Origin of the sequence: Sporosarcina sp. P37 (assembly GCF_002109365.1) — a bacterium.
Lineage (GTDB): Bacteria > Bacillota > Bacilli > Bacillales_A > Planococcaceae > Sporosarcina.
In genome coordinates this window covers 288,358-401,897 of sequence record NZ_CP015349.1, presented here as the reverse complement: position 1 = coordinate 401,897, position 113,540 = coordinate 288,358, and the positions used below count along the sequence as shown (strand labels likewise).

At 44.1% G+C, this 113,540-nt stretch carries 139 protein-coding genes, 1 other RNA gene, 3 pseudogenes and 2 other annotated features; of the genes and pseudogenes, 123 read left to right on the top strand and 20 right to left on the bottom strand.

The features are described 5' to 3' along the window. Window positions 1-301: 301 nt before the first annotated feature. Window positions 302-895, top strand: a complete 594-nt coding sequence (locus SporoP37_RS02230) for a dienelactone hydrolase family protein (protein ID WP_085430139.1) — start codon at window positions 302-304, stop codon at window positions 893-895. Between the two features lie 58 nt (window positions 896-953). Here the strand turns inward: SporoP37_RS02230 and SporoP37_RS02225 are convergent, their stop codons facing one another. The 3 genes from SporoP37_RS02225 to SporoP37_RS02215 all read right to left on the bottom strand — a co-directional run bounded on the left by SporoP37_RS02225 (window position 954) and on the right by SporoP37_RS02215 (window position 3,413). Then, window positions 954-1,538: a helix-turn-helix domain-containing protein gene (locus tag SporoP37_RS02225; RefSeq protein WP_085430138.1), complete on the bottom strand. Its 585-nt coding sequence runs from the start codon at window positions 1,536-1,538 to the stop codon at window positions 954-956. Between the two features lie 229 nt (window positions 1,539-1,767). Then, window positions 1,768-2,550 (bottom strand): ATP-grasp domain-containing protein, encoded by a 783-nt coding sequence (locus tag SporoP37_RS02220; protein ID WP_085430137.1) that lies wholly within the window; start codon window positions 2,548-2,550, stop codon window positions 1,768-1,770. Beyond that, on the bottom strand, window positions 2,547-3,413 hold the full coding sequence (locus tag SporoP37_RS02215) for an ATP-grasp domain-containing protein (protein ID WP_085430136.1): 867 nt from the start codon (window positions 3,411-3,413) through the stop codon (window positions 2,547-2,549). Before SporoP37_RS02215 ends, SporoP37_RS02220 begins: the two co-directional genes overlap by 4 nt. Before the next feature lie 61 nt (window positions 3,414-3,474). Between SporoP37_RS02215 and SporoP37_RS02210 the strand changes: the two genes are divergently transcribed. The 16 genes and pseudogenes from SporoP37_RS02210 to SporoP37_RS02135 all read left to right on the top strand — a co-directional run. Beyond that, window positions 3,475-4,686, top strand: coding sequence for a bifunctional folylpolyglutamate synthase/dihydrofolate synthase (locus tag SporoP37_RS02210; RefSeq protein WP_085430135.1), 1,212 nt, complete (start codon window positions 3,475-3,477; stop codon window positions 4,684-4,686). 103 nt (window positions 4,687-4,789) lie between these two features. Then, a complete protein-coding gene (locus tag SporoP37_RS02205; protein ID WP_158233603.1) occupies window positions 4,790-5,227 on the top strand; it encodes a PulJ/GspJ family protein in 438 nt (145 codons plus the stop codon). A 10-nt stretch (window positions 5,228-5,237) separates the two neighbouring features. Further along, window positions 5,238-5,753, top strand: a complete 516-nt coding sequence (locus tag SporoP37_RS02200; RefSeq protein WP_085430133.1) for a type II secretion system protein — start codon at window positions 5,238-5,240, stop codon at window positions 5,751-5,753. A 19-nt stretch (window positions 5,754-5,772) separates the two neighbouring features. Further along, complete coding sequence (locus SporoP37_RS02195) at window positions 5,773-7,098, top strand: hypothetical protein (RefSeq protein WP_085430132.1); 1,326 nt, start codon at window positions 5,773-5,775, stop codon at window positions 7,096-7,098. A 33-nt stretch (window positions 7,099-7,131) separates the two neighbouring features. Then, window positions 7,132-8,607, top strand: coding sequence for a VanW family protein (locus SporoP37_RS02190; protein ID WP_085430131.1), 1,476 nt, complete (start codon window positions 7,132-7,134; stop codon window positions 8,605-8,607). Between the two features lie 15 nt (window positions 8,608-8,622). Then, window positions 8,623-10,281 (top strand): GspE/PulE family protein, encoded by a 1,659-nt coding sequence (locus tag SporoP37_RS02185; protein ID WP_085430130.1) that lies wholly within the window; start codon window positions 8,623-8,625, stop codon window positions 10,279-10,281. 13 nt (window positions 10,282-10,294) lie between these two features. After that, window positions 10,295-11,332 (top strand): type IV pilus twitching motility protein PilT, encoded by a 1,038-nt coding sequence (locus SporoP37_RS02180; RefSeq protein ID WP_085430129.1) that lies wholly within the window; start codon window positions 10,295-10,297, stop codon window positions 11,330-11,332. Window positions 11,333-11,334: 2 nt separating this feature from the next. Next, a complete protein-coding gene (locus tag SporoP37_RS02175) occupies window positions 11,335-12,546 on the top strand; it encodes a type II secretion system F family protein (protein WP_085430128.1) in 1,212 nt (403 codons plus the stop codon). Window positions 12,547-12,662: 116 nt separating this feature from the next. After that, a complete protein-coding gene (locus SporoP37_RS02170; protein ID WP_085430127.1) occupies window positions 12,663-13,100 on the top strand; it encodes a prepilin-type N-terminal cleavage/methylation domain-containing protein in 438 nt (145 codons plus the stop codon). A 557-nt stretch (window positions 13,101-13,657) separates the two neighbouring features. Beyond that, window positions 13,658-14,665 (top strand): type IV pilus biogenesis protein PilM, encoded by a 1,008-nt coding sequence (gene pilM / locus SporoP37_RS02165; protein ID WP_085430126.1) that lies wholly within the window; start codon window positions 13,658-13,660, stop codon window positions 14,663-14,665. A gap of 7 nt (window positions 14,666-14,672) precedes the next feature. Beyond that, window positions 14,673-15,350 (top strand): hypothetical protein, encoded by a 678-nt coding sequence (locus tag SporoP37_RS02160; RefSeq protein ID WP_085430125.1) that lies wholly within the window; start codon window positions 14,673-14,675, stop codon window positions 15,348-15,350. Continuing rightward, the gene (locus tag SporoP37_RS02155) at window positions 15,343-16,029 is read left to right on the top strand and encodes a hypothetical protein (RefSeq protein WP_085430124.1); all 687 of its coding nucleotides are present in this window, start codon (window positions 15,343-15,345) and stop codon (window positions 16,027-16,029) included. Before SporoP37_RS02160 ends, SporoP37_RS02155 begins: the two co-directional genes overlap by 8 nt. 11 nt (window positions 16,030-16,040) lie before the next feature. Then, on the top strand, window positions 16,041-16,796 hold the full coding sequence (locus SporoP37_RS02150) for a prepilin peptidase (protein WP_081242097.1): 756 nt from the start codon (window positions 16,041-16,043) through the stop codon (window positions 16,794-16,796). 89 nt (window positions 16,797-16,885) lie between these two features. Continuing rightward, the gene (locus SporoP37_RS02145) at window positions 16,886-17,512 is read left to right on the top strand and encodes a hypothetical protein (RefSeq protein WP_085430123.1); all 627 of its coding nucleotides are present in this window, start codon (window positions 16,886-16,888) and stop codon (window positions 17,510-17,512) included. Window positions 17,513-17,596: 84 nt separating this feature from the next. After that, window positions 17,597-18,196, top strand: a complete 600-nt coding sequence (locus SporoP37_RS02140; protein ID WP_085430122.1) for a Maf family protein — start codon at window positions 17,597-17,599, stop codon at window positions 18,194-18,196. Then, window positions 18,196-18,609 (top strand): annotated as a pseudogene (locus SporoP37_RS02135) (UPF0758 domain-containing protein); the annotation flags it as partial. The gene SporoP37_RS02140 and the pseudogene SporoP37_RS02135, both read left to right, overlap by 1 nt. 22 nt (window positions 18,610-18,631) lie before the next feature. Here SporoP37_RS02135 and SporoP37_RS02130 read toward each other — a convergent pair. Further along, on the bottom strand, window positions 18,632-20,062 hold the full coding sequence (locus tag SporoP37_RS02130; protein ID WP_085430121.1) for a recombinase family protein: 1,431 nt from the start codon (window positions 20,060-20,062) through the stop codon (window positions 18,632-18,634). A 75-nt stretch (window positions 20,063-20,137) separates the two neighbouring features. Then, complete coding sequence (locus SporoP37_RS02125) at window positions 20,138-20,761, bottom strand: LexA family protein (protein WP_085430120.1); 624 nt, start codon at window positions 20,759-20,761, stop codon at window positions 20,138-20,140. 156 nt (window positions 20,762-20,917) lie between these two features. On the opposite strand from SporoP37_RS02125, the gene SporoP37_RS02120 reads away from it, so the two are divergent. Together SporoP37_RS02120 and SporoP37_RS02115 are read left to right on the top strand one after the other, a co-directional pair. Next, on the top strand, window positions 20,918-21,145 hold the full coding sequence (locus tag SporoP37_RS02120; RefSeq protein WP_085430119.1) for a helix-turn-helix transcriptional regulator: 228 nt from the start codon (window positions 20,918-20,920) through the stop codon (window positions 21,143-21,145). A 78-nt stretch (window positions 21,146-21,223) separates the two neighbouring features. Then, a complete protein-coding gene (locus SporoP37_RS02115; protein WP_085430118.1) occupies window positions 21,224-21,457 on the top strand; it encodes a hypothetical protein in 234 nt (77 codons plus the stop codon). Here SporoP37_RS02115 and SporoP37_RS02110 read toward each other — a convergent pair whose 3' ends face one another. Beyond that, a complete protein-coding gene (locus SporoP37_RS02110) occupies window positions 21,458-21,679 on the bottom strand; it encodes a YozE family protein (protein ID WP_232329833.1) in 222 nt (73 codons plus the stop codon). 51 nt (window positions 21,680-21,730) lie between these two features. Between SporoP37_RS02110 and SporoP37_RS02105 the strand changes: the two genes are divergently transcribed. The 25 genes from SporoP37_RS02105 (at window position 21,731) to SporoP37_RS01995 (ending at window position 34,822) form a co-directional block, all read left to right on the top strand. Continuing rightward, entirely contained in the window at window positions 21,731-22,465 is a 735-nt protein-coding gene (locus SporoP37_RS02105; protein ID WP_085430116.1) for a phage regulatory protein/antirepressor Ant, read from the top strand. 121 nt (window positions 22,466-22,586) lie between these two features. After that, window positions 22,587-22,715, top strand: coding sequence for a hypothetical protein (locus tag SporoP37_RS17530; protein ID WP_255414216.1), 129 nt, complete (start codon window positions 22,587-22,589; stop codon window positions 22,713-22,715). Beyond that, window positions 22,705-23,484 (top strand): hypothetical protein, encoded by a 780-nt coding sequence (locus SporoP37_RS02100; RefSeq protein ID WP_085430115.1) that lies wholly within the window; start codon window positions 22,705-22,707, stop codon window positions 23,482-23,484. The genes SporoP37_RS17530 and SporoP37_RS02100 overlap by 11 nt, the downstream gene beginning before the upstream one ends. Before the next feature lie 11 nt (window positions 23,485-23,495). Then, window positions 23,496-23,720 carry a hypothetical protein gene (locus SporoP37_RS02095; protein WP_085430114.1) on the top strand — a complete coding sequence of 75 codons (225 nt, stop codon included), beginning with the start codon at window positions 23,496-23,498 and terminating at the stop codon, window positions 23,718-23,720. Then, window positions 23,717-23,923 carry a hypothetical protein gene (locus SporoP37_RS02090; protein WP_085430113.1) on the top strand — a complete coding sequence of 69 codons (207 nt, stop codon included), beginning with the start codon at window positions 23,717-23,719 and terminating at the stop codon, window positions 23,921-23,923. Before SporoP37_RS02095 ends, SporoP37_RS02090 begins: the two co-directional genes overlap by 4 nt. Beyond that, window positions 23,923-24,735, top strand: coding sequence for a DNA-methyltransferase (locus SporoP37_RS02085; protein ID WP_085430112.1), 813 nt, complete (start codon window positions 23,923-23,925; stop codon window positions 24,733-24,735). The genes SporoP37_RS02090 and SporoP37_RS02085 overlap by 1 nt, the downstream gene beginning before the upstream one ends. Then, on the top strand, window positions 24,736-24,945 hold the full coding sequence (locus SporoP37_RS02080) for a hypothetical protein (protein ID WP_085430111.1): 210 nt from the start codon (window positions 24,736-24,738) through the stop codon (window positions 24,943-24,945). Further along, window positions 24,942-25,286, top strand: a complete 345-nt coding sequence (locus SporoP37_RS02075) for a helix-turn-helix domain-containing protein (RefSeq protein ID WP_232329794.1) — start codon at window positions 24,942-24,944, stop codon at window positions 25,284-25,286. The genes SporoP37_RS02080 and SporoP37_RS02075 overlap by 4 nt, the downstream gene beginning before the upstream one ends. A gap of 15 nt (window positions 25,287-25,301) precedes the next feature. Beyond that, on the top strand, window positions 25,302-25,451 hold the full coding sequence (locus SporoP37_RS16820) for a hypothetical protein (RefSeq protein ID WP_157118606.1): 150 nt from the start codon (window positions 25,302-25,304) through the stop codon (window positions 25,449-25,451). 75 nt (window positions 25,452-25,526) lie between these two features. After that, window positions 25,527-25,784 (top strand): hypothetical protein, encoded by a 258-nt coding sequence (locus SporoP37_RS02070; RefSeq protein WP_085430110.1) that lies wholly within the window; start codon window positions 25,527-25,529, stop codon window positions 25,782-25,784. Next, window positions 25,768-26,247, top strand: coding sequence for a siphovirus Gp157 family protein (locus SporoP37_RS02065; RefSeq protein ID WP_085430109.1), 480 nt, complete (start codon window positions 25,768-25,770; stop codon window positions 26,245-26,247). Before SporoP37_RS02070 ends, SporoP37_RS02065 begins: the two co-directional genes overlap by 17 nt. A gap of 15 nt (window positions 26,248-26,262) precedes the next feature. Next, window positions 26,263-26,595, top strand: coding sequence for a hypothetical protein (locus SporoP37_RS02060; RefSeq protein WP_085430108.1), 333 nt, complete (start codon window positions 26,263-26,265; stop codon window positions 26,593-26,595). Window positions 26,596-26,616: 21 nt separating this feature from the next. After that, window positions 26,617-27,333: an AAA family ATPase gene (locus SporoP37_RS02055; RefSeq protein WP_085431633.1), complete on the top strand. Its 717-nt coding sequence runs from the start codon at window positions 26,617-26,619 to the stop codon at window positions 27,331-27,333. Window positions 27,334-27,350: 17 nt separating this feature from the next. Continuing rightward, window positions 27,351-27,794, top strand: a complete 444-nt coding sequence (locus tag SporoP37_RS02050; RefSeq protein WP_335697598.1) for a DUF669 domain-containing protein — start codon at window positions 27,351-27,353, stop codon at window positions 27,792-27,794. A gap of 159 nt (window positions 27,795-27,953) precedes the next feature. Continuing rightward, window positions 27,954-28,478, top strand: a complete 525-nt coding sequence (locus SporoP37_RS02045; protein ID WP_085430106.1) for a hypothetical protein — start codon at window positions 27,954-27,956, stop codon at window positions 28,476-28,478. Next, window positions 28,475-28,756 (top strand): hypothetical protein, encoded by a 282-nt coding sequence (locus tag SporoP37_RS02040; RefSeq protein WP_085430105.1) that lies wholly within the window; start codon window positions 28,475-28,477, stop codon window positions 28,754-28,756. Before SporoP37_RS02045 ends, SporoP37_RS02040 begins: the two co-directional genes overlap by 4 nt. Window positions 28,757-28,909: 153 nt before the next feature. Further along, complete coding sequence (locus SporoP37_RS02035) at window positions 28,910-29,692, top strand: FAD-dependent thymidylate synthase (RefSeq protein ID WP_085430104.1); 783 nt, start codon at window positions 28,910-28,912, stop codon at window positions 29,690-29,692. A 5-nt stretch (window positions 29,693-29,697) separates the two neighbouring features. Continuing rightward, entirely contained in the window at window positions 29,698-29,958 is a 261-nt protein-coding gene (locus SporoP37_RS02030; RefSeq protein WP_158233604.1) for a DUF3310 domain-containing protein, read from the top strand. Next, window positions 29,955-30,143, top strand: coding sequence for a hypothetical protein (locus SporoP37_RS02025; RefSeq protein ID WP_085430102.1), 189 nt, complete (start codon window positions 29,955-29,957; stop codon window positions 30,141-30,143). Before SporoP37_RS02030 ends, SporoP37_RS02025 begins: the two co-directional genes overlap by 4 nt. A gap of 92 nt (window positions 30,144-30,235) precedes the next feature. After that, on the top strand, window positions 30,236-30,463 hold the full coding sequence (locus SporoP37_RS02020; protein ID WP_232329793.1) for a pyrophosphohydrolase domain-containing protein: 228 nt from the start codon (window positions 30,236-30,238) through the stop codon (window positions 30,461-30,463). Between the two features lie 22 nt (window positions 30,464-30,485). Further along, entirely contained in the window at window positions 30,486-32,807 is a 2,322-nt protein-coding gene (locus SporoP37_RS02015; protein WP_085430101.1) for a phage/plasmid primase, P4 family, read from the top strand. Window positions 32,808-33,117: 310 nt separating this feature from the next. After that, window positions 33,118-33,393 (top strand): primase-like DNA-binding domain-containing protein, encoded by a 276-nt coding sequence (locus SporoP37_RS17725; protein WP_085430100.1) that lies wholly within the window; start codon window positions 33,118-33,120, stop codon window positions 33,391-33,393. A 127-nt stretch (window positions 33,394-33,520) separates the two neighbouring features. Then, window positions 33,521-33,760, top strand: a complete 240-nt coding sequence (locus SporoP37_RS17375; protein WP_232329792.1) for a hypothetical protein — start codon at window positions 33,521-33,523, stop codon at window positions 33,758-33,760. Window positions 33,761-33,870: 110 nt separating this feature from the next. Continuing rightward, entirely contained in the window at window positions 33,871-34,410 is a 540-nt protein-coding gene (locus tag SporoP37_RS02000; RefSeq protein WP_085431631.1) for an ERCC4 domain-containing protein, read from the top strand. A 16-nt stretch (window positions 34,411-34,426) separates the two neighbouring features. Beyond that, window positions 34,427-34,822: a sigma factor-like helix-turn-helix DNA-binding protein gene (locus tag SporoP37_RS01995; protein WP_085430098.1), complete on the top strand. Its 396-nt coding sequence runs from the start codon at window positions 34,427-34,429 to the stop codon at window positions 34,820-34,822. A gap of 190 nt (window positions 34,823-35,012) precedes the next feature. Here SporoP37_RS01995 and SporoP37_RS01990 read toward each other — a convergent pair whose 3' ends face one another. Then, the gene (locus tag SporoP37_RS01990) at window positions 35,013-35,681 is read right to left on the bottom strand and encodes a hypothetical protein (RefSeq protein WP_085430097.1); all 669 of its coding nucleotides are present in this window, start codon (window positions 35,679-35,681) and stop codon (window positions 35,013-35,015) included. 105 nt (window positions 35,682-35,786) lie between these two features. On the opposite strand from SporoP37_RS01990, the gene SporoP37_RS01985 reads away from it, so the two are divergent. The 28 genes from SporoP37_RS01985 to SporoP37_RS01860 all read left to right on the top strand — a co-directional run bounded on the left by SporoP37_RS01985 (window position 35,787) and on the right by SporoP37_RS01860 (window position 57,847). Beyond that, the gene (locus SporoP37_RS01985; protein ID WP_085430096.1) at window positions 35,787-36,605 is read left to right on the top strand and encodes a hypothetical protein; all 819 of its coding nucleotides are present in this window, start codon (window positions 35,787-35,789) and stop codon (window positions 36,603-36,605) included. A 207-nt stretch (window positions 36,606-36,812) separates the two neighbouring features. Further along, the gene (locus SporoP37_RS01980) at window positions 36,813-37,073 is read left to right on the top strand and encodes a hypothetical protein (protein WP_085430095.1); all 261 of its coding nucleotides are present in this window, start codon (window positions 36,813-36,815) and stop codon (window positions 37,071-37,073) included. Further along, complete coding sequence (locus SporoP37_RS16815) at window positions 37,070-37,237, top strand: hypothetical protein (protein WP_157118605.1); 168 nt, start codon at window positions 37,070-37,072, stop codon at window positions 37,235-37,237. The genes SporoP37_RS01980 and SporoP37_RS16815 overlap by 4 nt, the downstream gene beginning before the upstream one ends. Before the next feature lie 96 nt (window positions 37,238-37,333). Next, window positions 37,334-37,636, top strand: coding sequence for an HNH endonuclease (locus SporoP37_RS01975; protein WP_232329832.1), 303 nt, complete (start codon window positions 37,334-37,336; stop codon window positions 37,634-37,636). Window positions 37,637-37,787: 151 nt separating this feature from the next. Further along, window positions 37,788-37,958, top strand: a complete 171-nt coding sequence (locus tag SporoP37_RS16810) for a hypothetical protein (RefSeq protein WP_158233605.1) — start codon at window positions 37,788-37,790, stop codon at window positions 37,956-37,958. A 133-nt stretch (window positions 37,959-38,091) separates the two neighbouring features. Then, a complete protein-coding gene (locus SporoP37_RS01970; RefSeq protein WP_085430094.1) occupies window positions 38,092-38,406 on the top strand; it encodes a P27 family phage terminase small subunit in 315 nt (104 codons plus the stop codon). Further along, the gene (locus tag SporoP37_RS01965; protein WP_085430093.1) at window positions 38,393-40,033 is read left to right on the top strand and encodes a terminase TerL endonuclease subunit; all 1,641 of its coding nucleotides are present in this window, start codon (window positions 38,393-38,395) and stop codon (window positions 40,031-40,033) included. Before SporoP37_RS01970 ends, SporoP37_RS01965 begins: the two co-directional genes overlap by 14 nt. Window positions 40,034-40,044: 11 nt before the next feature. Continuing rightward, window positions 40,045-41,220, top strand: coding sequence for a phage portal protein (locus SporoP37_RS01960; protein WP_198160044.1), 1,176 nt, complete (start codon window positions 40,045-40,047; stop codon window positions 41,218-41,220). Beyond that, window positions 41,217-41,930 (top strand): head maturation protease, ClpP-related, encoded by a 714-nt coding sequence (locus SporoP37_RS01955; RefSeq protein ID WP_085430092.1) that lies wholly within the window; start codon window positions 41,217-41,219, stop codon window positions 41,928-41,930. The genes SporoP37_RS01960 and SporoP37_RS01955 overlap by 4 nt, the downstream gene beginning before the upstream one ends. Window positions 41,931-41,971: 41 nt before the next feature. Beyond that, window positions 41,972-43,150 carry a phage major capsid protein gene (locus SporoP37_RS01950; protein ID WP_085430091.1) on the top strand — a complete coding sequence of 393 codons (1,179 nt, stop codon included), beginning with the start codon at window positions 41,972-41,974 and terminating at the stop codon, window positions 43,148-43,150. A gap of 15 nt (window positions 43,151-43,165) precedes the next feature. Further along, the gene (locus SporoP37_RS01945; protein ID WP_085430090.1) at window positions 43,166-43,354 is read left to right on the top strand and encodes a hypothetical protein; all 189 of its coding nucleotides are present in this window, start codon (window positions 43,166-43,168) and stop codon (window positions 43,352-43,354) included. After that, window positions 43,351-43,659, top strand: a complete 309-nt coding sequence (locus SporoP37_RS01940) for a hypothetical protein (RefSeq protein ID WP_085430089.1) — start codon at window positions 43,351-43,353, stop codon at window positions 43,657-43,659. Before SporoP37_RS01945 ends, SporoP37_RS01940 begins: the two co-directional genes overlap by 4 nt. Continuing rightward, the gene (locus SporoP37_RS01935; RefSeq protein ID WP_085430088.1) at window positions 43,631-43,966 is read left to right on the top strand and encodes a hypothetical protein; all 336 of its coding nucleotides are present in this window, start codon (window positions 43,631-43,633) and stop codon (window positions 43,964-43,966) included. The genes SporoP37_RS01940 and SporoP37_RS01935 overlap by 29 nt, the downstream gene beginning before the upstream one ends. Then, window positions 43,963-44,355, top strand: a complete 393-nt coding sequence (locus SporoP37_RS01930; protein WP_085430087.1) for a hypothetical protein — start codon at window positions 43,963-43,965, stop codon at window positions 44,353-44,355. Before SporoP37_RS01935 ends, SporoP37_RS01930 begins: the two co-directional genes overlap by 4 nt. After that, on the top strand, window positions 44,342-44,761 hold the full coding sequence (locus tag SporoP37_RS01925; RefSeq protein WP_232329791.1) for a hypothetical protein: 420 nt from the start codon (window positions 44,342-44,344) through the stop codon (window positions 44,759-44,761). The genes SporoP37_RS01930 and SporoP37_RS01925 overlap by 14 nt, the downstream gene beginning before the upstream one ends. Continuing rightward, a complete protein-coding gene (locus tag SporoP37_RS01920; RefSeq protein ID WP_085430086.1) occupies window positions 44,762-45,346 on the top strand; it encodes a phage tail protein in 585 nt (194 codons plus the stop codon). Between the two features lie 72 nt (window positions 45,347-45,418). Continuing rightward, window positions 45,419-45,895, top strand: coding sequence for a hypothetical protein (locus SporoP37_RS01915; protein WP_085430085.1), 477 nt, complete (start codon window positions 45,419-45,421; stop codon window positions 45,893-45,895). A 185-nt stretch (window positions 45,896-46,080) separates the two neighbouring features. After that, window positions 46,081-51,042, top strand: a complete 4,962-nt coding sequence (locus SporoP37_RS01910) for a phage tail tape measure protein (RefSeq protein WP_085430084.1) — start codon at window positions 46,081-46,083, stop codon at window positions 51,040-51,042. Further along, a complete protein-coding gene (locus SporoP37_RS01905) occupies window positions 51,042-51,431 on the top strand; it encodes a distal tail protein Dit (RefSeq protein ID WP_085430083.1) in 390 nt (129 codons plus the stop codon). Before SporoP37_RS01910 ends, SporoP37_RS01905 begins: the two co-directional genes overlap by 1 nt. Then, window positions 51,432-51,803, top strand: a complete 372-nt coding sequence (locus tag SporoP37_RS01900; RefSeq protein ID WP_085430082.1) for a phage tail fiber protein — start codon at window positions 51,432-51,434, stop codon at window positions 51,801-51,803. Window positions 51,804-51,817: 14 nt separating this feature from the next. Further along, window positions 51,818-53,371: a phage tail protein gene (locus tag SporoP37_RS01895; protein ID WP_085430081.1), complete on the top strand. Its 1,554-nt coding sequence runs from the start codon at window positions 51,818-51,820 to the stop codon at window positions 53,369-53,371. Then, entirely contained in the window at window positions 53,372-54,550 is a 1,179-nt protein-coding gene (locus SporoP37_RS01890; protein ID WP_085430080.1) for a GLUG motif-containing protein, read from the top strand. After that, window positions 54,551-54,796, top strand: coding sequence for a hypothetical protein (locus SporoP37_RS01885; RefSeq protein WP_085430079.1), 246 nt, complete (start codon window positions 54,551-54,553; stop codon window positions 54,794-54,796). Window positions 54,797-54,801: 5 nt separating this feature from the next. Beyond that, window positions 54,802-55,203 carry a hypothetical protein gene (locus SporoP37_RS01880; protein ID WP_085430078.1) on the top strand — a complete coding sequence of 134 codons (402 nt, stop codon included), beginning with the start codon at window positions 54,802-54,804 and terminating at the stop codon, window positions 55,201-55,203. 5 nt (window positions 55,204-55,208) lie between these two features. Then, entirely contained in the window at window positions 55,209-56,333 is a 1,125-nt protein-coding gene (locus SporoP37_RS01875) for a hypothetical protein (RefSeq protein ID WP_085430077.1), read from the top strand. A gap of 101 nt (window positions 56,334-56,434) precedes the next feature. After that, window positions 56,435-56,653: a hypothetical protein gene (locus SporoP37_RS01870; protein WP_085430076.1), complete on the top strand. Its 219-nt coding sequence runs from the start codon at window positions 56,435-56,437 to the stop codon at window positions 56,651-56,653. Window positions 56,654-56,709: 56 nt separating this feature from the next. Next, a complete protein-coding gene (locus SporoP37_RS01865) occupies window positions 56,710-57,165 on the top strand; it encodes a phage holin family protein (RefSeq protein ID WP_085430075.1) in 456 nt (151 codons plus the stop codon). Between the two features lies 1 nt (window position 57,166). Then, window positions 57,167-57,847 (top strand): peptidoglycan recognition protein family protein, encoded by a 681-nt coding sequence (locus SporoP37_RS01860; protein WP_085430074.1) that lies wholly within the window; start codon window positions 57,167-57,169, stop codon window positions 57,845-57,847. Window positions 57,848-57,946: 99 nt separating this feature from the next. Here SporoP37_RS01860 and SporoP37_RS17210 read toward each other — a convergent pair whose 3' ends face one another. Beyond that, window positions 57,947-58,426: a hypothetical protein gene (locus SporoP37_RS17210; protein WP_198160043.1), complete on the bottom strand. Its 480-nt coding sequence runs from the start codon at window positions 58,424-58,426 to the stop codon at window positions 57,947-57,949. Between the two features lie 39 nt (window positions 58,427-58,465). Beyond that, window positions 58,466-58,852, bottom strand: a complete 387-nt coding sequence (locus SporoP37_RS17205; RefSeq protein WP_085430073.1) for a hypothetical protein — start codon at window positions 58,850-58,852, stop codon at window positions 58,466-58,468. Window positions 58,853-59,012: 160 nt separating this feature from the next. On the opposite strand from SporoP37_RS17205, the pseudogene radC reads away from it, so the two are divergent. The 19 genes and pseudogenes from radC to SporoP37_RS01760 all read left to right on the top strand — a co-directional run. Next, window positions 59,013-59,312: pseudogene (radC, locus tag SporoP37_RS01845) on the top strand (RadC family protein); the annotation flags it as partial. 168 nt (window positions 59,313-59,480) lie between these two features. Beyond that, a complete protein-coding gene (locus SporoP37_RS01840) occupies window positions 59,481-60,494 on the top strand; it encodes a rod shape-determining protein (RefSeq protein ID WP_081242093.1) in 1,014 nt (337 codons plus the stop codon). Between the two features lie 21 nt (window positions 60,495-60,515). Continuing rightward, entirely contained in the window at window positions 60,516-61,409 is an 894-nt protein-coding gene (gene mreC / locus SporoP37_RS01835) for a rod shape-determining protein MreC (protein ID WP_081242092.1), read from the top strand. Then, a complete protein-coding gene (gene mreD / locus SporoP37_RS01830; RefSeq protein ID WP_085430071.1) occupies window positions 61,406-61,927 on the top strand; it encodes a rod shape-determining protein MreD in 522 nt (173 codons plus the stop codon). The genes mreC and mreD overlap by 4 nt, the downstream gene beginning before the upstream one ends. Before the next feature lie 19 nt (window positions 61,928-61,946). After that, a complete protein-coding gene (gene minC / locus SporoP37_RS01825) occupies window positions 61,947-62,618 on the top strand; it encodes a septum site-determining protein MinC (RefSeq protein WP_081242090.1) in 672 nt (223 codons plus the stop codon). A 1-nt stretch (window position 62,619) separates the two neighbouring features. Further along, window positions 62,620-63,420, top strand: a complete 801-nt coding sequence (minD, locus tag SporoP37_RS01820) for a septum site-determining protein MinD (RefSeq protein WP_081242089.1) — start codon at window positions 62,620-62,622, stop codon at window positions 63,418-63,420. Window positions 63,421-63,520: 100 nt separating this feature from the next. Further along, entirely contained in the window at window positions 63,521-64,063 is a 543-nt protein-coding gene (locus tag SporoP37_RS01815; RefSeq protein WP_081242088.1) for a peptidoglycan DD-metalloendopeptidase family protein, read from the top strand. Next, window positions 64,060-64,677, top strand: coding sequence for a metalloprotease (locus SporoP37_RS01810; protein WP_085430070.1), 618 nt, complete (start codon window positions 64,060-64,062; stop codon window positions 64,675-64,677). Before SporoP37_RS01815 ends, SporoP37_RS01810 begins: the two co-directional genes overlap by 4 nt. Window positions 64,678-64,747: 70 nt before the next feature. Next, window positions 64,748-64,822: a sequence feature (ribosomal protein L21 leader region), on the top strand. 13 nt (window positions 64,823-64,835) lie between these two features. After that, window positions 64,836-65,144 (top strand): 50S ribosomal protein L21, encoded by a 309-nt coding sequence (gene rplU / locus SporoP37_RS01805; protein ID WP_081242086.1) that lies wholly within the window; start codon window positions 64,836-64,838, stop codon window positions 65,142-65,144. 6 nt (window positions 65,145-65,150) lie between these two features. Beyond that, window positions 65,151-65,477: a ribosomal-processing cysteine protease Prp gene (locus tag SporoP37_RS01800; RefSeq protein ID WP_085430069.1), complete on the top strand. Its 327-nt coding sequence runs from the start codon at window positions 65,151-65,153 to the stop codon at window positions 65,475-65,477. A 12-nt stretch (window positions 65,478-65,489) separates the two neighbouring features. Next, on the top strand, window positions 65,490-65,780 hold the full coding sequence (gene rpmA / locus SporoP37_RS01795; protein ID WP_085430068.1) for a 50S ribosomal protein L27: 291 nt from the start codon (window positions 65,490-65,492) through the stop codon (window positions 65,778-65,780). Between the two features lie 54 nt (window positions 65,781-65,834). After that, window positions 65,835-65,972: a hypothetical protein gene (locus SporoP37_RS16800; protein ID WP_198160042.1), complete on the top strand. Its 138-nt coding sequence runs from the start codon at window positions 65,835-65,837 to the stop codon at window positions 65,970-65,972. Window positions 65,973-66,092: 120 nt separating this feature from the next. Continuing rightward, on the top strand, window positions 66,093-66,626 hold the full coding sequence (locus SporoP37_RS01790; RefSeq protein WP_085430067.1) for a Spo0B domain-containing protein: 534 nt from the start codon (window positions 66,093-66,095) through the stop codon (window positions 66,624-66,626). Between the two features lie 3 nt (window positions 66,627-66,629). After that, window positions 66,630-67,919, top strand: a complete 1,290-nt coding sequence (gene obgE / locus SporoP37_RS01785; protein ID WP_085430066.1) for a GTPase ObgE — start codon at window positions 66,630-66,632, stop codon at window positions 67,917-67,919. Between the two features lie 32 nt (window positions 67,920-67,951). Next, complete coding sequence (locus SporoP37_RS01780) at window positions 67,952-68,407, top strand: ACT domain-containing protein (protein ID WP_081242081.1); 456 nt, start codon at window positions 67,952-67,954, stop codon at window positions 68,405-68,407. A 35-nt stretch (window positions 68,408-68,442) separates the two neighbouring features. Beyond that, window positions 68,443-69,327 (top strand): prephenate dehydratase, encoded by an 885-nt coding sequence (gene pheA / locus SporoP37_RS01775; RefSeq protein WP_085430065.1) that lies wholly within the window; start codon window positions 68,443-68,445, stop codon window positions 69,325-69,327. 327 nt (window positions 69,328-69,654) lie between these two features. Further along, a complete protein-coding gene (locus SporoP37_RS17200) occupies window positions 69,655-70,785 on the top strand; it encodes a LysM peptidoglycan-binding domain-containing protein (protein ID WP_085430064.1) in 1,131 nt (376 codons plus the stop codon). Between the two features lie 6 nt (window positions 70,786-70,791). Further along, the gene (locus tag SporoP37_RS01765; RefSeq protein WP_081242078.1) at window positions 70,792-71,661 is read left to right on the top strand and encodes a phosphotransferase; all 870 of its coding nucleotides are present in this window, start codon (window positions 70,792-70,794) and stop codon (window positions 71,659-71,661) included. A 12-nt stretch (window positions 71,662-71,673) separates the two neighbouring features. Next, window positions 71,674-72,396, top strand: a complete 723-nt coding sequence (locus tag SporoP37_RS01760; RefSeq protein WP_085430063.1) for a YebC/PmpR family DNA-binding transcriptional regulator — start codon at window positions 71,674-71,676, stop codon at window positions 72,394-72,396. A gap of 44 nt (window positions 72,397-72,440) precedes the next feature. Here SporoP37_RS01760 and SporoP37_RS01755 read toward each other — a convergent pair whose 3' ends face one another. Continuing rightward, window positions 72,441-73,067: a hypothetical protein gene (locus SporoP37_RS01755; protein ID WP_143565459.1), complete on the bottom strand. Its 627-nt coding sequence runs from the start codon at window positions 73,065-73,067 to the stop codon at window positions 72,441-72,443. Between the two features lie 152 nt (window positions 73,068-73,219). Here SporoP37_RS01755 and SporoP37_RS01750 point away from each other — a divergent pair, with 152 nt between their 5' ends. From SporoP37_RS01750 to SporoP37_RS01720, 7 genes are all read left to right on the top strand, one after another. After that, window positions 73,220-73,786 (top strand): NADPH-dependent FMN reductase, encoded by a 567-nt coding sequence (locus SporoP37_RS01750; RefSeq protein WP_081242075.1) that lies wholly within the window; start codon window positions 73,220-73,222, stop codon window positions 73,784-73,786. Window positions 73,787-73,906: 120 nt separating this feature from the next. Further along, complete coding sequence (gene ruvA / locus SporoP37_RS01745) at window positions 73,907-74,512, top strand: Holliday junction branch migration protein RuvA (RefSeq protein WP_081242074.1); 606 nt, start codon at window positions 73,907-73,909, stop codon at window positions 74,510-74,512. Between the two features lie 19 nt (window positions 74,513-74,531). Continuing rightward, the gene (gene ruvB, locus SporoP37_RS01740) at window positions 74,532-75,530 is read left to right on the top strand and encodes a Holliday junction branch migration DNA helicase RuvB (protein WP_081242073.1); all 999 of its coding nucleotides are present in this window, start codon (window positions 74,532-74,534) and stop codon (window positions 75,528-75,530) included. Between the two features lie 18 nt (window positions 75,531-75,548). Then, window positions 75,549-76,601 (top strand): tRNA preQ1(34) S-adenosylmethionine ribosyltransferase-isomerase QueA, encoded by a 1,053-nt coding sequence (gene queA, locus SporoP37_RS01735; RefSeq protein WP_085430061.1) that lies wholly within the window; start codon window positions 75,549-75,551, stop codon window positions 76,599-76,601. Beyond that, window positions 76,602-77,741, top strand: a complete 1,140-nt coding sequence (gene tgt / locus SporoP37_RS01730) for a tRNA guanosine(34) transglycosylase Tgt (RefSeq protein WP_085430060.1) — start codon at window positions 76,602-76,604, stop codon at window positions 77,739-77,741. Between the two features lie 50 nt (window positions 77,742-77,791). Beyond that, window positions 77,792-78,052 (top strand): preprotein translocase subunit YajC, encoded by a 261-nt coding sequence (gene yajC, locus SporoP37_RS01725; protein WP_081244712.1) that lies wholly within the window; start codon window positions 77,792-77,794, stop codon window positions 78,050-78,052. Window positions 78,053-78,161: 109 nt separating this feature from the next. Continuing rightward, window positions 78,162-78,806 carry a DUF421 domain-containing protein gene (locus SporoP37_RS01720; RefSeq protein WP_085430059.1) on the top strand — a complete coding sequence of 215 codons (645 nt, stop codon included), beginning with the start codon at window positions 78,162-78,164 and terminating at the stop codon, window positions 78,804-78,806. Here the strand turns inward: SporoP37_RS01720 and SporoP37_RS01715 are convergent. Further along, window positions 78,793-80,310 (bottom strand): putative polysaccharide biosynthesis protein, encoded by a 1,518-nt coding sequence (locus tag SporoP37_RS01715; RefSeq protein WP_081242069.1) that lies wholly within the window; start codon window positions 80,308-80,310, stop codon window positions 78,793-78,795. The genes SporoP37_RS01720 and SporoP37_RS01715 overlap by 14 nt on opposite strands. Window positions 80,311-80,439: 129 nt before the next feature. On the opposite strand from SporoP37_RS01715, the gene SporoP37_RS01710 reads away from it, so the two are divergent. The 3 genes from SporoP37_RS01710 to SporoP37_RS01700 all read left to right on the top strand — a co-directional run bounded on the left by SporoP37_RS01710 (window position 80,440) and on the right by SporoP37_RS01700 (window position 83,581). Further along, window positions 80,440-80,751: a post-transcriptional regulator gene (locus SporoP37_RS01710; protein ID WP_081242068.1), complete on the top strand. Its 312-nt coding sequence runs from the start codon at window positions 80,440-80,442 to the stop codon at window positions 80,749-80,751. 130 nt (window positions 80,752-80,881) lie between these two features. Beyond that, complete coding sequence (gene secDF, locus SporoP37_RS01705; protein WP_085430058.1) at window positions 80,882-83,149, top strand: protein translocase subunit SecDF; 2,268 nt, start codon at window positions 80,882-80,884, stop codon at window positions 83,147-83,149. Between the two features lie 72 nt (window positions 83,150-83,221). Further along, window positions 83,222-83,581, top strand: a complete 360-nt coding sequence (locus tag SporoP37_RS01700; protein WP_085430057.1) for a LapA family protein — start codon at window positions 83,222-83,224, stop codon at window positions 83,579-83,581. A gap of 347 nt (window positions 83,582-83,928) precedes the next feature. Here SporoP37_RS01700 and SporoP37_RS01695 read toward each other — a convergent pair whose 3' ends face one another. Further along, a complete protein-coding gene (locus SporoP37_RS01695; protein ID WP_085430056.1) occupies window positions 83,929-84,150 on the bottom strand; it encodes a hypothetical protein in 222 nt (73 codons plus the stop codon). A 95-nt stretch (window positions 84,151-84,245) separates the two neighbouring features. Next, window positions 84,246-84,551, bottom strand: coding sequence for a hypothetical protein (locus SporoP37_RS01690; RefSeq protein WP_085430055.1), 306 nt, complete (start codon window positions 84,549-84,551; stop codon window positions 84,246-84,248). A 424-nt stretch (window positions 84,552-84,975) separates the two neighbouring features. On the opposite strand from SporoP37_RS01690, the gene recJ reads away from it, so the two are divergent. The 9 genes from recJ (at window position 84,976) to SporoP37_RS01645 (ending at window position 96,799) form a co-directional block, all read left to right on the top strand. Next, on the top strand, window positions 84,976-87,321 hold the full coding sequence (gene recJ / locus SporoP37_RS01685; protein ID WP_085430054.1) for a single-stranded-DNA-specific exonuclease RecJ: 2,346 nt from the start codon (window positions 84,976-84,978) through the stop codon (window positions 87,319-87,321). Further along, entirely contained in the window at window positions 87,312-87,824 is a 513-nt protein-coding gene (locus SporoP37_RS01680) for an adenine phosphoribosyltransferase (RefSeq protein WP_081242060.1), read from the top strand. Before recJ ends, SporoP37_RS01680 begins: the two co-directional genes overlap by 10 nt. A 147-nt stretch (window positions 87,825-87,971) precedes the next feature. Further along, a complete protein-coding gene (locus tag SporoP37_RS01675) occupies window positions 87,972-90,170 on the top strand; it encodes a RelA/SpoT family protein (protein WP_081242059.1) in 2,199 nt (732 codons plus the stop codon). A gap of 18 nt (window positions 90,171-90,188) precedes the next feature. Further along, complete coding sequence (gene dtd / locus SporoP37_RS01670) at window positions 90,189-90,635, top strand: D-aminoacyl-tRNA deacylase (RefSeq protein ID WP_085430053.1); 447 nt, start codon at window positions 90,189-90,191, stop codon at window positions 90,633-90,635. Between the two features lie 125 nt (window positions 90,636-90,760). Continuing rightward, window positions 90,761-90,978, top strand: a binding site (T-box leader). A gap of 72 nt (window positions 90,979-91,050) precedes the next feature. Continuing rightward, window positions 91,051-92,313 (top strand): histidine--tRNA ligase, encoded by a 1,263-nt coding sequence (gene hisS / locus SporoP37_RS01665; protein ID WP_085430052.1) that lies wholly within the window; start codon window positions 91,051-91,053, stop codon window positions 92,311-92,313. 121 nt (window positions 92,314-92,434) lie between these two features. After that, the gene (gene aspS / locus SporoP37_RS01660) at window positions 92,435-94,204 is read left to right on the top strand and encodes an aspartate--tRNA ligase (protein WP_085430051.1); all 1,770 of its coding nucleotides are present in this window, start codon (window positions 92,435-92,437) and stop codon (window positions 94,202-94,204) included. Window positions 94,205-94,280: 76 nt separating this feature from the next. Then, window positions 94,281-94,461: non-coding RNA, 6S RNA (gene ssrS / locus SporoP37_RS01655), on the top strand. A 137-nt stretch (window positions 94,462-94,598) separates the two neighbouring features. Continuing rightward, window positions 94,599-95,366: a tRNA threonylcarbamoyladenosine dehydratase gene (locus SporoP37_RS01650; protein ID WP_085430050.1), complete on the top strand. Its 768-nt coding sequence runs from the start codon at window positions 94,599-94,601 to the stop codon at window positions 95,364-95,366. Between the two features lie 14 nt (window positions 95,367-95,380). Then, window positions 95,381-96,799, top strand: a complete 1,419-nt coding sequence (locus SporoP37_RS01645) for an NAD-dependent succinate-semialdehyde dehydrogenase (protein WP_085430049.1) — start codon at window positions 95,381-95,383, stop codon at window positions 96,797-96,799. Window positions 96,800-96,853: 54 nt separating this feature from the next. Here the strand turns inward: SporoP37_RS01645 and SporoP37_RS01640 are convergent, their stop codons facing one another. Continuing rightward, entirely contained in the window at window positions 96,854-97,396 is a 543-nt protein-coding gene (locus SporoP37_RS01640; protein ID WP_081242054.1) for a GDYXXLXY domain-containing protein, read from the bottom strand. 273 nt (window positions 97,397-97,669) lie between these two features. Then, window positions 97,670-98,938 (bottom strand): threonine ammonia-lyase IlvA, encoded by a 1,269-nt coding sequence (ilvA, locus tag SporoP37_RS01635; protein ID WP_085430048.1) that lies wholly within the window; start codon window positions 98,936-98,938, stop codon window positions 97,670-97,672. Window positions 98,939-99,642: 704 nt separating this feature from the next. Here ilvA and yhfH point away from each other — a divergent pair. The 3 genes from yhfH to SporoP37_RS01620 all read left to right on the top strand — a co-directional run bounded on the left by yhfH (window position 99,643) and on the right by SporoP37_RS01620 (window position 100,871). Beyond that, window positions 99,643-99,771, top strand: a complete 129-nt coding sequence (gene yhfH / locus SporoP37_RS17525; protein WP_085430047.1) for a protein YhfH — start codon at window positions 99,643-99,645, stop codon at window positions 99,769-99,771. 163 nt (window positions 99,772-99,934) lie between these two features. Then, window positions 99,935-100,357 carry a DUF948 domain-containing protein gene (locus SporoP37_RS01625; RefSeq protein WP_081242052.1) on the top strand — a complete coding sequence of 141 codons (423 nt, stop codon included), beginning with the start codon at window positions 99,935-99,937 and terminating at the stop codon, window positions 100,355-100,357. 19 nt (window positions 100,358-100,376) lie between these two features. Beyond that, window positions 100,377-100,871: a DUF948 domain-containing protein gene (locus SporoP37_RS01620; protein WP_232329790.1), complete on the top strand. Its 495-nt coding sequence runs from the start codon at window positions 100,377-100,379 to the stop codon at window positions 100,869-100,871. A gap of 1,042 nt (window positions 100,872-101,913) precedes the next feature. On the opposite strand, the gene SporoP37_RS01615 is transcribed toward SporoP37_RS01620, so the two are convergent. Both SporoP37_RS01615 and SporoP37_RS01610 read right to left on the bottom strand, forming a co-directional pair. Then, window positions 101,914-102,351 carry a DUF948 domain-containing protein gene (locus SporoP37_RS01615; RefSeq protein ID WP_143565473.1) on the bottom strand — a complete coding sequence of 146 codons (438 nt, stop codon included), beginning with the start codon at window positions 102,349-102,351 and terminating at the stop codon, window positions 101,914-101,916. Between the two features lie 5 nt (window positions 102,352-102,356). Further along, the gene (locus SporoP37_RS01610) at window positions 102,357-102,770 is read right to left on the bottom strand and encodes a DUF948 domain-containing protein (RefSeq protein ID WP_231293324.1); all 414 of its coding nucleotides are present in this window, start codon (window positions 102,768-102,770) and stop codon (window positions 102,357-102,359) included. A gap of 273 nt (window positions 102,771-103,043) precedes the next feature. On the opposite strand from SporoP37_RS01610, the gene SporoP37_RS01605 reads away from it, so the two are divergent. Both SporoP37_RS01605 and SporoP37_RS01600 read left to right on the top strand, forming a co-directional pair. Continuing rightward, window positions 103,044-103,991 (top strand): EAL domain-containing protein, encoded by a 948-nt coding sequence (locus SporoP37_RS01605; protein WP_335697561.1) that lies wholly within the window; start codon window positions 103,044-103,046, stop codon window positions 103,989-103,991. 81 nt (window positions 103,992-104,072) lie between these two features. Continuing rightward, window positions 104,073-104,819: pseudogene (locus SporoP37_RS01600) on the top strand (SDR family NAD(P)-dependent oxidoreductase). A 90-nt stretch (window positions 104,820-104,909) separates the two neighbouring features. Here the strand turns inward: SporoP37_RS01600 and SporoP37_RS01595 are convergent. Next, window positions 104,910-105,335, bottom strand: a complete 426-nt coding sequence (locus tag SporoP37_RS01595) for a MarR family winged helix-turn-helix transcriptional regulator (RefSeq protein ID WP_232329789.1) — start codon at window positions 105,333-105,335, stop codon at window positions 104,910-104,912. 229 nt (window positions 105,336-105,564) lie between these two features. On the opposite strand from SporoP37_RS01595, the gene SporoP37_RS01590 reads away from it, so the two are divergent. Both SporoP37_RS01590 and SporoP37_RS01585 read left to right on the top strand, forming a co-directional pair. Then, window positions 105,565-107,277 (top strand): methyl-accepting chemotaxis protein, encoded by a 1,713-nt coding sequence (locus tag SporoP37_RS01590; RefSeq protein ID WP_085431622.1) that lies wholly within the window; start codon window positions 105,565-105,567, stop codon window positions 107,275-107,277. Window positions 107,278-107,384: 107 nt separating this feature from the next. Then, window positions 107,385-107,735: a YolD-like family protein gene (locus SporoP37_RS01585; RefSeq protein WP_081242046.1), complete on the top strand. Its 351-nt coding sequence runs from the start codon at window positions 107,385-107,387 to the stop codon at window positions 107,733-107,735. Between the two features lie 32 nt (window positions 107,736-107,767). Here the strand turns inward: SporoP37_RS01585 and SporoP37_RS01580 are convergent, their stop codons facing one another. Next, complete coding sequence (locus SporoP37_RS01580; RefSeq protein WP_085430044.1) at window positions 107,768-108,145, bottom strand: nucleotide excision repair endonuclease; 378 nt, start codon at window positions 108,143-108,145, stop codon at window positions 107,768-107,770. Window positions 108,146-108,264: 119 nt separating this feature from the next. Between SporoP37_RS01580 and SporoP37_RS01575 the strand changes: the two genes are divergently transcribed. The 5 genes from SporoP37_RS01575 (at window position 108,265) to SporoP37_RS01560 (ending at window position 111,984) form a co-directional block, all read left to right on the top strand. Next, on the top strand, window positions 108,265-108,882 hold the full coding sequence (locus SporoP37_RS01575; RefSeq protein WP_085430043.1) for a DUF3298 and DUF4163 domain-containing protein: 618 nt from the start codon (window positions 108,265-108,267) through the stop codon (window positions 108,880-108,882). 89 nt (window positions 108,883-108,971) lie between these two features. Next, the gene (locus tag SporoP37_RS01570) at window positions 108,972-109,982 is read left to right on the top strand and encodes a proline dehydrogenase family protein (RefSeq protein WP_085430042.1); all 1,011 of its coding nucleotides are present in this window, start codon (window positions 108,972-108,974) and stop codon (window positions 109,980-109,982) included. A 469-nt stretch (window positions 109,983-110,451) separates the two neighbouring features. Then, window positions 110,452-110,922: a GNAT family N-acetyltransferase gene (locus tag SporoP37_RS01565; protein ID WP_081242042.1), complete on the top strand. Its 471-nt coding sequence runs from the start codon at window positions 110,452-110,454 to the stop codon at window positions 110,920-110,922. A gap of 231 nt (window positions 110,923-111,153) precedes the next feature. Continuing rightward, window positions 111,154-111,315: a hypothetical protein gene (locus tag SporoP37_RS17195; protein WP_196796827.1), complete on the top strand. Its 162-nt coding sequence runs from the start codon at window positions 111,154-111,156 to the stop codon at window positions 111,313-111,315. Between the two features lie 231 nt (window positions 111,316-111,546). Next, entirely contained in the window at window positions 111,547-111,984 is a 438-nt protein-coding gene (locus SporoP37_RS01560; protein ID WP_085430041.1) for a hypothetical protein, read from the top strand. Window positions 111,985-112,015: 31 nt separating this feature from the next. Here SporoP37_RS01560 and SporoP37_RS01555 read toward each other — a convergent pair whose 3' ends face one another. Then, window positions 112,016-113,032 (bottom strand): DUF1646 family protein, encoded by a 1,017-nt coding sequence (locus SporoP37_RS01555; protein WP_081242040.1) that lies wholly within the window; start codon window positions 113,030-113,032, stop codon window positions 112,016-112,018. Window positions 113,033-113,133: 101 nt separating this feature from the next. Between SporoP37_RS01555 and SporoP37_RS01550 the strand changes: the two genes are divergently transcribed. Further along, window positions 113,134-113,400: a hypothetical protein gene (locus tag SporoP37_RS01550; protein WP_081242039.1), complete on the top strand. Its 267-nt coding sequence runs from the start codon at window positions 113,134-113,136 to the stop codon at window positions 113,398-113,400. Window positions 113,401-113,540 lie beyond the last annotated feature (140 nt).

Below are 113,540 nucleotides of genomic sequence, written 5' to 3'. Positions count from 1 at the left end.
ATAAAAGCCCTGCTGCTGATTACGGAGCAGCATTAGGGCTTTGGTGTTACACTGGGGTCATCATATCTAGTTTACATAATAAAATTACCTGCCCAATGTAGTAAGTATGGAGAATAATCAATTCTTCATGACAAGTGTACATAATGTGTTTCCTCTGTTAAAGTTCGCGGATCATCAGTGGATTTATTAGTTGGCTATCCAGCGAATAAGAGTGATCGTGAGAAAGACTGAAACCGGTAATTAAAGGGGGTTTCGTAAATGGTTATAAGTAGACTACTGAATCAAGTTAGGGGAAATCAGCATGCTTGTACTGGACAATAAATCTGAGACGTGTGTCATCGTTCTTCATGAAATATACGGGGTTAATCAGCATATAAAAGGCGTGTGCGAAATACTTTCTTCTTATCAATTTGATGTGATTTGTCCTGATTTATTAGGGCGGGGAATGGTATATGATTACGCACAGGAGAAAGAGGCTTATCAAAATTTTATGGAGCACGCAGGTATTACCGACGGATTACATAAAGTTCGGGAGCTGTTAGCTGATATTCAGCATAAGTACACGAAAATATTTATCTTGGGCTTCAGTGTAGGGGCAACAATTGCCTGGCTTTGCAGCGAAGAGGAGTGTGTGGATGGGGTTGTAGGATATTACGGCTCCCGAATTCGGGAATATACCGGCATCAGACCTGCATGCCCCGTGTTGCTTTATTTCGCAAAAATGGAGAAGTCATTCAATGTGTATGAGCTGGCACCGAAATTAAGCCAGACAAATGCAGATGTGCATATATGTGACGGTCGGCACGGATTCAGCGATCCCTATTCATCGGCTTATAATGAGGAACTGGCTGGAAGAGCATTCAATAAAACATTGCATTTCTTACAAAATAGCTGAATGAGTATCTCACACGGAAGCACTTCCTGATTGAAGTGCTTTTTTCGTGTGAAAATGATTAGATATACTGATAATATAATCCCGCTTGTGTATCGTACCATAACAGTGTGCCGTGTTTCCGGTTTGGAATACGTGTCTGGAAACTCCATTCAGGATATTGTTTTATAATTTGCACCTGATCACCGGTGGCAAATGCGATAAAAGAGATATAATGATCTTTTGTCATCGGATGGCTGCTGGAAATATAACGCTCGTTATCTATTTCTTCAATAGACAGCTTTTCTTCAGCAGCAGCTTTCTTCGCTTCTAAAGCTTCCAGTTTTCTGCCACAGCAGGATAAGGTGATGTCGCCCGTTGCCATGACGATGTTATTGCATATCGGACAGACAAAGTACTTTGATTTTTTCATATTTCCCCCTATGAATTCATTGGACAGTAATTCACCGTCCAAAATATTTTCTATATTGACGCCTAACAGCTCAGATAGACTGGGGAGCAATGTGACATCAGGACAGCCATATCCGCGCTCCCACTTTGAAATCGTCCGATCTGATATATGCAATTGATCAGCCAGCTGTTTCTGCGTAAGTCCTTTTTCTTTGCGCAAGCTGTAAATTAGCTCTCCAACTTTACTCGTATCCATCCGTTTTCCCTCCTGCTCTATATTGATCATAGGGGTATATAGCACACGTTTCAACAAACGCTCCGTGGAGATGCAGGAAAGTATATATATTCCTGCATCTCCACGGATTCTATGAAATACATACGCAAAATAATAAACAAGACTGTCACTGAACATCATTTCTTATGATGTCCGGCGGCAGTCTCGTTTATTTTACTCAAAATATCTTCCAAAATTAATTTGCATCCTGTCACTTCTCTAGCTGGTTTTTTACATATTCGAGCAGTTTCCCGGCAACTGAAAAGTCGTGTGTAACATACAGCGACCGCGCACCGACTGGATCTTCAATTTCATTCAGCAGCCAGCCGCCAGTGTTCGGAATGATGAAATCAATGCCGATATAGTCACTGGAAATTGCCTGGGAAATCGTTTGGACTTGTTTGGTTTCAGTCTCGTTCAGCGTATACTTTTCCACCGTGCCGCCGAGCGTGTAGTTGGATTTGAAAGAATCTTTGGCACCTGTGCGTTTTACCGCACCGAGAACCTCATTGCCGAGCATGAAAACCCTGATGTCTGTTGCGCTGGATTCAATGAACGGCTGCGCAATCAATTCTTCGGTAGGGTACCGTGCTAGAACGTCTTCTGCCTGCTGTGCGGTTTCGCAAAGAAAAACTTCACTGCCGCCGTGACCTGCGCGTGTTTTCATTACGCAAGGCAAAGGAAGAGGCTGATCCGCACGAAAAGTAGGGACGGCCGGTATACCAAGTAATGCCGCAAGCTCGAATGTGCGCAATTTATCATTTGCGGTCTCTTGCACACGTGCCCGGTTGAACAGGCGGTAGCCCGCTCGTTCCAATGTCAAAGACAGCCGGGGATCGCGGTCTCGGAATAGAATGAAATCGGCCGGTTCCGCAGGTGTTTCAGTCAGCAGTATTAATTCAATGCCGAGTGAAGCTGCTTCTTTTACTAATTCCTCGATGAACGCGGAATTTCGCTTTGCTTCCTGTTCGCTGTAATAAACGATGCCTTTCATTTCAGCTTCTCCAGTATGTACGAAATCATCGCATCAGCCACATTGATGCCCGTGACGTTTAAAAGGTTGCGTATATGCGCTGCGCCGTTTACTTCACAGACGAGCGGCTGCTCATTCGGACCGAATAATAAATCCACACCTGCGAATTCTGCACCGACTGCTTTGGCTGCTTCGAGCGATAGAGATTTCTGTTGTTCAGTCAGCTCCACGACTTCCGCAACTCCGCCGTTTGTAATATTGGCACGGAAGTCCGTCTCAGAATGGCGGTACATTGCAGCAATAATTTGATCACCGACAATATTGACGCGCACATCCCGTCCTCTGCTCGTCTCGATGAATTCCTGAAAGACATAATCGACACCGCGCAGCTCGTCCACTTTTTCACGAAACGCTTCTTTCGTCTCAATCAAATATACTTTCATGCCAAATGAACCGTGGCCCTCTTTAATGATCAGCGGTAATCCGAGTGTTTCGAGCACTTGTTCATAATAACCGCTGTCAGCAATCGTGAAGTTCGGATACACTTTCGGCGCAATAATTGTTTTTGGCATCGCGACACCATGTCTCGCAAGCTCCAAATACTGCTTCGCTTTATTGTCACATGTTTCGATTACTTCCGGATCATTGAAGACAGGGATGCCCGCCTGTTTTATATACTGCGCAAGCAGCGTGTCCTTATCGAGGAAGACGACAAAATCAGGTGTATTCTCGATTGGTTTTTGGAGATTCATATGCACTTCGTAGTTCTTCAACAGAGTCGCTTGAACTCCGGCCCGTTCTGCTGCTTCCTGTATGAGCCGCGCCTGATCGGCAAACTTATCGCTCGTCAGACTGCCATTATATATTACCCAACAACTTCTCAATCCCGATCCCACCTTTGCTATACTAGACCTATATCTTAATTTTAGCACAGGAGGAATTCCTTTGATTCCAAAACTTGATGAATATAAAAAACAATTTGACATAATGAGTGACAATGAGATTATACCCGGACTTGATGCGGTACGAGAGGCACTTGCGTGTGTGCTGAATCCTGAACATGACTTGCGCATCATCCACGTGGCGGGAACGAACGGCAAAGGTTCGACTATTGCGGTGATGGAGGCTGTGCTGCGGGCGCATGGATTTGAAACGGGCGTATTTTCTTCGCCCGCCATCATCGATATACACGACCAGATCCGAATTAACGGACAACCGATCACGCCGGAAGAATTGGCATATGTCTTTGAGGAAATGGACGCTGCGGGACTGAGCGGTATGCTGACAGACTTTGAATTACTGACAGTGGCGGCGTTTTTGGCATTCCGCAATGCGGCCCCTGATTATGTGCTGCTCGAAACAGGCATGGGCGGCAGATTTGACAGCACAAATGTCGTGACGCCGCTTGTTTCGGTCATTACTTCAATCGCCCTGGATCACACCAGATTTCTTGGCGGCACTTTGAGGGAAATCGCTGAACATAAAGCAGGCATCATTAAACCGTATAAACCGGTCGTCATAGGAAAATTGCCGGAAGAAGCAAAAGAAGCCGTTCTGTCTGAAGCGGCATCTGTTAAGAGCATGGTGCGGGCATATGGAGAAGATTTCGCGATGAAGTCAGACGAAATCGAAACATTCACTGGCATGTCCACATTTGAAATTCCTGCCAGAAACATGAAAGGGCCGCATCAGGCAATTAATCACGCAGTAGCACTGGAGGCATTGCTGCAGGCAGGTGTACCGCTGCAGCAGGAAAAAGTCGCTGAAGCCATCGCAAACGTCCAGCTGCCGTTCCGCTTCCAGAAAATCAATGACAATGTGTATATTGACGGCGCACATAATCCAGCTGCGGCCCGCATGTTAGTGAGTACGATAGAAGAACAGTTTCCGGGGCAGAAGGTGGACTGGTTTGTCGGGATGCTGAATACAAAAGATTACGCTGAAACACTGAAAATCTTGGCGCAGATCGCAAACAGTTTTACGTTTATCGATTTCCCGCATCCCCAGGCGGCGAAAGCGGCGGATTTACAGGCGGTTTGTCCTATGGAGGGCAGCCGTGTGATTGCATTTGACGATGAAGATGTAAAAATTTCGAAAAAAGACATAAAAGTCGTCGTCGGCTCCCTTTACTTATTGAGCAGTTTAATGAGACAATAGACTTAATAGAATGAGTTTTATAGATTGATATATTTGGGTTCGGGTATTTAGTTTCATTGGTTATAGTAGAATGTGATGATAAATGTTAACAGGGGGTGTCGTCATGAGGCGGAAAAATGAAAAAGGCTTCACATTGGTTGAGATACTTGCGGCCTTGACGATTCTAGGGACAGTGTTCATTAGCTTCATGACGATATTTCCTCAGATGACTAATATGAATGATCGAACAGAAGCGAAGCTTGAAACTATGAATATAGCGAAGTCTTTGTTAAGTGAAATAAAAGACAAAGAACTCGAAGGGAAGCTACCGAGTCGTTATATGTACGCTGGTGTATCAGGAAAAGATATCATTTTCATCGCACAAAAAGATCACTACGTAGTAGAAATGATTTGTTCGCCCCGTGATCGGAATTCTCCTATGTGCAGTAAAACGGACACTGAACGAGAAACACGGGATGCTGATCTTTATAAAATTCATATACAAGTTAAAAAGGAAAATAAATTCATAAGTGAAACATTCGGCTATGCTAAATTGAAGTAGGAGGGCTGGAATGAAGAAAAACGAACATGGAATGACCTTAGTTGAAGTCCTGGCGACACTCCTGCTTATTTCATTGGTAACCGGCATAATTTGGACGACTATCTCTGTTGCTACTCAATTTAATATTGGAGAAACCACTTCATTAAAATTACAACAAGAAGCAAACTACATAATTGCAGAACTTCAAAGAGTGCACAGAATGTGTGAAACATATAAGGTCACAATCAGTAAAGAACAAGTGTCAATAAATGATTGCGAAGCGATGAAAGGAGGGACAGGAGCTGTCGTAAATGATGAAATAATAAGCGATGGTTACCGTTATATAGCTATTATTGATAAAGAGGAGATAGTAGAAAAAGTACCAGGAAAGATGATGGAAGGAGAAGATTTCGTGGAATATATAAACTACGTAGTCAGACCCTTAAAAGAAGATCTCCGGATTACCTATTTCGCAATTATAGACTTGAAGAATGATAAGCGATACGTGAATATCCCTACTACCATTTCGCGATATAAGTTGAATTGATGAAGGAGACAAGGGAATAATGAAAAACAAAAATAGTGCAGGTTATGCTTTAATCATTGTCTTATTTGCTATTGTTTTTATCACTGTGCTCACTTCAGTTCTCATGCGTGGGTCTTTGAGTAACTTCAAACAGGATCAGCGCGTGGAGGAATCAGACTTAACCACTACCGCCGCTGAAGCCGGAGTTGATTACTATACTTGGGAGTTGGAAGATGCGTATAACAGTAATAAGCCATCTTTGATTTCCTATGCAGATGGCTTAGTAGAAAAGGGAAGAGAAGGTGGAAGAGTTCCCGACTACACCAATATACAAAAGCTTGTGGCGGAAAAATTAAAAGGAATTTTAGTTAGTAGAGCAGAAAGTTTTACTGGAAAAGAATATAGCATTAATGAATATTGGCACGAAATACAACCTGAACAATTAAAGATTGAAATTCTGGCTAGTAAGCAACCTATTTCGGTTGCTGCTACGGGTAAAGTACAAGGATATTTTGAAGGTGAATACCCTGTGATAAAGGAACTAGAGTTTGAACAACGATTTTTCATTCCGTCTTTTCAAGAAACACCGGTTAGCAACAGCATAGTCACTGGACAGGTTGTGAATGTGCCTAAATGGATTGATGCAAACAAACCTAAGACACTATGCACGAACAAATCGAAAATTGAAAGTTCCTGTTATGCTGGGCATCAAAATGATGTAACGAATGTGAATCAAATCGTTAAATCCAAAGTATATGTAGACAAACAATTTAATTCGAAAAAAGCAATGAAATTAGAAGATAATAGCGATTTGTTTGTTAAGGAAGATTTTAAGGTTGATAAGTTAGAGTTACAAAGTCAATCAAGAGTGCTTGTCGGAAAAGATCTGGATGTTCAAAGCAATGAAAAAAACGATACTTTGGAATTAGAAGATGCATCATATCTATATGTTGATCGTGATCTAAAAGTTAATGGAGGAATTAAACTTCAAAATTCGTCTATAGTATATATAGGCAGAAAGGCTCAATTGAAAGGGGATATAGAACTTGAAAATGCATCCAGTTTGTTTGTCGGTAATGTGCTGGATACTTCTGGTACTATCAACTTACAGAATAACTCCAAAATATGCGCTGCGGAGCTCAAGATAAAACATGCAAAGTTGGATTTGCAGAGTGGTGTTATTTATTACCTAAATGGTATTGATGTAGATATAAAAAAAGTCAATCCTAAAAACTTTGTAAAAGTAAATAGTATGTTCGAATTGAAGAAAAGTTGTGGTTTTGCAAGTAATCCTACCGATCCACCGTTATCTGGTAACGATACTTGGGATGATCCTGTTATTGAAAAGGTGGTCTATAAAAAGTAGTCTGATGAATAAAAAATAAAGAGGTGTCAAAATTTGAAACCAAAACTATACAAAATCAGCCTATCCCTAGGTGCCCTGCTCCTGGCCATCTCCGTAATCTTCGCCCAGCAAGCATACGCAGGTGACGGCTTTTTCTCGAATTTCAAGAAATTTGGCAAGCATACGTATGCTGGGCCGTTCGATATCTCGAAGCATAATCGCAAGGACGCAAAAGAAAAGCTTGTCGGCGATTTTGCGGGGCTCGAACAGAATCTGGATGTGCAGCTGATCGTGCAGGATCATCAAGTATCTGTGCCGTCTGAAGCGATTTCATTTGATCCTGATGCCACACTGAGCCAGTCAGAGTCTGGAAAGGACAATCCGCTCATTGCGCATGTATCAAGAGAAGCGATGCGTACGGTTATGAAGCAGAATTTTAATGCACTGTCATTTAACGAAGATGACGTCGATACAATTGCTTCTCAAATAGAAGTTCAGCTGCGGAATGGAATTATGCCGCAGCAAGTGTATATTGCGAATTTTGTTCCTGAATTGTATGAGCAGTCTGAAGTGATTGCTTCTGCTGAATATAAAGCAGACGAATTAGCAAAAGGTCTTCGTTTATTGATGAATGACTTGGATGGGCTGGAAATCCAGCCGAATTCTACGTTTTCATTCCGTGAATTTCTGGAAGGGAAAGAGTCTGCAGCCGCTGCTGATTTGGAAATGACCGTTATGGCTTCGCTGCTCTATAATGCTGCATTGCAAACGAACTGGGTCATCGATGAACGCAATGTTTCTACTGAATTACCGATAGGCGTGGCACCTGGATTTGAGGCGGCGATCAATCGGAAGCTGGATTTGGATTTTGTATTTTCCAACCCTAATCAAACAGTTTTCACTATCCGCCCAGCATGGACAGGCTCCCGGTTGAAGTTGTCCATCGAGGGACTGCCGTTCGTCCATCGTTACGATACAGTAGTGGAAAGTATAAAGAAATATGATCCGAAAACGGTGATCCGCTACAGTGCGTTCATTCCGGCGGGTGCGACAGAAGTGGTGGACAAAGGAAAGAAAGGGATGGAAGTGACGGTTAAACGAAACGTCATGCTAAACGGTTCGTTAGAAGAAGTGGAAGACGTGTCGGTAGACTTTTATGCTCCGCGCCCTATTATTGAACGGCACAGTTTGAAAAAGCCAGCTGAAACACCTGGCAGTGATCTCGACAATCATTCAAATTCCGGCAGTACGCATGGAAATTCATCAGGTAGTAATTCAAACGGAAACTCTTCCGGAACGGATAATGCTTCTGATGGATCATCAAATAATTCATCCGATAGTAATTCGGGTACTGGAAGTGATTCAGGTTCTGATGGCAGTAAAGGCCCAGGCGCATCTTCTGGAAAAGGATCTGATAATGGCGGGTCATCAAATGGGAATAGCGCCACTGGAAAAGATGATGTGAGATATGATTATGATAAAGGCGGCAACAAGATAAGGGTCGACAAGGATGGTAATCCGATTGACTGATAGAGGGGGATTCAAATGGCGACAAGCAGAAAACGTCTTGGGGATTTATTAATAGAATCCGGATTGCTGACAGATGAGCAGCTGATGGGCACTCTTAAAGAAAAGCCGAGAGATCAGCGTCTCGGTGATGCGCTATTGCAGCGCGGTTATATTACCGAGCAGCAATTGATAGAAGTATTGGAGTTCCAGCTCGGAATCCCTCACGTCAATTTATTCAGATATCCGTTTGATCCGAAACTGTTCAACGTGGTGCCAAAAGGATTGGCCAAACAAAAAATGATCGTACCGCTGAAGAAAGACGGCGATAAATTATTCGTCGCCATGGCGGACCCAATGGATTATAACACGATTGAAGATTTACGGTTGTCGACAGGGTTCCATATTGAAACAGCCATCGCATCGAAAGACGATATTATACGGACTATCACAAGATATTATGATGACGAAGTATTTGATGATTTATTGTTCGAAGAGCCTGAACCGCAAACCGAACAGCAAGACGATATAGTGGATAATGATTCACCTGTTGTGCGGCTTGTAAACCAAATTATTTCCAGCGCAGTTTCAATGAAAGCCAGTGATATTCATATTGATCCCCAAGAGCATCAGGTGGTAATCCGTTTCCGGGTGGACGGGAAATTACAAACTGAACGAGTTTTGCCGAAACATATGCAGTCCATGCTTCTTGCGCGGATAAAAATTATGGGAAATTTAAATATTACCGAATCACGTACACCCCAGGACGGCCGGATCAAAGTAATGATTGATTTCCGTCCGATTGATTTACGTTTATCCACTTTGCCGACAGTTTTCGGTGAGAAGATTGTTATGCGTATTTTGGATTTGAGCAGCTCGTTGAATGATTTGGCTAAGCTAGGTTTCGGCCCTGTTAATCTGGAGCGTTTCTTAAGAGAAATCGAAAAGCCAAATGGCATCATTCTGATCTCAGGTCCGACGGGTTCTGGTAAGTCATCGACGCTGTATGCCGCGTTGAATCGACTGAACAATGAAGAAGTGAACATTATTACGATTGAAGATCCGGTGGAGTATCAATTAGAAGGCATTAATCAAATTCAAGTAAATTCAAATGTCGGGCTGACTTTTGCGACAGGACTCCGGTCTATTTTGCGTCAGGATCCGGACGTCGTCATGGTCGGGGAAATCCGGGACAGAGAAACAGTGGAAATAGCGATTCGGGCATCATTGACAGGCCACTTAGTATTGAGCACCATCCATACGAATGATTCCGTCGCGTCGATTTCCCGGTTGCTGGATATGGGGGTGGAGCCGTTTCTTTTGACAGCTTCATTAAACGCCGTTGTGGCACAGCGATTGATTCGACGGGTGTGCCGCGACTGTGGTACGAGCCAGCCGGCAACTGAACGGGAAAAAGAGATTTTTGCGAAGCGCGGGAAGACGGTCGACAGGGTTCAACGCGGATCCGGTTGCGCCGCTTGCAATATGACGGGTTATCGCGGACGGATTGCGATTCATGAAGTATTGATTATTAACGCGGCAATGCGTGATGCAATCAACAACAATGCAGCTCCGACTGTGTTCCGCGATATTGCCGAGAAAAGCAAAACCATTTTCTTAATAGATGACGGGCTGGATAAAGTGAATCAAGGCATCACGACCACTGAAGAAGTGCTGCGGGTTGCGCTGATAGATTAGGAGTGTGTATGAAGTGACTGAAAGAATTGACCAATTATTGACCGAGGCTTTTAAAATCAAAGCATCTGACATCCACTTGACTGTTGGTGTGCCTCCGATATTTCGGGTACACGGCGACTTGAAGCGTTTTGGGGAGACGCCGTTATCAGCGGAAGATACAGAAAAAATTGCACATCTGACGATTCCTGAAAAGATGATTCCGGCATTTAAAGAAGCCGGACAAATTGACTACTCCTACGAAATTGCGGATGTTTCCCGTTTCCGTGTCAACGCATTCCAGCAGCGCGGTTCGATTTCATTGGCATTCCGGACCATTCCTACAAAGATTCCAACGATTGATGATTTGAATATGCCGGGGACGCTGAAGAATTTATCTGATACCGCACAAGGGCTGATTCTGGTGACGGGTCCCACCGGTTCAGGGAAATCGACGACTCTTGCGGCAATGATCCGTTATATGAATGAAACGATGCGGAAGCATATTATTACGCTTGAAGATCCGATTGAGTATATGCATGACCATGGTTCTTCGATTATCGATCAGCGTGAAGTCGGGTTTGACACACTGTCGTTTGCGGATGGGCTGCGTGCGGCGCTTCGTCAGGATCCTGACGTAATTCTCGTCGGAGAAATGCGGGATTTGGAGACGATTTCAACAGCGATCACCGCAGCGGAAACGGGACACCTAGTGCTTGCGACATTGCACACATGGAGTGCCGCTTCGACGATAGATAGAATTATAGACGTATTCCCGCACGGCCAGCAGTCACAGATCCGTGTCCAGCTGTCGGGAGTTTTGACAGCGGTCGTGTCTCAGCGTTTATTTAAGACAATGGATGGAACCGGACGCCGTGCGGCTACTGAAATAATGATTAATAATGCGGCAGTGTCGAATTTAATCCGTTCTGAGAAAGTGCATCAAATTCCAAACGTGATTCAGACAAGCCGTGCACAGGGAATGCACATGATGGACAATTCCGTGAAAAGTTTGATGGAACAACGGATTATTTCATATGAAGCTGCACTGCCGTTTTTGCAAGGGGATGATTAATTTTGCCGCGTTTTACTTATGAAGGACGAGATGCGAAGTCGATTCGGAAAGGGACTGTGACGGCGAATAACAAACGTGACGCCGCAATTAAACTAAAGAATCAAGGGATTCGGGTTGTCAGCATTGTGGAGCAGAAAGAAACCGTACTTACGAAGGATATTACGATTGGCAGCCCGGTTAAACGGGATCAGTTAATCATGTTCTTGCGACAATTCTCCACGTTATTGCAGGCAGGGGTGACAATCGTAGATGCAGTTCGAATTCTATCTATGCAAGTGGAACAAGCTTCGTTCAGAAAAATACTGACTTCAGTACAAGAAGATTTGCGGACAGGTACGCCGCTGTCAATGGCATTTGCAAAGCATCCAAAAGTATTTGAACCGTTAATCTTAAATATAGTAGCGGCTGGGGAAGTTTCAGGAACAGTGGACGAATCACTTGATCAGTTGGCAGAGCATTTCGAGAAGGCATATCGTACGAGGCAAAAAGTTACATCGGCTATGGCCTATCCTATCGTTGTAGGTATCATTGCAATCGGCGTTGTGATTTTTTTATTGTGGTTTGTTGTGCCAATGTTTGTTGATATGTTTGCCAGTATAGGCGGACAACTGCCTTGGCTCACGCGGGCTGTCATGGCTGCGAGTGATTGGGTAAGTAATTATTGGTACTTGCTGATTCTCGTTGTTTCTGCAATCATAGTCAGCTTCTTGATGACTCGGAGTAATCCAAAAGGCAAGTATATGATTGATACGATTTTACTTAGGCTGCCGATTTTCGGCGGCATTGTGCAAAAGTCCTCACTGGCTATGATGACACGTACATTGAGTTCTATGTTTTCGAGTTCCGTACCGATTTTACAGGCTCTTTCCATGACTGAACGGGTTATAGATAATTCAGTAATATCTAAAGTAATCGGCGAGTCCCGTGATTCGATGGAACGGGGCGGATCGTTAACAGAACCGATGTTGAATCATTGGGCATTCCCGCCTTTAATACCACATATGATTGCGATTGGAGAAGAAACTGGCTCATTAGACTCTATGTTATCAAAAGTCGCTGATTTCTATGAAAAGGAAGTAGAAGCAGCAACAGATCGTTTAAAGGCTTTAATAGAGCCGTTAATGATAGTTTTCCTGGCAGCAATAGTCGGGACTATAGTTTTGGCGATTATGATGCCGATGTTCAGCATGTTTGAACAGATAGATAGTTTGTAACAGAATTAACATTTCTTCTTGCGAAATTCAATTAAATTCAATTAAACTAGTGTTATTTTCCTAATGAACCTGTTATACTATATTCATAGAGTAAGAAAAAACGAGGAGGAAATTACATGAAAAATTTTCTACAAAAGAAGTTAAATGACAAGGGATTAACACTTGTCGAATTACTGGCAGTTATCGTTATTTTGGGTATTATTGCTGCGATCGCGGTACCGGCTATTGGGAATATTATTGCGAACTCTAAGGTAAATGCTTTGAAGGCTGATGGACAGAATGTATTGTCTGCTGCACAGATGTACTTCACTGAAAAAGGTGGAGCGTCAGTAACACAGAAAGATCTAATTGACAATGGTTTCCTTGAAGATGCTGGTGGCTTTGCAGCTACAGGCGCAACCGCTGCAACAGTTACGAAAGTTGATGGAGGAAATACAATCACAGGAAAAGCGGTTACTAAAGGTGTGAGTGTATCATTTGGAGGCGCAACCTCGAAAGATATCACAGAAGCTGACGTTAAAGCTACTACCGGCAAGGTAATAGTTACCCGATAACTTTATACACTGAAATATGGACATAGGAATTTCTAATATAAAGACTCTGCAGAGACTACCTCTACAGAGTCTCTTTTTTAATAGTAAAATTCAATCTTTATTTTTCTTTAATATTACTATTGTAATATCAAAATAGTGTTCTTTCAAAATGATTTTATTTAGTGATAGGAGAATGAAGCCGGTTTAATTTCTAGCAATCATAATGATGCTCAGAATTACCGTAGCCATTAAGGTACCTTACGTCCCTATAAGTACTAGAAATTTTCGTATCAAAAAATTTTCATTTTACGTTCTTAATCAATGCCCTTCGTAAAAAATGATAAAAATTGCTGTAAAATAACTATAAAAAATAGTAGCGGTTAGTTTAAAGGATGAAACGTAATCATGCGTTGACTTGCCATGGACTTCAATGAGTTGATATCGTTAAGAATATCATCTTATGGTTCCTCTACCAATCTTCCCTTCTACTACTACATTTGCTATACTAACCATAACCAATAAGCAAGAAAAACATCACTACCATCCTTGCTTTTGCTTGTCCGGAAGGAGTTCGCTGTATGTCGATTTTTGATAAGTTAAAAACCCTGCTGCCTAAAATCTCTATGCCTTTCGTACCCGCATCATTATTCAGCCGAAAGAAGCGCACGCATTCTTTGACGCTGGATGATGATGCGGTCCGTTATGTGCGCATTAAGTCCCGTGATCCGCTTGTTCTGGAAACAGCGAAAGAGTTGTTGCTTCCGCCTTTTATTATCTCAGAAGGACGGATTGCGGAAGAGGATGCATTGAAGGAACTGCTGAACGAAGCAGTGAAGGATTGGGGATTGGCTAAGCGTGACGTGGCGTTCCTTGCGCCCGATACATATGTCATCATCCGCCGGGTTGCGTATCCTGAAACGGTGGAGGATGAAGAACTGAAAGGTCATTTTTTCATAGAGATTGGTTCGACGATTTATTTGCCGTTTGATGATCCGGTGTTTGATGTAGTGCCGTATACTGCGAATCAGGCAGAAAATGAAGCGATTTTGATTGCTTCCAAAGAGAGTATTATGCAGACCTACGAAGAAGTGCTGGAGTCAGTGAAGCTGGTGCCCGTTGTTGCAGATATTGCACCGCTGTCATTGTATCGTCTGGCGCATCACCAGCATGCGTTTGAAGGGACGGAACATATTCTTCTTGCCGATTTGCGCGGCCGCAGTTTGACGGTGTCTATTTTTAATAGCCATTATCCATTATTTATTCGCTCGATGGAACTGGAAGTGCCGCTCAGTATGACGACGGGCGAGGAGCTTAAGCAGCAAATTGAGCCGAATACCATTGTGATGGAGCTTGAGAAACTGGCGAATTTCTATCGGTTTAATCTGGCGGAGAATGATTCTGCTATTACGCATTTGTTGTGGAACGGTACATACTCCCGGCAGGACGAGCTGCTGCAGATGGTGAGGGAGCGTTTGGCGATTGAAGCATTTCCGTTAGTGAAACAGCCGATCTCCTGTGTGGACGGGACTGCGATTTCTGCGGATTTTCACCGGGTCATCGGTCTCGCGCTGAAGGAAGAGGTGTAATACGCGTATGTTAGTGGATATAAACCTGCTTCCTGAGAAAATTCGGGAACGCACCGTTTTTCTTTGGATTGCTGTCGCTCTTCTGTTGCTGGCGATCATCAGCTGGGCACTGTTATATTGGATGGCAAAAAGTTATGACGACGAAGCGGCAACTTTGCAGCAATCTTCTTTTGAAGTGCAGAAGCAGCAAGAACATATTACTTCGCAGCTGCGCTTGTCTGCTTTCGGTCAGGAAAAAGAACAGCTTTCAGCGACGGTAGATTTTTTAAAAGGACATCAATATAAAACACATCCTCTTATAGAAGATTTAGTAACCGCATTGCCTGACAGAGGATTCTTCCAGGAGCTGACTTTTACAGCGCCGAATGAAATGACGCTGAAAGTGCAGTTTGATGACCTGATGGAGCCGGCGCTTTATTTAACGCGGGTGAAGGCTTCCCCTTTAGTAATTGATGCGACATTTGAAGGAATTGAAACGGAAAAGCTGGAAGTTGAAGAACGGGAAAATGTACTGCCAAGATACTTCGCTGTGTATTTCATTCAATTTAAAGATGATCGTGCGCTGTCGGGTTCCGACGCGACGGTGGATCCGAACGCGATTGATGAGCCGCAGGAGCAGCCTGCCGCGGACGAGCCCCGGCCTTCCGCAGATGTGAATACGGAAGGGGGTGGCGCGAATGAGTAAGTATTTGACGAAGCGCCAGATGGAAATTGGTTTGGTCGTGCTGGCTTCTATTTTCCTTGCAGCGATCGTGTTTTATACAGTGACTGCTGTCTATTTGCCGGCGAAAGAAAGCCGTGACCGGGCTACGGCTCAGTTGGCGTCTGACCGGGAAATTTTGTATTCACTGCAAAAGCAACTGGCCAATAAAGATCCGAATGAAACAACGACATCCGCACCGCTTCAAAAGGTCGTGCCGGTCATCCCGCTTGAAGACGCGCTGCTGATCCGTTTGGAAAAAGCAGAAGTGAAGTCGAACAGCCGCATAGAGGACATTAAATTTTCCAAAGAGCCGTTTACTGCGGAGTTATTGCCTGAAACGGTGCAGAATCTTGAAACCGTCTTGATGGAAGTAACGTTGGCTGCGGACACGTACCGGCAAGTCGAAACGTTCATCTATGAGATTGAAGAGATGATCCGGATTATGAATGTCGAGACGATTCAATTTGAAGCCACGGCAGAGAAAACGGAAGAGGAATCCGATGTTGGCGAGATGCGCGTTGTCATTTCATTCAACGCGTACTACCGTCCGGATCTGGTCAATTTGCAGGATGAGGCGCCGAAAGTGGATGCGCCGCCGCCCGCTTCCAAATATGATCCGACAACTATCAATAAAATGACAGGCACAGAGAAAGCGGAGTAAGGAGGCAATTCATGGAATGGGTTATCAGTATATTTTTCTTCCTTTACGGCATCACGTTCGGTTCATTCTTTAATGTGGTCGGCCTGCGGGTCCCATTGAAGGAATCGATTGTGTCGCCTCCTTCCCGCTGTACAACGTGTGACCGCAATCTGTCGGCGGCGGACCTCGTGCCGGTGTTCTCCTATGTATTTCTGCGCGGAAAGTGCCGCGGCTGTCAGGAGAAAATCAGCGCGCTTTATCCGGTAATGGAGCTGATTACGGGAGTGCTGTTCGTCTGTGCGTACTTGTATTTCGGTTTCCAGTGGGAATTGGCCGTTGCGCTGCTGTTTATTTCGATGCTCGTTATTTTGACGGTGTCTGATTTGAAATATATGCTGATTCCGAACAAGATCCTGCTGCCGTTTGGCGTGGCGATTTTCATGTTGCGTTTCATCAGTCCGCTGACACCTTGGTGGGACAGCCTGCTCGGTGCGGCAGTCGGCTTTGGGGTGTTATTCCTCATTGCGGTCGTGTCGAACGGCGGTATGGGGGGCGGCGATATTAAGCTGTTTTTCGTACTGGGTCTAGTGCTTGGGACGATGCAGACGCTGGTGACGCTGTTCCTCGCTTCGCTGATCGGTGCAATTGTGGGAATTATTTTCTTGAAACGGACGAAACAGGGACGTAAGACACCGGTGCCGTTTGGGCCGTCAATTGCCGCAGCGGCGCTCATTGCGTATTTCTTCGGTGCGCAGCTTGTCACTTGGTATACAGGCTTGTTGAACTGAATCAGTAAATGTTTATGGACGAGACGACAACAGTCTCGTCTTTTTTTGCGTTCATTTTGGTAGAGTGAAAGAAAAAGTGGAGTGATGGAATGAATTTCCGCAGGACATATTCAAAAAATATTGTGATTCGTGCGTTAGTGCAGGGGGTGGCGATCGGATTGGTTGCCGTTCTCGTGATTGGGTTTACAATTTTCAGTACGGGCGGTAAGGAAGGCGGATCAGAGAAAACGGTAGCAACGACCGGTCCAAAGACGGATGAGAATGAAGGGGCGGCAGAGGGCGGAGAGACGATGTTCGTGAAACAGCATGGCGTGTTTTCGAGTCAGCAGGCCGCAACGGATTTTGTAGCTGCAGACCCGTCGCTCGCAAGCACCGCTGTCGTGCCTGCCGGTGATCAGTTCTATGTATGGGGGGCAGTATGGCTGCAAGAGAGCCAGGTCATCTTAAAGGAAGGAGAAGACGCGTTTAAGAAGAGAATATCAGTCGTTCCGGGTACTTGTAAGAATGCTGATGTCAATGAAGTGAAAAAAGCGCTGCTTGCCGAGGATCTATCAAAAATTGAATTGTCAAAGGGGAATGGAGGCGCGAAAAAAGACAGTGATTTTGCGAAGAAAGTGACCGCCATCACTGCATTCACAAAGGATTCCTCCATCGCCAGACTGCATCTGCTGGCATATTATTCGAATCAGGATCCATGCTTCAAAATTCAATTTTGAGGCGAAATACGCCGAAGAATTGAATTTTGCTCTTTTTTCAAAACGTGTGCAATAGCGTACACTGTGAAAAAGGAGGTTTTTTCAATGAATTTTTATAGTGCAAAACCAATAGTTCTCGCATCTTCTTCGCCGAGACGAAAAGAACTGCTTCAGCTGGCAGGAATTGATTTTACCATTAGGCCGAGTGATGTAAATGAGGATGTGCCGTTCACGCCTGAAGAGCCGCGCGAGTATGCGATGCGTTTATCGGAGCAGAAAGCATTGGCGGTGAGTGAATCAGCTGAAGAAATCATTATTGCGGCGGATACAATCGTCGTGAAGGAAGGGAGATTGTTTTCAAAGCCAGCCGATGATGCGCAGGCTGTGGAGTTTCTTATGGAGCTGTCCGGACAGCTTCATGAAGTGATTACAGGTGTGACGATTCTCGCGGACGGGAAGAAGCTTCAGTTTTCGAGTCTGTCACAAGTGAAGTTCAGAGAGCTGGATATGGAGCTTGTGCATGCTTACGTACAATCAGGCGATGCTTCAGATAAAGCTGGCGCGTACGGTATTCAGACGCAGGGCATGCTGTTTGTGGAACGAATGGTGGGGGATTATCAGAATATCGTAGGTTTGCCGGTCAGCGAACTGGTCATCAGGATGCGTGAGGAAGGATTGCTGTTTGTAGAAGGCGGTGGTGTGTAATGCCATTGGATTTAGCACCGCAGATGATGATCCGCGATGTCCATATCGCAGACAGGCCGCGTGAGCGTTTGATTCGCGAAGGTGCAGGCAGTTTATCCAACCAGGAATTGCTGGCGATCCTGCTGCGGTCGGGCTCGCGGTCGGAGTCGGTGCTCGTCCTGGCGAACCGCGTGCTGTCGACCATTGACCGCCTGCAAGATTTGAAAGAGCTGACGGTGGAAGAAATGACGAAAATCAAAGGAGTCGGTGAAGCAAAAGCGGTGCAGTTGCTGGCTGCTGCAGAACTTGGCAAGCGTTTATACCGCACGCCACCGCAGGACCGCTATAAGATCCGCTCACCTGAAGATGCTGCGAATTATCTGATGACAGATATGTCGTCATTGAACCAGGAACATTTCGTCGTGGTTAAACTTACATAAATACATACTATTTTAGTCAGTAGAAATGTACGCTTGACACCCGAATACGTTGATTCCTAAACCCTTTTGCTTTTGTTCTTTCCAGTATTTCTATTTCTACACTTTCGATAAACATTTGCACAAACTCTCGACGTTCTTTTGGGGATAAGTTCTCGAAATTAATGTTGAAGTTTTGTGCAATTTCTTTATAGCGTTCAATGTCCACTTCTTCATGCACTTCACACTTCATTTCTTTTAACATCACTTGTATTTCTTCCATCCTACTTCTTGATTCATCCATTCTGATTTTAAACTCTTCATCTGTAACTAAATCCGTAGCCCAGGCACGTTGATATTTCCCGCGTTGGTTTTCAATGCGTTTCAATTCTTGCTTCAATTCCAGGCTTTCATCATCGGTTTTCTCTTGTGGCTTATCATCTGGAGTGAGGGGGAAGTTATCCATAAATTCCATTAATGCTTCATCTACTGTAAATTCTCGCACGTTAAACGGTGTAATGTCTCGGTGATTTAATGCACACACTTGGCAACGATATGAATTTCTAACTTGTGTTGATCCATCGGTTTTCCTCTTCCACACGCTTCGTTCGGATGTGCATCGGCTGCCACAATCAGGACAGACAATTTTCATTTGGTAAACAAAATGGCTAGTGACATTTCGGGTTTTGTAGTTTTGTCTTGATGTAATCAGTTTTTGTAATTGGTCAAACTCCTTTTTATCCATAATACCTTGGTGAGTGTTTTCATATACGGTCCCTTTAAAATACATAGCCCCATATAAAACAGGGTTTTGCATTAAGTCCATTAGCGTCCGTATGTGCCACTTGTAGCCGCGTTTTGGCTTGTGTTCGGTTGAGTCCATATAAATGGATAGCTGACGGAATGACAGACCTTCACGGACCTTTTGGATCATTATTTTGATTGCTTTTATTTGTTGATCATCAATATGCAGTTTGTGATTCTCGTCTTTGTAAAAACCATACGGTGCCTGTGCTGCCCATTCGCCCTGTCTAGCTTTTTCAATTTGTCCCATAGATACACGTTCACCAAGGTTCGCGCTTTCCCATTCTGCAATAGCGGCTACAATCGTAATAAACATTCTCCCCATCGCTGTGAACGTATCGTATATTTCTGTAGCGGATCGGAATACACAATTATATTTTTCTAATTTATCTAATATGTTGTGGAGGTCTCGGACGGATCGCGTAAGTCTATCCAGTCGATAGACTAGCAACACTTTAATGTGTCCTGCTTTTATATCGCCCATTAGTTTTTTAAATTGTGGACGTTTAGTATTTCTGCCTGATATTCCTTCGTCCACATAGAATTTATAGTCTGCATAGTCTTGTGCAACACAGAACGCCTTTAATCGTTCTCGTTGGGCGCTGATTGAATACCCTTCTGCCGCTTGTTCCTCGGTCGATACACGAATATAGATTCCTACAGTCATTATATTTCCCCCTATAGATAAGAGTAGCTATCCGAATGAGGACGCTACTCTTTTTTTAATTACTAACGTTAGTTATTAAAGGTCTTGCTCAAACTTAACTGCCTTGCCGATGATCTTAATTGGATTATCTTCATCTACTAAAATCGGTTCGTGCGCTGGGTTGTCCGGCATCAGGAAGATTACACCACCTTGTTTCTTGATTCGTTTAAGTGTAACTTCTTCATTCCCGTTCACCAGTACAGCTGCTATTTCTCCATACTCCACTTCCGGCTGTTCGCGGATCATGACCATTGCACCGTTCGGAATCGTTGGTTGCATCGAATCTCCTTTTGCTTCCAAGTATACTAGGTTACCAGATGGCAAACCTTCTTCTAATACGGTTCTATAATCCTCGTAATTTTCTTCCGCTAGTATCGGATCTCCACAAGCAATCTTGCCTAACACTGGTATTCTGATAGTTCGCTGGGAGACTTCTATTAAGTTTGTGGGTTTTTCTTCAAGTATGTAGCTTTTTGGAATTCCAAAATGATCTACTATCTTCTGTACCGCACCCATTCTAGGTGTAGATTTTCTTAATACCCATTTACCAACTGTTGATTCTGAAACTCCGGCTATCTTAGCTAATTCGTTTTGATTAAGATTATATTCGTTTAAAAGCTTCTTAATGTTTTGTGCTATCACCGATTCGATATCCTTCATTATATACACCTCCAATCTCTAATATAATAATAGCTTTAAAATCTACTAATGTAAACCCCAAATACAAAAAACTAGAATAAAAGTATAGAAATCTATTGACACTAGAATTTAAATCTAGTATTGTATAAATAACGACAAGAAAGGAAGTGATTAGACATGGTTCTAAGCCCACCGAAAATTACGCTCGAAGCAGCACGTATTAATGCAGGTTTAAGCATCGTGGAAGCAGCGGAGAAAATTGGTGTATCTCGATCCAGCATCATCAACTGGGAAAGAAACTCTAGTAACATCAAAATTTCTTATCTCGACAAAATCGAACAAGCATACAATTATCCGGTTGAATATATTTTTTTTGGCAACACACTAGAATTTAAATCTAGTTAATGTTTAAAGCCTATCAAAAGGCTTGACTGTAGAGCGGACTAGAAGGCTACAGCGATTAAATAAAGGGAGGTAATAAGTGTGGAAGGCAAAACAGACGTATTCACAAATTTAAAACAAGCTTTTGAGTTGGCTGTTGAATATGCAGCGAAAAATGGAATGAAACCATTTGTAAAAGAAAATGAGATACAACAATCGGAACTGTTACGAGCAGTCGCGAATGAAGCATCTCATAGGTTAGAAAAAAGAAATGTGCCGTATCAAGACGGTCTTGCAAATGTAATCACTGGAAGAAAGAAGTATCACGAACAGTAATTACTTTTGAGTGCTATCGAAATACATTTTGTAGGAGTATTCGAAAACCCTCATGAAACTATCGGAGGTATGATTTCCTTCCAAGTAACTAAAAATACTTTCATAGTCTTTGACATTCGGAAAATTAGGATCAACAGAAACTTCTTTTGCTATGTCACCAATAGGTAAATCAACATTAATAAATTTCAATAACCATTCTTTATAAGTCAACAATATAATCACCACCCTTCCACAAACAGTTTAACAGAAGGGGATAAAAAAGGAGGAATTACATTGAATCAATTAATGAAAGCGGATGTACAAATGACGAGTTTGGACATTGCGGAAATTGTAGGAAAGAAACACTCACATGTTATGCGAGATATTCGTAAAGAAATAGATGAATTAGGTCCGGAATTCAACCAATCCATTTTTGGACTCGTTGAATACACCGACAAGAAAGGCGAGAACAGACCCTGCTACTCATTCGGTAAAGACGGAGCAATGCAACTAGCTTTGAAATACGATGCCAAAACTAGATACAAGGTTATCAAGCGAATTGAAGAACTTGAAAACAAACAACCCGAATTCAATCTGCCAACGAACTTTAAAGAAGCATTATACATGCTTGCTGAATCTGTGGACGAAAACGACCAATTGAAACAACAAATTGAGGATAACCGTGAAAAAGTCGTGCTGGCTAATGCGGTTACCGCTAACGATGAAGGTATGTTGATTGAAGCGGCCGCGAAGTACATGCGACAAAATGGTGTGAATATCGGCAGAGATCGCCTGTTTAAATGGTTACGTGGTCAAGGCTATTTAGTCAGTCGCAAAGGTAGAGAGTGGAATATACCTACTCAAAAATCACTTAATCAAGGTTTGATGAAAATTCATTGTCAACTTTATTACGATTCGGAAGGTGAATTGAGAACACAGCGCCAGGTGGTCGTTACGGGTAAAGGCTTGCTATTCTTTATCAACAAAATCATGCATAGCGGTCAGTTAACTTTAAAACTGGAGGTATAACCATGACAACTAAAAAGAAAAACATGCCATCCGTCGAAGTCCAAAAAAGAATGCATGCGTTTTTTATGAAGACTTCCGCGCCTAGGATTTATAAGCAAATGAAAGAAAGGGGAGAGGTAAAATGACAGACTATGAATATTTAGTAGTTTGTACAATCGGACTGGTAATGATTGCTTTTATGCTCGGTAGCCTATGGGAACACGCAGGACAGGAAATTAAAAATGAGGAGGATTTATCTAGTGGAAAATAAAATGGGACGTAAACATATTGGAGATTATAAAGCGATGGCAGAAGAATTGATCGAGGAAATTTTTTGTACAGCATTTGATGTTGGGTACCGAGGCGCGAAAAGCGAAGAACCATCACCTGAAGATGTGGCTGCACAATTAGTAGATCGTTACGAAAATGATGAGTTAGCAGTAATTTTGAAAATACTCGATAGCGTGATTGCTCACGATTCCGTCAAATCAGCAAACCAACAACGTGCGGAATTGATTCAGCGGGCTAGGGAATTTGTGGAAGGTGAGAAACGGATAACCGGATCCCTGACCAATCGAAAGGGTTACGAGGCACCTAAAAATGATTTTGTTTTATGTGATGCGGATTTTATAGTAAATGCCGAAAAGCGTACAGTCGTCTGTTTATTGCGCGGGCAAATGGGAGGTGACGTATTTGATAGAGGTATCGCCAAATGCATGCCGGATGAAGTATTCAACGCTGACATAGGTAAAGCTATCGCACTAGCAAGAGCGTTGGATATTGAAGTTCCACAAGAGTTTATGCAAGCGGTGCAACCTAGTCATTACTCTGTCGGGCAAGTAGTCAAGCGTAAAGATAGTCCACTTGAAACTTGTCGCAAATACCGTGTTGACATAATCGGAAAAGGTTCAACCCTTACCTTTTTATGGAATAACGATCACGGGGGACGCGCGTTTTGCGATACAACGACATCACTGGATTACGAAGACGAAAATATTAAAGCATTACAAGTCATCGACGATACCAACGCTCAATATTAGGAGGTAATCACATGTTTACCGTAACCATCAAAGCCGGATCACCCGCTGAACGTGAGCAACGTGTACATGATTTATTAGTCAAGGGTTACACAGTCGTTAAATATATCGACGACGAAAAGCATGGCAAGTTTTACACGGACACTAAAAACAAATACACAGGCGGCAGTTATGGTTATGCAGGATCGGGCGGCCGAAAAATATATGCGGCCATCATGCGGCCGGGTGTTGCTCCATGAAATGGACAAGCGAGGGCGGCGCATGGCGTGTGGAGGTCAGATACACAGGTAACCGGCATAAGATACGCACGGTGTCGATCCGGAAATGGAATCGCCATGAAGGGGTGTACAAGCCGTTGCATAAGCGGCACACGTACCAGATACCGTTTACAGTGCTGTCAGTCTATGACGAGTTTATTAGTTTAGGAATGGAGAGGTATTGATGAGGAAACCGAAAATCGAATTATACCATGATCATTTTCAGAATTTTAAACGATATAACGTACCACGTGCACAACTGGTCATTGCAGATATACCGTACAACTTAGGCAATAATGCGTATGCGTCTAGTAACCAGTGGTATGTAGGTGGCGACAACAAAAACGGGGAAAGTGAACTGGCAAACAAATCCTTCTTTAAAACAGATGAAAATTTTAACCTTGTCGAATACATGCACTTTTGCAGCAAGTTACTAAAAAAAGAGCCAAAAGAAAAGAATCAGGCTCCTGCTATGATCGTGTTTTGTTCATATCAGCAAATGCACATGGTAACAGAGTTAGGTAAAAGATACGGCTTTAAAAACTCATATCCTATATTTTTCGTGAAGAATACTAGCTCGCAAGTTTTGAAGGCGAATATGAAAATAGTTGGCGCGACAGAACATGCAGTTGTTTTGTATCGTGACAAGTTACCTAAATTCCGAAATGGTAAGACGGAAACTCAAAAAGGACGAATGATTAAAAATTGGTTTGAATGGAAGCGTGACAAAGCGAAAGAGTACCCCCGCATACATCCGACACAAAAGCCGGTAAATGTATTGAAAGAACTGATTGAGATATTTACCGATGAAGGTGATGTAGTTGTTGATCCGTGCGCAGGCAGCGGCTCCACTTTGCGGGCAGCGTACGAATTGGGACGGGATAGTTATGGTTTTGAGGTAGAAAAGGACTTTTATAACAAAGCAAAAGATACCATTTTGGATGTATCCAATGTACCGGTCATCGAACAACTAGAGTTAATTGTGGAGGTTGACTAAATGGATAACTACCTAGATAGATTACAGGCCGCCTGCGTAGTTCCGAAAGAACCTGTAACAGTCGACGAATGCACATACTGCGGACAAGAACTATCAGAAGGTGAGCGTGTCTTGGCATTCCCGAGTGAGTATAACTACTTTTGTAACGTGGAATGTGCCACAGAACAGATGTTGAAGGAAGGAAATATCGAATGGAGGGTGTTGGAATGACACGCAGACAACGTACAGCCGAGCAGGTAGCAATCGCTAAACGGAACGGCATATGCAGCGCAACGTATTATAGCCGCATTAATCGAGGTTGGTCAGTGGAGAGGGCGATTAGCGAGCCGCCTGCCAAAAGTCATAGGCCGGTCAGGAATAACCGTGAGTGCGCTATCTATAAAGGTGAAGAATTGTTGGCAGATGGAACGGTTGACGAAGTAGCGGACCAGCTAGGCATATCAAGGGAAACGGTTATATTTTACGGCACAAACACATACAAGAATCGAATTGCGAAGCGCGGTAGCGAGAAGTCGCGGGAATTGATTTGGTTGGATGATGATGAAGATTGAAGGGAGGTGAGAGGGATGAATGAAAAAGATATTCAAACTTTGAAAGATGCTGTTTGGCTAATCGAAAAATTAACAGGTCATCTAGGCATTGATTTAAACGAACTTGAAGAAAATTATAATAACAGCTTGCAAGAATTGGAGGAAATGATTTCGAGAAACGAATAAAAACCACCCTTTGCAGAGGGCGGCTTAATCAAACATCTATCACTATCAATATACCACGAAACAGGAGGAATATACATGAATGAAAAATTGATTGAACATCTGGAAGAAACGTTGAAAGAGGAAAATGACAAGCTGATTGACTTGGCTATTGATGCAATGGAAGATGCAAGTGAATTACCATTTCCTGAAAAGTCACTAGTTAAAGGACATGAAGAATACAAGCTTATGCAACAGCGAATTCTAGGCATGATTGACATGCTCGAAGAAGTTAAAGCTTTTTCGGAAGGTTATTACACAAAGAAAGAAGGCGAAGCAATTGGCGACACTCTATGAATTGACCGGCAATTATCTGCAAATCCAACGCATGATTGAGGACGGATCGGAAGGACTAGAAGACACATTAGAAAGTATAGAGGGTGCGCTTGAGGATAAATTGGAATCTTATGCGATGGTCATCCGGAATATTGAATCTGATGTAGAAGGATTAAAAGCGGAAGAAAAACGTTTAGCTGATCGTCGCAAGACAATGGAAAATGGTATTAAACGTATGAAATTATCCATGCACGATGCTATGTCTTCCACAGGTGAAAAGAAGATCAAGGGTGAGAAATTCACATTCACCATTCAGAAAAATCCACCGTCATTAAAACTTGTGGACGAATCATTAATCCCGAAAGAATTCCTTGTAGAAGTTGCTCCATCTATTGATAAAAAAGCAATTATGGAACGTTTGAAAGCGAATGAAGAAATACCAGGCGCACAAATATCACAAGGTGAATCTTTACGGATTCGATAATAGGAGGAAATGAAAATGAAAAAACTACTAAACCAAAAAGAGCAGCACTACGCAGACACGCGGGAAGAGGCGGAGCAGATCGTTTCGGCCGCAAAAGAAAACGATGCATTGATCATGAACAAAATCAGTGAAAAGCATAACAAGTACGGCCAGTATTTCCTGGTTGATCTGACGTATCAATACGGCACTCCTAAAGAAGTCATGGAAGGCAGACCGGATGAAGCGCCAGAAGGTCAGATGAGCATTGAGGATGCACATGAGGGCTTGCCGTTTGAAGTTGAACCGGACGGCACGGTAAACGTCCATACAAAACCAGAAGATGAGGAAACGGACGAAGCGCCGTTTTAATAGAAAGAGAGTGTGGAAGACTTGGAATTACAAAATGGCGCAGATATTAGCCGTAGTAAAAAATCTAACATTATCATTTATTCGAAACCCGGAGACGGTAAAACAACCGTGTCTGGACTATTGCCAGGCAAGACATTGCATCTTGATATAGACGGCACTAGTCAGGTGCTGCAAGGGTATGCAAATGTCGATGTGGCAAGAATAGATGGCAGCAATCCGCATAAAAGTATTATCGAGTTTTACGGCATAGCAAAAGCCAATATCGGCAAGTATGACAATATTTTTATTGATAATTTAACACATTATCAAAAATTATGGCTGATGGAAAAAGGCAAGAATACCAAAAGCGGTATGCCGGAATTAAAGGATTATGCGATTTTGTACAATCACCTTTTGGAGTTGACCGAAACATTTAATGCACTGGATGCCAATATCATTTACAGCTATTGGGAAGCTAAACGAGACATTATACACGATGACGGTCAGCAGTATACGCAGTTTATCCCGGATATTCCAGATAAGATCGTAAATCATCTAATGGGCGTAGTGCATGTAGTCGCTCGACTGGTCAGGAAATCGGACGGAGAACGCGGGTTTATTTTGGAAGGTACTCAAAGTATGTTCGCGAAAAACCATCTGGATACCAGGAAGGGCTGCAAGCAAGAAGATTTAATACTGTCCTCCACACAATCAGCTGTGGAAGAAGAAAAAAATACAAAACAGAATGGAGATAAATAATTATGAGTTTTTTCAAAATGGATGAAGTAGAAGAAGTAAAAGGTTTTGAATTACCAAAGCCAGGCAAGTATGAAGCGGTGATTATCAATGCGGTTGCTAAAAAAACACAAGCAGGTAAAGACATGATGGTTGTAGATTTTGAGATTCGTTCGGATGTTCCGCAAGATCATCAAGGTTCTAAAATTTTATATAACAATTTCACCTTTGAACATCCAGTAGCGCAAGGAATTGTAAAGTCACTATGTAAGGCTGCAGGATTTTCGGAAAATCACACATTTAATTCATGCGAAGAGATGGCGAATCTGCTAATCAATAAAAACTTGGAAATCGGAGTGAAGCATGAAAAAGGTAATAACGACAATATGTACGCGAAAGCTAGTTATTACAATCCATCTAATGCTAATCCTCCACAACAGGTTGGTGGGCCGATTACAGTTGAAGATGATGATTTACCTTTCTAAATAAAATCAAATAGAGAGGTCTGTAATGGACTTCTCTTTTTTATACCCAAAAATCGAAAATAACAATGGAAGTGAAAGTGAATTGATATTTTATCTATCGGCAATGTTGATATTTTTAGCGGCTTATGGATTTGGATATATGAGAGGACGGGATATGTAATGGGAAAGTTTAGAATTTCAGAAAAACAAGAACGAACGATAAATGAATTCAAAAAAACGTTAGCAGGATTTAGTGAAGAAGCTCTTTCTGAAGTGATTAAAGGAAATTATGAAGTCGAGCCGGAGTACAACGCCGGAGATTGGGTTGTATGGCATGGGGACGTTGTGAAAATTAAATACCCACAAACGACAGAACGAAAAGATGACGGAAGGTGCTATTTCACGATTATCCGTTCGGACGATTCGACTTATACGAATATATTGAGAAGCAACATCCGTCACGCCACACCAGAAGAAATCAAAGCCGAACAAGAACGCAGGCAGTGGGCGGAGATCGGCAGGGAGCCGGGGGAATTCCGGGATGGAGATGTAGTGCTCACGGCGTTCGATTCGATAAGTGACCAAGTAAATCTAATCAAGAAATGCACTAATTTACTCATTGCTAAACAAGAGTATAAATCAAAGATTATAAAAGGCTTCTACCCCGCAGAATCCTTCATCGAATTCGGAGGTGCTGATGAATGAAAACTGAAACTAACGCAGAACGGTTTAAACGAATTAAAGTGTTGGTTGGCCAAAGTGATCATTTCGATGATTTTAAATGGCTCATACAACAAGCCGAACGAACTCAAGAATTAGAACAACTAACCAACAATATGCGCCGAGCCATGCAAACAGCATACAACAACACTGCATCACATCCGAAAGCATCTATGAAGTCTTTTCTGCTCCATACATTTGAAAAGTTTATGGAACCAGAACTAGTGCGGAAAATTAAGAAACTGGACGGTGATACGCAATGATCCGCGGCAAGCACGGCGCATTCATAATCAATCCGACGCAAGAAGTTACGGTCACGAAACGAAAGAAAGGCAAGCCTACGGTGATCGAGTAACAGGGCTTGCGGTTTGTGCAAGACGATAGACCGATTAAACATAAAAAGGGGATTCGCAATAATGATCAAAACTAAAAATGGTATGCCGGTTTATCACGGCGATACATTTACAATTAAGCTCACTCGATACAGTGATCCCGACAGATTACACGCAGCGCGTAATGCAGCACGTTATTTAGGCAAGACTGATATTGATAATATACGCAGACCATTATCTATCATTCGCATGGGGCATGTGCCAGCTATATTCCGCGGTGAAATGGCAGAGTTTGAGTTTATAGACGTATCGAAGGAAGTATATGACCATCTTGCAACATACAGTACGGCAAATATGCGCGTGGCAGGCGGTAACAGAGCGCTAAAGAGTGATGGTTATACAATGCCTAGCGATAAGGTTAAGGACGTTGGAATGGTGAAGTTGTGGATTGAGAACTCTATGGAAGGTTACCACTGTCTATTAGACCACGGTGAAACTCCACAGGTTGCTAGATCGGCAATGCCAGTCAATGCAAAGATGAATACATTCGTTTTCCAGTTCAATTTTCTAACACTTGGACAATCAGTTTTCAAGCAGCGCATTTGGGAAAAAGGCGCACAAGGCAATACGGAAAAAGTGGTACAAGCCATGTATGAGTTGGTTGAGTTTATGGACTCACAACTGTGGACGACGTTTTACGAGTGGTGCGGCAAGCCATCCACAGATTGGGTAGAGGTGCGCAGGAAAATTAAAAAGAAGAATATCTCGCTTGCGGATTTTGTAGAACAAGCCAGAAACGCAGAAGGAAATATATTACTAGAAGATTTGCTTGTCGAATTATACGGCGAACAGAAAAGTATGTGGTGATGGGAATGAGAAAAAAACCAGACTTTTCAAATGGCCCACCTATGCCTAAAGAGGACTTAATCAACAAACCAAACCATTACCACAAAGGCGGCATAGACGTTATTGAGTTTGCAGGGGCTAAATTTGACCCTGCTGAACTCAAAGGGTTTTGCCGGATCAACGCTTTAAAATATGTTACCCGTTATGATTTGAAGAACGGGATTCCAGACCTCGAAAAAGCAAAATTTTATATTGATAAATTAATCGAATTGGAGGAGCAGCAATGACCGAACGCAAAACAGCAACTGGCATCCGCACAGTCGCCATGAAAACCATCACCTGCATTCAGTGCGGCGATGAGCAGCAGACGCAAGTAGGCAGCGTGTGCCATCGGGATAGTTTGTGCGTCATGTGCGCGAATAACAATATCAAGCGACCAAGAAAATTCGGCAAAAAATTTGAAGTGCAATAATAGGAGGGATCGAGATGTTGCAAGAACTGACAGACAAAATCAGAACGTGAGGAATCACGCGCGGGTTGGATCAGGGCGATAAAGCAAGGCAAGTGAATAAATTAGGAGAAGAATATGGTGAACTATGCCGGGCAGTCAATAAAGGTAATCAAGATGAGACTATAGATGCGCTAGGTGATATGTATGTCGTTATGGTGCAGGTTGCAATGCAGCACGGTACGAGCATTGAGCAGTGCATTGCGGCTGCCTACGAAGAAATCAAAGACCGCAAGGGTAAAATGGTCAATGGGGTTTTCGTAAAAGAAGCTGATTTAAAGTGACTGGCAATTTAGGAGGTCAATCATGAAAGAGAATTACGATTTTAATAGCATTCCATCCGAATTAAAAGCCCTTCCGCAGTGGATATTGTGGAAGTCAGAAGAAAAGGGTGGACGTTATACCAAGGTACCGTATCAAGTAGACGGCGAAGTAGCACAAACAAATAACAGAAGTACGTGGTCAACATTCGCTACGGTTATCAAGTTTTACTTAACAGGTGGTTATGACGGCATAGGGTTTGTTTTCAGCCGTCAGGACAATTACATTGGCGTTGATATAGATAACTGCGTTGTGGACGGCAAACCGAATACATTCGCTTCAGAAATTATTGATTCATTGGATAGCTACACGGAATTTTCACCAAGTCAAAAAGGCTTACACATCATCATCAAAGGCGGCCTTCCGCAGAATGTTTTAGGTACCGGACGAAAGAACGCGCAACACGGCTTGGAAATCTATTCATATGGCAGGTATTTTACGTTCACCGGTAATCGAGAAAATTCTAACGATGTGTATGATCGGACCGATGAACTGGCAGAAGTATTTGAGAAATATTTTGATGACAGTGATATTCAAGGCCGTGTAAATTTATCGGACTTTGAAAAAGACGAAATTAAATTATCAAATGAATCACTTTGGGAAAGAATGTTTCGGTCGAAAAGCGGCGATGAAATTCGATCGCTTTATAACGGTAATTTAATAGATAATGACCATTCGTCTAGTGACTTAGCTTTGTGTAATCATTTAGCTTTTTGGACAGGTAAATCGGCTACACGAATGGATGCAATGTTCCGTGAAACTGGTCTTATTCGCGACAAATGGGATGTTATCCATCACTCTACCGGGGAAACGTACGGAGAACGAACTATTGCAGAAGCGATCACATCCACGCCTTCCACAATATTGGACCAACAGCAGTACGATGATTTTTCTTTTGATTTCCATAACGGTGATGAAGTGGAAAAACCGAAAAAGAAATTCAGGCTAACTGAATTAGGAAATGCGGAACGGATCGCATACGAATACGGCCATACAATCAAATATGTCGGTGATATGGGGTGGCTCATATGGGATGGAAAGCGTTGGAGATTTGACAATAAAAAAGAAATTGAACGCATTACAGCGAAAGTGTTGCGCGGACTGTATAAATCGGATGACGAAATGGAATCTAAGTGGGCGCGTATGTGCGAAAGAAGAAATATACGTATGAATAGTATTAAAGATTTAATGCCATTGGTGCCGGGTGAACGTGAAGAGTTTGACCGTCATAAATATTTATTAAATATAGAAAATGGCGTGATTGACCTACAAACTGGAAATCTCAAACCGCATGATCGGGAATTAAAATTAACGCAAATTGCAAATGTCGAATTTGATGAAAATGCTAAATGCCCTGTGTGGATGAAATTTATCGATCAGATATTTCAAGGTGATAAAGATTTGATTGAGTACATGCAGCGTTTGGCCGGATATTCATTGACTGGCGATATTTCCGAACAAGGTATGTATTTCTTGGTCGGTGGTGGATCCAACGGGAAATCAACTTTTGTCAATACAATTAAAAAAATCATGGGTGACTACGGCAGTCAAACCAATTCAGAAACATTTATCAAGCGCAAGAATGATGGCGCGAACAATGACATTGCCAGACTCGCAAACGCCCGCTTTGTTTCTGCAGTGGAGTCCGAAGAAGGCGAAAAGCTGCAGGAATCGCTTGTTAAAACAATAACAGGTGGCGAACCTATTACTGCCCGATTTTTACGACAAGAATATTTTGAGTTTATCCCTGAATTTAAAGTATTTTTTACAACCAATCACAAGCCAGTGATCGGCGGACTTGATGACGGGATTTGGAGACGTGTAAAAATTATCCCGTTTACACTCAATTTAAAACCGCATGAGCGGGATAAAAAACTAGAAGAAAAATTATCGCTTGAAATTCCCGGCATATTCAACTGGATCCTCGAAGGTTGCTTGAAGTGGCAGAAGTCAGGTCTGCAGGAGCCAAAGATAGTTCGGGATGCTACCGGCGCTTATAAAGATGATATGGATATACTTGCCCCGTTTCTTGACGAAATCTGTTACACCAAAGAGCCCAAAAACGAGGCGATCATGATCGAGGCCAAGGAATTGTACGGCGTTTACAACAATTGGTGTTTCAAGGCGGGTGAGCGGACGGTAGGAAACCGAACTTTTTATAGAATGTTGGAAACTAAAGGTTTCGGAAAAACGAAAGGCGCCGGAAACAAAACGTTTTTGACTGGAATTACCATAAATGAACGAGCGCCAGTTATTGAAGGGGTTACTGGAAATGAAGAAACAGCCTTTTTCAAGGTCACTCAGTAACCCTGAAACGCCTTTAATAACTAATACATTTTTTTCCAAAGTCAATGATACCAATGGTTGGTGATAGGTATTTTAAGATGTGGTTATTATGATTATTGGTATTTCAGTTGATTTTAAAAATAAAAATAAAATATATATATATATTCTATATATAGCATACAACGGATTTTTGACCACGCTCAGTAACTGATGACACTTGAACCATTGATATTACTGACTTTCTTGAGTTATTTTAAGTAACTTTGTCATTTTTTTCGTCGATTCAGTAACTTGCTGATAACTATAATTATTACAGGATGTGGTAAATCGTATGGAATTCACGAAAATATTCATTTCAAATAATTTAAAAAGGAAAAAGAAGGCCAAAAGATTATGGACAGGAAGCATTTATGCGCGGTACAGATATTATTGTAATTTGCATGGACGGAAGCCGCTGGGAAATATCACTTTTTACAAACAATTAGAACAGTGCGGCTTGAAAAGAAGTGAAAACAAATTTTACTTTTATGGAGTTGAGTTGAAAGATGTCCCTACTGAAGATACTCTCACTGATATGGAAAAGTGGAGCAGAGATATACAGAGATGAATCAGACGGCAGGCTTGCACTAAAAAATGCGAGCCTGATCCATCCAGAAATATTGAAATCCGCGGAACCTATTTTTAATCAGATTGATGATTGGTTTAAAAGTTGGGAGGGCGCATCTGGCCCAGACGTGACAATTAGAAAAGCATTAGAGCTGTATTGTGGATGGCTCAAGCATCCGAAAATGACATTGTGGTTATTATCGGAGGACGAGTCGCTGAACTTGCTGCATGATTGGACGGTTGTGCTTGCCAGAAACGGCTGGACTGATCCGTATGATGATTATCGACCATACGAAAATGCTGAATCCGATAAAATGAAAATGGAATTTTACGAAAGAGCCAAAAAGTGGGCTAGTGAAAATAAGTAGTTTACGAGCGCTTTTAGGCGTTTTATGTCGAATATGAACGTTTATAATCTTTGATGATTAAAGCGCCTAAAATCGAACGCTGTGACGCCACAGAGGGAGGATATGATGAATTGATACACTACAGATATACAGATAAAGAAATAGATACAATTTTGAAGACGTTGACAATTGTTATTGATACACGAGAAAAAGTAAATGGTCATGTTTTAAAATATTTACAGCAAAAAAGTATTCCGGTAAAAATTCAGAAGTTAGACCATGGTGATTACGGCTGCATGATCCCAGCTAATCCTGAATTAGGTATTCAACGAGACTTATACATGAATACATTCATTGAAAGAAAAAATGGAGTAGATGAAATTACGGGGAATCTTCAAAAAGATACACAGCATGCTTTTATCAATGAATTGATTAGAGCGCAGGGTAGCCGCTTTGTCCTGTTTGTGGAGGAGCCGGACTTTGATGAGAAAATAGCAAAAGGTGATTATAGGAGCAAGTACGATCCGAAGGCATTAAAAGGCCGGCTGGAAAGCCTAAAAGCGAAATACAATTTTGAGATTGTACCAATGAGTAAGCAGATGATTGGTCATAATATACTGCATAGATTTTATTACCAGGCGCGGCATTTTTTAAAAACGGGAATGTTTTGAAAGGCGGTCGAGTAGATTGTTTGAATGGCTAAATGATTATCAGATTCTCGAAGAAAAAATAGAGTACATGGATTACAACCTGGAACGTTCCAAAAAAGAATTAGGTAGATGGGTGTCTGGTGATCTTGCTAAATATAAGCTGACCGCCGAATCAGACGGGGCGCAACTGGAAGAACGTATAGAAGTAATAGAATATGAACTCGCCCATTGCATGAATGATCTATACGATATGCAGAAGATGATGAGAGCATTTAAGGGGTTAGATAGTCGTATCCTGTACCTCAAGTATGTGGAAGGCCTAACGCTCGAACTTATAGCCGAGGAAGTAGGTTACAGCGCCAGTCATATTAAAAAACGTCATGCGGAAATCATGCGAGCGATGCAAGTGGCGAAAGAATATAGTGCATTATAAAAGTGCACCAAAAGAGCACCATCGGGAAATGCTGAAACTATTGAATAAATGAAATATAGTTAGAACATAAAGAACTGACAGTGATGCTATTCCTTGGTTGGTTAGCCGCTGAAGTCTTTATGAAAGGTTCCCTCCTTTTAAAATCCTCCACACGAAAGTAAGCAAACGTGTTGAGGATTTTTAATCTTTATTAATTATCAGAGTGAGTATCGATATTATCACGGGACTCTATAAAGGTATCGATTGATTCAATTAACTCATCGACTTTTTCATCAATTACCTGATAAGCTTCTAACTTTTCTTCTTCGGTAAGGTGTTGAGATTGAATTTCCTGCAATATTTGTTCTTGGATTATGGTGTTTTTTTCTATTGATTCGTTTTGCATTTGAATTTCGCTTAATATTTCTTGTAATTGAAGAGATGTATCGTATCCGCTATATATGCTATATATAGCCATTAAAATAGTGAAGACTAACTGAAAATAATCAAGCCAACTTAATTTCCTATGAGTGACAGCCGCTCTTTCTTGTACAGTGATTTCTGCGAGCAAATCACTGTTGCCAGATCGTTTAGCAGTTGGAAGCGCCAACCTGATTAATTCTTCCATTGGTTTATAAAAATCTATCGGTACCAAATCATTTAGGTTGATAGAACCTGTCTTCGCTAAGCGGCTAACGTCGGAACTCCATTTACTGACGAATTTAAAGTAATCGGAATCGATTGATGAAGCAATACGACTCATTTGTGAAATAACATCCATTTGAGAAGTAATTTTACTACCTGGCGAAATGGCTGCTTGTGAGATCAACCTTTGAATACGCGCTTGTTCCTCCAAAAATCTTTTCATTTTATTGTCCAACGGTATCTCCTCCTTTTTTAATAAGTAAATAGTAACACACTGTTCAAGTTATTGGGTTTTCTTTTACAGCTATATCCAGTACAATGACGGCAGGAGGGGATTGAATTGAATAATTTATTATTTATCATTTTTTTATTATCTGCAGTAGCAATCGGTATCTTTGTTATTCTTTCTATTCTAGAGTTTATCAAAAAGAATAAACCGCGGGGATTGAGACAAATAAAGTTTGCTGGACTGTCTGCAGCAGTTATGATTGTTTCGTTAGTCGCTTTTGTCGCTACTGCTGATCCAGCAACCGAAGAATCAGAAGAGGTAGCGACTGAGGATGAACAGCCAGAGCAGAAAGAACCTGCAGAAGAACCCGAGAAAGAAACAAAACCTATAACGGAAGATCCAAAAAAGGAAGTTGCGGCACCGGCTGAAGTCGAAAAACCTAATGTAGAAAAACCGGTTGAGAGTACGCCGAAACCGGAAACAAAACCGGAAATCAAAGAAGAATCTGTTGAAAAAGAACAGCCAACTTCTGAACCTGAAGAAGATAGCACTTGGGATGACCTGAAAAATAAAGACAATATTGTCGGCAAAAGCGATAAGGATTTTAAAAAGCTGACCAAGACGAAACCAGGAAAAGTCCGGAACGATAAAACAGGCAAGTGGAAGAAAGTCAGTTTCGCTGAAAATGCCGACGTAGAAGATTATTTGCTTTCCTATGCAGACCTTTACATGAAGGACGATGGCACGCACTTTATTATTAATTTCAACTACAAAACTACAACAGTCGTCAATAAGATAGGTGGCTTAATTTCTGCAGACGTCCATGAGTATGTGAGTAAAGAAGAACATGACGCGAGTAAAATCGGTAGTGGTATGCTTCTGAAGAGCTATTTCATTTATCCTGACGGTGACATAGAAGAAGTTGAATAATCCATAACATTGAAAGGCATCCGATCATCATCGGGTGTCTTTTTATTTTATGGAATAGGGAGTGAGCGTAATGAAAAATAAAACAAATTGGATGTGCGTCATTGCTGGGCATCTTGGCGTTTACTATCCGTGGGGCAACACAGGCTACCGATGCGAGCGTTGCGGGGTCAACGTATCAAGGAAAAATAAATTAGGTAGGTGGGTGTAATGGCAAAAGATAATATCGTACAGTGCGACACTTGCCAAGCGGAATTTAAGATTGAGCTGCAGACTAAACAGCATCCTGCCAAATTGACGGAAACATACTTCGCCTGTTCATCGTGTGGAGGACACTACACGGCATACGTTGTAGATCCATACATCACACAGCAACAAAAAGAACTCAAGCGACTGGACGAGCGATACAAGAAAAAGAAAGCGGCATTGTCCGCTTATACGGAGCGCAAGAAACAGGAGGTGCGATCATGACTGAATCAATTAAACAATACAACGACAACGATCTGTTACGTGAGCTTCAACGTCGTGGATGGTACAAGTCAGAGAAACCATTCGTTGTTGGATGCTGCGGTAAAGGTCGCAAGGTCACACTCACATATAATCCATGGGATATAAACAAGGGTGAGCAGTCATGATCCAATTAGGTATCATCCTAACTCTATTCGTCAGCTTGCCGCTGATACTACTGTACAGGTTGGTGATACACATTGTTAATCGTGACTAACAAACGCATGCAAGAGTTAATCAACTGGATCAACACCGACAAGCTCATGAAGTTTTATAAGAGTAAAGAATGGTTTGCTGTACGTGAGCAAGCCAGACAGCGTGACAACTATGAGTGTCAGCTATGCAAAGCAGAGGGCAAGTATCATCGTGTGGAGAATGTCCATCACATCAAAGAGATCAAGACACATCCACATCTATCATTGTCTCTATCTAACTTACAAAGCCTATGCATTGCCTGTCATAACAAAGTTCATGAACGATTGGACGAGCAACATGAAGTTAAATTTACTAATGAGGAGCGATGGTGATGGATTGGCGACAGTATTTTATTCGTATGGCTGAAGAGCAGATGGAAGAAGCTGTACGACAACTCGCTATGGCATCTGCTCCATCGTACGAACCCAAACGAAAAGGTTCGGCAAAATACAATCCAAATAACCGAAAGGGTAGGTGTAGATGATGAGCGAATACGTTGATAGATTGATTAAGAAAAGAGTTAGGGATTTAGATAGAGACATTCGTCACTGTGAGGGCTACATCGAAGAACAAAGACTACTTCTTTCTGATGCCGAAGAAGAATTAGAAAGATTAACTGAAGAACGAAGTGAACTCTGCCGTGAATTAAAATAATACACCCCCCATCAAAACTTTTGAAAAAATTTCGGGGAACCATTCAACGAGGAGGGGTCACGACTATTTATATTTTTGGCTTTACTCATGTATAAAGGAAAGTAAAAAAATGTAATTTAAAGGAGGGAGGAAATTGAACGAAGCTCAATTGAAAAAAAGAGGGAAGATCAAAAAAGGTCTTGTCTCGCAACTGAAGGAAAACGGCACGACTGCACAACACCACATGGATATGGTAGACAATTATTTGACCATGTGGGATATGGCACAAGCACTTGAAGTGGATTTTCATAATAATGGTGTGAAGGTCATGACGAGTACAGGTTCTAAAATCAATCCATCCATTCCAGAATATACGAAAACGAATAATCAAATGTTGCGCCTGTTATCGGAAATGGGATTGAAGCCAGTCAGACAAGAACCAGAAGTTGATCCAGATGAAGATTACTAATCCATACATCGAAGAGTATATTGCGGCAGTTGAATCAGGCGAAATTGTCGTAAACAAAGATGTGAAAAAATTAATTAAACTAGTAAAAGAAAAGTCCTCCTCTTCATCTGTGGAAGTCCGGAATGACGAAGTAGAAGACGCTATTGAATCGATTGAAAAGTATTTCCCGTTCAAATTATTCAAATGGCAAAAATTCGTGATTGCTTGCATGTTTGGACTATTTTATAAAGATGGATCTTTAGTGTTCAATGAATTTTTACTGTACATGGGACGCGGTGCAGGGAAAAACGCATTTCTGGCCGCACTCTCCTTCCACATGTTAGGGAAACAAGGTGTACGCGGTTATAACGTGGATATTGTTGCAACATCCGAAAAACAAGCCATGACATCATTTAAAGATTTACACGATGTGTTGGATGAGCACTGGAAGACGTTTAAAAAGCATTTCCGAAAAACGTTGCAAGTGATTCGTCATTATAAAACAAAATCAGAAATAGCGTACTATACGAATAACGCGAAAACAAAAGACGGTTTCCGTCCTGGTGTCGTTGTATTTGATGAAATTCACGCTTATGAAACAGAAGATAATATCAAGGTATTTACTTCCGGACTTGGTAAAGTGCCGCGCGCCAGACGTATCTATTTAACGACTGACGGAAATGTGCGAGATGGTTTTTTGGATCAAATCAAAGAAGAAGCGGATCGCGTGTTAAATGGCGAATTGCCGAATTCACGTATGTTTCCTTTCCTTTGCAGACTGGACGATCCAGAAGAAGTCCACGATGAAAGAATGTGGGAGAAGGCGAACCCATCCATTGAGCATTTGCCGGACTTGAAATTGGAAATGACGATTGAATATGACCGCATGCAAGAACGCCCGTCTGCTCGTATGGAGTTCATGACCAAACGAATGAATATCCCTTCTCAACTATCTGCTGATGGAGTGGCAGACTGGGATAAGATCGCGGCTACTAATCAAGAGTTTCCTGATTTTAAAGGTGCGGACTGTATCGGCGGGATTGACTATGCAGATACACGGGATTTTGTGGGTTGTGGCTTGCTGTTTAAAAAGGACGGTAAGCGATATTGGAAGCATCACACGTTTATTAATCATCGATCATTGTTATTGGCAAACTATCGCGTAGACATAGAATTGGCGATTAAACAGGGATATGTAACGATAATTAAAGAAGAAACAAACAATCCTGACATTATTGCCAGCTGGTTTTTGGAGCAATCCAAACAACATAATATCAAAATGATTGTCAGTGATATGTACCGAATCAACCACCTACGCGAAACATTTGAATCCTACGGTTTCAAATTAGACATTGCTCGTAGTGGTACGAAAACTCATACCATGCTGCAACCGATTGTGGAAGAGTTGTTTGCCTATGAAAACCTAGTGTACGGCGATGATATGATGATGCGTTGGTACACCAATAATACTTACGTTAAATACGATGGCAAAGGCAATATCACATACGAAAAAATAGAACCGAAAACCCGCAAGACAGATGGGTTTGCGGCTTTTTTGCATGCATTGCAATTTGACGCACAACTACAAGAAAGCCGGACTTTAACAAAAGAAAATATCACAAAAGCGTTCCGCGTACGGACGTATTAGGAGGTGAGATATTGGGAGTATTTGATTGGGCAAGGGCATTTTTTAATAAGGGTACACGGACAATCAATTTAGATGATTGCCATTTTATGCTACAAGCGGAAGTGTATTATAAGCGGCTGGCCATTGAAACGTGCATTGATTTAATCGCCAATGCATTAGCAAGATGTGAGTTCCAGACGTATGAAAAAGGAAAAGCTACTCGCAAAGAGTTGCACTATTTACTTAATGTGCAGCCGAACCAGAATCAAAACGCTACACAGTTCTTCCACAAAGCAATCCGCAATTTTTTTCTTGACGGCGAATGTTTGATTATCAACGATGGTGGAGAAAAGTATCTGATTGCAGATGATTTTGAGCGTCTGGAGTTTGTATTCAAGCCAAATATATATAAAAACATCATTATTGGTGATTTACAGATGGATCGTACGTATTCGGAAAAAGAAGTGTTTTATTTAAGACTAACTGACGCAAATATCATTAAATTAATTGATGATTTATATGCGTCTTACGGTAAGTTACTTGCATCTAGTATGGCGTACTACAAGCGGAAAAACACCAAGCGTTTAATGTTTAAAGGTGATTTCTTACGCAGGCAGGACGATGAGATACAGGCGGCGCTTGACGATATGCGGGACGCGCAAATGAAGAATTGGTTTGATCCTGATGTATCGGGCGCAACGTTTGATTTGCAAGAAGGCTATGAAATGGAAGATATGTCTGACTCCAAAGTGGGCGCGCAAGGTCAGTCTGACAGCCGTGATATTAGTAATCTGATTGACGACATATTTAATTACGTTGCAATGGCCTTTCATGTGCCGCGCGGTCTGCTCAAAGGCGATCTAGCTGACATTGAAAAACAAACGGATAACTTTATCATGTTTGCTTTGAGTACACCGGCTGAAATGATTAGCGATGAATTTAATCGTAAACTGTACACTCGACAAGATCATATTAACCGTACTTATCTAAAGCTAGATACATCAAAAATTAAGACAATAGATATTAGTCAGTTAGCTGTTGCGGTAGATAAGCTGTTTTCCATCGGTGGTATGACGATTAATGATGTGCTTGAAGCATTGGGCAAAGATCCGATTGACGATGATGTGGCGAATAAGCGCTATGTTACGAAGAACTATGAACGTGTGGACGTAGCTGAACAAAACTTGAAAGGGGGTGAGAATGAATGAAACGTAAACGATTCAAAAACCAAGAGTTAGCGCATATGGCTGATGTAAAGCACGAATTTAAAGCACAATACGATGCCGATTCAGATTCTACGAAACTTGTCATTTATGGAGAGATTGGAGACTACTGGTGGGATTCCACTTCTGCTGCTGATGTGGATAGAGCGCTAAAAGATGTTACATCTAAAACTATTCATGTTCACTTGAATTCTGGTGGCGGTGATGCGTTTGACGGAATCGCTATTTATAATCAGCTAAAGAATCATGCTGCTGAAGTTATCATCCACATTGACGGTCTAGCCGCATCTGCTGCATCTATTATAGCCATGGCAGGCGACAAAGTTTACATGAACGCTGGCTCCATGCTAATGATTCATGAAGCGTCTACCTTTGCCTACGGAACGAAAGCGGATATTAACAAAACGTTAGGCGCGCTAACCGGTCTAGATGCATCTCTTGTAGATGTATATATGACACGATTCGCAGGAGAGCGAGATGAAGTAGAAACACTTCTCACCAATGAAACGTGGATGACGGCGAGTGAAGCAATTACTTTCGGTTTTGCTGATGAAGAAGTAGTAGTGGAAGATCCTGCAGTTGTCGCCAAACAAGCTGAACAATTTAAAAATAACTTGTTGGAGCGATTCAAAAAAACAGAGCCGTTAAAGCCAGCTGCATCCACAAATATGCTAGATCGTTTCAAACGCCAATAAACAGGCGTTTTTTAATACACAAAAACAGGAGGTCATGACAAATGACAACAGGCATGAAAAACCCGGACAAGCAAACTCCGGTAATTAATAAAGAAGAACAAATCAAAGCATTGAAAATGGCATTTGAAAATGGAGATTCTGCTGAAGTAGCTGCACGAATTGTAGAAAACTACGAAGCAAACGCACAACAATATCAAGCCATGATGGATCAGACAATCGCAGAAGCGAAGCGCGCACAGGAAGAAGGCTGGGATCAGGCTACGCTCAACGCCCGCGGTATCCGCACATTAACGACTGCCGAAAAGAAATTTTATAACCAAGCTATCGAAGTGCAGTCCTTTGACGGTGTAGCAGCATTAGTACCGCCGACTGTATTTGATCGCATCTTTGAAGATTTGGCAACTGAACACCCTCTACTCTCTCGTATTAACATGCAGACAACAGGAGCCGCTACTATGTGGGTAACACGTAAAGAGGGCGCTACTACTGCTTTCTGGGGCGATGTATGCGATGAGATTAAAGAGATGGTGGACAATGGCTTTGAGACGGTCGACATGGGCATGCAAAAGCTTTCCGGTTTCTTGGTCGTGTGTAAAGCGATGTTTGAATTGGGGCCTGAATGGTTGGATCGCTATGTCCGTACACTATTAACTGAAATCATGGCAACTGAACTAGAATCGGTTGCAGTCAATGGTGATGGTAATAAAAAGCCTATCGGTATGATGCGTGATTTAGACGGTGCGGTATCAGGTGGCGTATATCCAGAAAAAACGCCGGTAGCATTGCCAGATTTTAGCCCGGCCACAATCGGCGAATCAATCCTTGCACCGACAACGAAAGGCGGTACACGGACATACACAGGCGTGACATTGATTGTCAATCCGCTTGACTATGCATCCAAGTTTTTCGCAATCGGTGCAAAACAAAAAGATGACGGCACTTGGACGTTTAATAACTTTGCAGTACCAGGCTTGGAGATCATCCAAACTCCTGCTGTGCCGATCGGTAAAGTCGTCGCAGGTAAACCAAAAGATTACTTTATGGGCGTAGGATCGGCGGCAAAACTAGAATCTACTGACGTCCTCCGCATGATTGAGGATCAACGCCTGTACCTTGTACGTCAATTAATCAACGGCCGCCCACTCGACAATGAAGCATTTACAGTGTTTGATATTGCCGATATGTCACTTACGCCAGTTGAAGGCGTGCCAGTACCTTAATAGGAGGGGATAAGCATGTATGAAGTGATTGAAACGTTCATTGAAAAAAATCATGAAAATTTTAAGTACATCGCGGGAAAGCATACCTATCCCGCCGATGGTTACAAATCCACGAAAAAACGTGTAACGGAATTGCAAGGAAACAAAAACAAATACAAGCGTCCGTTTTTAGGTGAGGAGATCAAAGCGAGCGATAAAAAATGACCGCCGCACTAACAGCTTTGAAAGATAAGCTGAAAATCACTTGGAATGAAGATGACGAACAACTACAAAAATTATTAAACCGCTCCAAGTTGTATTTAGAAAATATGACCGGGGCGGTTTTTGATTTGGCTGTGGAAGACGACAAGCTTGAACTATTGCTTGAGCGTTGCCGATATGTCCGAAATAATGCAGGTGACGAATTTGAGATAAATTACGCACCTGAATTAAAACGACTCATCCTGATGACAGCACTTGCTAAAAACGAGGTGAAGCCTGATGAAATCCATACGCAAGACGTACAATGACGGCTATCTGCAATATGGTCAAACGGAAACCGGCCGATCTGAAACCGGAAAACGAATAGGAAACGTATTTGTGGAAGAAGGCCGCCTTGCTTACAGCGAGCAGTCCTGTCGTGAGCAGGATTATCAAATGGCAGACATTATGTCGCGCAGCTTGGATATGAAGGTTAAAACACCACTACCGCCCGATTACAGGCAGTTTAGTCGTAAACGTGTCAAAGTATCCAGTGTAACGTTTGACGTTATCAAAGTAGATGCTGACCGCTCTAATGACGAACTGTATCTGTACTTGCAGGAGGTGGGATCATGAGTAAAACGCATGATTTTATGGACAAACAATTACATCTGATTTATCAGGGGTTGACTACATTTGGTCTTCCTGTATATGAAGATGAGATTGCACCGGACGAAGAAAAATCCTTGCTAGATGATTATCACTGCTTGGTATATGAAACTGGTCCAATGTCCAAAAATCGAGACATGAAAACTGTGTCGCAAGTATTGACGGTCTACTATTATTGTGAAAATCGAGACGACATAGACAAGCGCACAATCGACATTGTGGATGCACTGGATGGTGTACCAAGACTTGAATTTATCAGAACGCAAAAACAGAGACTTCAAAAGAAAGACACGGATCAGTTTGTAGACCGTGTCATTTTGACGTTTGCAAGGGTGATCCCGTATGGCAAGTGCTAAGTTTGCAGTAGATTACGAGGATATTAAATTACTTGAAAAGCGATTGTTGGAGATACCCGGCAAAGCCGAACAAGCAATGAATGAAGTCCTCCACACGAAAGGCATTGAATTGGTAACTAATCAAATCACTCACTTAATGCCTGTTTCTAACGTGCAAAAAAACCACGCGAAGTATTCCAAGTGGAGCCGTTCGGAAACTGAAAACTTAGGCTTTACCGTTGTCACCAAAGGGGGCGCGGCAAAGAATAAAGGTAGTTTTGGCTATCTAATTTTCCCGGATGAAGGGCGCGGGCGATCTAATCCAGTAGAGCAAGACTTTACAGGTCGTGCGATGGATGCAGCCGTTCCGCAATTATTAAAGCTTTTAAACAATAAAATTACAGACACAATACAGGAGGTTTTATAAATGGTAAAAGTAATTACAGAATTTGATGCGGTAGCAATTAAGAATGCCAGCATTCAGGTGTATGAAGACAACGTGGCAAAAGCAGGTACGCCGTTTGGTTGCGTAGGTTCAATCGAAGGTGAAACGGAATCAAAGGAAATCGTGAAGATTTGTGAAGGGATTGAAGTCAAGAAACGTACCATTCCGCAAAAAATGAATCTGACTGTTTCCGCACACATTCCTGTGCAAGTTGCGCGTGATATTTTCGGACTATCAAACGAAGACTTGAAAAAAGGTGTTTATGCATATGGTCCAACATCCAAAGGGAAGCGTTTCGTATTCACGGCAGATGTTGTGGATGAGTTTGAAGACGAAGTGAAATTGATTGCATTCTCGAATGTGTCCAACAATTCCGGTTTCCAGCTGTCCATCGAGAACGGACAAGATGAAGTAGCGTTGCTTGAAATGGAATTGACAGCCCTTGTTGATACCAATGACAAATTTTATTACGAAGCATTGACCGCTGAAATTGAGGACGAAGCAATTAAAACAGATTGGCACACAGCCTTTACGCCAGAACTAGTTAACGCTGTACCAATCCCATAATCAACGTACCCTACTGAAAACAGTGGGGTTATTTTTTTAGGCAAAAACAAAAAAATGGAGGAATGAAAAAATATGGGTAAAAAAATCCAAGTTTTAGAACTGAAACAAGTAGAAGTAGTGGAGATTGACGGCGAATTTGAACAGCGCTACGTCAACGCAAAAAAATATCCTGTGTACCTAACCAATGCAGCTATGCGCCGTGGTCGAGAATTAGGATTAATTGAAAATAGTCTAATTGCAGAATTTGCAAAATTGGGAGCGTTTCAGGAGTTGCAAGGCATTGAATTAGCGGGTGGCGGAAACGACTTTGACAAGTTGGAAAAACTATCTGAAATTGATGATGGTCCGATGATTAATGTAATCTATCTGGCATTTATCGGGGCAAACAAAAGTGTGAAGATGGATTTTGAAGAATTTATGGAACTGTATCATTTGGACTTTACCGAAACACTCACTCTATATGTATCTTTGATTTCCGAATCATTTTCCAATGATAACAACTTTGCAGCCGGATTAATTGGTTCAACCAAACAAGATAAAAAAAAGTAAAACCACCCACTCTCAAATATGAAAGTGTGGAGGACCTATATACAGTCTATTGCCTTGTTGCTGGTATAAGCGATGAGGTTTTTTGGCATTTTCCGATAGGTGACGTGGAGCGGATCTACCAAAACAAACTCGCCTATGATGGCTGGTCCAACAATCCTAAATAACAAAGAAAGGTAGGTGAGGACATGGCGAAAGATAACAACGAAATCAAAGTAACCTTTAAAGCATTTAATCAGGAATTTAACAAGGCGATGAAGGACATGAACCAAGAATCTGCAAAGTTACGGCAGGAAATGAAACTGCAAAGTGAGCAGATGAAAAACAGCGCATCTGAATCTGACAAACTGAAAGCCACGATGCAAGGGCTAGAGCAGCGGTATGATTTGGCAAAGGAAAAGACTGCCGCTACTGCTGCCGCGCTTGAAAAAGTGAAATCACAGTGGGGCGAAAACTCTACTGAAGCCCAAAAGTTTGAACGACAGTTGCGTAGTAATCAAATTGCCGAACAACAAATAGCGAATGAAATCATACGTACTACTGAATCATTAGAAAAAGCAAAGGCGGCTGAATTAGAGCGGGCAAATGCAACATCTGAATCTGCTGTAAAGCTGAATGAATTAAAAGCAACTGAAAGTGAATTGGCGCAATCCAGCGAAAAACTGAATGCTCAATACGAGTTGCAAAAAGCGCAGCTTGGAGATACAGCGACAGAATCGCAAAAGTTATCTGCTCAAATGGATCATTTAAACAACGCTCATGAGGTTGCGGCGCAAAAGGTCGCTAATTATGAGCAACAGTTGGAACAAGCTAAACAACAGTACGGTGATAACTCTGGCGAAGTGCAAAAGTATGAACAGCAACTACTCGAAGCGCGAACAGCAGAACAACAGCTTGCCAATGAAATCAAGACCACGAACACCGGGCTCGAACAACAAAATGACAAGCTTTTGCAAACATCTAAACGGTTAGAAGAAACCGGCAAAAAGATGAAAGACATTGGTAAGCAGGTCAGTATGAAAGTATCTGCGCCAATCGCCGCGGCCGGTGCAGGCATGATTAAAATCGCAACCGATCAGGAAACCGCATTTGCTCAAACGTCCACACTTTTAGAGGGCAACAAAAAAGAGTTAAAGGCATACAAAAACTCTATCCGTGATTTATCTTCCGCAATGGGCGTGTCGTTTGAAGAGGTCGCCGAGTCAGTGTATGGTGCGTTGTCTGCCGGGCAAGCGCAAGCGGATGCGGTAGCATTTACCGAACAGGCTATGAAACTAGCGGGCGGCGGTTTTACCGATACAGCAACGGCGGTTGACGTTTTAACTACCGCGCTAAACGCCTACAAATTAGAATCCGACGAAGCAGAAAAAGTGTCTGATATGTTGGTTACTACTCAAGACTTAGGGAAAACCACGGTCGATGAATTAGGCCAAAGTATGGGGAAAGTTATTCCGATAGCGGAAGGCCAAAACGTCGCGTTTGATCAATTATCAACATCGTATGCTGTGCTAACTAAAAACGGACAAGAAACCTCCGAAGCGGGTACGAACCTAAAAGCTATGTTGGGCGAATTAGGTAAAGCCGGATCCAAAACAGATAAAATTTTACGCGAACAAACCGGGAAATCTTTCTCTGATTTGATGGAAGAAGGGTCTTCATTAACCGACGTGTTGAAAATCGTTAAAGACGATGCAGAAGGTTCGGGTTTAAAACTATCCGATATGTTTGGGTCGGTGCAAGCAGGAACCGCCGCTTTAACATTGGCTGCAGAAGACGGCAAAGAGTTCGATGGCTTTCTAAAGAAAATGGGCGATAGCGCAGGAGCTACAGAACGCAATTTCTCAATAATGACTGCCACATTACAAGACAAAATGAACATTGCTAAAACGTCTGTCATTAACGCGATGGCTGAAATGGGCGAAATTGTACTTCCTATCATTGTCGTTATTGCGGATGCTGTTGCGAAGTTGGCTGCCGTTTTCGGTAACATACCGTTACCTATCCAAATGGTTGTAATGGCGATTGGCACAATATTGGCTATCGCAGGTCCTCTGATATGGATATTAGGGACATTGGTTACATCATGGGGAGCGTTAACCGGCGTGCTTGTCAAGTTCCCAGCAATTGCGGCGTTTGTCACAAAAGCGTTAACTGCTATCAAATTGGCTATTGCAGGCATTAACCTTCCGGTCGCGTTGGCAGTTGCAGCGATAGTTGGAGCGGCTTATTTGATCGTAAAAAACTGGGATTGGATCAAAGAAAAAACTGTTGCGGTGTTTAGCGCGATTGGTGATTTTTTATCTGAATGGGGATTAACCTTACTCATTATTTTGTCTGGACCCATTGGTTGGGTAGTAGCTTTCATTGTGGATAACTGGGAACTTGTCAAAGAGCAGACGATGATTATATTTAATGCAATCATGGATTTCCTTTCTGAATGGGGCTTGACGTTGCTTGTTATTTTATCCGGTCCTATTGGTTGGGCAGTCGCGTTTATCGTTTCTCATTGGGACGAGATCCGCGCCAAAACGTCTGAAATCTTCACAGCTATTGGTCAGTTTTTAGAAGGTATCTGGAATAAGATTGGTGCATTCTTATCAGGAATCGTAAAAGCGATAGTGTCCGCTGTCATGCATTGGTGGAACAATTTGAGCGATGAAACCCGCGCTAAGTTCACATGGATTGCGGAATTAATCGTGAAGATATGGACTACTATTTCCACATTCTTTTCTAATATTGTGAGTTCAATCGTTTCTACTGTCCGTAAAAAGTTTGGCGGTATGGCGAATTCGATCAACGAAAAAATGCATGATGCATGGCAATTTATTGTGGACGTCTGGAATAGCATACTCGATTTCTTTATGGGGATTTCGCTATTCCGTGAAGGTCGCGAATTAATTGGCAGCTTTATTGACGGTATGTTCTCCATGTTTGGAAAAATCGGTGAAGCCATTGGAAAGTTGTTAGCGGTTATCCCCGATACAATTAAAAACGTGTTAGGTATTGGAGAGACAAAGGTAGTTGGCGCAGGATTTGGAAATGATATGGCTACCGGTATTAAGTCCAGCGAGAAGAATGTCAAGAAAGCATCGAAGGATGTTGTTAAAGCTGGCGGTAAAGCGGCGAAAGATGAAAGTAAGAAATCAAGTAAAGAATTAGAAAAGCAGAAAAAGAAGGAAGCTGCCGAATCTAAAAAACAGGCTGTTGCTGCAGCGAAAGCTGAAAAGGATGCTGTCGCAAAAGCATTAAATGAGGTCAACAGTAAAATATCCGGCAAACGAGCGTCTGGTACGTCATCCGCGGCTGATGAAGCGGCTATCTGGAAGGATAGTATTGATAACTTTAAACAGGGCAGCAAAGAGCGTATAAAGGCGGAGAACGAGTATGCTAAATCACGCGACAAGGCAGAAAAAGAACGTCTCGCCCTGCAAAAGAAACAAGCAGCTGAACGGAAGAAGTTACAAGCATCATCCGCGAAATCTGAACGTGATGCGGTATCTGCGTCTATGACAAAAGTAAATGCTGAAATATCCAAACGGCGGGCAAACGGCGGGCTGTCAGCAAAGCAGGAAGCGGATATTTGGAAAGCGAACATTGGCCAGTTTAAGGCGGGTAGCAAGGAACGCATAAAAGCCGAAAACTCTTATGCCGCAGCGCTTAAAAAAGCTAACAATGAAACGGCCGCTCAACAAAAGAAAGCGAGCAAAGAGCAACTAGCCGCGAAGAAAAAGGCTGATCGTGATGCCGCTGCCGCCGACAAAAAACGTAATGCAGATGTAAAGAAACGAGCGAACGAAGCGGCGAAAGCTGAACGCGATGCCCAAGTAAATGCGATGAATAAAGTCAATGCCGAAATCGCTGAAAAGCGAGCGAACGGCGGTCTGTCTGCTGCGGAAGAAGCGGCAATCTGGAAACGCGCGATCAATCAGTTTAAAGAAGGTAGCAAAGAGCGGATCAAGGCGCAGAATCAATATGCTGCTGCGCTCAAAAAGGCCGACAAAGAACTGGAAGATGTAACGAAAGAGCGCTTTGACGCAATCAAGCAAAACGCCGAAGATTTAAAGTCACTCAATCAAATGTCATTAAAAGACGAAGCGGAATATTGGAAAGCGGCAATCGGTCAGTTTAAGAAAGGCACGAAAGAACGCATATCTGCCCAGAAGGAATATCAGCGTACTCTCAAACAGATCAATGATAATGTCGTCTCTACCAATAAAAAATACGCCGATCAGATGAAAGCTATCAATGACAAGCTTGTGGATGATGTCAAGAAAGTAAATGACGAGTACAACAATGAATTTAAGAACCGCCGTGAAACTTATATCGGTTTTGCCGGCCTGTTTGACGAGTTTGAAATCAATGTCGAGCGCACGGGCGAGGACTTACTCAACAATCTGCACAGTCAGGTTGACGGCTTTAAACAATGGCAAAAGGAAATGGAAAAGCTAGAATACAAAGGTGTGGACGGCGCACTGCTTGAAGAACTGCGGCAGATGGGTCCGAAAGCTTTGCCGGAATTATTGGCACTGAATGACTTGACCGGTTCGGAGCTTAATAAATACTCCAATTTGTTTAAAGAAAAATCAGAGCTTGCCACAAAACAAGTTACTGATGAGTTGGCCGACATGAAAGAAAAGTCGGAGCAGACTGTAAAAGATATGGTCGAATCGTCCAACAAGGAGCTGGCCGGTCTTGAATCTGAATGGGTAGCGGAATTGAAAAAGGTTACGTCTGCCACAGAGGACGAATTACAAGGCATGCAACAGATCGGACGCGATGCAGGTAATAATTTACTTGCAGGGTTAGCCGAGATGGAAACTGCCCTTGTCTCACAAGCTGCGCAGATTGCACGTAACGTCAATGACGCATTACGCGATACATTGGGACTTGTGGATGTAAACGGCGCACTAGCAACAGCGGGTAGTCAAATCAGGGGCTTGTCTTCCACACGACAGACAGTAGCCGTCCCGGAAAGTAACGCGGCTATAATGGGACGTATGCAGTCACAAGCGCCAGCCGTCTACGAAGGTGATACTATTACCAATCACTTTGATGTATCGGCAACGATCAAAGAGGAAGCAGATATTAAAAAAGTATCTCAAGAGTTGTACGTATTACAACAACGAGGGCAAAGGGGGCGCGGTCGATAATGGGCGTATCATTTAACGGTTCGCACTGTAAAACGGTGGGTTTGGACGTCTTGGACATCCGCCGGCCTATCATGGCAGAAACCAAAGATACCTATATTGATATACCGCACAAGTCGGGTAGTGTTTTAATCCCGGATGGTACGGCAACAGATATTTTAATAGAAGTCGATTTTGAATTGGATGCGCCCCGTGGCGTGTCCTTTTTTAATGCTTGTCGAGCAGTCGGGGCATGGTTGACCACGAATAGTAGGGCGCCATTAATCTTTGATGATGATCCTGATTATACCTATTCCGCAAAAGTGGATGGGGGCGTAGACTCCATGGAACGTATTGCGCGATACGGTACATTTACCGTGACATTTAGAGCGTTACCTTATGAGGTGATATAGATGGGTAAAAGCACATATTTACAACAAAAAACACTTGCTGATGCATTAGGCGCAAACGTGTATTTGGCGCTTTATCGTAACAGTCCAGGTGACGATGATGAAGGTGATGAGGTAGCGGATTATACCCGGCTGCCGGTCACCTTTACTACACCCGCACGAAAAAAAGCATTGATGATGTGCGAGAACTCGAATATCGTGACATTCCCTCCAAAATCAGGAGGGTACGGCACGATTACACACGTAGGATTACGTGACGCGGAGGTGGGCGGCAACCTCCTGTACTATGCACAGTTAAAGCGTGCGATCCGCTCCACAAATGATAAAACTGCCGTCGAGTTTTTAGCGGGAGAATTAAAAGTGTCCGAGGATTAAGGGGGTAGCGCTGCATGGATAAAATTGAATTAATCGGAATGGACGCTACTCATGTTGCCTACTTGGAAAACTTTGAAAATCCATTAATCAATGAGCAAATCAATGCGGGCTACATGTTTAGCTTTACTGCATTTGTAGACGACAAGACGCAGTATATCAGCTTTGTAAATCGCGTCCGCTTGGAGGGACAACAGTTTGACATTGCGCGTATTACCAAAAAACGCGATCACATCCCGAGTATTGATGTGGAATGTGATCATATCAGTTATCGTCTTAATCGCATTATCAGCACAAGCGAGGACTTTGAGGGGACGCCCGCACAGATTGTTGGGTGGTTATTACAAGGTACAGCATTTAGCCCAGGCATTATCGACTTTTCGGAAATCGTTTACTTTGCGCCTGGTGAAAAAAGCGTGCGTGAGTGTTTGATAGAGCTTGCAAATTTCGTGGGCGGGGAATTACGTTGGGATAACTTTGAAGTAGATTTATTGCAACGCAGGGGCGCGAATAACGGACTTGAATTTAAGCTTGGTGAAAACATCGAAGGTCTATCATTTGAAACTGATTTAACGGAAGGTGTGCCACGGTATGCGCTTGAAGTGGATGTACTGGATCTTGCTCATCATCCTGATTATGCAGCAGTGTATAACGAACTAAAAAAAGTAAATTTAGGCGATAGTGTACGTGTATATGATCCGGTATTAAACATTGATATTGTACAACGTGTTGTGAGTTATGACCGTGATCCGTTTCAACAAATCACACCAAAAGTCAGCATTGGAAACGTCATCCGAGATATCACCGAGTATTTCCGTGATCAGGAAGATAAAGAAGTAGAAGACGAAGAAGAAGATACATCCATCCACTTTAAAGGCGGCGGCTTCTTTATGGTTGATAACGAACCGCCTGAAGATGCACCGAGCGGTGGTACGGCTGTTATTGATTTTTTAGCCGGTACTACACAAGCGTTAAATATAGTAGGCGCGGATATTACCGATCAATTTAAAGCCGGACTATCAGCGGACTATGCCTCCACAACTGTGGAAGATCCAAATGAGCCGGTCACCATTCGTATGTCAGAAGCGGTATTGGACTTCTATACAGTCTTGGTCAAAGTCGGTACCAGATCTTACGGAAATACGGATTTTAAAAACGGGTTGTTGGTTGTGGAGGGTGATTTTCCGAATGACGTAGAGGTATTTATATCAGATGGTGAGTTATCTGCATCATCCATAGTCAAAGGCTACGGATTGCATATAGATGTTGACGATGTGGTCGGTGGTCAAGATGGCTACTTTTTAGAATTCGGAAAATCTGCACTTTCAGACACAATGATTTTTGAATTCAAATACGAAGAAGGTTATGACGAATTATGGTCTGTCACCACTGGGATTAATGGAGATGAGTCTATAACTGATGCGCTCGCTATTGTAACTAGCCCAGTCTATACAGGTACTAAAATAACCGCTATCCAGGCTGTTTGCGACACGTCGACGCTTGATATATCCGGCTATGAAGTTAGCATACAAGCTATGTGCAGAATAGTATCAGAGTTGGAGGTGGTTTGATTGGCTAACGGTAATTTTGGCGGTGGTGATGGTACAGCGAGTAACCCGTATCTTGTGGAGGATGCCGAAGACTTACACAATGTCAGGAATAACTTATCCGCTCATTATAAACAAATTAAAAATATTAATATGAGAAATTGGGGTAATTGGGAACCGATAGGTGACGAATATAATTATATTGCATTTACCGGAACTTATGATGGCAATGGTCGAGAATTGTCAAACCTTAAAATAGTATCTCCAGATAGAGACGGAGTTGGCCTTTTTGCATATGCGGAAAATCCGATTTTTAAAAACATTAATGTTAGTAATGCCGAGATAACAGGAGGGTCGAATGTCGGGGGGATATTAGGTTCAGCTGATGGCGCAACCATTCAAAATTGTACAGTTTCCGGAAAAATTACAGGAGTAGGAAGTAAAGTAGGCGGCATTTTAGGTTTTTGTTATAACTATGAAGGCATGATTGATATTTTAAAATGCGATGCAAAAGCGAATATTACGTGTGCATATGTGGGCGGCGGTATTGTTGGCGCTTTTTATGGAGGCACTCAAGGGTTTAGACTATCTCAATGTATATTTATCGGCAACATAACAGGTAATCCCGAAGACTTGCCGCACACGATAGGTGGCATTATTGGCGACGCGAGTGACAGAGGGGCTATATCAGACTGTTACGCTAAAGTGAATTTAAGAGCATCCGAAGGTTGCGGAGGTATAGCCGGAGACTCCCAAGCGGTTATAAGCAGATGTGTGGCAACAGGCAGTGTAAGCTCGATAAGTGATTGTGCAGGCATTATAGGGCTTGCGCGTGATATAGCAGCGACATTTGATAGTTACGCACTTTTGGATAGCGTCACGGCGTTGCCAGGTCCTAGATGGCCACCGGATTATGATGACTATTTTGGCGATATAACAGGGGAGGATTATTACAACAGTTATATCAGTGACGCCTATTCGTTGATTACGATGGAAAATAGAAACCTCATAACTATACGCGGCTTGCCTATAACGGAAGAAGATGCAAAAAAGAAAAGTCATTATATTGATAGGGGTTTCGACTTTGAGAATGTATGGGATATTCGAGAAGGTAAAAGTTATCCATTCTTACGCCGCGACAAAACGAAGTCACGCACAAAATGCGAACGTATAGCAATCAATAAACTATTAGGAGGTTATTAAATGAATTTTTATAGAGGTACATTGACGCCAAACGAAGAACAAGTAATTCCGCATAATTCGCAAAAAGTTACAATTTTTAATTTTGGCCCAAGTGACGTGCATATTAATTTTGGCGCAACGGCGGACGCGAATAGTTTAATCATTCCGAAAGGCTTCGGACGAACAGTCGCATTTAGTCATATCGTTAAGTCTGTGCATGTTTTTGCCGCGGAAGAAACGACAGTACAAATTGACGGGATGGGGTGAAATCAATGCCTTATTTTAAAATAAGCAATACGGGCGGTAGCGGCGGAGGATCCGAGCCAGTAGACTACACCGAACTGATACAAAGCATCAGAGACAAAGGTGGGACAGTTGCAGATGGCGCAACATTGTCGGAAATTATAATAGCGGTCACTAGTATTCCGGATTACGTGGAACCGCTAGACTTGCAACCAATAGCGCAAGCAATACGAGATAAGGGCGGGACAATTGCAGAAGGTAATATCACGGTGCTGGATTTATTGGCAGCAATTGCGACAATACCAGATCCAGGAGTATCGCCGGAATGCCCGTTGCCGGGGGTACCGATTGGACCGACGATTAAAGAAGTCGTGGTTTTTCCGGAATTTATAGTTTCTGATAGTGTAACAGTAGAAAATGTGGAGGTGTAAGAATAATGGAAGGTAATATTAAAATAGAGTTATTCGATGCAAAAACAAACACGAAGGAAAAAGAGTTGAAAGATCATAATTTTATTGCTAATGGTTTAAAATTTTTAATTAGAGAATCGCCGTTTGATTATATATTAAGAGGTAAAATAGATTTTTTTAATGATTCTTTCACGCCTTCAAGACAAGTGTTGGATAATTTATACTTGACGAATACGGCGACGCCAGAAGATCCAGAAAAAGACTTTTATGTTGCTGGACACGTGGTAGGAGAGTCGTCTTTAACGATATCCGGAAGCGTTAGCGGAACAACGGGCGGAGTTTTGAATACTAGCGAATCTTTTTTTAAAAATGACAAACTGCGATTTGTTGTAGATTTTCCGACGGACAAGGCAAACGGAACATTCAACAACATTTTCACCGGACACAAAAAAGGGTTGCTTGAATCGAGCGGTTTCGCAAACCACGACATTTCTTTTTTTAATTCAATTAAATACGAGAATTTATATTTCACATTGGAAAATGATCAGCAAACAATTTGTAAAAGAGATTCAGAACTCAAAATTTTAGAAAGCAGGGTAATGCCGACAAAAGTCGGTATCTACACCGTGGTAAATAATAATCTATACATGAGAAATACGGGCGGTTGGAGTTATCAAAAAGTTTTAAAAATAGATTTGAATCATTTTTTAACTGGAAATGTTATTGAATACAGCAAACCTGCCAATGCTGGGGCGTTTTTCAATAAAAATGAAGAGTTGCATTTTGTGGATGTTGCGGGTAATTCGTATTACAAAGCGACGGAAACAGATGGGGTGTTGGTGACTGAGAAAATTGCAGATATAAACGGCGAATCTTATTCAAACACCATATCTTATGATAACGGGGCGTTGATATTCGATAGAACGATATTGAACTTAGAAACGAATGAAAAGTATGATTACTGTTACAGGTTTTCCGGACATTACGGCAAGAACTATGTTTTTGTGAATTCGAGCAGGTCTTCAAAATTGTTTATTTTACCAAAATCAATGATCGGGAGCCGTTCTTTATTGTCCGAACCGGTAACAAAAACCAACACGCAGACAATGAAAATCACTTATGAATTTACTTTGCCGTCGTTGTATGATTAATTAAGCCAGAACGTCTAACAAAGTGGGTGTTTCTTTATTTTAAATAAAAAAGGATACCCCGTTTTTCTGTCGAATTAACCAGACATAAAGGGGGAAAGTCGATGAAAGTTAACATTAAATACAAAGATGAAATCATCAAAGAAACAACGGTTGATCATATCGCTTCTCAAAATCATTCCGTAAAAAAGGGGGCGCGGTGGGAAGTTAATGGCTTGGATCTCCAAGTGGTCAATATGGAAATCAATCAACCTGATAACTACATGAATCTGAATTTTGAGGATTACGACAAAGTAATAGATATTAAAACAAGGTTTAAGTGAGAGCGTCCACACGGGCGTTCTTTTTATTTTATAAAAATCACGAAGGAGTGATGAATATGGAGGTTGTCTATTTGGGACATTTGGAAATCGTACACATGTATCTGTTTGGGGGAGTAAAGTTTTTACACTTACTTATGCTGCTGATGGGATTGGATATTGTAACAGGGCTGTTTAAAGCAGCGAAAAACCATAATCTATGGAGTCGTAAATCATTATTTGGCTACGCTCGTAAGCTATTGGTGCTGATTGTAATCATCACCGCTAATATTGTAGATCAGATATTAAATTTGGAAGGCACGCTCGTATTTAGCACCGTGCTGTTTTATATCGCGAACGAAGTATTATCCATTGTGGAAAACATGGCGGAATTAGGTGTGCTAGTGCCTCCCGGGATTGCAGAAAAATTAAAAGTTATCGAATCCGAAAGTCAATCGTTAGGTCAGGAAATCAGCGAAGAGTTGACGGGTAGTAGAGTAGATGAAGAATTGGATAAAAAGAAGGGGTTGAAATAATATGGCTTATAAAATAGTAAATAAGTATTTAACAGGTGCCGCCTTACGGTTAAAGTCACCTTACACAATGGATCCTCAATACATCACCATCCACAATACGGCCAATGATGCTCCAGCATCTAACGAGATTGCATATATGACGCGTAATAGTTCGCAAGTGGGCTACCATGTGGCTATTGATGATGTGGAAGCAATCCAAGCAATTCCGTTTAACCGTAATGCATTTCATGCAGGGGACGGAAAGGATGGTACTGGCAACCGTAAATCTATCGGCATTGAAATCTGTTACTCCAAGTCAGGTGGCCCACGATACGTGGCAGCGGAAGAAAATGCGATTGAATACGTGGCACATGTGCTGCATCAATACGGATGGGGCATGGATCGTGTAAAATGGCACCGTGATTGGTCGGGAAAAAACTGTCCGCATCGAATACTGGATGAAGGTAGAGCGGCCAGTGTACGGAATCGAATAGCTGCTAAACTAGCAGAAATAAAAAAACCAGTAAAGGAAGTGGCTGCAGTGAGCAAACCAACAAACACGCCAAGTGAATCCCACCGCATCGGATGGGAATGGGCAGAGAAAAAAGGGTACATGAACGGCGAACGTCCGAAAGAAGGATTGACGCGTGAGCAGTTTGCGTCGGTGATGATGAAGATTGTAACGGATTTAGAGAAGAAGTAAGTGTGTTATAATTAAGTCGTTGAGAATAATGTATAAACTTTGGCGAGTTTTAAAGCAGAAAACCCTCTATCCAACATGTGGACGGAGGGGTTTTTTATTTTACAGCCAGACGACACCAGAACCTGCATCATAAGCGACTACCTTGTCATAATTAAAACGGTCTTCCAAGTCATTCAGCCTTTCCAATAATTCTTCCACAGTTTTTTCTTCGCGGGCATCCTTCACAAATTGTTTTTCCGCAAAGTACACTTCTAGTTCATCGCCCTCTACCCAATGTGAGATATATTCTTCTTCGCGCACTTCGTGCAAGTCGTATTCGCTGTCTAATTCCACTTTCCAGTTTTCTACTCCTGCAATGATTTCACTAATTTTGTTTTCCATTTCAATTACCCCCTTGTAATTTTCATAGCATTCCGTCAACCGGATTGCGTTGATCAATGACATATTTTCAATCTTTGATTTGCCGCTTGCGTACTTTTGCAATGTGGGAGCGGATACCCCGGACTCTTTAGCGATGCGATACTGGCTTATTACCGATGTGTTTAATAATTTCTTGATTGACTCCAAATTTGCTATCATGTTGTAACCTCCATTTATAAGCATAAGACAGGGGTAGTATTATGCGAAAACCGCTATAACGTCAGCGTACTCGATGTATTCAATATCTGATCCATCCACACGGATAAACTCGCGATCACCTGCGTTGCACACTTCATACACGCCAGTCTTCAATTCAAAAACTTTTCCGTCCCAATCGTTTTCAGAAACCGCATTTACAAACTGACGGTCAAGCTTCCACTTCGCGTGAGGTCCTACGATTTGAGCTACCCATGATTTGTGATTTTTGCTACCGGATGTAGTTTTAACTGTAGCAACTGCCTTGCTTGCTTTGTAGATAGCCCATGCTAATTTTAATGCTTCCGCGAAATATTCCTTAACTTTCCCGCCAAATTGTTTTTGACCTTTACGAGCGATTTGCCAAGCTTTATTCATAACGTTTTTCATTTTTGTTTCCCCCTGTCTTATTGATTAACTTAAGTATATCATAATGATTAACTTAAGGCAACTATATTGAACGGATTATTTTAAAAAGTTTTTACACAACAAAAAAACGACCGCGTGAGCAGTCGCTTAATATATAATAGTTACCATTTATGTAAGGTTGGTCGTGCTGTTTCTGAACGTCAAAAATGAAGTGTTACATAAGCAGACTATATTCATCGGCAGCCTGAATTCCAGTATCGTTCATCCGCGCGAGGTGTTCCGCGAAGCTTTCAAACGGTCGGCTGCTTCGATGATTATTTCACACAATCATCCGAGCGGCGACACCACACCGTCAAGAGAAGATATTGAAGTGACGAAACGGCTCATGGAAGCAGGCTCTATCATGGGGGTGGATGTGCTTGATCATATTATTATTGGCGATCAGAAATACATCAGTTTGAAGGACAAAGGCTATATCTAACAGTGAAAATATTGTCGAAAACAGGTGAGAGACTGGGAAATCAGTCTCTTTTTTGATGTTTTTTGCAAACTGACCGGGCGGCACTGTAAATTTAGTTACCTTTCCGTTATAATGTGGTGTATGCTTTTAAGAAGACCGATGATGGTTTGATAGAAAGGGAGTATTGACTTGTTTGGTTTCAGATCACGAAACATAGGAATCGACTTAGGAACAGCCAATACACTGGTTTTTATAAAAGATAAAGGTATTGTGCTGAGAGAACCTTCAGTCGTAGCGAAGAACACAACGACCAATGAAATCGTTGCCGTGGGCACAGAAGCACACGCAATGATCGGACGCACTCCCAGTTCAGTCGTGGCAATTCGTCCGATGAGAGAAGGGGTTATTGCAGATTTTGAAACAACAACCGCCATGATTCGTCATTATTTGAAAGAAGCGCTAAAATCAGCTGGAACTTCATGGGTAAAGCCGACCGTCATGGTATGCGTGCCGTATGGCATCACCTCTGTTGAGCAGCGCGCGGTGATTGATGCTGCACGTCAGGCGGGTGCGAAAGATGCATTCACGATAGAAGAGCCTTTTGCGGCTGCAATCGGTGCAAACTTGCCGGTGTGGGAACCAACTGGCAGTATGGTCGTCGATATAGGCGGCGGTACGACAGAAGTGGCAATTATTTCGCTTGGCGGTATTGTTACAAGCACTTCTATCCGTGTAGGCGGTGATTCTATGGACAGCGCAATCATTACGTACATCCGTAAAGAATATAATCTGATGATTGGCGAGCGTACAGCAGAAACTGTGAAAATGGGAATTGGCTCTGCAAGCGGCTTGGAGAAATCTGAAAAGATGAACATTCACGGCCGGGACCTGCTGACAGGCCTGCCGAAAACGATGGAAATCAATTCAGAGGAAATTACAAAAGCCTTGCGTGAACCGCTGGACCTCATTATTGAAGGAATGAGAAAGACGCTTGAGCAGACACCGCCTGAACTGGCTTCAGATGTGATGGAGCGGGGAATTGTACTGACAGGGGGCGGCTCATTGCTGCGCAACCTCGATAAAGCGATTTCCGAAGAAACAAAAATGCCTGCATTCGTTGCAGAAGATACGCTGGACTGTGTCGTAATCGGCACGGGCAAAGCGCTGGATAACTTGGAACTCATTAGAAAAATTCAATCATAATAATTGGAGGAGATGTAGGCAATGCCGCGCTTTTTTTCCAATAAACGATTAATCATTTTATTAGTAGGGGTAATCGTCCTTGTGGCATTAATTGCATTCTCACTTCGCGACCGAAATCATGCAAATGTACCGGAACAAGCAGTGAAGGATGTCGTTGGTTTCGGGCAGTCGATCTTTACGAAACCCGCCCACTTTGTGACAGAGCTCGTTGGGAATATTGATACAATGCTTAATACATACGAAGAAAACAAACGATTAAAAGAGCGTCTGCAAACGTTTGCCGCTATGCAGGCAGAAATGATTGATGTAAAAGCAAATAATGACAGACTCCGTGCTATTATTGACAAGCAAGAGGATTTACGTGCTTTTGAACCGATCCAGTCGACGGTAATTTCACGTAATCCCGATCAATGGGAAGAGAAATTGATTATCGATAAAGGTACGACGGCCGGAGTGGATGTCAATATGGCGGTCATGACGGCACAGGGACTGATTGGGAAAGTCGTTTTATCGACTCCTTTCACGTCAACTGTTGAACTGCTGTCAACAGAAAACAGTGACTTTCGCGTGGCGGCAATGGTCGTCGGCGAAGAAGAGATGTTCGGTCTGATCGAAGGGTTTGACCGGGCTTCGCGTCAGCTGATCATGAAGCGGATTGATTCAAGCTTTAATGTAAAAAAAGGAATGCAGGTGACATCGTCCGGTCTCGGCGGAATATTCCCGAAAGGCATTTTAATTGGTGAAGTGACAGAAGTTTCGACGGACGATTACGGTTTGACGAAACTTGCGTATATCCGTCCGGCTGCCAGCTTCTCGATGCTTGATCATGTAATGGTAGCAAAGCGTTCGATGACGGTAGTTGACGGAACAGACGGAGGCAACTCTGCAGGCGCTGAAGGGGACGGAGACTCATGATCCGATTTATCATACCTCTGATTGCTGTCATATTATTTTTCCTGGAACCGATTTTCAGTCTGTTTTCACCGATTGAAATAACAGGCGATTTATACGTTTTTGTGCCTAGGTTTCTCATGATCTATTTGATTTTCATTGTCGCATATTATAATAGCAGGCGAGCGATTCTTTACGGTTTTATCCTTGGACTGTTGTATGATATGTATCATATTGATATTATTGGTTTATACACATTTATGTACCCGCTTATTTGTTATGTTTCTGCATGGATACTTCGACAAATTGAGCGCCAAATACTGACCGTTATGATATTATCAGTAGTAATGATTGTGTTACTGGAATTGCTGTCGTTCTTTTTCGCGAGTATCATTGCGTTGACTTCCATTGAATTCAACGAATTTCTCACGAGCCGACTCATTCCGACAATGATTGCGAACTCACTTTTCATTGTGATGTTCGGCTGGATTTTCAAACAGATTACAGAAAAGCGTTTTTTTCAAAAACAAGCAGGTTTTTAAGTATTGTGAGGTGATGTAGGTGACGAAATCACAGTTGATAACGATAAAAGGTACAAAAGACGGCTTAGTTCTGCGTTTGGATGACCATTGCGCGTTTTCTGAACTATTGACTGAGCTGAAAGAAAAAGTGCAGAGCAGCGTACTTGAAGGTGTTTCAGAAGTACAGTTGCATCTTGGCCACCGTTATTGTGACGAGAAAGACATGAACAAAATTCAATCGGTCATTCACACTTCCCCTCATTTGCGAGTTTCGAAGGTACATAGTGACGTTATATCGTTAAAAGAGTGTGAGAAAAAATTGATCGAGAAGCAGTCCGAAACCTATATAGGAATCGTTCGGTCGGGTCAGGTCGTAAAGGCTGACGGCGATTTAGTCATTATTGGTGACGTGAATCAAAGCGGGCAAGTCATCGCAGGAGGCAGTATTTATGTGCTGGGCCGAGTGAAAGGGATTGCGCACGCAGGAGCACAAGGCAATAAAGATGCAGTCATTGCTGCATCATGGCTGGAAGCGACGCATTTGAAAATCGCTGATAAAATTGAAATCATGACCGACGAATTGACGGTGCTTTCTGAGCAGCCTGAAATGGAATGTGCGTATCTTCAAAAGAATGGGCAGATTGCAATTGACCGTCTTCAGGAGCTCCGATATCTGCGTCCGGACCTTGCGACATTTAAGGGAGGTAAATAATTTGGGAGAAGCAATTGTTATTACTTCTGGTAAAGGCGGCGTTGGGAAAACGACCACGTCTGCCAATCTAGGCACCGCTCTTGCGCTACAAGGGAAAAAAGTCTGTTTAATTGATACAGATATCGGTCTGCGTAACTTGGACGTCATTCTTGGCTTGGAAAACCGGATCATTTATGATTTGGTCGATGTGGTTGAGGATCGCTGTAAAGTGCACCAGGCTCTTGTCAAAGACAAGCGCTTTGAAGACCGGTTATTCTTACTGCCGGCGGCGCAGACAACAGATAAGAGTGCCGTGAATCCGGAACAAATGAAAAAACTCGTTTTGGAATTGAAGTCTGAATATGATTATGTGCTGATTGACTGCCCTGCAGGAATCGAGCAAGGATACAAAAACGCGATTGCCGGTGCAGACCGCGCGATTGTTGTGACGACGCCGGAAATTTCTGCTGTCCGTGACGCAGACCGCATTATTGGACTGCTCGAAGCGGAAGAAGGAATTGAACCGCCGAAACTGATCATCAACCGAATCCGCAGCCAGATGATGGAAAGCGGAGAAACATTGGATGTTAACGAAATTACTACGCATTTGTCGATTGATTTATTAGGGATCGTAATGGATGACCAAAACGTCATTTCTGCTTCCAATAAAGGTGAACCTGTCGTGATGGATCCGACGAATCCGGCAGCAATCGGCTACCGCAACATCGCCCGCCGCATCTTGGGCGAATCTGTGCCATTGATGACAATGGAGAAAAGCAAGTCAGGATTTTTCGGCAAGATCAAGAACATGTTCAGCAAATAATAAAATTTCCAAACTCAGTGCCTTTTACGGTGCTGAGTTTTTTTGTTCCGTCATTTAATTCTGCTTCTTTTCATACACTGCAGGTAAGGGAGGGGACGTGGTGAAGTGGAAAACAAAATGGATCATCGCATGTTTATTGGTCGTGTCTGTTGTGGCTTTGTCAAAAATGGAAGAGCGCCAGCTTGTCAATATACCGATTACGCAATATGTGACGACAGGTAAAGATTTCGTGGTGATGAAGAAATGGGTTTCGTCATGGATTGCGGAAGATGAATCCATCACGGTATCCGCAGATTCTTCATTTGACCCGTTTGCAACCTTTGAATCGTTCCAGCCGTATCAGGATGGTGCCATTATTTCGTATCAGCAGCCGCACGCCATTACTTCGCACGGAAACGGGCTGGTAGTGTTTACAGGCTACACCCGGCAGTCCGGCAAGACGGTGACGGTGCAATATGATACAGGAGATGAAGTGACGTACGGCTTTGTTGGGTCATTTTCAACACTTCCATATACGGCTGTGAGACTCGGAGATGAAATTGCGGTGATGGATGAAGAAGCGGTGTATATTCGAGTGAAGCGCAACGGAATTCCGCTGGAGCCGACTGTGCTCGCGACGTATATGTCAGGCGGCAAGCAATGAAGTTTCGAATTCATCCGGTATTATTGCCGATTTTTTTATTTTTTATGATCGTCGGCGGTGTTTCATTGTACGCTATGCTCTTATTCTCCTTACTTTTTCATGAAGCCGGACATGTTTTTGCGGCTAAGCGGGCCGGGATGAAGATCAAAAGTTGTACGATATTACCGTATGGAGGGGAACTGCAATTTGTTAATCGGCAGCTGGCAAGCAAACGGCAACGGCTGATTACTGCGCTGGGAGGACCTGCCGCAACAGCCGTTCTGTTATGTATCGGATGGTTTTTGCCGTTTCCGGGAGATGCGCAGTTCGTGAAAATCCAGCTGATCCTTCTCAGCGTCAATCTTTTGCCGATTTTGCCGCTTGACGGCGGACAAGTCGTGTCTGTCCTTCTAGAAACCGAAGATACAAAATACGTCACCCGCTCAAACTTCCTGCTGTACTCCATCATCGCATCCGCAGCTCTTTGCGTGTTTTTTATTGCCTACTTGCCGGACAGCCTGCCAATCGTCATTATTAGTTCGTTCCTCGCGATACAGAACATTATTTCGTATCGTTTCAGAAGGTATGAACAGGTTTTTGAACAGCTCACGAGAAAAGAAACTTCATTCTTTTAAAAGATTATAGGAATAATGCTTGACCCGCTGATTTCTATGTGATAATATTTTACTGTTATTGATTGTAGCACCCGTGCTACAACCGCACTGAACAGGTCTAAGTATTCCTTGTGAATCACCTGTCAAGGCGAGTCTGAGTAAATAGAGGAGGTGCAAGTATGTACGCAATTATTGAAACTGGTGGTAAACAAATCAAAGTTGAAGCAGGCCAAGAAATCTTTATCGAGAAGATCGCTGGTGAAGCTGATGAAGTGGTAACGTTTGACAAGGTGCTAATGGTGGGCGGAGATGACGTGAAAGTCGGTGCTCCATTCGTAGAAGGCGCAACTGTAACAGGTAAGGTTGTCAAGCAAGGCCGCGCGAAGAAACTCGTTGTATTCAAATACAAAGCGAAAAAGAACTATCATAAAAAACAAGGTCACCGTCAGCCATACACGAAAATCGTGATCGACGGAATCAACCTGTAATCCGGCATGATACATGTCCGAATTAAAAAAGAGCCTTCGGGGCGCATCTCGGCATTCGAGATGGATGGTCATGCAAACTTTGCAGAACACGGACAAGATCTGGTCTGTGCCGGTGCTTCCGCCGTATCTTTTGGTGCGGTGAACGCCATCACACAATTGACTTCGATTGAACCCGATATCGAGCAAGGTTCGGACGGCGGATACTTGCGCGTGTCATTTCCGGCAACGGAACAAGATGCTGAAGTTCAGCTGCTCCTGCAAGCGATGATCATCTCTTTACAGACGATTGAATTAGACTATGCAGATTTTATAAAATTATCCTTTGACAAGTAGGAGGTGGCAGCTATGTTACGTTTGGATCTTCAGTTTTTCGCATCGAAAAAAGGAGTAGGTTCTACAAAGAACGGTCGTGACTCCGAATCGAAACGTCTTGGCGCTAAGCGTGCAGACGGACAATTCGTTTCCGGCGGATCTATCCTTTATCGCCAGCGCGGAACAAAAATTCACGCAGGTGAAAACGTTGGCCGCGGTGGAGATGATACTCTATTCGCAAAAATTGACGGCGTCGTTCGTTTTGAACGTCTTGGCCGCGACAAAAAGAAAGTCAGTGTCTACCCAGCAACTCAAGAAGCGTAAGTAGATCGCATGACGATATGGAAAAGGACTGCACTCGCTGCAGTCCTTTTTCTTATGGTTGTGGTGGATGCGGCTTATGAGCGGTCACGCCGGGCGAATGAGCGTGTGCGGTGCCGCTATGAGCGTTTGACGGGTTTATTGATCGCTTGGCGAAAGAGTAAGATCGGTTGCGTAGTGATGATGAGCGCTTGAATAGTTTATTGAGCGGATAGGCAGTATTCCGGGAAATCTTGCAGGCGATGAAGGTTTTTTTAGTGATTTGTGTGTGTAAATGCTATACTAGGAAGTACGAAAACAGCTGGCGGTGAAAAAATGGGAAAGAATGAACTAAATGTGTCGCAGGCAGTGAAATTCAGTCGACACGATCATATGAATGATCTGCAATTGATCCTTATGTATATCGACATGGGGAAATATGCGGAAGCGAGAAACTGCATTCTCGAGAAAACGGGCGATATGCAGCGGCAGTCAGTGCTTCAAAAGCTTTGCATGCCGAAAACAGAGGAATGGATTATCACACTCGGGTGGCGGTATCCAGCTCTGAATGTGCAACTGTATTGTGATATTACAGAGAAAGTGGACTCACATTTAATTGATGATGCACTTGTCGATTACTTGGAAGAAGTCGTGCTGGCGGTTCAATCAAAAATTGAGCGCTACGCAGATTGTCCTGTGACAATTGAAGTCACGACAGACAAAACATCTTGGAGTATTCAACTGATATTTACAGAACTGTATGCAGAGCTGCCAGACATCCCAAAACACTCATCACAGCTAACGGTCGAAGTCCACGGTGAATCGGATCAATGGACGTTTACTGTCAGTGGACAATTAGGAGGATTATAAATTATGTTTGTGGATCACGTAAAAGTATTTGTTAAAGGCGGCGACGGGGGCGACGGTATGGTTGCGTTCCGTCGTGAAAAATATATTGCCAATGGCGGACCGTCAGGTGGAGACGGCGGAAAAGGCGCAGACGTTATTTTCATTGTAGATGAAGGGCTGCGCACGCTGATGGATTTCCGTTATCAGCGTCATTTTAAAGCGGACCGCGGAGAACATGGTCAAAGTAAAAATATGCACGGACGCGGCGGAAAAGATATGATAGTGAAAGTTCCCCCTGGCACAGTCGTTAAAGATGCAGAAACGGAGACAATCATCGCCGACTTGGTCGAGCATGGCCAGACAGCAGTTATTGCCCGCGGCGGACGCGGCGGACGCGGTAACAGCCGTTTCGTAACACCTCAGAACACGGCACCGGAACTTTCCGAAAAAGGAGAGCCGGGTGTCAGCCGTGATATCATTTTGGAATTGAAAGTATTGGCGGACGTAGGCCTTGTCGGATTCCCGAGTGTCGGGAAATCTACGTTATTATCCGTTGTCTCTTCAGCAAAGCCGAAAATTGCGGACTATCATTTTACGACGCTTGTACCGAACTTGGGGATGATCGAGACAGATGATCACCGCACATTCGTTATGGCCGACCTTCCCGGTTTGATTGAAGGAGCGCACGAAGGTGTCGGTCTCGGACATCAGTTCCTGCGTCATATTGAACGTACACGGGTCATCGTGCATGTGATTGATATGTCAGGACTTGAAGGCCGTGATCCATTTGAGGATTATCAGACCATCAATGCCGAGCTGGAGCAGTATAATATGCGTCTGACCGAGCGTCCGCAAATTATTGTGGCGAATAAAATGGACATGCCAGACGCGCAGGAAAATTTGGCAGCGTTCAAAGAAGCACTGGGTGATGAAAATATTCAAGTATTCCCGATCTCTGCTTTGACGAGAACCGGATTAGATCCGCTGCTTTATGCAATCCTCGATCTGCTTGAGACAACACCGGAATTCCCGATGCTGGAAGAAGTGACGGAAGAAGAACATTCTGTACTGTATAAACACGAATCTACAGGACCTGATTTCGTTATTTCACGTGACGATGATGGTGCGTTCATGTTGTCCGGTTATACGCTGGAGCGTTTGTTCCAGATGACCGATTTCAACTTCGACCAATCAGTCCGCAAGTTTGCGCGTCAGATGCGCGGTATGGGAATCGACGATGCATTGCGTGAGCGTGGTGCGAAGAACGGCGATATCGTACGCATCATGAATTACGAGTTCGAATTCTTGGAGTAAGGCCGATGATGGCTCGTTTTGGGGGGAGCAAAATGGAACAAATCGGGGAAGGCCAGTTTTATTTAGTCCGCGAAGATGTATTGACCGAGTCAATGCAGAAAATGCTGGAAGCTAAACGAATGCTGGCAAGGGGCGAAGTGACGACGATCCAGGAGGCAACCAAACGGGTCGGTCTGTCGCGAAGTGCATTTTATAAATATCGTGATGCCGTGTTCCCGTTCGAATCAATCGCGCGGGACCGGATTTTGACGATTTTTATTCAATTAGAAGATTTGAAAGGCTCGTTAGCTGTGCTTTTAGAAATTGTCTCAGAGGCGAAGTGTAATGTGTTGACGATTCACCAGACAATTCCTGTCCAGGGACGAGCCAATATTACGTTATCGCTTGATGTAACCGAAATGGAAATTAAAGTGGAAGCTTTTTTACAGCGTCTCAAAGCACCTCGATTTATTGATTCCGTTGATTTAATCAGTTCAGGCGTGTTCTAAACGGGCAACCGAACTAGTTAGGAGATGAAAGAATCATGACAGAAAAAAAGTATGTGCCTTCCGTTGCGTATTTGGGGCCTGAAGCATCCTTTACCCATATTGCAGCGTCCGATTTATTCGGCATGGAAGGATTGACACCGCGGCCAACGATTCCTGATTGTATCGAAGCAGTTACGGCGGGGCATGTCGCGTATGCGGTCGTACCTTTGGAAAATGCGCTGGAAGGCTCCGTGCCGCTGACAATTGATTATTTGTTCAATAATGATGAATTGTTCATTACGGCAGAGATTTCTACGCCTATTGAACAGCATATGCTAGTGAATAAATCGCAAAAGGATCACTTAGATAAACTGGAATCCATCCAGTCGCATCCTCATGCGCTGGCACAATGCCATAAGTTTTTACAGTATCGTTACCGTCGCGTACCGCTGATTCAGACGACTTCGACAGCAGCTGCGGCAAAATCTATTTCTGAACAGCCGGAACTGCAGGTTGCTGCAATTGGCAACCGTCTGGCAGCAGAAACGTACGGCCTACATATAGCAGAAGAAAACATTCACGATTTCCATTTTAATCATACGCGTTTCGTCGTGCTGTCGCTGCGCAAAGAAAAACTGGAACATTCAAAACACGCTTCCTCATTGAAGACCACGCTGATGGTGAAGTTGCCGGAAGATGATCGTCCGGGGATGCTGCACCAGATTCTGTCTGTGTTCTCGTGGCGCCGTCTGAACTTGAGCAAGATCGAGTCCAGACCGCTGAAAACAGGCCTTGGCCATTATTTCTTTATCATTGATATCAATGAGTCTGAAGAGCATCCGATGATGATCGGTGCCATGGAAGAACTGGCAGCACTCGGCTGCACAGCACGCTCGTTTGGTTCTTATTATGTTTATGAATCCGGCGAATTTGTTGGGTGAGGCAACGCTGCTGACATAGCAGGATGTTTTATGAACGCAGCGCCCGCCCGCACATTGTAAAGCGTCTGTCGGTCAATTTTTTGCATAATGAAATATAATCTGCCCTTGAATTTTACTTAGTTCAAGGGTGTTTCCATTTCGAAATTTCCTGCCGTGACCGCAAAATGGAAGCTTCTTTATTCCATCATCCTCTACGCAGCAGGGCGTTTTTTATTGTAATAAACCCGTCCCTGTCGAATATACATAACAAGAGAGGAAGCCTACACACATTGTCACAAAAGTAGGCGTCCGTTCATACGATGGATTGATGGAAGGGGGAAATGTTAAGTGGAAGTTCATATTGTCGTCAAGGGTGATACGTTATGGAAGATTGCAAGACAGTACGGTATTCCATTTGAGGAATTGAAGCGGGTGAACGCTCACCTGGCCAATCCCGATTATATTGTACCGGGCATGAAAATCTTTTTACCGATGGATAAGAAAAAACCGCCTCATCATAAAGGTGATCACGCTAAACCGCATGAGAAGCCACATGAGAAGCCGCACGAAAAACCGCACGGGAAACCGCATGAAAAACCGATGAAGCCGCCGCACCATGAGAAACCGTCAAAACCGTCGCATGAAAAACCAAAACCGCCGACGCAGCAGGTGCCGCCGTTACCGCAAGCACCGCAAATGCCGCAAATGCCGCCGATGCAGCAGCACCCGGTTCCGCCGAAGCCGCCGATGCAACAGCAGCCTGCACCAAAACCACCGTCTATGCCGCAGCAGCCACAGCAGCCGCCGGTTCATATGCCGATGCCGCCGAGTATGCCGTCTGCTCCGATATGGCACGCAGTATTCCCGATTTGTGGCTGGATGCCGATCTTCGACGCGGATTGTCACCCGCATATGCCACAGCAGCCGATGCAGCCATTGCAGCCGCCAGTGCAGGCACCCATTCAACCGATGCCTCACAAAGAGTCATCGAAATGGGAAGCGGAGTCATCGCATCATCATAAACCTGTCCCTGCACCGATGCCTGACGGCTGGCAGCTAATCGAGTCGAGTTCACTGCATATGAAACCTGCTCCGATGCCGGAGATGGCAAAACCAAAGCCGCCTGTTATGCAGCCGATGCCGGAGATGCCGAAGCCAAACCCGCCCGTGATGCAGCCGATGCCTGAACAACCGCAACAGCCGTCCATTCCGCCAAAAGCGTGTGCACCGGCGACTTGGTGCCCTTCAAACCAGGATCATTGTTCACCGCAATGGCCGGTTCAGCAACAATGGCCGATGCAGCCGGAGTGTATGCCGGCAATGCAGTGGTGGCCTTATCCGCCAATGATGCCTATGCCGATGCCTCCAATGGCGCACCATCCGACTGCTCCTTATCCGGGACAGCAGGGCGACTGCGGGTGTAATACGCCCCAGCAGCAGCCGATGCCAATGCAGGAGGACTGGTATCGGAACCAGTAACGGCGTATGACAGACAATCAGCGATTTATTAAAATTAAAAAGAATGTCTGGAAAATGGAGTCGGGCGGAGCGCAATATTCTGTAAAGAAATATGCATCACTCGCACAGGCAGTAAAGGTAAGGCAAGTTCATCAATTACTTAGTGCACAACATTTTCCGCATATTGTTCCGATTGTAGATAAATCGGATCCGCTGCTTATTATGCAGCCGTGGCTTCAAGATGCCAAAGCGGTCAATTTCAAGCGGCGGATCGACCGGATTGATTCATTTCGCGCACTGCAAGCGCTGCATGATACGAAATATACGATCGATTGGCCGTCGATTTCCAGTCTTCCGCATTATCATATGCTGGAGAAATGGGAAGTCCGGCTGGCACGATTTGAGGAATTGCGGGAGCTCTGCGAGGCTTTTCTTCCGCCCCATGTGATTGAAGAGTTACTGACGTACGGACGGGATGCGCTGAATATTTGCAAAAAGCAACCCCCGCCTGTCAGTTCACTGACACTGCTGCATGGAGATGTAGTGCACCATAATATTTTACGAGACGCATCCGGAACAATCTGTTTCATCGACTTTGATTTGGCATGCTTGGGAACGGAAGAAGATGAACGTGTGCTGTGGATGCACCGGGTTTTACCGCAAATCTCGTATAACCCGGTGTTTTTAATGGGGGAACACCCTGCGCTGCAGACGTTATCGAATCAGTCCCTTGCGAAGCTGTTATATCCGAATGAAGTGCTGAGGGAATGGCTGCATTTGCTGTCCCTGCCGGCAGACCAGCAGCAGCGGATGGTCAATAAACTCCTGCAATTCACACAAACCGCGCTCTCACATTGGCCTGGATTATGGTATGATGTAGAGCGAATGATGAAGTAGGAGGTTTGATCCATGGCTGGCCATTCAAAGTGGAAAAATATCCAGAACAGAAAAGGCGCACAGGATGCAAAACGAGGAAAGATCTTTCAGAAGATGTCACGTGAGATTTACGTGGCAGCAAAGTCTGGCGGAGGCGATCCAGACACGAATCCGGCTTTACGCCTGGCAATCGATAAATCTAAGAGTGAGAATGTCCCGAATGATGTAATTCAGCGGGCAATCGATAAAGCAACAGGGACCGGTGCGGATGAAAACTACGAGGAAGTCATCTATGAAGGCTATGGACCGGGCGGCGTTGCGGTTCTCGTGTACAGTCTGACGGAGAACCGCAATCGTACAGGACCGAATATCCGCGTGGCATTCAATAAAAACGGCGGCAGTTTAGGTGAAACCGGCTCCGTCAATTATTTATTTGAACGCAAAGGCCGTTTGTTTATCGAACGTACGGAAGAAACGGACGAAGACACGGTCATGATGGCGGCTTTGGAAGCAGGGGCAGAAGATATTGTTTTGACAGAAGAAGGGTTTGAGATTCTGACGGAACCATCCGAATTCCTGACAGTGAAAGAAGCGCTGGAATCTGAAAATCTGTCATTTATTTCTGCAGAAGTAGATATGATACCTTCCGTTTATGCAGATTTGACAGACGAGCAGGAAGAACAGTTTCTGAATATGATCGATGCACTCGAAGACGACGATGATGTACAAAACGTCTATCATAATGCAGGCGAATGATAATGAACCCGACAGGAGAAAGAGCATCCTGCCGGGTTTTTTCGTTAGTTTTGTACTTCCAGTGTCTCGAGCATTTGTTCAAAGCGTGCGCCGTGACCTTCTTGTGCTTCAAGAAAATACTTCTCGGTAATTAGCAATGTGCCGTCGCCGGCTTCTATTAAATACATCGTCACGACTTCGCTGTCTGATTCTGCACCAGAAGTTCCGTGCAAAGCCAGCCCGTGTACCGGCGATGAAACCGTTTTTTCTTCAAGTGGCAGGCTGTATTCCTGCTTCATATCTTCTTTCACATTTTCCGGAGTCTGGTTTTCAACGTATATAAACGACATGTTTACCTCAGGATAATCATCAGGCGGTGAAATGATCGGAGTCAAAAGATCTTCTTTGTCACCTTTTTCAAACTGATACCGTTCTGGATCGATATACAGTGAATAACGTGAATCGCTGCCTTCCGCCAGTTCCATCGTAACCGCAGTTTCCTCTCCTTCGACCGAAAAAGTGACTTCTTTCGTCGGCTCACGATCTGGTAAAGTTTTACTTTCATCCGGTGCGGTCTTACTTGGAGTTTCTTCCTGCGGCACTTCCGGTTCCGCGGGCTCTGAACCGGAAGTGCTGCAGCCGGCAATTAACAGTGACGCGGCAAAACTTGCGACGAGCATTTTATGCATCATATTCCCTCCTCCATTTTTAGATTATATTCATAATACTTCTACGAACAAACTGCAGTGGAAGTTTCATTTGCTAAGCAAACAATTAGATAAAAAAACCGACAAGAGTTATGATGAAACATGCAATAAAAGAAATTAAAAGGAGATTTTTTGTCATGACGATTAAAGTAAAAGCAGTAATTGGAAGTACAAGTTCAACATCATATAATTTGAAATTGGTGAACTTTATGGCGAAGCGCTATAAAGAAGAATTGGATATCACGCCGGTTCTCATTAACGATTTGGAAATGTTCTCTATAGATATTGAAAGCGAACCGCCTGCAGCAGTACAAAGATTTAAAGACGATGTGAAAGATTCAGATGCAGTATTGTTTGCAGCACCGGAATATAACTTCTCAATCCCTGGCGCAATGAAAAATGCATTGGATTGGCTGTCACGCGGCGGCGACTTTACGCTTCACGGTAAGACAGGTTTCATCGTCGGCGCTTCAATGGGTGTCTTCGGTTCAGTGAGAGCGCAGATTCATCTGCGTGAAATTCTTTCCAACCCGGCACTTGCGCCAACTTTATTGCCAGGCAACGAAGTGTATATCGGTGCGGTACACACGAAAATGGATGAAGAAGGAAATATTACGGATGAAGCAACGATTGCGTTTCTAGATACAGTCGTGCAAAACTTCATCGCATTTCATAAAAAACAGCAAGCTGTTGCGCACGCATAAGTATGGAAAATGGACACGAACGTTATGTGTCCATTTTTTTGCGAGGATTTCTATAGGTCGAACAAGTAGAAAACCCGTTCGTATGCTATAATAGCAGGTATACTTTAGGGGGAGACTACATTGTACGATTACATAAAAGGCTATGTGACACGCGTGACACCGGAATATATCGTCCTGGAGCAATCGGGAGTCGGCTGGCAAATAATGACGCCGAATCCTTTTGCGTTTCATGTGACCGAAGAGGTGCAGCAAGTGTTCACGTATTTACACGTGCGCGAAGATGCGCAATTATTGATCGGCTTCAAGACGCTGGAGCAGCGGGAACTGTTCCGCAAACTCATTACGGTTTCGGGAATCGGGCCTAAGGGAGCGCTTGCGATCCTTGCGAACGGCTTGCCTTCTCAAGTCGTCAGTGCGATTGAGCGGGAAGACGAAGGGTTTCTCGTGCAGTTTCCGGGGGTCGGCAAAAAAACCGCGCGTCAGATGATTCTCGATCTAAAGGGCAAGCTGCATGATCTGTTTACAGAGATTGACTTGCCGGATTCCGAAGACACGTTATTGACACTTGCTGAAAGCGATGAGCTGGATGAAGCGATGCTGGCATTGTCTGCACTTGGCTATTCTGAACGGGAACTGAAGAAAGTGAAGCCGAAGCTCGAAAAAGAAGAGCTCGATACAGAAGGCTATATGAGACTTGCGTTAAAACTATTATTGAAACAAGGCTAATACGATAGAGGTGGTTCCAATGGATGAACGCATACTGACGAATGAAGCGACGGAGTTTGACGACAGCTTTGAACAATCGCTGCGTCCGCAGTTGCTGCAGCAGTATATCGGACAGCAGCAGGCGAAAGATAATTTATCGATTTTTATTGAAGCGGCGAAAGGTCGGGAAGAAAGCTTGGATCATGTCTTGCTGTATGGTCCACCCGGGCTTGGGAAGACGACGCTTGCAACGGTAATCGGCAATGAAATGGGCGTGAATGTTCGGATGACGAGCGGTCCTGCGATTGAACGTCCCGGTGACCTGGCTGCGGTTGTATCTTCATTGGAGCCGGGTGACGTGTTATTTATTGATGAAATCCACAGGTTGAACCGCGCGATTGAGGAAGTGCTGTATCCGGCAATGGAAGATTTCTGTCTGGATATCATGGTAGGCAAAGGTCCGACTGCACGCTCTGTGCGGCTGGATCTGCCGCCGTTTACGCTCATCGGTGCAACAACGCGTGCAGGCGCATTGTCTGCGCCATTGCGTGACCGCTTTGGGGTGCCGCTGCGACTGGAATATTACGAAGTCGAGTCGCTGACGGAAATCGTCATTCGGAGCGCCGGCCTGTTTGATGTGCACATTGATAAGCAGGCTGCTGTGGAACTCGCGAAACGATCCCGCGGGACACCGCGCATTGCGAACCGGCTGCTGCGCAGAGTAAGAGATTATGCACAAGTGCGCGGCAACGGCAGGATTACGCTTGATATTGCACAGGAAGCGCTAGATATGCTGCAGGTGGACCACCACGGACTCGATCAGATCGATCATCAGTTGCTTCACAGTATGATCGAACGGTTCCGGGGAGGGCCGGTTGGCATCGATACGCTTGCCGCCAGTATTGGCGAAGAGTCCGTGACAATTGAAGATGTTTATGAACCATATTTATTACAAATGGGATTTATTCAACGCACAGCGAGAGGACGGATGGCGACAGAAAAGGCCTACGCGCATTTTGGCTATCCGCTTCCGGAGTGACAGATAGGAGTCAGCATGATGGAAGTAGAAGATTTTGATTTTAATTTACCTGAACATTTGATTGCCCAGACACCGCTGCTGGATCGGACTGCGAGCCGTTTGCTGGTGATGGGCCGTGACAGCGGGGAAGTAGCGCACAAGCACTTCCGTGACCTGGTCGATGAACTGGAGCCGGGAGATTTATTGGTTTTGAATGATACAAAGGTGCTTCCTGCGCGATTAATCGGTACAAAAGAAGACACCGGGGCAACAATTGAAGTATTATTATTGAAAGAAACAGGGAACGACAAATGGGAAACGCTTGTTAAACCTGCAAAACGCATAAAAGTCGGGACTGTCGTAACATTTGGCGATGGATTGCTGCGGGCGGAATGCACCGCAATCGGTGAGCAGGGCGGACGGGAATTTACATTTGCGTATGACGGGATTTTCTATGAATTGCTTGATCAGCTCGGACAGATGCCGCTTCCTCCGTATATTACAGAAACACTGGAAGATCAGTCCCGTTATCAGACAGTATTCGCAAAAGAACGCGGATCAGCGGCGGCACCGACTGCCGGGCTGCATTTTACAGACGAAATTCTGAGTGCCTTGCGTGCTAAAGGTGTGCAGATTGCCTTCATCACACTGCATGTCGGGCTGGGCACATTCCGGCCGGTCAGTGTAGATTCGATTGAAGACCATACAATGCATGCAGAATACTATGTGATGACAGAAGAAACCGCCGCACTTGTCCGCGAGACGAAAGCGAATGGCGGCCGAGTGATTGCGGTCGGGACCACGTCTACACGGACACTTGAAACGATTGCCACGGAGAATCATGGGGAAGTGACCGCAGCGAGCGGCTGGACTTCGATTTTCATTTACCCGGGCTATGAGTTCAAAGCAATCGACGGTCTGGTGACGAATTTTCATTTGCCGAAATCGACGCTGCTGATGCTGCTGTCCGCGTTTGCGGGACGTGATCATGTCATGCGTGCATACGAAGAAGCAGTGAGGGAGCAATACCGCTTTTTCAGTTTTGGGGATGCGATGTTTATCCGCCCTGCTACAAGAAAGGAACGAGATTAATTGGCAGCTATTACGTATGAACATATAAAAACATGTAAACAAACAGGTGCGCGTCTGGGAATTGTCCATACGCCGCATGGTTCATTTGAAACACCTGCGTTCATGCCGGTCGGAACACAGGCTTCCGTCAAGACGATGTCGCCGGAAGAATTGAAAGCGATGAATGCCGGCATTATTTTAAGTAACACGTATCACTTATGGTTGCGTCCTGGCTACGAAATCATCAAAGAAGCAGGCGGATTGCATAAGTTCATGAACTGGGACCGTCCAATCTTGACAGACTCCGGCGGCTTTCAGGTATTTTCATTGAGCAAGTTCCGGGATATTAAAGAAGAAGGCGTCCATTTCCGTAATCACATTAATGGAGACAAGCTGTTCTTGAGTCCTGAAAAAGCAATGGAAATCCAAAATGCGTTAGGACCGGATATTATGATGGCATTTGATGAATGTCCGCCATTCCCTGCAACGCATGAATATATGAAAGCAAGTGTGGAGCGCACGTCAAGATGGGCAGAGCGCTGCCTGGATTCTCACGCGCGACCAAGTGAACAGGCGCTATTCGGTATTGTTCAGGGCGGAGAATATGAAGATCTTCGAAAGCAAAGTGCAAAAGATTTAGTATCACTCGATTTTCCGGGCTACGCAATCGGCGGATTATCTGTCGGAGAACCGAAAGATATTATGAATAAAGCACTTGAATTCACGACACCTCTATTGCCGCAGGATAAACCGCGTTATTTAATGGGTGTCGGGTCGCCTGACTCCTTAATCGACGGGGCAATCCGCGGAATCGATATGTTTGACTGTGTCTTGCCGACGCGTATTGCGCGAAACGGCACGCTGATGACAAGTGAAGGCCGGCTGGTTGTGAAAAATGCGAAGTATGAACGCGATTTTGGCCCGCTTGACCCGAACTGCGATTGTTATACGTGCAAAAACTATAGCCGTGCTTATGTGCGGCATTTAATCCGGGCGGGAGAAACCTTTGGCATCCGTCTGACGTCTTATCATAACCTGCACTTTTTGCTGAATTTAATGGAGCAGATACGTCAGGCTATACGTGAAGATCGTCTCGGCGATTTCCGTGAAGAGTTTTTCGAGCAGTACGGATTTAATAAACCGAATGCAAAAAACTTTTAAATCTTGTATAATAACATTTGATGATTCAGGAAGGGGGAAGATATAAAATGATGGAACAATACGGTGGTATTTTCACACTTGTACTTATGGTAGCGATCATGTGGTTTTTACTCATTCGTCCTGCGCAAAAGAGACAGAAAGCAGCGAAAGAGATGCAAAACAGTTTAAAGCGCGGAGACGAAGTAGTAACAATCGGCGGAATTCACGGAACAGTGGATGCTGTGGACGAGACTTCTATTTTCTTGCGTGTATCTGACACGACGGTTTTACGTTTTGACAAGCAGGCAATCGGAAGAGTTGTAACAGCATAATAAAAAGCGGTTATCTACTGGTGTGTCCATAGATTACCGCTTTTTTGTATGTCCATGTATAGAAAAAATGTCTGCCGGCACACTAAGGTGTGAAGGAGGCAGATATGTTGTGCATGAGTTACTCATCATCGGATTACGTACAGTCTTTTTATATATATTTCTTCTCGTCATCCTCCGTATTATGGGAAAACGGGAAGTCGGAGAATTAGGCGTGATAGATATTGTTGTTTTCATCATCATGGCAGAAGTTGCCGCGATGATTGTGGAATCACCGGATAAGCCAATTATGGAAGGTATTCTTCCCATTCTGCTGCTGCTCGTCATTCAATATATTTCGTCGATGATTTCATTGAAAAGCAAGAAGTTCCGTGATCTGGTAGACGGTGATCCTACGCTCATCATTAAACATGGACAGATTCAAGAAGATGAAATGCGGAAACAGCGGTATAATCTCGACGATTTATTTCAGCAACTGCGGGAAAATCAAATCGGTTCCATTCATAATGTGTCATTTGCCTATCTTGAGTCGTCAGGGAATTTATCTGTTTTCACGAAAGACGGTGACTTGCCGATTGTTGGACTCGTGCTCGACGGGGAGCTTCAGCCCGAACATTTGGAACTGATCGGCAAGACCGAAGACTGGCTGATGAAAAAGCTACGCGAAAAGGATATCACTGACCTGTCGACAATTTTCTACTGCTCGTACGAACAGGGAGAAATAAAAGTTCAGCTGAAAGAAACTAATAGCGTTTAACTAAATTGCGCAGCATAACGAAGTCCTGTGTTTTGATTTGTCTTGTCAGCAATAATAAAACAAGCAGTACGGCAGAAGTTATCGCAACTTCTACGAACAAGTGATGCGAACCTATCGGAATAAAAATCGGACGCATGATGACGGTCATTAAAAATGTAATATATGTCATCGCGAACATCGAAAAGCCAGTCGCGGTCGATTTATTCTGCCTCAATGTCGCGATATGCAGGAACGACGTGACGAGTACGCCGAATCCGATTGCCAAAACGGCGCCTGTTTCCTGAAGGCCGGGTTGCGACGCTAATATAAACATCACCGCAAGCTTCGCAATTCCGCCGTAAACCGAATTCATCATACCTGCTTTTGCGTCGCCGGTTGCCTGCAAAATTGAATACAGCGGGCTTTGAATATAATAAAAGAAAAATATTGGTGCAAGCAGTGTCATATACCTGCCGCCTTCTACGATATGGAACAGTTTTTCCGCGAGATCCTGCCCGTGAATATAAAATACGGTCGCTGCGAAAGCGCCGGTCAGGGCGGATAAACGAAGAGCCAGATGAATACGCTCCTGCAGCTTTTTTACGTTGCTGGAAGCAGCGGCGCCGCTCACTGCCGGAACGAGCACAACTGACAATGCATACGGAATGAATGCAGGAAACAACAGAAGCGGAATAAGTACGCCTGAAATGACTCCGTATAACGAAGTGGCGGCTACTGTCCCTACGCCTGCCATGGAAAGCGCGCGTAAAAATATAATCGGCTCCAAAAACCATGTGAATGTACCGAACAAACGGCTGCCTGATGATGGAAGTGCCACCTCTAAAATAGGCTCCATCGGATAGCGCGTTTCTTTTTCGCGTTTCTTTGGCTGTGTACGGAGGTTCTGCCGGTATTTAAACAACAGATACAGCACAGATAATACTTCCGCTAAGAACGTTACTGCCATCGCATATGCCGCGTTCATCATTGGATCGGCAGGTGTGAGGATATACGGCAGCATCCACGTAATGAGCAAAATTCGGAAGATCTGTTCAATGACCTGCGCCCAGGCGGTTTCCTCAATGCGTGCAATCCCCTGAAAATACCCTCTGATCAGCCCGCCGACCGCCGCGATTGGCACAATTGCAATTGCCACATAGAGTGCGGTGGCAGTCGCTTCATTGCCCAGCAGAGTTCCGGCTAAAAATGGTGTAAATAAAACACAGGCAGGAATGAAGACTGCGCCGGATAATATTGTGATGAACGTGGCAGTTTTCATTACCTGGCGCAGCTGTACGGTATCGCCTTTTGCCTTTAATTCAGCAATGACTTTCGCAATGGCGACTGGCACACCGAGCTGCACAAGTGAGAGGAAGAAGATGAACGCCGGATAGGCTGTCATATAAATCCCGACTGTCTCTTCTCCCGCTACCCTCATAAATTGTATTCGATAGACAAAGCCGAGTAATTTCGATAAAAACACGGCCGCCATCAAAAAGATCGTCCCCCGGATAAATGATGACACCCCAAACAACTCCTTCTTTTCCCGCCATTTCTGCTGCAGTAAGAATGCATATAAAAAACCAAAATATAGTTAAGTGTATGTGATATAATCAACTTTATTCCGCAACAATGAACGAGAGGTGAAGCGGCCTTGGATCAACAGCTTAAAGAAATATACAGACAGTTGCTCCCTGCACTTGAAAGTAAGAAAAACGAATTGACGTTTTACGGCTATTCGGAGATTACAGAAGAGGATCTGCTGCTGTATCTGGCGGAAAAAAAGTGGCGAAAAAAAGATATTTCTGCGATGCACCCCTACAAAATGACAGCAGATATTCTGGCGATTACCGCCGCACAATTCATGACCCACACGCAGACAGAGGCCCAGCGCCGCAGCGAGGAGATTTTAGAATTGAGTAAAGAAGAATGGGCTGAGTTATTTTCGCCAAAAAAATCTGAATGATTTTCGTTTATAACTATGAAGTATTTGACACAGCCAACCGACTGTTTCATAATTGGTATGTTGTACAATGAGAGAATCAAGTACATAGCAGGTGCTGTGCCGCTCTAGTATATGAGGGGGAAAAGGAAATATGAAAAACAGAGGAAGGATTGTCGCGTTTTTGCTGCTCATCGTTATCTTGGCATCAACGGTATTTTCAACGACAAATCCGATTTTAAAAGACGTCAAGCTCGGTCTTGACCTGCAAGGCGGTTTCGAGGTTCTGTATCAGGTCAATCCATTGAAGGAAGGACAGAAGATTACAGAGTCAACAGTTGCCGATACGGCCCGCGCATTGACGAATCGTATTGACGTGCTCGGAGTAAGTGAACCAAGCATCCAGATTGAATCGAACAACCGGATCCGTGTTCAGCTTGCGGGCGTAGAAGATCAGGAATCAGCCCGTGAATTATTGTCCACTCAAGCGAATCTGTCATTCCGTAATGCGAATGACGAATTGATGCTAGACGGCAATGATTTGAAAGAGGGCAAGGCAAAAGCCAATTTCGATGAAAACAACAACCCTGTTGTGACATTGGAAATGAAAGATCCAAATAAATTTGGAGAGGTTACATCTGAAATTGCGCAAATGAAGCCGGACAACATGCTGGTGATCTGGCTGGACTTTAAAGAAGGCGAAGACTCCTTTAAAGAAGAAGCAATGAAACCAGACCCTGCATTCATTTCTGCACCTTATGTATCCAAAACGATTAATTCTTCAAATGTCGAGATTTCGGGTAACTTCACTGTGGAAGAAACAAAGAATCTTGCCGGTATTTTAAACGCAGGCGCACTTCCTGTGGATTTAGAGGAAATTTACTCGACTTCTGTCGGTGCGCAGTTCGGTGAACAAGCACTGGATAAGACAATATTCGCCGGCATTGTCGGTATCAGCTTAATCTTTATCTTTATGGCACTCTATTATCGTTTGCCAGGGATTATCGCAGTTGTCACACTATCTGTCTATATCTATTTGATATTGCTGGTATTCACATTGATTAACGGTGTCCTGACGCTGCCGGGTATTGCGGCATTAATGCTCGGGGTCGGTATGGCGGTCGATGCCAATATCATCACCTATGAGCGGATCAAAGAAGAACTGCGTGTCGGAAAATCGGTGAAATCGTCCTTTACGGCCGGAGCGAAATCTTCATTCACGGCGATTCTGGATGCAAACGTCACGACATTGCTTGCAGCGGTTGTATTGTTCATTTATGGTACAAGCTCTGTAAAAGGTTTCGCGACAATGCTCATCATCAGTATTCTGGTCAGTTTCCTGACAGCCGTCTGGGGATCACGCCTGCTGCTCGGACTTCTCGTACACAGCGGTTTCCTTGACAATAAAGTCGGCTGGTTCGGACTGAACAAAAAGCAAGTCCATTCAGCAGATGAAGGCTATGAAACACTTGATTTGTCTACGAAATTTGACCGTTTCGACTTTGTTCATTCAAGAAAACGTTTCTATACGATTTCTATTGTTTTGCTGATTGTCGGAGCAATTATGCTCGGCGTCTTCAAGCTCAATCTCGGAATCGACTTCTCCGGCGGTACACGTGTTGAAGTTCTTGCCGAACAGCAGCTTGACGAAGACGAGGTAACGAAACAGCTTGAGGAAATCGGTCACCCGACAACGGATGTAGTGATTTCCGGAGATGACAAAAATATTGCGGTTGCGCGATACAAAGAAGACTTTACACAAGAAGAAGTCAACAGTTTCAAAAAAGAAATTAAAACCCTTTATGGTGCAGAGCCAAACGTTTCAACCGTTTCGGACACAGTAGGTAAAGAGCTCGTACGCAATGCAATTTCGGCACTTGCGATTGCAGCGCTCGGCATCATCATCTACGTGGCACTCCGTTTCGAGTGGCGTATGGGTCTGGCAGCGATTATCGGTCTGTTGCACGATGCGTTCTTCATGATCGCGGTCTTCAGTATTTTGCGGCTAGAAGTCGACATCACATTTATCGCAGCGGTACTGACGATCATCGGTTATTCCATCAACGATACCATCGTCACCTTTGACAGAATACGGGAAAACTTGCATCGCTCGAAACACATTAGTAATGCAGACGAATTGGCGCTTATTGTCAATAAGTCATTGCGGCAGACACTTGGACGTTCGGTTAACACCGTACTGACAGTAATCTTCGTCGTTGTGGCATTGATGGCGCTTGGTGCAGAATCCATTCGTCCATTCTCCGTCGCATTATTGATTGGTTTGCTTGCAGGTACGTATTCTTCCATCTTCATCTCTGCCCAGCTTTGGTTCGATCTGAAGAAGAAGCAGATTCTTAAAGACGGAGGAATAAAAGTAGAAAAAGAGAAAAAACAGTGGGGCTCAGACGAACCGGTAGTATAATACGTTTGAACCATATAAAAAGCAGGGTATACTTCGGTATATCCTGCTTTTTTGATTGGAGGAATGAAGGACATGAAGTTCCAGTGGACTGTGTTGGCCGGTTTGATATTCGCAGTGTTAATCGCTGTATTTGCTGTGTTCAATGTGGAGTCTGTGCCAGTAAATTACTTCTTCGGCACGGAGATGATTCCGCTCGTGCTCATCATTCTCGGCTCCGCCTTGCTCGGTGCGCTGATCAGCGGCTTTTTCGCTATTTATAAATCTTACAGAAGCGGGCGCCGTGTGAAGGTGCTTGAGAAGCAGCTGCATCTGAAAGAGGAAGAGCTAAGCGCACAGCGCAGACAGATGCAGGAGATGGAGGAGCGCATCGATACACTGATGGAGCCGCCGCTGGTTGAGGCGGAGATTATTCCCCCGAAAGAGCTGTATTGACCGCAACCTGCCACAGGAAGTCGTGCTTGTAGACTTCCTTGTGGCAGGTTTTTTAGTAAGCAGAACGTCATCACGTTATTGTGAAAAGTGAGGGGAACGTTTTAAACCCACTGCGGCGCTGGCGGATGGCTACGCAATGAGCCAGACAGGAAGATCGCCTGCCTGTCTCATTACTACGCCGACCGCTTGGGAGGCGCCTCCGTTCAGTAAGGGGAAGCGAAAATGACACTGCTTTTGCTAAAGCACACGCCAGTCGGCAACCAGTCACTGTACTTCTTCTTTTTTAAAAAAGTAACCTGGCTTGCTTCCACTCAGCAGCGCAGGCACAACTGCGGGGTCGGCCGAAGTCATGAGACAACTGGCACGCACTTCGCCAGCTGGCTCATGACGTAAGGCAATCCCCCACGTGCCTGCGCGGGTCCTAAGAGCAGACAGTTGCTAACTTCAATACTCGACAGCCGATCGAGCAACGACACCAAAACCAGTGACAAAACGGCATTGAAGTCACTGCGGCGCTTGCGGATGGCTTCCGCAATGAGCCAGACAGGAAGTGCGCCTGTCAGTCTCATCGCTACGCCTACCGCTTGTAAGGCGCCTCCGTTTAGTTAGGGTGAAGCGGACCATGACACTTCATTTGCCAAAGCGTACGCTAGTCGTCTACCAGTCACTGAACTTCTACTCTTTTAAAAGAGTACATGAATAACTTCCACTCAGCAGCACAGGCACAACTGCGGGGTCGGCCGAAGTCATGAGACAACTGGCGGCGCACTATCGCCAGCTGGCTCATGACGAAAGGCAATCCCCCACGTGCCTGCGCGGGTCCTAAGAGCGGACAGTTGCTAACTTCAATACCCGACAGCCGATCGAGCAACGACACCAAAACCAGTGACAAAACGTCATTGAAGCCACTGCGGCGCTTGCGGATGGCTTCCGCAATGAGCCAGACAGGAAGTGCGCCTGTCAGTCTCATCGCTACGCCTACCGCTTGTAAGGCGCCTCCGTTTAGTTAGAGGGAAGCAGAATATGACACGTCTTTTGCCAAAGCACACGCCAGTCGGCAACCGGTCACTGAACTTCATCTCTTTTAAAAGAGTACTTGGATTGCTCCCACTCAGCAGCGCAGGCACAACTGCGGGGTCGGCCGAAGTCATGAGACAACTGGCACGTACCTCGCCAGCTGGCTCATGACGAAAGGCAATCCCCCACGTGCCTGCGCGGGTCCTAAAAGCTGACACTATCTAACTCCAATCCCCAAAAACCAGTCGAGCAACGGACCCAACACAGCGCAAAAAAAGACTTTCCCACTAACCACCAGAGCATTCTTCAAAATCCATCTCGTTTCCTTTCCGTCTCAAGCAGTATTAGATATAATAAGAAAAGAGGAAGTGAGAGCATTGATACAATCCAAAAAAAGATGGAAAATTGACCGGCCGGACGAAGAACTTGTCAACCAGCTGGCGAAAGACCTGAATCTTTCCACCATGCTGACTAAAATACTCGTCGCACGCGGAATCACCACAAGCGAACAGGCAAATGCCTACTTGGACATGGATGAATCCAACCTGCACGATCCTTTTTTGTTATATGACATGAAAAAAGCCGTTGACCGCATAAAGCAAGCAGTGGAAGACGAGGAACAAATTACCATATTTGGTGATTATGATGCAGACGGCGTCACCAGCGTCACCGTTCTGACCACTGCGCTCGAACGATTGGGTGCGAAAGTGAACTTCGCTATACCGAATCGTTTTGAACACGGCTACGGACCGAACAGTGACTATTTCGAACAACTACATACAGAAGGTACCGAAGTCCTGATCACCGTCGATAACGGAATCTCCGGCATTGAGCAAGTCGCGTTTGCGAAGACGCTCGGCATGACCGTCATTGTCACAGATCACCATGAAATGGGTGACGTGCTGCCGGCAGCAGACGCAGTCATTCACCCAAGACATCCGGAAGGCAATTACCCCTTCGGAGAACTGGCCGGCGTAGGTGTGGCGTTTAAACTCGCTTCCGCCTTGCTTGGTGAGCCGCCTCTTGATTTGCTTGAATTTGTTGCGATCGGCACCATCGCCGATCTTGTGCCGCTTGAAGATGAAAATCGTTATGCTGTTAAAGAAGGCATCCGCAGATTGCGCCGTTCCAAGCGACCTGGCATACGTGCATTAATGCAAGTGAGCGGACATGAGCTGGCCGCATTATCGGAAGAAACGATTGGCTTTACGATCGGACCGCGTCTGAATGCGCCGGGAAGACTTGGTGATGCAGATTCTGCTGTTGATTTATTGAAATCAGAAGATGAACAGCAAGCGCTCGGAATTGCAGAAGAATTGAATGATTTGAATAAAGAACGGCAACAATTAGTAAAAGAAATTGCAAAAGAAGCAGAAGAACAAGTGGAGAACCGGTATGGTGATCAAATTCCATATGTTCTGGTTGTTGAAGGGGAAGGGTGGAATCCTGGCGTCGTCGGTATCGTGTCGTCGAGACTGACGGAGAAATACTACCGCCCGTCCATCATTTTATCACTCGATCATGAAACCGGTATCGCAAAAGGTTCTGCGCGCAGTATCGAAGGATTTGATTTGTATAAAGAACTGTCGAAAAACACGTCCATACTGCCGCATTTCGGCGGTCATGCCATGGCAGCGGGCATGTCGCTGAAGATAGAAGACGTTGAATTATTGCGTGCTAATTTAAATGAACAGGCAAAAGAAGTCCTGAATGAAGAAACGTTGCAGCCCGTGTTATCGATTGACGTGCCGCTTGCTTTGGATGAAATCGACATTGCGTCTATTGAAGCTCTGGAGCAGATCCGGCCATTTGGCGTGGGGTTCCCGAAACCCGTCTTCTTGCTTGAACAGCTTGACAGAGTATCTGTCCGTAAAATAGGTGCAGCGAAAGATCATCTGAAGCTGGAAATGGGAGACAGAGACGAACGGATCGATGCCATTTATTTCGGAGCGGGTGCATTGGCAGACGACATGGCTCCTCAGGGAAAGCTGAGTCTGACAGGTGATTTGCAGATCAATGAATGGAACGGCCGCAAAAAAGCGCAAATGCTGGTGGAAGATATCAAATGTGATGAATGGCAGCTGTTTGACTACCGGGGAGTGCGTGAGCCTGCAAGATGGCTGCCGATGATTCCAGACAAAGCACAATTTATTGCTTTCAGTGAACCATCCATTCAGCATTTTGCTCCGTTTTTCAAAGATACGCCTATTACCCTGATGGGACGTGATGCGATTTATCCATCCAGCTCAATTGTTCTGCTGGATTTGCCGAAGCAGGAAGAACAATTGAAACAGGTGATGGCAGCAACTATGGCCGACCGGGTGTATTTGCATCTCTATGTGCATGATTCGATGTACTTTGAAAAGATGCCAGACCGCCAGCAATTTGGCTGGTATTACAGCTTTTTGAAGAAGCGCCAGATATTTGATTTGCATCAGCAAATTGAAATGCTTTCCAAACACAAAGGCTGGAAAAAAGATATGATAAAATTCATGACAAAAGTGTTTTATGAACTGGAATTTGTTACACTAGAGAATGGTAAGGTGACGATGCTTGATTCTGCCGGCAAACGAGATTTGGCAGAAGCGCCATCCTATAAAAAACGCCAACAGCAGATCAAACTGGAAGAGTTGCTTCTTTATGCCCCCTATCAGGACTTAAAGAATGTGTTTGACTCGTTACGTGAGATGCCAGCTGTTGAGGAGGAAAAATTGTGGACTTAAAAAAATTTGTTACGACAGTAGACGATTATCCGAAACCGGGTGTCAGCTTTAAAGACATTACGACGATTATGGATAACGGGGAAGCATATAAGTATGCGACAGATCAAATTGTAGAGTATGCGAAAGAACTCGATGTGGATATCATAGTAGGGCCGGAAGCACGCGGTTTTATTATTGGCTGTCCCGTTGCATATGCACTTCAGATCGGTTTTGCGCCGGTTCGTAAGCCGGGTAAATTACCGCGCGAAACGATTTCGGTCGAATATGATCTTGAGTATGGAAAAGATACGCTGACGATCCACAAAGATGCGATTAAACCGGGTCAGCGTGTGCTGATCGTGGATGATCTGTTGGCGACTGGCGGTACGGTCAGCGCAACCGTCGAACTCGTCGAAAAACTTGGCGGCGTAGTGGCAGGCTGCGCATTCCTGATTGAACTTTCGTACCTCAATGGGCGCGACAAGTTAACTAACCAAGACATCCGGGCATTAATTACGTACTGATTGGGGAATCCTTCGCTTCGTGCGGAGGATTCTTGCTATATACCCAGGCCCTGCGTTTGATTCACTTTATCTATAGGTGATATTATACATATACTAGTAAAAAATATGATCTACATTGTTACGGAATAGGTTGAAAGGGGTAAGACAATGGCGAAAAATCAAGACCTGACAGAATACGATATTTACGAGCTTGTCGCCAAATATATGAACGAGGAACATGTCGACTTCATTAAGCGCGCATTTGCATTGGCAAAAAAGTCGCACGAAGGACAGTTCAGAAGTTCAGGTGAACCGTATATCAACCATCCCATTCAAGTAGCCGGCATTCTGGCTGAACTTCAAATGGACCCGGAAACAGTCGCTGCAGGCTTTTTGCATGACGTAGTGGAAGATACTGAAGTGAGCCGCGAAGATATTATCCGGGAATTTGGTGATGAAGTCGCTATGCTCGTGGATGGTGTAACGAAGCTCGATAAACTGAAATTCAAATCCAATGAAGAAAAACAAGCGGAAAATCACCGGAAAATGTTCATCGCAATGGCACAGGATATTCGTGTCATACTGATCAAACTGGCAGACCGCTTGCATAATATGCGAACGCTCAAACACGTGCCTGCCGCTAAACAGCGCCGGGTATCTGAAGAAACGCTGGAGATTTTTTCTCCACTCGCACATCGTCTTGGAATTTCAACAATTAAATGGGAACTCGAAGACATTGCACTGCGCTATTCCAATCCGCAGCAGTATTACCGCATTGTCAATCTGATGAAGCAAAAACGGACAGAGCGCGAACAATATTTGAAGGACGTCATGAGTCAAATGCGCGCGGAACTCGATAACATGGGGATTGCCGCGGAAATTCATGGCCGCCCGAAACATCTCTACTCCATTTATCAGAAGATGGTTATCCAGAAAAAAGAGTTCAATGAAATTTATGATCTATTGGCAGTACGTATTGTCGTCAAAAGCATCAAGGACTGTTACGCAGCGCTCGGAATTATCCATACGCTGTGGAAGCCGATGCCGGGGCGCTTTAAAGATTATATTGCGATGCCGAAACAAAACCTCTATCAATCCATTCATACGACGGTCGTAGGACCTGCAGGTGATCCGCTGGAAGTGCAGATTCGGACGGAAGAGATGCACCGGATTTCCGAATTTGGTGTGGCAGCGCACTGGGCGTATAAAGAAGGCAAGAAAATGGCAAAACCTTCGAATGACATTGATTCAAAATTGACTTGGTTCCGAGAAATTCTTGAAATTCAAAACGAATCATCCAACGCACAGGAATTCATGGAATCATTGAAGTTCGATTTATTCTCGGACATGGTATATGTATTTACGCCGGACGGAGATGTCGTTGAACTGCCGCAAGGATCTGTACCGATTGACTTCGCTTACCGTGTCCATTCAGAAGTCGGAAACCGAACGACCGGCGCAAAAGTAAACGGCAAGATCGTTCCGCTTGACTCCCCTTTGTCGACGGGTGATATCGTCGAAATTTTGACGTCCAAACAATCATTTGGACCAAGCCGTGACTGGCTAAAACTTGCGCACACTTCCCAGGCGAAAAATAAAATACGTCAATACTTCAAGAAGCAATTACGCGATGAGAATATTGATAAGGGCAGTGAAATGATTCAAAAAGAATTGAAAGAAGAGGAATATGATATCAAGGAAGCGCTGAGTAAAGAAAATATGCAGCGCACGATTGATAAATTCAGTTTCACTTCAGAGGAAGATCTTTATGCGGCAGTCGGTTCCGGCGGCATTACTGCACAGCAAGTTGTTAACCGGCTCGCGGAGCGCATGCGCAGAGAACGTGAGAAAAAGGAAACTATCGATAAAATCGTTTCGGATATGCAGACGACTCAATCAGATAAGCAGACAGAATCCGGCGTCATCGTTAAAGATATTGACAATATGCTGATCCGTATTTCACGATGCTGTAATCCGGTGCCGGGCGATGAAATTGTCGGCTTCATTACACGGGGGCGCGGTGTATCTGTTCACCGCACGGATTGTCCGAACGTTCTGTCTGAGCATGGCCAGAAAGAACGGATCATTGATGTCAGCTGGGCATTGCAGGACGATAAAGTACGGAAAGAATTCCAGGTCGATATTGAAATTTCTGCATTCGACCGCCAAGGCTTGCTCAATGAAGTGATGATGGTCGTGGCGGATATGAATACACCGATTGTTGCAGTCAGCGGCAAAGCAGATAAGGACAATATCGCGCATATTCATATGTCGATAAAAATTCAGAACATTACGCATTTACAGCGTACCGTCGATAAAATTAAACAAATTAAAGATGTATACTCTGTAGAACGGGTAATGAACTGACAAGGAGGAGCTTGACCTATGCGGGTACTTTTACAGCGGGCAAAAGACGCGTCTGTAACGGTCGATGGAGAAATCATCGGCTCCATAGCGAAAGGCTATGTATTATTGGTCGGCATTACGCACGAAGACACGGAGCAGGATGCCGAGTATATTGCAAAGAAGATTGCCGGTTTACGTATTTATGAAGACGAGGACGGCAAGCTGAACCTGTCGATTGATGAAGTCGGGGGTGCAATTCTGTCCGTCTCCCAGTTCACGTTATACGGCAATGTCCAAAAAGGCCGCCGTCCAAGTTTCATCGAAGCTGCAAGACCGGAAACAGCAGACCCATTGTGGGAATATTTTAATGAACGGCTGCGCGATCTCGGTCTTGACGTGGAAACTGGGCAGTTCGGCGCCATGATGGACGTCCAGCTGACGAATGACGGCCCGGTGACACTGCTGATCGAGTCAAAGGGCGGTTGAACAATCAACAGAATCGTTAATTCTGTCGATTAATCGCCGGCTTTGCAGAAGAGCGCGCAATAATCCGCCAAACAAGTTGACAGTTGCGGAGTATACGTCTAACATAGAAACTAATCGAATGAATCTGTACCCCGATGATATGGAAATTAACTTTAAGCAGGCTGGAAAGAGAACAGGGAACGCGGCTGAAATTCCCTGACAGAACCGTAAAGTGAACAACACCATGGAGGATTCATGCTGAAATCAGTAGGCATGGACGGAACCGGCCGTTATCCGGATTCGAGTGGGCACATTTGTGTCAATTTGGGTGGAACCGCGGAAGCTTCAAGCTCTCGTCCCTGTGTTATTTGGGATGGGAGCTTTTTTGTGTTCTCTGAAAGTTCACCCGATCACATCTTTGAAAGGAGTTTTACTAATGAATTTTAAAGTTCCCCGCGGTACGCAGGACATATTACCTGACGTTTCCTGGAAGTGGCAGCGCGTCGAAAAAATCGCCCGTTCGATTTGTGACGTCTACAACTATAAGGAAATCCGCACACCAATTTTTGAACAGACTGAATTATTCCAGCGCACAGTCGGAGACACGACAGATATTGTGCAAAAAGAGATGTACACATTCACTGACCGCGGCGACCGCTCAATGACGCTGCGCCCGGAAGGCACGGCACCCGTTGTCCGTTCATTCGTCGAGCACAAAATGTTCGGCTATCCTGATCAGCCTGTAAAATTATATTACACAGGCCCGATGTTCCGCTACGAACGCCAACAGGCAGGCCGCTACCGCCAATTTGTGCAGTTTGGTGTAGAGGCAATCGGCAGTGATGATCCCGCAATTGATGCGGAAGTAATTCAGCTGGCTATGACGATTTACAAGCGCGCAGGCTTAACAGATATCAAGCTTGTGTTGAATTCTCTCGGTGACCGGGAATCGCGTGATGCACACCGTTCGGCACTTATCGGCCACTTCAGCCCGCACATCGGCGAATTCTGTTCAGACTGCCAAAACCGTCTGGAGAAAAACCCGCTGCGGATTCTGGACTGTAAAGTGGACAGAGAGCATCCGTTGATGAACTCAGCACCTTCACTTGCAGACTATCTCAACAATCCGTCAAAGGAGTATTTTGAGAAAGTAAAGAACTACTTGGATATCGCAGGAATTGACTACGAATATGACCCGAATCTTGTCCGCGGACTGGATTATTATAACCACACGGCATTCGAGATTATGAGCACATCCAAAGGCTTCGGCGCGATCACTACACTGTGCGGCGGCGGACGCTATAACGGACTGACTGAAGAGATCGGCGGACCAGCAGCACCTGGCATCGGCTTCGCACTCAGTATCGAGCGTTTATTGCTGGCACTTGACGCAGAAGAAAAATCCTGGACTGACGAACCTTCACTCGACGTCTACCTCGTCACACTAGGCGATGCAGCACGCAATAAAGGCTTCGAAATTCTAAGCAGTTTGAGAGAAAACGATATGCGCTGCGAAATGGACTACATGGACCGTAAAATGAAAGCCCAAATGAAATCCGCAGACCGGCTGCAAGCGAAATACGTCATCGTTATCGGCGAAGACGAAGTAAACGAAAACGTCGTCCAGCTCAAGAACATGGCTGAACGAGAACAGAAAAAAGTATCTGTCAAGCAGCTGATTGAAGAACTGAAGAAGTAAGAGCAGCCAGTAACAGAACATGGGATTTGCGTCCACCCGGAACGGAAATCCCCATACACAGCACCAATTAACGCTTCAATTCAAATATAAACATCAACATCAGAAAGGTAGTGCAGCCACTATGAAACGCACACATTATTGTGGGAACTTATCAGAAAAACAAATCGGAGAAGAAGTCACACTTCAGGGATGGGTACAAAAGCGCCGTGACCTCGGCGGTTTAATCTTCATCGACGTCCGTGACCGCGCAGGCATCGTTCAGACCGTCTTCAACCCGGACATCTCGAAAGAAGCGCTTGAAATCGCAGAAACACTTCGTAACGAATACGTTGTCGAAATTACTGGTCTTGTCATCGAACGTGAAGAGCGCACAAAAAATAAAAACATCGCAACAGGCGCCATCGAAGTGCAAGTCGTTGATGTGAAAATCATCAACGAAGCGAAAAACCCGCCATTTACAATCGAAGATGAAACAGATGTGGGTGAAGAAACTCGTCTGAAGTACCGTTATTTGGATCTTCGCCGTCCTGAACTTGCGAGAGTCTTCAAAATGCGTTCAGACATCACAAAAACAGTGCGAAACTTCTTGGATGACGAAGGATTTTTGGAAGTCGAAACACCGATCCTGACAAAATCTACCCCTGAAGGCGCGCGTGACTACCTGGTGCCAAGCCGTGTTCACGAAGGTGAATTCTACGCATTGCCGCAGTCTCCGCAGCTGTTCAAACAATTATTGATGGTTTCAGGTTTCGACCGTTACTACCAGATCGCACGCTGTTTCCGTGATGAAGACTTGCGTGCTGACCGCCAGCCGGAATTCACACAAATCGATATGGAAATGAGCTTTATGTCGATCGAAGACATTTTGGAACTGAACGAACGTCTAATTAAAAAAATTATGAAAGACGTCAAGCAAGTCGATGTGGAAACGCCGTTTAAACGAATTCCATATGATGAAGCAATGAGCCGTTTCGGTTCAGATAAACCGGATACTCGTTTTGGCATGGAATTAACGGATGTGTCTGAGCTTGTGAAAGATTCTTCGTTCAAAGTGTTTGCCGGAGCAGTGGAAGCTGGCGGACAAGTTAAATTAATTAATGTCAAAGGGGCTGCAGACAAGTATTCCCGCAAAGACATCGATGCACTTGGTGAGTTTGCAAAAGTATATGGCGCTAAAGGAATGGCATGGCTGAAAGTAACAGAAGACGGCTTCAATGGCCCGATCGCGAAATTCTTCGACGGCGAAATCGGCGAAGCACTGAAAGCGGCGGGACAGGGTGAGTCGGGCGATTTATTCCTTTTCGGAGCAGATAAAAAATCTGTAGTAGCGGATTCACTCGGGGCGCTTCGTCTGAAACTTGGCAAAGACCTGGAACTGATCGACCAGTCTAAATACAATTTCTTATGGGTTACGGATTGGCCGCTGTTTGAATATGATGAAGAAGACGGCCGTTACTACGCAGCGCATCACCCGTTCACTATGCCTGCTGATGTGGAAGAATTAAAAACCAGCCCGGAAACAGTAAAAGCACAAGCATATGACTTAGTACTTAATGGGTACGAACTCGGCGGAGGGTCATTGCGTATTTATCAGCGTGAAGTACAAGAAGCAATGTTCAAAGCTCTTGGCTTCACAGAAGAACAGGCGAGAGAGCAGTTTGGCTTCTTGCTGGATGCATTTGAATACGGAACACCTCCGCACGGCGGTATTGCATTCGGTCTGGACCGTATCGTCATGCTGCTTGCAGGATCCACGAATTTACGTGATACGATTGCGTTCCCGAAAACAGCCAGTGCCAGCGATTTGCTGACAGAAGCACCAAGCACTGTCGATGATGCGCAGCTAAAAGAACTCGGGATTAAAGTGGCAGCAGAACCTGTGAAAAAGTGAGGAAACGACTATTTTTTAAAAGACTTAATCGAATTGATTGAATTATAAAATAGCGTGTGATACGATAAAGATAGTAAAAATCCTGAAGTGTTCGTCGTTTGTAAATTAGTTTTGACCCAACATCAAATCGTCGGGAGTCTGACGTTATAGCTTGGATGGCATGCCTTTAACCGGGACGTCAAAAGAGTTATATAGGACACCCACCTGCTATAAGCGGGTTCAAAGCGATATTCAAAGACGGCACAGTCGGGATTTTTCTTTTCTGATACACATTCACCTTCTTGCTCAGGCAAGGAGGTTTTTTTATTGTCTGTAAATGCAGTTAGTTGCATGAGTGTACATACCTGATTTACGATAGGAATAATACAAATTATAAATAAAGGGTGGAATATGGATGTTACATCAATTTTCAAGAAACGAACTGTCAATCGGTACAGAAGGTGTAGAGCGAATGAAAGGAAAGACCGTTGCGATTCTCGGTGTTGGCGGCGTCGGATCATTCGCTGCAGAAGCATGCGCACGCACAGGTGTGGGACGCATTATTCTCGTTGACAAGGATACAGTCGATATTACCAATATTAACCGCCAGCTGGTGGCGTATCTGTCGACAGTCGGACGTTCTAAATCCGAAGTGATGAAAGAGCGGATTCATGATATTAATGCAGAGTGTGAAGTGATTGATCTGCATATGTTCTACACCGATGAAACAGCAGAGGAATTTTTCTCGTACAAGCCCGATTATGTCATTGATGCATCGGACACCATCAGTTATAAAATTCATTTAATCCAGCAATGTGTTGAACGGGGAGTGAAAGTAATATCAAGCATGGGCGCTGCCAATAAAACGGACCCTACACGATTCCGGATTGCAGATATTTCTAAAACCCATACGGATCCGCTGGCAAAAGTCATACGTCTTCGTCTGCGGAAACTTGGCATTCCAAAAGGTGTACCCGTTGTGTTTTCAGATGAAAGTCCGATTGTCGTTCGTGAAGACGTCGTCGATACGGTAGGAAACCCTGATGCTTCCATCCGAAAAGCACAGATGCCGCCAGCTTCCAATGCATTCTGTCCATCCGTGGCGGGTTTAATTCTTGCCAGTTGGGTATTAAATGATATAGTGGCAGATATTCCGGTGGAACGAGTCAAAGATTCCAAATAAAGGAGAGATTGTACATGAAGACTACGGAAATGCTTATTAATGGATCACGAATTGGTGCGGATTTACCGCAGATCGAAGTGGTGAACCCTTCAACTGGCAAGAAAATTGGCGCAGTGCCTAAAGGCGGCAAAGCCGAAGCGACGAAAGCGGTAGACGCGGCTTCTGCAGCTTTTCCAGCATGGGCTGCATTATCGAATTACGAGCGCAGTGCCTTTTTGATGAAATGGCATGAATTGATTGAACAGCACGAAGAAAGTGTTGCGCAAACGATGACGTCGGAACAAGGAAAGCCTTTGACGGAAGCAATCGGTGAAATGCGTTATTCCAACGGTTTCATCAGCTGGTACGCGGAGGAAGGAAAACGGATTTACGGGGAAATGATTCCCGCAACTCAGTCAAATAAACGTCTCTTTGTGCATAAGCAGCCAGTGGGTGTCATCGCAGCGATCACACCTTGGAATTTCCCGGCTGCGATGATTACACGAAAAGTCGCTCCCGCACTTGCAGCAGGCTGTACAGTCGTGATGAAGCCCGCCTCACAGACACCGCTGACTGCGATTCGTCTGGTGGAGCTGGCAAAGGAAGCAGGCATTCCCGACGGTGTGATTAATATCGTAACAGGCAGTGCAAGTGAGATTTCGGAGGCGTGGCAGGAAGACGGCCGTGTACGCAAGCTGACTTTCACAGGTTCAACGGAAGTCGGTAAAACATTAATGAAAGGCGCAGCAGACACTATGAAGAAAATTTCATTGGAACTGGGCGGACAGGCTCCCGCGATCATCATGGCGGATGCTGATCTTGATAAAGCGGTAGACGGTGTGATCGCGGCGAAATTCCGTAACGCCGGACAAACTTGTGTCTGCGCAAACCGGATCTATGTTCATTCGTCAATTGTGGATGAATTTACGAAGAAGACGGCCGCAAAAGTTGAGCAGCTAAAAGTCGGTGACGGCATGGAAAAGGGTGTTGACATCGGTCCTCTGATAGATCAAGATGCAATCGACAAAGTAGAAGAGCACGTTAAGGACGCAAAGTCTAAAGAGGCGACTGTAGTAACAGGCGGTACGCTTATCGATGGACTGTTCTATCAGCCGACGGTCTTAAAAGACGTGAATGACGATATGCTCTGTATGAAGGAAGAGACATTTGGTCCCGTATTGCCTATTACGACATTTGAGACGCAAGAAGAAGTGATCAAACGGGCAAATGATACGATTTTCGGTTTGGCGGCGTATGTATTCACGGAGAATATTACGCAAGGCATCCAGATTTCCGAGGCGCTGGAATACGGAATTGTCGGCCTGAATGATGGATTGCCATCTGCACCACAGGCTCCATTTGGCGGCTTCAAGCAAAGCGGACTGGGCCGCGAAGGCGGACACCACGGAATAGAGGAATATCTGGAAGTGAAATATATCTCGTTAGGATTATAATAAAAAGAAAAAGAAGCAAAAAGGAAAGCAGCAACATTCCTTTTTGCTTCTTTTTTAATTGGTTTCAAATTCCCGCAATACCCCATGGCCGTCGAGGACTTTAAAATGTGCAGTCATGGTCCGGTCATTCACACTGTCAGCTGACACACGGTGTCCGAATTTCGGAACATAGAAACGATCGAGTCCAAAATTGACCATGTAATGCTCGTTTTGACGATATTCCCGGTCTGTCGTTTGCGGCAGCCAGCCCATCAGAAATAATCCTTCAGAAGGCTTTTTATCAGTCAATGAAACGAGCTGATCAACACCGTCTTTCCGCTCCAAAATACCAAATACTCTCGTTTGACCCAATTCTTTCGGCTGTTTTAGCTCCGTGACTAAACTCGCCGTCATTCGTTCTTTGGGCACCTTCTCGACTTCATACCGGAGAACGACATAATTTTCGGTTGTATCCTGTTCTGTAATAGGTTCTGTTTGCAGATAGATATCTGCGCCGGATTGAATCGTTGCGAAGTGAGGAATCGTGAGACTGACTAAGATGAGCAGGGGAACAATGAATAGAATCGCGATACTGAATTTACTATGCTTAGGGCCCATTTCAGAATCACCGCCTTTTCTGCAATTTCATAAGTATTTTTCTTATGTACAGATAGCATGTGCACTTTACATGTGTTTTAATAATAAATTACCCAATTATTTTATGTAAGAAACCTATCATACTTATGTATATGGGTAACGAAGGCGAGAGGTGACAGTGTCCGAACCGCTGTTTTTCCGCAAAAGGCTTCTGCAACCTCCGGGTATATTCGCGATGCATTTCTAAATAAAAAACTGCCGCAAGCAGTCCTCACGACTGCTGCGACAGTATAATTAAATTAACAGTCCGAACAGCGTACTGTCTTTGTTCACTTCTTTATAAGGGAAACCGTTCTTCTCCATCCGCGCAATCAGACCATTATAATCTTCCTTGCGTTTGATCTCAATTCCAACCAGACCCGGACCGCTTTCTTTATTGTTCTTTTTCGTATACTCGAACATAGTAATATCATCTTCAGGTCCAAGTACCGTATCAAGAAATTGGCGTAATGCGCCCGCGCGCTGCGGGAAATCGACCAGAAAATAATACAATAGACCTTCGTAAATCATCGACTTCTCTTTGATTTCCTGCATTCGTCCGATATCATTATTCCCGCCGCTGATTACACATACGACACATTTGCCTTTGATCTCATTCTTGTAGAAATCGAGTGCTGCAATAGGCAGAGCACCTGCCGGCTCTGCGATAATTGCGTGTTCATTGTAAAGATCCAGAATTGCTGTACATACTTTACCTTCGGGGACACTGACGATATTCTCCAGATAGTCGTTGCAAATCCCGTAATTCAGATCGCCTACGCACTTCACCGCAGCACCGTCGACGAACTTATCAATCGTTGCCAAAGGAACGACTTTCTGTGCGGCGATAGAAGCTTTCATACTCGCTGCTCCAGCCGGTTCCGCACCGATCATTTTTGTGTGAGGGGAGAGGTTTTTGATATATGTACTGATTCCCGCCATCAACCCTCCGCCGCCGATACTTGCAAAGACATAGTCGATCGGTTCTTCAATATCATTCATGACTTCGACAGCAACTGTTCCCTGGCCGGCAATAATATCTTTATCATTGAATGGGTGAATGAAGATTCTCTTCTCTTTTTCCATCAATTCAATAGCCTTCTCGAAACAGTCATCGAACGTATCCCCGACCAGAATAATCTCAATGCGGTCACGTCCGAACATTTTAACCATATTCACTTTCTGTTTAGGCGTCGTCTGCGGCATAAAAATCTTGCCGTCAATATCGAGGTGTGCACAGGCGAACGCTACACCCTGTGCATGGTTTCCTGCGCTGGCGCAAACAATACCTTTATTACGTGCTTCTGTTTCAATGCGTTTCATTTTATAGTAAGCACCGCGTAATTTAAACGAACGGACATGCTGCAGGTCTTCACGTTTTACATACACGTGGCAGTCATATTTTTCCGATAGACGGTCATTTTTCTGTAAAGGCGTATGAGCTACTACATCTTTCAGCAGCTGATTGGCAATTAAGATGTCCTCTACTTGAATACTGTGGGTTTCCATTTTTTTCACCTTCATAACTTATCATTTACCTCCGTTACTAATTCAACGTTTACTCATAATAACATGAAAAAATCTGAATGAACATAAGAAAGTTCTAAATTGTGTGTTTATTTTACGAATAATGAACATATTTAAAACAGTGCGAAAATGTAAGCGTTTGCTTCATGCGAAATTAATTAATAGTAAAGTTGCATCCGCATGAATTTGCTTATTTCATTAAAAAAGTGAATAATAACCTATTTTATAATATTTTTTGATCGCAGTGCTAAGATAAAAAAATTAGTCATTTTCCACAAATATGAAAAGTAGACGGTGTTTAATTCAGCTAAGGAGGGGAAAACTAATAAATGAAATGAAAACTCAATTACACCGGAAAGGAAGCGTTTAATCATGCAAAAATGGGACAGCAGACCGGACAAGCCTGATAATGCTCAATGGACAGTGTTTGTCATTACCCTGGTGATCATCGCTGCCGTAATGGTTTACAGTTTAATGTGGTAATCAGTAAAAAAATGGTATGTCACTATAGTGACGTGCCGTTTTTTATTTTCATTTTCTTATTCCGTTCATTCGTCGCGCTCTTTTGCATTCTATCATGAAATAACGGGTTTTATCAAAAAAGAGTGACAACTCTGACACCTCTGTTATATATTAATAACAAGAAAAGACACTGTATCAGTACAGAGGAACACTTACAAAATTGAATGGAGGAATGAGCAATGGAAAACAACCACAAACAAAGACAAATGGTGAAAAAGGTTTGCACGGAATGCGGGAATGAGTTTAAGGAAAAACAGGAATCAGTAATGTACGAATGTGAGCGCTGTGTAGGCCGGCATGAACAGTAAAATAAAATCCTATGCCTTTGGGGAGGCATAGGATTTTATTTTTGTTCATTAGAAAGAAATTCAGGCCATGAAACATGGAACGCGGAGTTTTTATGTTTTAGAAAAACAGAGAGTGGTATAGAATGATAAGGTGTATTTAGTCTGTGGAAAGGAGGATGCGTATATGGCGTACCTTGGGTTATTATTTATTGCAATTGCACTATTGATCGTCGCCATCTACCTCTCGATGTTACTGACCAAGTCTTCAAAATTATTACTGACTGTTACGGGAACAGTGAAAGAGGTAGAGGCGGAGCTGGACAAAAGCATTGAGCAATTATATGGAACCTTAAATGAAACCGAACAGCTGGCGACAGATGTTCAAGTGAAACTCACTGCGGCAGCGCCTTTATTTTCCACTATTGAAAATATTGGGCGTTCTAGTCAGTACTTGAGTGAGGAAGTAAACAAACGAACTAAGCAATTTGAAGAGGATGGTTCGCTCCCTGGGACAGAACCATTCATTACTGCGATTCAATATGGGGAATTTGGTTCCCAGCTATGGAATTCATGGAAACGCGGTAAAAAGAGTACGAAAAATACGTAAAGAGAAATGAGGTATGGGAATGGATCTCGTTGGAATTGGCGTCATACTTATCGGTATCGCCTTCATTATTTTAGCTATTTATTTTGCTAAGGTACTGCAGCAAGTCGGTAACATCCTGCACGATGTCGATGAGACAGTAGGAGCGCTGCCGAAACAGCTGGACGGAATCATGGATGAAACAGGGAATTTGATTAAAAACAGCAATGACTCATTGGCGGACATCAACACTAAAATTGAAAACCTGACACCGTTGTTCCAAGTACTCGGTGACCTTGGGCAATCCACGCATCAGCTGACATCTTCTTTGGTGGACATGTCTTCATCTGTTCAGCAAAAAGGAGAGCACACAGACACGTCTGAACAAAATAAAAAACTGGGCAGCATCTACGGCTCTGCTATGCTCGGCTATTATATTTTCAAGAAGCGCAAAGAGTCCGCAAGTGCAGCAAAGGAACGCACGAAGCAGAACGAGCCGACAAAAAAACTGCCGGCACCGGAAAACACAATGTTTTAACTAATGATAAAGACTGAAGACCAATCCGCGAGGGGTTGCGCTTCAGTCTTTTTATTTGAATCAGGGAAGGGGAACGTTATTGAACTCATTGCCGCTTGTAAGGCGCCATCATTCAGATAGCAAAAGGCGCTTTGGCTGCCGGCATTGCAGTAAGAGAAGCGAAACAGCTTTGTACCCACTGCGGCGCTTGCGGATGGCTTCCGCAATGAGCCAGACAGGAAGTGCGCCTGGCTGTCTCATCACTTCGCCTACCGCTTGTAAGGCGCCTCCGTTCGGTTAGGGGTAAAACAAAATATGACACGTCTTTTGCCAAAGCACACGCCAGTCGTCTACCAGTCACTGCACTTCATCTCTTTTAAAAGAGTACATGCATAGCTCCCACACAGCAGTGCAGGCACAACTGCGGGGTCGGCCGAAGTCATGAGACAACTGGCACGCACCTCGCCAGCTGGCTCATGACGAAAGGCAATCCCCCACGTGCCTGCGCGGGTCCTAAGAGCGGACACTCGCTAACTTCAATCCCCGACAACGAGTCGAGCTACGACACCAAAACCAGTGACAAAACGGCATTGAACTCACTGCGGCGCTGGCGGATGGCTTCCGCAATGAGCCAGACAGGAAGTGCGCCTGGCTGTCTCATTACTACGCCTACCGCTTGTAAGGCGCCTCCGTTCAGTTAGGGGGAAGCAGAATATGACACGTCTCTTGCCAAAGCACACGCCAGTCGTCTACCAGTCACTGCACTTCATCTCTTTTAAAAGAGTACATGCATAGCTCCCACACAGCAGTGCAGGCACAACTGCGGGGTCGGCCGAAGTCATGAGACAACTGGCACGCACCTCGCCAGCTGGCTCATGACGAAAGACAATCCCCCACGTGCCTGCGCGGGTCCTAAGAGCGGACAGATGCTAACTTCAACACCCGAAAATGAGTCGAGCAACGCCCCAACACCACTCCAAACAAAACTATCCCAAAAGAACCTTCACAAAGAAAAAGAGCTGTCCAAAAAGTCTCTGCAAGACTTCCTGAACAGCTCTTCCATTTACGGCCGCATCTTCTTAAGTTCCTTGCGCTGCTGCATCAAATAAAACACCAGCGTGACGATACCGTACAACCCTTTATACTCCTTCTCCTTAACAAACTCACTCGCATTCCCTGCACGATCCTTGAAGCGAACTGTCGTATCCAGCGCGGCAGTCGTCACTTCGCGTGAAGCCTCACCCACATCTCCGACAATCTGGAAGACCGGAGTTACTTCACCGATTTGCTTGTTTACATTACTGATCGTCTCATTCGTTGTGTGAAGAATCTGCTGTGTCTGACCCGTAACATCCGCTACCGTTGACGGCAGGGTATCGGTCGTCTTCTTGACACTTTCCAGCACCTCAGTCAATTTTCCAAGCGGCTTAATCAGCACGACCGCGACAATGATCAATGCGATGCCGATGAGCAAAACGCCTATTCCTAGTACCCAGTCCATCAATTTCACCTCTCCCCGTTTTTCTGCTTCATAGTGTAATACATTTTAGATGCCGCCTCGGACAATGCAGTCGTTTGCTGCATCAACTTGGCATATTTGCCGGGAGGCGCCGCCACCTGGTCAGCCATTTTCGATAATGAATGCTGAACATATTCGGTGGATTCGCGAAGTTCTTTCGCTGAAGCCGCCAATCCGTCAACCGATTGCAGCTTTGCATTCGCGTCATCCGCAATCTGGTTTGTTTGAGTCATGAGCTGATCGGCCTTATCTGTGATTCCGCCTACTCTCAGCTCCACACGTTTCATCGTGTCTTTAACTTCTGTCATTGCTTCTTTGACCGCCTTGGCTGTTTTAATAATAGCAATTGCGATAACTACTAAAGCCGCAACGGCGACTATGGCACTAATATACAAGAGCACCTTCAATCTAGTCACCTCCACATAAATAAGTGCATTTCGATTACAGCTGTTGAACGCCTGACTTCTGTAAACGTTCTATATCCTTGTCTTTCCACAAATGAAAGCAATCTAAACACCCGCATGCCAATTAACCGGGAATCTGGGGCTTCTCTATATTATATGTGAGAAAAGTACCCATTTCATGATATACTCCAATTACTAAACACCGAAGGGATGAGGCGAATGCATTGTCAAGGCTGTATCATCGGAACTATTGAATATGAAGTATCTTTTGTGAACTGTAAGCAACCTGCATTAATCCGCTCAGTCGAAGAACATCTCAAGCGATCAGACATGCTGGTGAAGCAGGAGGCAAAGACGTTTCACGTAAAAGAACAAGGGATAAAAGAATTATACGACTTTTGCGCCGATCATGCAGCAGAAATGGATTCTATTAAATTCCGCTTGGATCCAACCGATTGGCGGCCATTTTCGCAAGTCATGGAAGTAGTGGAAATGGAATGGATCGACCAGGTCATTAAAGACGAACAGCTGACAAGCCATTATCAGCCAATTGTTACACGTGATTTGGACATCTACGCCTATGAATTACTGGCACGTTTCTATCATCAGGACGGCCGTGTCATCTATCCGAATGAAATATTCACTGCCGCTAAAGAGCGCGGCAGATTATATGCACTTGATAGAGTATGCCGTATGACGGCGGTTCGTCATGCAAAAGATATTACGCAAAAAGCATTCATTAACTTCGTGCCGACTTCCATTTACTCGCCTGAATTTTGTTTGCGCTCCACTATTCATCTGACAAATAGGCTGGGTATTGATCCGCATCGTTTGATTTTCGAAGTTGTGGAATCAGAAAAAGTGGAAGATATGGATCATCTGAAGACAATCTTGAATTACTATCACTCCAGGGGATTCAAGTATGCACTTGATGATGTGGGGGAAGGATACAATACGATTGAATTAGTGTCATTCCTTCGTCCGAATTACATGAAGTTGGACATTAAATACGTGCAGGGTGTATGTTCTGATCCGCAAAAGCAGTTTGTCGCTGAACAGTTCTTGGAGAAGGCACTGGCTATCGGCGCTGTTCCGTTAGCGGAAGGCATTGAGGAAAAAGAGGACTTTGAATGGCTAAAGGCAAAAGGCTACGAACTGTTTCAAGGTTATTTATTCGGCAAACCTTCTGCTGTTCCACAGACGGAAATAGTGATATAAGACATTCGGCCGTTCAAGTTCAATTAGTTTACACTGGAATTGATTTAATGTTAAACTAGTTTCGATAAGGAAATGTTATATATGAAATTAGATAAAAAAATTGCACTCATCACAGGCGGCGGAATCGGATTGGGAATCGCAACGGCTTTCGTGAAAGAAGGTGCCACTGTCGCGGTGGTAGACTTGAATCAGCAGGCTGGCGGAGCGGCTATGGAAAAATTGCAGAAGATCTCCCCGCAATCTATTTTCATTCAAGCAGATTTATCTGATCACAAAGCACTGCCTTCAATTATCGAACAAGTTGTAACGAAGCTCGGAAAACTCGATGTTTTGGTGAACAACGCACATGCGCCCCGAATGAAATCAATTGAGGAAATAACACAGGAGGACCTGGACTTCTCATTCAACACAGGTTTCTATCCTACGCTGTACTTGATGCAGGCTGCACTTCCTCACCTGAAAGAATCGAAATGATCCGTCATCAACTTCGCATCGGGTGCTGGACTGAACGGCGACGTGAACCAAGGTTCTTATGCAGCAGCAAAAGAAGCGATCCGTGCAATTACACGAGTCGCAGCAAACGAGTGGGGACAATACGACATTAACTGTAACTTGATTTCCCCGATCGCTAAAACACCGGGCATCGAGCAGTGGGCACAGGAACATCCTGATATCTACCAGGCGATGCTTGCGAAAAATCCGCTTGGCCGTCTCGGCGACCCGGAAAAAGACATTGGCCGCACAGCGGTATTCTTGGCAAGTGAAGATGCATCATACATCTCGGGCCAGACTATCATGGTGGACGGCGGTTCTACTAAATTACGGTAAATTAAACAAAAGGCTGTCCCAGTGAACTGCACCTCAATTGTTAGACACAACTGACAATTGGAGGTGCAGTTCATAGCGGGACAGCCTTTTTTAGACGAAAGTGTCATTCAATTTTGTATAGATTTCCAGTAGATTACGCCGCTCGGCTTCCGATAAATGACTGAAAAACTCTGTTCGAACTTTGCGGCCATACCGTTGCGCCTCTTCTAAAATCTCCAAGCCCAAAGGTGTTATTTTCCAATATTTTGTTCGACGGTCTTCTTCATCGTTTCTCAGCGTTATATATCCGCTATTTATGAGCTTTGTCGACAAATGTGTCAGGGAAGCGGGAGTGAAGCCAAGTGTCTCTGCCAGGTCAGAAGGCCGCTGCTCTCCTTTCTTGTGCAGCTCCAGCAACACAAGAATATGGGAAATGCCAAGGGACAGTTCGGATTCCTGCTGGAAGCGGATAAGCATTTTATTCGTTACTTGATCCATTAAATGCACTAAATTGAAAACGGTTTGTTCATCATTCAACTAGAACGCCTCTTTCCCTTACGAAACTTTATGTTCATATACTATTCATCATACAACATTATATCTGAAATAGAACAATTTCTTTACAATATTTTTGCTTTTGAATCTTCTTTTTCATTTAAATTAAAGAGAATTTCATTTTCTTCTTTTTAATTGCAGAGTGATAGCGTATGATGAAGACAACGAATGAACTAGATGAGCCAAATTAGAAAGGTGGGCATAAGGTTTGATGAAAGTTAAAGATTCGTTGACGTTTCAGCTAGGCACCATTATAGCGGGCATATTAGTGGTGATGTTAGCGATTACTTCGATTGCTACATATAAAACGGCGTACGACAAATTATACGATGCAGCGGGAATTGAGGCGTATGGCTGTGCCAATATAACTACCGGACTCATTCGCCCTGATGATATGGACAAAGCATTGGCGGGGGATGCACAAACGCAGCAGGCTATCGGGAAGACGCTGAACTGGACAACTGCCCATAAGAATATATTTGAAACACAATATATTTTGGATCTTGACGGTAACCTGATTGCTCTCGATGATAACCTGAAAGCAAAAGGTTTTGCACCGGGAGATAAGTTCCATATGGATCAGGATGCTATTGATGACTTGCTCGCACACGATCATCCGACCTACTCGCAGCCTTATGAATACGGCGGGATGAAGAGATTGTCCGGTTACGCTCCAATCCATGAAGACCAGGATGCCAGTAAAGAAATCATCGCCGTAAGTGTCATTGATTTTGACGCAACAATCGTCAAAGACCGCACATGGGACGTTGTGCGTGACGGAATTTTGATCAGTATTATTCCTATGTTGCTTGCATCTGTCGGAACAGGATTTCTCATTCGCCGTAAAACGAAGCCGATTTCAAGCTTGATTGAACAGGCGAAGAAAATTGCGGACGGTGATTTGGCTGTACAGACGACAGAAGTTACTTCACAGGATGAAGTGGGTGATCTGGCTCGTACATTGAACCAGATGACAGTGAATTTGCAGGAGATGATCGCTACGATGAATACGACATCGCAGCATTTATCCGAAAATGCCGGCGAAACATCTGCTTCACTTTCAGAAATGCGGGAAGCGGTTTCCATGGTAGCGAATAATATCGAGGAAGTCGCAACAGCTGTCACAGACGGTACGACAACTGCGGAACATGCGGCAGGCATTTTATCGGGTCTTGCAGGCGGACTTCGCAATACGAAAGAAAACGCCGATTCTATGCTGGTCAATTCCAATGAAACGATGAAAATTGCATTGGAAGGCGCTAAACGCGCGGATGAAATCAGCCGCGATATGGAATTAATCCGAACGGGTTCACAAGAAGTGGGTGATACCATTCAAAATCTTGTCGAGTCCACTACGAAAATTCAGAACATCACCGGTTCCATCGCAGGTATTGCGGCACAGACAAACTTGCTGGCACTCAATGCTTCCATCGAAGCAGCACGTGCAGGAGAACATGGTAAAGGATTTGCGGTCGTTGCGGAAGAAGTGCGTAACCTTGCAGAACAGTCAAATCAAGAAGTTCTGGAAGTGGAGAAACTGGTGCAGGATATATCCGAACGCATCCAGCAAGTCATTACGTCCACAACAGAAAATACGAAACACATCACGAAAGGTACAGAAACCGTTCAGCTTACTTCTCAGTCATTAAGCAATATTTCTATTGCGGTTGGAGAGACTGTCAAGGAAATTAAGAACATCTCCAACTTGATGACATCTGAAGCAAATAAATCAACAGAAGCTGTTCAGCTGATTGAGCATTTGACACATGCTGTGCAGAATATCGAAGACATGACGAATAATATCGCCGCTGCCGCTGAGCAAACGACAGCGAGCATTGAAGAAATCTCCGATCGTTCAGTTCAGACCAATCAAATGGCGCATAAACTGGAGCAATACGTCGGTTCATTCAAATTACCAAAGTAAACAGTTGGCCATCGCTATAGAAGCGATGGCTTTTTTTACCATTGATTTACGAACCTGTGTTCTTTATAATAAAAACGTACATATGTTTGCTGAAAGGGGAATACGATATGGAAAGGAATCGCGACAGAGGGAAAATTAAATGGACATCGCTGATGTTACCAGAACATCTTGAGCGGCTTCGTGACTGGCAAAGGGAGGACGAGTATATAGCTCGTGCCGACTTGACGGACTGGGAGCTGCAGATGATACAGGAGACGCTCGACACGGCTTGCAAGAGACGCTGTGAGACATGGATGAAGACATGGCACGACGGGGAAGTACGCTTCCATCAAGGGGTAATTGAAGCGCTTGACCTGCAGACATGGACCATCGTCCTGCGTGATCCGTTCGGCACGGAAAAGATTCATGCGGCAGATGTAATTGATGTGCAGCTGGCAAAAGAAGCGGATGGTTCTTAAAAAAATAAAAGCCGTCTGCGGAGGCAGACAGCTCAGTCCCTGAAAAATGCTTTTTCTACGTTGTACTTTGCACGCTGTGTGTTGATCACATACGTTTCGTAGATTTCGCGTTCCATTGGATCATCGATGATAACAGCGGAAATTTTCGCCACTTCTTCACGGTGATTGCGCAGTGGAGACACTTGGTCATCAAAATGCTTTTTCAGACGCGGACGCAATTTTCTTGCTTTCCCTACGAATAACAATTCATCGCTATGGTTGAAGAACAGCAAAAGACCGCCTTTATCACGAGGGATCTCATGAAAATCGATGAAGCCGTAAATTGGCTTGATCGGCGCTTCTTCCGATGTAATTTCTTGCTTTCTGCGAACGATTGTTACGTCAGGTTCCGGCAGTGTAATACTAATCATTTTACTTCACATCCTCATATCATTAAGTGTTTATCCTATCATACGGCAGGAAAAAAAGCGAGAAACTTTCTGTCTGTCTGCTGCATATAGTAGACAAAAGTCTCAGAAAGGATGAAACAATGAAAAATCCCGCCGTTATCCAGACGCACCACGTATCGAACAGCAAACCAAAAATAGATATTTATTATCCGGTCATTACCTGGCTGGAAAATAAGAAAGTTCAGAAACAGCTGAATGAGGAACTGTTCAAAGAAATGAATAAATTGCTGGTGGAGGAAAATTATTATGAACCAGGTCTCGTGGAATTATTCGCGTCGTATGAGATCAAAAATAATCAGCGGGACATTTTAAGCATCAATCTTATCGTTTATTCATTTACGGGCGGAGCGCATGGCATGACTGTCGTCAAATCACTGACGTTTGACACGCGCACCGGCAGAAAATATAGCTTGCAGGACATGTTTAAACCTGGCAGTCCATATGTACAGCGTATTTCAGAATATATACGGCGCCATATCCAGCAATGGAAGACGCCCGTGCTTGAGCCATTCACTAAAATTCGGCCTGATCAGGACTTCTATATTGCAGATACTTCACTCGTCGTCTATTTTCAATTATACGAAATTGCTCCTTATGTTGAAGGCTTCCCTTATTTCCCGATGCCGCTATTGAATTTGGAGGAATTGATTAAACCGAACAGCCCAGCAGACCGCATGCTGCCTTTCACGGGAAGTTAAGGATAAACAAATCACGAAATGTATAGGCTTACAAGACGAAATAGTGTTATAATTTCGATATACGAATTATACAAATGAGGTGGAAACTTATGCTGAGGAATTTCTTCATCGGGCTATCGGAAAATCAATTGCTGAATCAAGCTGCCCAAAAATACGGCTTTCAATTAGGAGCCCAGCAAGTTGTGGCAGGTACCAACATCGAGGAAATGATTGACAGTGTCAAAGAGCTCAATCAGGCAGGCATCTCCTGTACGATTGATAATTTGGGGGAATTTGTCTACGAAAAAAGCGAGGCCATTCAAGCGAAAGAAGAAATTCTGGCAGTAGTGGACGCGATTCGTGAACATCAGGCGGACGCACACCTTTCCATCAAACCTTCGCAGCTTGGTCTCGATATTGATTATGAATTTTGTAAGCAGCAAGTTGAAGAGATTGTCAACTATGCGAGTAAAGACAATATTTTTGTCAATATGGATATGGAGAACCATACACGGCTTGAACCGACATTCCGACTGTTGGACGAACTGAAGGAACAGGGCTGCACCAACGTCGGAACGGTCATTCAGGCGTATTTTCACCGCGCGATGGACTATACGAAAAAATACGGCGACACGCGGATCCGATTAGTAAAGGGTGCGTATAAAGAGTCACCGGATGTGGCATATCAGGACAAACAGGATATCGACGAAAACTATATCAAAATCATTGAAGAGCATCTGCTCCACGGGGCGTTCACTTCTATCGCGACACATGATCACCGCATCATCGAACATGTGAAGGGTTTTGTGGAGAAGCACGATATTCCGCGTGAGCAGTTCGAGTTCCAAATGCTGTACGGCTTCCGCAAAGATTTGCAGCTGCAGCTTGCGAAAGAAGGCTATCGCTTCTGTACATACGTGCCGTTTGGAGAGGACTGGTACGGGTATTTTATGCGAAGGCTGGCAGAGCGTCCGCAGAATATGAATCTGATGGTGAAGCAAGTGTTTACTAAGCGGACCAATACAGTGCTCGGACTCGTTGCTGGTGCTTTTGTGCTCGGACGTTTGAGCAAGCGCGGAAATGGAGATAAAAAAGACGGCGGCTGGGTCAGATACCGCTGAATTTGCTAGATAAACAAAGGGTTACATTGACCGGCGTACCAGGTCCGCTGCGCCGCCATGGGAACGCAGCGGGCTGACGGCAGGTCAAGCTCCATTTAGTCAGATCGGCGGCCATACTGATTCATCAGAAGTCGCCCTTACTTTTCACAATCTGCTACACTGCCATTCCAGCAGTGTTTTTTTGTACTTGCTTTACATAAAAGATGGGAAATAGTAGTGTTATATATAGTAGAAGAAATTTTCACATTATATTTCCTGCATCACGCGCACTGTATCTTCTAAAGTGCGGAATACAGTGCGCGTGATGCGGAGGATAGCGTGAAATCCGTGATATGTAAATAATAGGAAATCTATGAAATTGAGCCAGACAAGCAGTATCAGATGATTGAGCTGTTTAAAAACAGGAATATCGCGATAGATACTACTGTGTTTTCTTTAGCAGATCAAATAAATTGAAATGAGGACTGTCATGAATATTACTGCAGCGAAAATTACCGACGCACCTGTCATCCATGACGTGATGATCCGGGCATTCCGTCAATACGAACATGCAGTGCCCCCAACAAGTGCATTGAAAGAAACCGTAGAGAGCATAACGGCAGCGATGGAAGGCGGGGAACAGGCACTGATTGGCTATATCGATGAGGAGCCGGTTGCAATGATCCGTTTCCGCCTGGAGGAGGATAGCCTTTATTTTTTCAGATTCTCTGTTGTTCCTGAAAAGCAAGGACAAGGAATCGCTAAAAAGATTTTGCAGTTTATAGAGGACTACGCGAAGCAGCAGGAGAAGAAGATATTAACATGCAAAGTCCGGGCAGATGTGGCGAAGAATATCAGCTTGTACCAATCGGTCGGTTTCCATGCCTACGACCAAGCCGTGTTACATAGGGCAGACGGTACATCGATGGCCGTAGTTTTGATGAAGAAATCGCTTACCTGAGCCATGATGTGCAGTTCAAGCAGGAAAACGAAAAGAAATACCGAATTTTGCACTGAGAACGATTAGTGTTCGTCTGCTGTCATACGTAACCGGTGCCGGCAGTCAGTTCTTGAAGCAACGCTAAGTCCAAAGACATTCAAGAATTAGGTATCGCCGGTGCATTGCTGTTGCCGTCTGATCTGCTTCCAAAAGCGGAACAGTCTGGCTGAATTATGAAAGGAGGAGTCACTGATGCACAATACGAATATGTTTTTTTCACTGATGCCTGTTTTGAGTCTGGTGATTTACCTGATACCTCTGATATTCATTGTCTGGTTTGCAATCAGTTTTCTTGCTGTACAAAAGCGGAGGAATGAAATATTGCAAACGATTGCGGACAGGTTGAATAAGTGAAGAAATTCAGAATTTTATTTGAATGAAGGAGAGTCATATTGAGTAAAAATAAAACTGCACTTATCAGCTCAGCTGTTCTTCTGATTATCTGCATGTATTTATTTTTCCCTTATCCTATGTACATTTTACATTGATCGAAGATAAGAAAGAACGGATTTTTTGATAATAAAACTGACAGCGGAACACATTCAGCGAAGGGGTATTGAATGAAATAGGTAAGGAGAGGATTTCATGCTTCGGAAACTATTTTATATTACGTTTTTGGCAATTATTCTGGCGGGATGTCAAACAGCTGGTAAAAGCAGCACATCCAATACACCCGCAGAAGCCCTTAAAGAACTTCATGCAGAAGAAGGTTACGCAGATGTAGAGAAAATATACCGTACATTGGAAGTCGACAATGACCGTGTCATTACCGTATACAAAGGCGTTATGGACAACACGGAAGAAATCTTCATTGCGAATGTGAAGCGAACAAACGAGGATGCCTGGGAAGTAACGGATGCGATCGGAATTGGCATGCCATCTGAAGATGTGATTGGCGAGAGCACTTCCACCGCGGCGTTTGAAGCAGGATTTACCAAGAGGAATAATGCATCCAGTCCAAACACAAAGCTCGTACAAATTCAGGATAAAAAATTTAAGGTGTGGGTGAAAGTAATCGAGTAAATGTTAAGACCGCTGCCGCAGCGGTCTTTTTTCATTGTCTGCCTACTAAAATCACAAAATACACCGCCATCGCAAGTAAACCGAGCGGCACACCGACACGCGCCCATTCACCGCTTCGGATATTGAGCTTGCCTGCCGCGATGATATTCGGGATATTCCCGGGAATTAGCATCCCGCCGCTGATCAGCAATCCAAGCAGCAGCGCTTGAATGGTGGGCTCATCCATCGAGGGACTGATTTCCGCCGCGGCAAGCGTCGCATTGTCCAGTACAGCTGAGATCATATTAATCCAGTACAATGTCAGCGGATGGAGATCGAGCAAATACAGGCTAATCAGCGGTTCGAACCCTGCACCGAGAAGTGTCAAGGCGAAGACAAAGACATAGACTTTCACGCCGCGCACGAAGATGCTTATGTACGATTCTGCCGCTTGTCCGGATGAACGCGGAAGCGAGCGGCTGCGCGGACGAATGAGGAAAATAGCGAGAAGGCCGAACACGAAAACACCCGCGGCGATATCAGAGCCCAGTAAATTCATCAGATAATAAAAGTCTTCACCGAGTTTATTCGTCGCAATCGTAGAAAGCGGCTCTCCGATTGGCGTCAGCACAGCTCCCATCCCGATTGCGTAACACGCCAATACGACAAAACGAATTTCTGATTGCCGGTCCATCTGCAGAACGGAAACAATCGCAACAAGCACAAGTGCCGCAATAATTGCAGTGATGATGCTGGAGATCAATCCGAGAACTATAATAATCAGCGCAAGAAACAGACGGAACGGAATGATGCGGCTTCCCGACAGCACTGCTTTTTCAAATGGCATGCGCAGCCAGCGAAATATAATTCCTGCGCCGACAACTGCAAGTGTAATGTGCAAAGGGTCATGCAATGCCTGCAACCACAGCTCTGAATTCAGCAGACCGCTGACAAATGCCGCAGCACACCCCATAACAAATAAAAATATCTCCAGATTACGTTCGATGCGCGGCACCGTAAACGGCAGCAATAACACCAACCCTAAAATAATGAGCAGTCCAGTAACCATACGACACTCCTTTCGGTAATGTTTCTTCTACACTGTATGCAAAGGGCCGATTCATCTTGCATATAGTGTGAATAGAATAGAAAAAAGAGGAGGGACACGCAGTGGATGTAACGGATATTGTACTGATCCCAGTAATTATTGGGTTAATTGAGGTGCTGAAAGTTTATGGACTGCCTAAAAAGCTGATGCCGATCTTTGCGCTGCTATTCGGTATCGGAGGCGGAATCTTCTATTTGTTTCCGCACGACTGGAAGTCCGGGGTGCTCAGCGGAATCATTATGGGGCTGTCGGCCAGCGGGTTGTATTCGGGCGGAAAAACGATTGTCAAAAAACCTCCATGTGATGAGAAGGATGATGAAGCGCAGTGAGTGCTGCAGGGTCCCCCTTTCTGCTTCAGAGCGGGGGTATTTGTGTAAAGGAGAATCGTATGTATTCCGCGCGTTGCTGAGTATTTGTTACATGGAGTATGTCGGTTCTTTGCTTTGTATTATTCTATCTAATTATCTAT

Excerpts from the sequence above, each read along its gene's own strand:
- SporoP37_RS01695 (WP_085430056.1), bottom strand. The coding sequence starts at position 84,150 with ATGAGACTGACAGGCGCACTTCCTGTCTGGCTCATTGCGGAAGCCATC.
- SporoP37_RS02125 (WP_085430120.1), bottom strand. The coding sequence starts at position 20,761 with ATGAAGGATATCGAATCGGTGATAGCACAAAACATTAAGAAGCTTTTA.
- SporoP37_RS01580 (WP_085430044.1), bottom strand. The coding sequence starts at position 108,145 with ATGATTAGTATTACACTGCCGGAACCTGACGTAACAATCGTTCGCAGA.
- SporoP37_RS02230 (WP_085430139.1), top strand. The coding sequence starts at position 302 with ATGCTTGTACTGGACAATAAATCTGAGACGTGTGTCATCGTTCTTCAT.
- SporoP37_RS01755 (WP_143565459.1), bottom strand. The coding sequence starts at position 73,067 with ATGATGCATAAAATGCTCGTCGCAAGTTTTGCCGCGTCACTGTTAATT.
- SporoP37_RS02130 (WP_085430121.1), bottom strand. The coding sequence starts at position 20,062 with ATGACTGTAGGAATCTATATTCGTGTATCGACCGAGGAACAAGCGGCA.
- SporoP37_RS01615 (WP_143565473.1), bottom strand. The coding sequence starts at position 102,351 with ATGGACTGGGTACTAGGAATAGGCGTTTTGCTCATCGGCATCGCATTG.
- SporoP37_RS01950 (WP_085430091.1), top strand. The coding sequence starts at position 41,972 with ATGACAACAGGCATGAAAAACCCGGACAAGCAAACTCCGGTAATTAAT.
- ruvB (WP_081242073.1), top strand. The coding sequence starts at position 74,532 with ATGGATGAACGCATACTGACGAATGAAGCGACGGAGTTTGACGACAGC.
- yhfH (WP_085430047.1), top strand. The coding sequence starts at position 99,643 with ATGGAAAACAACCACAAACAAAGACAAATGGTGAAAAAGGTTTGCACG.
- SporoP37_RS01620 (WP_232329790.1), top strand. The coding sequence starts at position 100,377 with ATGGATCTCGTTGGAATTGGCGTCATACTTATCGGTATCGCCTTCATT.
- SporoP37_RS01915 (WP_085430085.1), top strand. The coding sequence starts at position 45,419 with ATGGGTAAAAAAATCCAAGTTTTAGAACTGAAACAAGTAGAAGTAGTG.
- SporoP37_RS01585 (WP_081242046.1), top strand. The coding sequence starts at position 107,385 with ATGGAAAGGAATCGCGACAGAGGGAAAATTAAATGGACATCGCTGATG.
- SporoP37_RS01675 (WP_081242059.1), top strand. The coding sequence starts at position 87,972 with ATGGCGAAAAATCAAGACCTGACAGAATACGATATTTACGAGCTTGTC.
- SporoP37_RS02015 (WP_085430101.1), top strand. The coding sequence starts at position 30,486 with ATGAAAGAGAATTACGATTTTAATAGCATTCCATCCGAATTAAAAGCC.
- SporoP37_RS01955 (WP_085430092.1), top strand. The coding sequence starts at position 41,217 with ATGAAACGTAAACGATTCAAAAACCAAGAGTTAGCGCATATGGCTGAT.
- rplU (WP_081242086.1), top strand. The coding sequence starts at position 64,836 with ATGTACGCAATTATTGAAACTGGTGGTAAACAAATCAAAGTTGAAGCA.
- SporoP37_RS01750 (WP_081242075.1), top strand. The coding sequence starts at position 73,220 with ATGACGATTAAAGTAAAAGCAGTAATTGGAAGTACAAGTTCAACATCA.
- SporoP37_RS01980 (WP_085430095.1), top strand. The coding sequence starts at position 36,813 with ATGGCAAAAGATAATATCGTACAGTGCGACACTTGCCAAGCGGAATTT.
- SporoP37_RS02145 (WP_085430123.1), top strand. The coding sequence starts at position 16,886 with ATGAATTTCCGCAGGACATATTCAAAAAATATTGTGATTCGTGCGTTA.
- obgE (WP_085430066.1), top strand. The coding sequence starts at position 66,630 with ATGTTTGTGGATCACGTAAAAGTATTTGTTAAAGGCGGCGACGGGGGC.
- SporoP37_RS01640 (WP_081242054.1), bottom strand. The coding sequence starts at position 97,396 with ATGGGCCCTAAGCATAGTAAATTCAGTATCGCGATTCTATTCATTGTT.
- SporoP37_RS02025 (WP_085430102.1), top strand. The coding sequence starts at position 29,955 with ATGACCGAACGCAAAACAGCAACTGGCATCCGCACAGTCGCCATGAAA.
- SporoP37_RS02035 (WP_085430104.1), top strand. The coding sequence starts at position 28,910 with ATGATCAAAACTAAAAATGGTATGCCGGTTTATCACGGCGATACATTT.
- SporoP37_RS01650 (WP_085430050.1), top strand. The coding sequence starts at position 94,599 with ATGTTACATCAATTTTCAAGAAACGAACTGTCAATCGGTACAGAAGGT.
- SporoP37_RS01790 (WP_085430067.1), top strand. The coding sequence starts at position 66,093 with ATGGGAAAGAATGAACTAAATGTGTCGCAGGCAGTGAAATTCAGTCGA.
- SporoP37_RS01860 (WP_085430074.1), top strand. The coding sequence starts at position 57,167 with ATGGCTTATAAAATAGTAAATAAGTATTTAACAGGTGCCGCCTTACGG.
- SporoP37_RS01965 (WP_085430093.1), top strand. The coding sequence starts at position 38,393 with ATGAAGATTACTAATCCATACATCGAAGAGTATATTGCGGCAGTTGAA.
- SporoP37_RS02200 (WP_085430133.1), top strand. The coding sequence starts at position 5,238 with ATGAAGAAAAACGAACATGGAATGACCTTAGTTGAAGTCCTGGCGACA.
- SporoP37_RS01875 (WP_085430077.1), top strand. The coding sequence starts at position 55,209 with ATGGAAGGTAATATTAAAATAGAGTTATTCGATGCAAAAACAAACACG.
- SporoP37_RS16815 (WP_157118605.1), top strand. The coding sequence starts at position 37,070 with ATGACTGAATCAATTAAACAATACAACGACAACGATCTGTTACGTGAG.
- secDF (WP_085430058.1), top strand. The coding sequence starts at position 80,882 with ATGAAAAACAGAGGAAGGATTGTCGCGTTTTTGCTGCTCATCGTTATC.
- SporoP37_RS02030 (WP_158233604.1), top strand. The coding sequence starts at position 29,698 with ATGAGAAAAAAACCAGACTTTTCAAATGGCCCACCTATGCCTAAAGAG.
- SporoP37_RS02040 (WP_085430105.1), top strand. The coding sequence starts at position 28,475 with ATGAAAACTGAAACTAACGCAGAACGGTTTAAACGAATTAAAGTGTTG.
- SporoP37_RS17530 (WP_255414216.1), top strand. The coding sequence starts at position 22,587 with ATGACAGACTATGAATATTTAGTAGTTTGTACAATCGGACTGGTAATG.
- SporoP37_RS17205 (WP_085430073.1), bottom strand. The coding sequence starts at position 58,852 with ATGAAAAACGTTATGAATAAAGCTTGGCAAATCGCTCGTAAAGGTCAA.
- SporoP37_RS01765 (WP_081242078.1), top strand. The coding sequence starts at position 70,792 with ATGACAGACAATCAGCGATTTATTAAAATTAAAAAGAATGTCTGGAAA.
- SporoP37_RS01625 (WP_081242052.1), top strand. The coding sequence starts at position 99,935 with ATGGCGTACCTTGGGTTATTATTTATTGCAATTGCACTATTGATCGTC.
- SporoP37_RS01560 (WP_085430041.1), top strand. The coding sequence starts at position 111,547 with ATGCTTCGGAAACTATTTTATATTACGTTTTTGGCAATTATTCTGGCG.
- SporoP37_RS16800 (WP_198160042.1), top strand. The coding sequence starts at position 65,835 with ATGGTTGTGGTGGATGCGGCTTATGAGCGGTCACGCCGGGCGAATGAG.
- SporoP37_RS01810 (WP_085430070.1), top strand. The coding sequence starts at position 64,060 with ATGAAGTTTCGAATTCATCCGGTATTATTGCCGATTTTTTTATTTTTT.
- SporoP37_RS01800 (WP_085430069.1), top strand. The coding sequence starts at position 65,151 with ATGATACATGTCCGAATTAAAAAAGAGCCTTCGGGGCGCATCTCGGCA.
- SporoP37_RS01945 (WP_085430090.1), top strand. The coding sequence starts at position 43,166 with ATGTATGAAGTGATTGAAACGTTCATTGAAAAAAATCATGAAAATTTT.
- SporoP37_RS02045 (WP_085430106.1), top strand. The coding sequence starts at position 27,954 with ATGGGAAAGTTTAGAATTTCAGAAAAACAAGAACGAACGATAAATGAA.
- SporoP37_RS02170 (WP_085430127.1), top strand. The coding sequence starts at position 12,663 with ATGAAAAATTTTCTACAAAAGAAGTTAAATGACAAGGGATTAACACTT.
- SporoP37_RS02085 (WP_085430112.1), top strand. The coding sequence starts at position 23,923 with ATGAGGAAACCGAAAATCGAATTATACCATGATCATTTTCAGAATTTT.
- SporoP37_RS01885 (WP_085430079.1), top strand. The coding sequence starts at position 54,551 with ATGAATTTTTATAGAGGTACATTGACGCCAAACGAAGAACAAGTAATT.
- SporoP37_RS01760 (WP_085430063.1), top strand. The coding sequence starts at position 71,674 with ATGGCTGGCCATTCAAAGTGGAAAAATATCCAGAACAGAAAAGGCGCA.
- SporoP37_RS02050 (WP_335697598.1), top strand. The coding sequence starts at position 27,351 with ATGGATGAAGTAGAAGAAGTAAAAGGTTTTGAATTACCAAAGCCAGGC.
- SporoP37_RS02080 (WP_085430111.1), top strand. The coding sequence starts at position 24,736 with ATGGATAACTACCTAGATAGATTACAGGCCGCCTGCGTAGTTCCGAAA.
- SporoP37_RS01645 (WP_085430049.1), top strand. The coding sequence starts at position 95,381 with ATGAAGACTACGGAAATGCTTATTAATGGATCACGAATTGGTGCGGAT.
- SporoP37_RS01925 (WP_232329791.1), top strand. The coding sequence starts at position 44,342 with ATGGCAAGTGCTAAGTTTGCAGTAGATTACGAGGATATTAAATTACTT.
- SporoP37_RS16820 (WP_157118606.1), top strand. The coding sequence starts at position 25,302 with ATGAATGAAAAAGATATTCAAACTTTGAAAGATGCTGTTTGGCTAATC.
- SporoP37_RS01700 (WP_085430057.1), top strand. The coding sequence starts at position 83,222 with ATGAAGTTCCAGTGGACTGTGTTGGCCGGTTTGATATTCGCAGTGTTA.
- SporoP37_RS01575 (WP_085430043.1), top strand. The coding sequence starts at position 108,265 with ATGAAAAATCCCGCCGTTATCCAGACGCACCACGTATCGAACAGCAAA.
- SporoP37_RS01570 (WP_085430042.1), top strand. The coding sequence starts at position 108,972 with ATGCTGAGGAATTTCTTCATCGGGCTATCGGAAAATCAATTGCTGAAT.
- SporoP37_RS02070 (WP_085430110.1), top strand. The coding sequence starts at position 25,527 with ATGAATGAAAAATTGATTGAACATCTGGAAGAAACGTTGAAAGAGGAA.
- ilvA (WP_085430048.1), bottom strand. The coding sequence starts at position 98,938 with ATGAAGGTGAAAAAAATGGAAACCCACAGTATTCAAGTAGAGGACATC.
- SporoP37_RS17195 (WP_196796827.1), top strand. The coding sequence starts at position 111,154 with ATGCACAATACGAATATGTTTTTTTCACTGATGCCTGTTTTGAGTCTG.
- SporoP37_RS01920 (WP_085430086.1), top strand. The coding sequence starts at position 44,762 with ATGGTAAAAGTAATTACAGAATTTGATGCGGTAGCAATTAAGAATGCC.
- SporoP37_RS02155 (WP_085430124.1), top strand. The coding sequence starts at position 15,343 with ATGAGTAAGTATTTGACGAAGCGCCAGATGGAAATTGGTTTGGTCGTG.
- SporoP37_RS02060 (WP_085430108.1), top strand. The coding sequence starts at position 26,263 with ATGAAAAAACTACTAAACCAAAAAGAGCAGCACTACGCAGACACGCGG.
- SporoP37_RS17210 (WP_198160043.1), bottom strand. The coding sequence starts at position 58,426 with ATGATAGCAAATTTGGAGTCAATCAAGAAATTATTAAACACATCGGTA.
- SporoP37_RS01935 (WP_085430088.1), top strand. The coding sequence starts at position 43,631 with ATGAAATCCATACGCAAGACGTACAATGACGGCTATCTGCAATATGGT.
- SporoP37_RS02205 (WP_158233603.1), top strand. The coding sequence starts at position 4,790 with ATGAGGCGGAAAAATGAAAAAGGCTTCACATTGGTTGAGATACTTGCG.
- pilM (WP_085430126.1), top strand. The coding sequence starts at position 13,658 with ATGTCGATTTTTGATAAGTTAAAAACCCTGCTGCCTAAAATCTCTATG.
- mreD (WP_085430071.1), top strand. The coding sequence starts at position 61,406 with ATGATCCGATTTATCATACCTCTGATTGCTGTCATATTATTTTTCCTG.
- SporoP37_RS16810 (WP_158233605.1), top strand. The coding sequence starts at position 37,788 with ATGAGCGAATACGTTGATAGATTGATTAAGAAAAGAGTTAGGGATTTA.
- SporoP37_RS01975 (WP_232329832.1), top strand. The coding sequence starts at position 37,334 with ATGCAAGAGTTAATCAACTGGATCAACACCGACAAGCTCATGAAGTTT.
- SporoP37_RS02220 (WP_085430137.1), bottom strand. The coding sequence starts at position 2,550 with ATGAAAGGCATCGTTTATTACAGCGAACAGGAAGCAAAGCGAAATTCC.
- SporoP37_RS02185 (WP_085430130.1), top strand. The coding sequence starts at position 8,623 with ATGGCGACAAGCAGAAAACGTCTTGGGGATTTATTAATAGAATCCGGA.
- SporoP37_RS01940 (WP_085430089.1), top strand. The coding sequence starts at position 43,351 with ATGACCGCCGCACTAACAGCTTTGAAAGATAAGCTGAAAATCACTTGG.
- SporoP37_RS01895 (WP_085430081.1), top strand. The coding sequence starts at position 51,818 with ATGGATAAAATTGAATTAATCGGAATGGACGCTACTCATGTTGCCTAC.
- SporoP37_RS01865 (WP_085430075.1), top strand. The coding sequence starts at position 56,710 with ATGGAGGTTGTCTATTTGGGACATTTGGAAATCGTACACATGTATCTG.
- SporoP37_RS02075 (WP_232329794.1), top strand. The coding sequence starts at position 24,942 with ATGACACGCAGACAACGTACAGCCGAGCAGGTAGCAATCGCTAAACGG.
- queA (WP_085430061.1), top strand. The coding sequence starts at position 75,549 with ATGGAAGTAGAAGATTTTGATTTTAATTTACCTGAACATTTGATTGCC.
- hisS (WP_085430052.1), top strand. The coding sequence starts at position 91,051 with ATGAATTTTAAAGTTCCCCGCGGTACGCAGGACATATTACCTGACGTT.
- SporoP37_RS01780 (WP_081242081.1), top strand. The coding sequence starts at position 67,952 with ATGGAACAAATCGGGGAAGGCCAGTTTTATTTAGTCCGCGAAGATGTA.
- mreC (WP_081242092.1), top strand. The coding sequence starts at position 60,516 with ATGCCGCGCTTTTTTTCCAATAAACGATTAATCATTTTATTAGTAGGG.
- SporoP37_RS01690 (WP_085430055.1), bottom strand. The coding sequence starts at position 84,551 with ATGAGACTGACAGGCGCACTTCCTGTCTGGCTCATTGCGGAAGCCATC.
- rpmA (WP_085430068.1), top strand. The coding sequence starts at position 65,490 with ATGTTACGTTTGGATCTTCAGTTTTTCGCATCGAAAAAAGGAGTAGGT.
- SporoP37_RS02140 (WP_085430122.1), top strand. The coding sequence starts at position 17,597 with ATGAATTTTTATAGTGCAAAACCAATAGTTCTCGCATCTTCTTCGCCG.
- SporoP37_RS01565 (WP_081242042.1), top strand. The coding sequence starts at position 110,452 with ATGAATATTACTGCAGCGAAAATTACCGACGCACCTGTCATCCATGAC.
- SporoP37_RS02160 (WP_085430125.1), top strand. The coding sequence starts at position 14,673 with ATGTTAGTGGATATAAACCTGCTTCCTGAGAAAATTCGGGAACGCACC.
- yajC (WP_081244712.1), top strand. The coding sequence starts at position 77,792 with ATGGAACAATACGGTGGTATTTTCACACTTGTACTTATGGTAGCGATC.
- SporoP37_RS02090 (WP_085430113.1), top strand. The coding sequence starts at position 23,717 with ATGAAATGGACAAGCGAGGGCGGCGCATGGCGTGTGGAGGTCAGATAC.
- SporoP37_RS01555 (WP_081242040.1), bottom strand. The coding sequence starts at position 113,032 with ATGGTTACTGGACTGCTCATTATTTTAGGGTTGGTGTTATTGCTGCCG.
- SporoP37_RS01880 (WP_085430078.1), top strand. The coding sequence starts at position 54,802 with ATGCCTTATTTTAAAATAAGCAATACGGGCGGTAGCGGCGGAGGATCC.
- SporoP37_RS02150 (WP_081242097.1), top strand. The coding sequence starts at position 16,041 with ATGGAATGGGTTATCAGTATATTTTTCTTCCTTTACGGCATCACGTTC.
- dtd (WP_085430053.1), top strand. The coding sequence starts at position 90,189 with ATGCGGGTACTTTTACAGCGGGCAAAAGACGCGTCTGTAACGGTCGAT.
- aspS (WP_085430051.1), top strand. The coding sequence starts at position 92,435 with ATGAAACGCACACATTATTGTGGGAACTTATCAGAAAAACAAATCGGA.
- SporoP37_RS02095 (WP_085430114.1), top strand. The coding sequence starts at position 23,496 with ATGTTTACCGTAACCATCAAAGCCGGATCACCCGCTGAACGTGAGCAA.
- pheA (WP_085430065.1), top strand. The coding sequence starts at position 68,443 with ATGACAGAAAAAAAGTATGTGCCTTCCGTTGCGTATTTGGGGCCTGAA.
- SporoP37_RS01900 (WP_085430082.1), top strand. The coding sequence starts at position 51,432 with ATGGGTAAAAGCACATATTTACAACAAAAAACACTTGCTGATGCATTA.
- SporoP37_RS17725 (WP_085430100.1), top strand. The coding sequence starts at position 33,118 with ATGGAATTCACGAAAATATTCATTTCAAATAATTTAAAAAGGAAAAAG.
- SporoP37_RS01905 (WP_085430083.1), top strand. The coding sequence starts at position 51,042 with ATGGGCGTATCATTTAACGGTTCGCACTGTAAAACGGTGGGTTTGGAC.
- SporoP37_RS02120 (WP_085430119.1), top strand. The coding sequence starts at position 20,918 with ATGGTTCTAAGCCCACCGAAAATTACGCTCGAAGCAGCACGTATTAAT.
- SporoP37_RS01590 (WP_085431622.1), top strand. The coding sequence starts at position 105,565 with ATGAAAGTTAAAGATTCGTTGACGTTTCAGCTAGGCACCATTATAGCG.
- SporoP37_RS01910 (WP_085430084.1), top strand. The coding sequence starts at position 46,081 with ATGGCGAAAGATAACAACGAAATCAAAGTAACCTTTAAAGCATTTAAT.
- SporoP37_RS02225 (WP_085430138.1), bottom strand. The coding sequence starts at position 1,538 with ATGGATACGAGTAAAGTTGGAGAGCTAATTTACAGCTTGCGCAAAGAA.
- SporoP37_RS02195 (WP_085430132.1), top strand. The coding sequence starts at position 5,773 with ATGAAAAACAAAAATAGTGCAGGTTATGCTTTAATCATTGTCTTATTT.
- SporoP37_RS01930 (WP_085430087.1), top strand. The coding sequence starts at position 43,963 with ATGAGTAAAACGCATGATTTTATGGACAAACAATTACATCTGATTTAT.
- SporoP37_RS01870 (WP_085430076.1), top strand. The coding sequence starts at position 56,435 with ATGAAAGTTAACATTAAATACAAAGATGAAATCATCAAAGAAACAACG.